Annotated in this window: 101 protein-coding genes, 1 pseudogene, 1 CRISPR repeat array and 1 riboswitch (1 of these 104 only partly in view); of the genes and pseudogenes, 45 read left to right on the top strand and 57 right to left on the bottom strand. The window is 74.6% G+C overall.

Features of this window, described 5'->3' with window-relative positions; all coding sequences use genetic code 11:
• From lnt to ACF08D_RS19935, 6 genes are all read right to left on the bottom strand, one after another.
• On the bottom strand, positions 1–865 hold the 5' portion of the coding sequence (gene lnt / locus ACF08D_RS19960) for an apolipoprotein N-acyltransferase (protein WP_392224038.1). Its footprint begins 806 nt before the window's first position; only the first 865 of its 1,671 coding nucleotides appear in the window; its start codon is at positions 863–865; its stop codon lies beyond the left edge, outside the window.
• A 58-nt stretch (positions 866–923) separates the two neighbouring features.
• Positions 924–1,388, bottom strand: a complete 465-nt coding sequence (locus ACF08D_RS19955) for a nuclear transport factor 2 family protein (protein ID WP_392224037.1) — start codon at positions 1,386–1,388, stop codon at positions 924–926.
• A 70-nt stretch (positions 1,389–1,458) separates the two neighbouring features.
• The gene (locus ACF08D_RS19950) at positions 1,459–1,674 is read right to left on the bottom strand and encodes a hypothetical protein (RefSeq protein WP_392224036.1); all 216 of its coding nucleotides are present in this window, start codon (positions 1,672–1,674) and stop codon (positions 1,459–1,461) included.
• Between the two features lie 330 nt (positions 1,675–2,004).
• Positions 2,005–2,199: a hypothetical protein gene (locus ACF08D_RS19945; protein WP_392224035.1), complete on the bottom strand. Its 195-nt coding sequence runs from the start codon at positions 2,197–2,199 to the stop codon at positions 2,005–2,007.
• A 76-nt stretch (positions 2,200–2,275) separates the two neighbouring features.
• The gene (locus tag ACF08D_RS19940) at positions 2,276–3,151 is read right to left on the bottom strand and encodes an undecaprenyl-diphosphate phosphatase (protein ID WP_392224034.1); all 876 of its coding nucleotides are present in this window, start codon (positions 3,149–3,151) and stop codon (positions 2,276–2,278) included.
• 166 nt (positions 3,152–3,317) lie between these two features.
• On the bottom strand, positions 3,318–4,022 hold the full coding sequence (locus ACF08D_RS19935) for a TVP38/TMEM64 family protein (RefSeq protein WP_392224033.1): 705 nt from the start codon (positions 4,020–4,022) through the stop codon (positions 3,318–3,320).
• A 394-nt stretch (positions 4,023–4,416) separates the two neighbouring features.
• Between ACF08D_RS19935 and tuf the strand changes: the two genes are divergently transcribed.
• A complete protein-coding gene (tuf, locus tag ACF08D_RS19930; RefSeq protein ID WP_392224032.1) occupies positions 4,417–5,586 on the top strand; it encodes an elongation factor Tu in 1,170 nt (389 codons plus the stop codon).
• A 269-nt stretch (positions 5,587–5,855) separates the two neighbouring features.
• Positions 5,856–6,704: a spermidine synthase gene (locus ACF08D_RS19925; protein ID WP_392224031.1), complete on the top strand. Its 849-nt coding sequence runs from the start codon at positions 5,856–5,858 to the stop codon at positions 6,702–6,704.
• Here ACF08D_RS19925 and ACF08D_RS19920 read toward each other — a convergent pair.
• Both ACF08D_RS19920 and ACF08D_RS19915 read right to left on the bottom strand, forming a co-directional pair.
• Entirely contained in the window at positions 6,666–7,997 is a 1,332-nt protein-coding gene (locus ACF08D_RS19920) for an MFS transporter (RefSeq protein WP_392224030.1), read from the bottom strand. The genes ACF08D_RS19925 and ACF08D_RS19920 overlap by 39 nt on opposite strands.
• 143 nt (positions 7,998–8,140) lie before the next feature.
• Positions 8,141–9,217 carry a hypothetical protein gene (locus ACF08D_RS19915; protein WP_392224029.1) on the bottom strand — a complete coding sequence of 359 codons (1,077 nt, stop codon included), beginning with the start codon at positions 9,215–9,217 and terminating at the stop codon, positions 8,141–8,143.
• Between the two features lie 106 nt (positions 9,218–9,323).
• On the opposite strand from ACF08D_RS19915, the gene ACF08D_RS19910 reads away from it, so the two are divergent.
• The 3 genes from ACF08D_RS19910 to ACF08D_RS19900 all read left to right on the top strand — a co-directional run bounded on the left by ACF08D_RS19910 (position 9,324) and on the right by ACF08D_RS19900 (position 13,166).
• Entirely contained in the window at positions 9,324–9,776 is a 453-nt protein-coding gene (locus ACF08D_RS19910; protein WP_392224028.1) for a DUF4442 domain-containing protein, read from the top strand.
• A gap of 175 nt (positions 9,777–9,951) precedes the next feature.
• On the top strand, positions 9,952–12,423 hold the full coding sequence (locus ACF08D_RS19905; RefSeq protein WP_392224027.1) for a beta-glucosidase: 2,472 nt from the start codon (positions 9,952–9,954) through the stop codon (positions 12,421–12,423).
• Between the two features lie 74 nt (positions 12,424–12,497).
• Positions 12,498–13,166 carry a DedA family protein gene (locus tag ACF08D_RS19900; protein ID WP_392224107.1) on the top strand — a complete coding sequence of 223 codons (669 nt, stop codon included), beginning with the start codon at positions 12,498–12,500 and terminating at the stop codon, positions 13,164–13,166.
• A gap of 149 nt (positions 13,167–13,315) precedes the next feature.
• Here the strand turns inward: ACF08D_RS19900 and ACF08D_RS19895 are convergent, their stop codons facing one another.
• Positions 13,316–13,846 (bottom strand): gamma carbonic anhydrase family protein, encoded by a 531-nt coding sequence (locus tag ACF08D_RS19895; RefSeq protein WP_392224026.1) that lies wholly within the window; start codon positions 13,844–13,846, stop codon positions 13,316–13,318.
• A gap of 132 nt (positions 13,847–13,978) precedes the next feature.
• On the opposite strand from ACF08D_RS19895, the gene ACF08D_RS19890 reads away from it, so the two are divergent.
• Entirely contained in the window at positions 13,979–14,716 is a 738-nt protein-coding gene (locus tag ACF08D_RS19890) for an acyltransferase (RefSeq protein WP_392224025.1), read from the top strand.
• A gap of 16 nt (positions 14,717–14,732) precedes the next feature.
• Here ACF08D_RS19890 and ACF08D_RS19885 read toward each other — a convergent pair whose 3' ends face one another.
• Positions 14,733–15,599, bottom strand: a complete 867-nt coding sequence (locus ACF08D_RS19885) for an EamA family transporter (protein WP_392224024.1) — start codon at positions 15,597–15,599, stop codon at positions 14,733–14,735.
• 93 nt (positions 15,600–15,692) lie between these two features.
• On the opposite strand from ACF08D_RS19885, the gene ACF08D_RS19880 reads away from it, so the two are divergent.
• Positions 15,693–16,265, top strand: a complete 573-nt coding sequence (locus ACF08D_RS19880) for a helix-turn-helix domain-containing protein (RefSeq protein WP_392224023.1) — start codon at positions 15,693–15,695, stop codon at positions 16,263–16,265.
• 22 nt (positions 16,266–16,287) lie between these two features.
• On the opposite strand, the gene ACF08D_RS19875 is transcribed toward ACF08D_RS19880, so the two are convergent.
• A complete protein-coding gene (locus ACF08D_RS19875) occupies positions 16,288–16,692 on the bottom strand; it encodes a CoA-binding protein (RefSeq protein ID WP_392224022.1) in 405 nt (134 codons plus the stop codon).
• 93 nt (positions 16,693–16,785) lie between these two features.
• Between ACF08D_RS19875 and ACF08D_RS19870 the strand changes: the two genes are divergently transcribed.
• The 3 genes from ACF08D_RS19870 (at position 16,786) to ACF08D_RS19860 (ending at position 21,768) form a co-directional block, all read left to right on the top strand.
• Entirely contained in the window at positions 16,786–17,412 is a 627-nt protein-coding gene (locus tag ACF08D_RS19870; protein ID WP_392224021.1) for a YigZ family protein, read from the top strand.
• Between the two features lie 166 nt (positions 17,413–17,578).
• Positions 17,579–18,745, top strand: coding sequence for an exonuclease SbcCD subunit D (locus ACF08D_RS19865; protein WP_392224020.1), 1,167 nt, complete (start codon positions 17,579–17,581; stop codon positions 18,743–18,745).
• Complete coding sequence (locus ACF08D_RS19860) at positions 18,742–21,768, top strand: AAA family ATPase (protein WP_392224019.1); 3,027 nt, start codon at positions 18,742–18,744, stop codon at positions 21,766–21,768. Before ACF08D_RS19865 ends, ACF08D_RS19860 begins: the two co-directional genes overlap by 4 nt.
• A gap of 29 nt (positions 21,769–21,797) precedes the next feature.
• On the opposite strand, the gene ACF08D_RS19855 is transcribed toward ACF08D_RS19860, so the two are convergent.
• Positions 21,798–22,244 (bottom strand): Lrp/AsnC family transcriptional regulator, encoded by a 447-nt coding sequence (locus ACF08D_RS19855; protein WP_392224018.1) that lies wholly within the window; start codon positions 22,242–22,244, stop codon positions 21,798–21,800.
• Positions 22,245–22,338: 94 nt separating this feature from the next.
• Between ACF08D_RS19855 and ACF08D_RS19850 the strand changes: the two genes are divergently transcribed.
• A complete protein-coding gene (locus tag ACF08D_RS19850; protein ID WP_392224017.1) occupies positions 22,339–22,833 on the top strand; it encodes a rhodanese-like domain-containing protein in 495 nt (164 codons plus the stop codon).
• 37 nt (positions 22,834–22,870) lie between these two features.
• Here ACF08D_RS19850 and ACF08D_RS19845 read toward each other — a convergent pair whose 3' ends face one another.
• Positions 22,871–24,565, bottom strand: coding sequence for a DUF885 domain-containing protein (locus ACF08D_RS19845; protein ID WP_392224016.1), 1,695 nt, complete (start codon positions 24,563–24,565; stop codon positions 22,871–22,873).
• 38 nt (positions 24,566–24,603) lie between these two features.
• Positions 24,604–25,110 carry an Lrp/AsnC family transcriptional regulator gene (locus ACF08D_RS19840; protein WP_392224015.1) on the bottom strand — a complete coding sequence of 169 codons (507 nt, stop codon included), beginning with the start codon at positions 25,108–25,110 and terminating at the stop codon, positions 24,604–24,606.
• Positions 25,111–25,171: 61 nt separating this feature from the next.
• On the opposite strand from ACF08D_RS19840, the gene ACF08D_RS19835 reads away from it, so the two are divergent.
• A complete protein-coding gene (locus tag ACF08D_RS19835; protein ID WP_392224014.1) occupies positions 25,172–26,386 on the top strand; it encodes a trans-sulfuration enzyme family protein in 1,215 nt (404 codons plus the stop codon).
• Here ACF08D_RS19835 and ACF08D_RS19830 read toward each other — a convergent pair.
• The gene (locus ACF08D_RS19830) at positions 26,319–27,701 is read right to left on the bottom strand and encodes a GNAT family N-acetyltransferase (protein WP_392224013.1); all 1,383 of its coding nucleotides are present in this window, start codon (positions 27,699–27,701) and stop codon (positions 26,319–26,321) included. The two genes, ACF08D_RS19835 and ACF08D_RS19830, sit on opposite strands and share 68 nt — an antisense overlap.
• Positions 27,702–27,964: 263 nt before the next feature.
• On the bottom strand, positions 27,965–29,467 hold the full coding sequence (locus ACF08D_RS19825; RefSeq protein ID WP_392224012.1) for a hypothetical protein: 1,503 nt from the start codon (positions 29,465–29,467) through the stop codon (positions 27,965–27,967).
• Between the two features lie 546 nt (positions 29,468–30,013).
• Between ACF08D_RS19825 and ACF08D_RS19820 the strand changes: the two genes are divergently transcribed.
• Complete coding sequence (locus ACF08D_RS19820; RefSeq protein WP_392224011.1) at positions 30,014–30,760, top strand: GntR family transcriptional regulator; 747 nt, start codon at positions 30,014–30,016, stop codon at positions 30,758–30,760.
• Between the two features lie 27 nt (positions 30,761–30,787).
• On the opposite strand, the gene ACF08D_RS19815 is transcribed toward ACF08D_RS19820, so the two are convergent.
• A complete protein-coding gene (locus ACF08D_RS19815) occupies positions 30,788–31,945 on the bottom strand; it encodes an ROK family transcriptional regulator (RefSeq protein WP_392224010.1) in 1,158 nt (385 codons plus the stop codon).
• Between the two features lie 198 nt (positions 31,946–32,143).
• Here ACF08D_RS19815 and ACF08D_RS19810 point away from each other — a divergent pair, with 198 nt between their 5' ends.
• Entirely contained in the window at positions 32,144–32,581 is a 438-nt protein-coding gene (locus ACF08D_RS19810; protein WP_392224009.1) for a hypothetical protein, read from the top strand.
• 74 nt (positions 32,582–32,655) lie between these two features.
• Here the strand turns inward: ACF08D_RS19810 and ACF08D_RS19805 are convergent, their stop codons facing one another.
• Positions 32,656–33,021, bottom strand: coding sequence for a YybH family protein (locus tag ACF08D_RS19805; protein ID WP_392224008.1), 366 nt, complete (start codon positions 33,019–33,021; stop codon positions 32,656–32,658).
• A gap of 99 nt (positions 33,022–33,120) precedes the next feature.
• Here ACF08D_RS19805 and ACF08D_RS19800 point away from each other — a divergent pair, with 99 nt between their 5' ends.
• Together ACF08D_RS19800 and ACF08D_RS19795 are read left to right on the top strand one after the other, a co-directional pair.
• Complete coding sequence (locus ACF08D_RS19800) at positions 33,121–34,038, top strand: LysR family transcriptional regulator (protein ID WP_392224007.1); 918 nt, start codon at positions 33,121–33,123, stop codon at positions 34,036–34,038.
• Positions 34,035–34,370, top strand: a complete 336-nt coding sequence (locus ACF08D_RS19795) for a YnfA family protein (RefSeq protein WP_392224006.1) — start codon at positions 34,035–34,037, stop codon at positions 34,368–34,370. Before ACF08D_RS19800 ends, ACF08D_RS19795 begins: the two co-directional genes overlap by 4 nt.
• A 10-nt stretch (positions 34,371–34,380) precedes the next feature.
• Here the strand turns inward: ACF08D_RS19795 and mug are convergent, their stop codons facing one another.
• The 3 genes from mug to ACF08D_RS19780 form a co-directional block, all read right to left on the bottom strand.
• Positions 34,381–34,920 carry a G/U mismatch-specific DNA glycosylase gene (gene mug, locus ACF08D_RS19790; RefSeq protein ID WP_392224005.1) on the bottom strand — a complete coding sequence of 180 codons (540 nt, stop codon included), beginning with the start codon at positions 34,918–34,920 and terminating at the stop codon, positions 34,381–34,383.
• Between the two features lie 131 nt (positions 34,921–35,051).
• Complete coding sequence (purB, locus tag ACF08D_RS19785) at positions 35,052–36,494, bottom strand: adenylosuccinate lyase (protein ID WP_392224004.1); 1,443 nt, start codon at positions 36,492–36,494, stop codon at positions 35,052–35,054.
• A 59-nt stretch (positions 36,495–36,553) separates the two neighbouring features.
• Positions 36,554–37,360, bottom strand: coding sequence for an SGNH/GDSL hydrolase family protein (locus tag ACF08D_RS19780; protein WP_392224003.1), 807 nt, complete (start codon positions 37,358–37,360; stop codon positions 36,554–36,556).
• Positions 37,361–37,423: 63 nt separating this feature from the next.
• Between ACF08D_RS19780 and ACF08D_RS19775 the strand changes: the two genes are divergently transcribed.
• Positions 37,424–38,452, top strand: a complete 1,029-nt coding sequence (locus ACF08D_RS19775) for a maleylpyruvate isomerase family mycothiol-dependent enzyme (protein ID WP_392224002.1) — start codon at positions 37,424–37,426, stop codon at positions 38,450–38,452.
• A 48-nt stretch (positions 38,453–38,500) separates the two neighbouring features.
• On the opposite strand, the gene ACF08D_RS19770 is transcribed toward ACF08D_RS19775, so the two are convergent.
• The 9 genes from ACF08D_RS19770 to bioB form a co-directional block, all read right to left on the bottom strand.
• Positions 38,501–39,517 carry a hemolysin family protein gene (locus ACF08D_RS19770; protein ID WP_392224001.1) on the bottom strand — a complete coding sequence of 339 codons (1,017 nt, stop codon included), beginning with the start codon at positions 39,515–39,517 and terminating at the stop codon, positions 38,501–38,503.
• A complete protein-coding gene (locus ACF08D_RS19765) occupies positions 39,514–40,923 on the bottom strand; it encodes a hemolysin family protein (protein WP_392224000.1) in 1,410 nt (469 codons plus the stop codon). The genes ACF08D_RS19770 and ACF08D_RS19765 overlap by 4 nt, the downstream gene beginning before the upstream one ends.
• A 158-nt stretch (positions 40,924–41,081) precedes the next feature.
• On the bottom strand, positions 41,082–41,516 hold the full coding sequence (locus ACF08D_RS19760) for a GNAT family N-acetyltransferase (protein ID WP_392223999.1): 435 nt from the start codon (positions 41,514–41,516) through the stop codon (positions 41,082–41,084).
• Positions 41,517–41,662: 146 nt separating this feature from the next.
• On the bottom strand, positions 41,663–42,445 hold the full coding sequence (locus tag ACF08D_RS19755; protein ID WP_392223998.1) for an SDR family NAD(P)-dependent oxidoreductase: 783 nt from the start codon (positions 42,443–42,445) through the stop codon (positions 41,663–41,665).
• A 9-nt stretch (positions 42,446–42,454) separates the two neighbouring features.
• Positions 42,455–43,108 (bottom strand): class I SAM-dependent methyltransferase, encoded by a 654-nt coding sequence (locus ACF08D_RS19750; RefSeq protein ID WP_392223997.1) that lies wholly within the window; start codon positions 43,106–43,108, stop codon positions 42,455–42,457.
• Between the two features lie 53 nt (positions 43,109–43,161).
• On the bottom strand, positions 43,162–43,506 hold the full coding sequence (locus ACF08D_RS19745) for a VOC family protein (RefSeq protein ID WP_392223996.1): 345 nt from the start codon (positions 43,504–43,506) through the stop codon (positions 43,162–43,164).
• Between the two features lie 2 nt (positions 43,507–43,508).
• On the bottom strand, positions 43,509–44,228 hold the full coding sequence (gene bioD / locus ACF08D_RS19740) for a dethiobiotin synthase (protein ID WP_392223995.1): 720 nt from the start codon (positions 44,226–44,228) through the stop codon (positions 43,509–43,511).
• A 1-nt stretch (position 44,229) separates the two neighbouring features.
• On the bottom strand, positions 44,230–45,519 hold the full coding sequence (locus tag ACF08D_RS19735) for an adenosylmethionine--8-amino-7-oxononanoate transaminase (RefSeq protein WP_392223994.1): 1,290 nt from the start codon (positions 45,517–45,519) through the stop codon (positions 44,230–44,232).
• Positions 45,512–46,705, bottom strand: a complete 1,194-nt coding sequence (gene bioB, locus ACF08D_RS19730; RefSeq protein WP_392223993.1) for a biotin synthase BioB — start codon at positions 46,703–46,705, stop codon at positions 45,512–45,514. The genes ACF08D_RS19735 and bioB overlap by 8 nt, the downstream gene beginning before the upstream one ends.
• Positions 46,706–46,848: 143 nt before the next feature.
• On the opposite strand from bioB, the gene ACF08D_RS19725 reads away from it, so the two are divergent.
• The gene (locus ACF08D_RS19725; protein ID WP_392223992.1) at positions 46,849–48,099 is read left to right on the top strand and encodes an 8-amino-7-oxononanoate synthase; all 1,251 of its coding nucleotides are present in this window, start codon (positions 46,849–46,851) and stop codon (positions 48,097–48,099) included.
• Between the two features lie 321 nt (positions 48,100–48,420).
• Entirely contained in the window at positions 48,421–48,852 is a 432-nt protein-coding gene (locus ACF08D_RS19720; RefSeq protein WP_392223991.1) for an ATP-binding protein, read from the top strand.
• 83 nt (positions 48,853–48,935) lie between these two features.
• Here ACF08D_RS19720 and ACF08D_RS19715 read toward each other — a convergent pair whose 3' ends face one another.
• Positions 48,936–49,412 (bottom strand): C40 family peptidase, encoded by a 477-nt coding sequence (locus ACF08D_RS19715; protein ID WP_392223990.1) that lies wholly within the window; start codon positions 49,410–49,412, stop codon positions 48,936–48,938.
• A 3-nt stretch (positions 49,413–49,415) separates the two neighbouring features.
• Positions 49,416–49,620, bottom strand: a riboswitch (cyclic di-AMP (ydaO/yuaA leader).
• Positions 49,621–50,251: 631 nt separating this feature from the next.
• Here ACF08D_RS19715 and ACF08D_RS19710 point away from each other — a divergent pair.
• Genes ACF08D_RS19710 through ACF08D_RS19685 form a run of 6 tightly spaced genes read left to right on the top strand, consistent with a single transcriptional unit; the run spans position 50,252 to position 54,744 of the window.
• Positions 50,252–50,554 (top strand): urease subunit gamma, encoded by a 303-nt coding sequence (locus ACF08D_RS19710; RefSeq protein ID WP_392223989.1) that lies wholly within the window; start codon positions 50,252–50,254, stop codon positions 50,552–50,554.
• 16 nt (positions 50,555–50,570) lie between these two features.
• A complete protein-coding gene (locus ACF08D_RS19705; protein WP_392223988.1) occupies positions 50,571–50,882 on the top strand; it encodes an urease subunit beta in 312 nt (103 codons plus the stop codon).
• Entirely contained in the window at positions 50,875–52,611 is a 1,737-nt protein-coding gene (locus ACF08D_RS19700) for an urease subunit alpha (protein WP_392223987.1), read from the top strand. Before ACF08D_RS19705 ends, ACF08D_RS19700 begins: the two co-directional genes overlap by 8 nt.
• Positions 52,612–52,625: 14 nt before the next feature.
• Positions 52,626–53,306 carry an urease accessory protein UreF gene (locus ACF08D_RS19695; protein WP_392223986.1) on the top strand — a complete coding sequence of 227 codons (681 nt, stop codon included), beginning with the start codon at positions 52,626–52,628 and terminating at the stop codon, positions 53,304–53,306.
• Positions 53,307–53,326: 20 nt separating this feature from the next.
• On the top strand, positions 53,327–54,010 hold the full coding sequence (gene ureG / locus ACF08D_RS19690; protein ID WP_392223985.1) for an urease accessory protein UreG: 684 nt from the start codon (positions 53,327–53,329) through the stop codon (positions 54,008–54,010).
• Positions 54,007–54,744, top strand: coding sequence for an urease accessory protein UreD (locus ACF08D_RS19685; RefSeq protein WP_392223984.1), 738 nt, complete (start codon positions 54,007–54,009; stop codon positions 54,742–54,744). The genes ureG and ACF08D_RS19685 overlap by 4 nt, the downstream gene beginning before the upstream one ends.
• A 7-nt stretch (positions 54,745–54,751) precedes the next feature.
• On the opposite strand, the gene ACF08D_RS19680 is transcribed toward ACF08D_RS19685, so the two are convergent.
• Positions 54,752–55,042: a DUF4190 domain-containing protein gene (locus ACF08D_RS19680; RefSeq protein WP_392223983.1), complete on the bottom strand. Its 291-nt coding sequence runs from the start codon at positions 55,040–55,042 to the stop codon at positions 54,752–54,754.
• A gap of 121 nt (positions 55,043–55,163) precedes the next feature.
• Positions 55,164–55,880, bottom strand: coding sequence for a lysophospholipid acyltransferase family protein (locus tag ACF08D_RS19675; protein WP_392223982.1), 717 nt, complete (start codon positions 55,878–55,880; stop codon positions 55,164–55,166).
• A gap of 170 nt (positions 55,881–56,050) precedes the next feature.
• On the opposite strand from ACF08D_RS19675, the pseudogene ACF08D_RS19670 reads away from it, so the two are divergent.
• Positions 56,051–56,416: pseudogene (locus ACF08D_RS19670) on the top strand (VOC family protein); the annotation flags it as partial.
• Positions 56,417–56,611: 195 nt separating this feature from the next.
• Here ACF08D_RS19670 and ACF08D_RS19665 read toward each other — a convergent pair.
• Both ACF08D_RS19665 and ACF08D_RS19660 read right to left on the bottom strand, forming a co-directional pair.
• On the bottom strand, positions 56,612–56,818 hold the full coding sequence (locus tag ACF08D_RS19665; RefSeq protein WP_392223981.1) for a hypothetical protein: 207 nt from the start codon (positions 56,816–56,818) through the stop codon (positions 56,612–56,614).
• A gap of 32 nt (positions 56,819–56,850) precedes the next feature.
• Positions 56,851–57,609 carry a hyaluronoglucosaminidase gene (locus ACF08D_RS19660; protein WP_392223980.1) on the bottom strand — a complete coding sequence of 253 codons (759 nt, stop codon included), beginning with the start codon at positions 57,607–57,609 and terminating at the stop codon, positions 56,851–56,853.
• A gap of 271 nt (positions 57,610–57,880) precedes the next feature.
• Here ACF08D_RS19660 and lanKC point away from each other — a divergent pair, with 271 nt between their 5' ends.
• The 4 genes from lanKC to ACF08D_RS19640 all read left to right on the top strand — a co-directional run bounded on the left by lanKC (position 57,881) and on the right by ACF08D_RS19640 (position 64,409).
• Complete coding sequence (gene lanKC, locus ACF08D_RS19655; RefSeq protein WP_392223979.1) at positions 57,881–60,454, top strand: class III lanthionine synthetase LanKC; 2,574 nt, start codon at positions 57,881–57,883, stop codon at positions 60,452–60,454.
• A 16-nt stretch (positions 60,455–60,470) separates the two neighbouring features.
• On the top strand, positions 60,471–60,599 hold the full coding sequence (locus ACF08D_RS19650; protein WP_156695566.1) for a SapB/AmfS family lanthipeptide: 129 nt from the start codon (positions 60,471–60,473) through the stop codon (positions 60,597–60,599).
• A 112-nt stretch (positions 60,600–60,711) separates the two neighbouring features.
• On the top strand, positions 60,712–62,649 hold the full coding sequence (locus ACF08D_RS19645; protein WP_392223978.1) for an ABC transporter ATP-binding protein: 1,938 nt from the start codon (positions 60,712–60,714) through the stop codon (positions 62,647–62,649).
• Positions 62,646–64,409, top strand: coding sequence for an ATP-binding cassette domain-containing protein (locus ACF08D_RS19640; RefSeq protein ID WP_392223977.1), 1,764 nt, complete (start codon positions 62,646–62,648; stop codon positions 64,407–64,409). Before ACF08D_RS19645 ends, ACF08D_RS19640 begins: the two co-directional genes overlap by 4 nt.
• A gap of 69 nt (positions 64,410–64,478) precedes the next feature.
• Here ACF08D_RS19640 and ACF08D_RS19635 read toward each other — a convergent pair whose 3' ends face one another.
• Complete coding sequence (locus ACF08D_RS19635) at positions 64,479–65,087, bottom strand: DNA-binding response regulator (protein WP_392223976.1); 609 nt, start codon at positions 65,085–65,087, stop codon at positions 64,479–64,481.
• 307 nt (positions 65,088–65,394) lie between these two features.
• Here ACF08D_RS19635 and ACF08D_RS19630 point away from each other — a divergent pair, with 307 nt between their 5' ends.
• From ACF08D_RS19630 to ACF08D_RS19620, 3 genes are all read left to right on the top strand, one after another.
• Positions 65,395–65,865, top strand: a complete 471-nt coding sequence (locus ACF08D_RS19630; protein ID WP_392223975.1) for a DUF6098 family protein — start codon at positions 65,395–65,397, stop codon at positions 65,863–65,865.
• A gap of 214 nt (positions 65,866–66,079) precedes the next feature.
• Positions 66,080–67,459 (top strand): APC family permease, encoded by a 1,380-nt coding sequence (locus ACF08D_RS19625; protein ID WP_392223974.1) that lies wholly within the window; start codon positions 66,080–66,082, stop codon positions 67,457–67,459.
• Positions 67,460–67,528: 69 nt separating this feature from the next.
• Positions 67,529–67,975: an SSI family serine proteinase inhibitor gene (locus ACF08D_RS19620; protein ID WP_392223973.1), complete on the top strand. Its 447-nt coding sequence runs from the start codon at positions 67,529–67,531 to the stop codon at positions 67,973–67,975.
• Between the two features lie 22 nt (positions 67,976–67,997).
• On the opposite strand, the gene ACF08D_RS19615 is transcribed toward ACF08D_RS19620, so the two are convergent.
• The 5 genes from ACF08D_RS19615 to ACF08D_RS19595 all read right to left on the bottom strand — a co-directional run bounded on the left by ACF08D_RS19615 (position 67,998) and on the right by ACF08D_RS19595 (position 72,514).
• The gene (locus ACF08D_RS19615) at positions 67,998–68,156 is read right to left on the bottom strand and encodes a hypothetical protein (RefSeq protein ID WP_392223972.1); all 159 of its coding nucleotides are present in this window, start codon (positions 68,154–68,156) and stop codon (positions 67,998–68,000) included.
• Positions 68,157–68,259: 103 nt separating this feature from the next.
• A complete protein-coding gene (locus ACF08D_RS19610) occupies positions 68,260–69,222 on the bottom strand; it encodes a cytochrome c oxidase assembly protein (protein WP_392223971.1) in 963 nt (320 codons plus the stop codon).
• A gap of 112 nt (positions 69,223–69,334) precedes the next feature.
• Positions 69,335–70,360, bottom strand: coding sequence for a 6-phosphofructokinase (locus ACF08D_RS19605; protein WP_392223970.1), 1,026 nt, complete (start codon positions 70,358–70,360; stop codon positions 69,335–69,337).
• A gap of 159 nt (positions 70,361–70,519) precedes the next feature.
• Complete coding sequence (locus ACF08D_RS19600) at positions 70,520–71,248, bottom strand: type 1 glutamine amidotransferase (RefSeq protein ID WP_156695573.1); 729 nt, start codon at positions 71,246–71,248, stop codon at positions 70,520–70,522.
• 18 nt (positions 71,249–71,266) lie between these two features.
• Positions 71,267–72,514 (bottom strand): MurT ligase domain-containing protein, encoded by a 1,248-nt coding sequence (locus tag ACF08D_RS19595; protein ID WP_392223969.1) that lies wholly within the window; start codon positions 72,512–72,514, stop codon positions 71,267–71,269.
• A 115-nt stretch (positions 72,515–72,629) separates the two neighbouring features.
• Here ACF08D_RS19595 and def point away from each other — a divergent pair, with 115 nt between their 5' ends.
• Positions 72,630–73,175 (top strand): peptide deformylase, encoded by a 546-nt coding sequence (gene def, locus ACF08D_RS19590; protein WP_392223968.1) that lies wholly within the window; start codon positions 72,630–72,632, stop codon positions 73,173–73,175.
• Between the two features lie 94 nt (positions 73,176–73,269).
• Here def and ACF08D_RS19585 read toward each other — a convergent pair whose 3' ends face one another.
• Complete coding sequence (locus ACF08D_RS19585) at positions 73,270–73,911, bottom strand: TetR family transcriptional regulator (RefSeq protein WP_392223967.1); 642 nt, start codon at positions 73,909–73,911, stop codon at positions 73,270–73,272.
• A gap of 136 nt (positions 73,912–74,047) precedes the next feature.
• Between ACF08D_RS19585 and ACF08D_RS19580 the strand changes: the two genes are divergently transcribed.
• On the top strand, positions 74,048–75,274 hold the full coding sequence (locus ACF08D_RS19580; protein ID WP_392223966.1) for an acyl-CoA dehydrogenase family protein: 1,227 nt from the start codon (positions 74,048–74,050) through the stop codon (positions 75,272–75,274).
• A gap of 80 nt (positions 75,275–75,354) precedes the next feature.
• On the opposite strand, the gene ACF08D_RS19575 is transcribed toward ACF08D_RS19580, so the two are convergent.
• The 5 genes from ACF08D_RS19575 to ACF08D_RS19555 all read right to left on the bottom strand — a co-directional run bounded on the left by ACF08D_RS19575 (position 75,355) and on the right by ACF08D_RS19555 (position 82,123).
• Positions 75,355–76,275 carry a carbohydrate ABC transporter permease gene (locus tag ACF08D_RS19575; RefSeq protein WP_392223965.1) on the bottom strand — a complete coding sequence of 307 codons (921 nt, stop codon included), beginning with the start codon at positions 76,273–76,275 and terminating at the stop codon, positions 75,355–75,357.
• A complete protein-coding gene (locus ACF08D_RS19570) occupies positions 76,272–77,609 on the bottom strand; it encodes a carbohydrate ABC transporter permease (RefSeq protein WP_392223964.1) in 1,338 nt (445 codons plus the stop codon). The genes ACF08D_RS19575 and ACF08D_RS19570 overlap by 4 nt, the downstream gene beginning before the upstream one ends.
• A gap of 6 nt (positions 77,610–77,615) precedes the next feature.
• Complete coding sequence (locus ACF08D_RS19565; protein ID WP_392223963.1) at positions 77,616–78,941, bottom strand: ABC transporter substrate-binding protein; 1,326 nt, start codon at positions 78,939–78,941, stop codon at positions 77,616–77,618.
• Positions 78,938–80,629, bottom strand: coding sequence for a glycoside hydrolase family 13 protein (locus ACF08D_RS19560; RefSeq protein WP_392223962.1), 1,692 nt, complete (start codon positions 80,627–80,629; stop codon positions 78,938–78,940). Before ACF08D_RS19560 ends, ACF08D_RS19565 begins: the two co-directional genes overlap by 4 nt.
• A 219-nt stretch (positions 80,630–80,848) precedes the next feature.
• A complete protein-coding gene (locus ACF08D_RS19555; protein WP_392223961.1) occupies positions 80,849–82,123 on the bottom strand; it encodes an ABC transporter substrate-binding protein in 1,275 nt (424 codons plus the stop codon).
• A gap of 124 nt (positions 82,124–82,247) precedes the next feature.
• On the opposite strand from ACF08D_RS19555, the gene ACF08D_RS19550 reads away from it, so the two are divergent.
• The 3 genes from ACF08D_RS19550 to ACF08D_RS19540 are packed head-to-tail and all read left to right on the top strand — an operon-like array spanning position 82,248 to position 85,816.
• The gene (locus ACF08D_RS19550) at positions 82,248–82,763 is read left to right on the top strand and encodes a PadR family transcriptional regulator (protein WP_064067144.1); all 516 of its coding nucleotides are present in this window, start codon (positions 82,248–82,250) and stop codon (positions 82,761–82,763) included.
• Positions 82,760–83,524: an ABC transporter ATP-binding protein gene (locus tag ACF08D_RS19545; RefSeq protein WP_392223960.1), complete on the top strand. Its 765-nt coding sequence runs from the start codon at positions 82,760–82,762 to the stop codon at positions 83,522–83,524. The genes ACF08D_RS19550 and ACF08D_RS19545 overlap by 4 nt, the downstream gene beginning before the upstream one ends.
• A gap of 6 nt (positions 83,525–83,530) precedes the next feature.
• Positions 83,531–85,816: an FtsX-like permease family protein gene (locus tag ACF08D_RS19540; RefSeq protein ID WP_392223959.1), complete on the top strand. Its 2,286-nt coding sequence runs from the start codon at positions 83,531–83,533 to the stop codon at positions 85,814–85,816.
• Positions 85,817–85,850: 34 nt separating this feature from the next.
• Here the strand turns inward: ACF08D_RS19540 and ACF08D_RS19535 are convergent, their stop codons facing one another.
• Positions 85,851–86,339, bottom strand: coding sequence for a glutathione peroxidase (locus ACF08D_RS19535; protein WP_392223958.1), 489 nt, complete (start codon positions 86,337–86,339; stop codon positions 85,851–85,853).
• Between the two features lie 74 nt (positions 86,340–86,413).
• On the opposite strand from ACF08D_RS19535, the gene ACF08D_RS19530 reads away from it, so the two are divergent.
• Complete coding sequence (locus ACF08D_RS19530; protein WP_392223957.1) at positions 86,414–86,623, top strand: DUF6011 domain-containing protein; 210 nt, start codon at positions 86,414–86,416, stop codon at positions 86,621–86,623.
• Positions 86,624–86,662: 39 nt separating this feature from the next.
• Here ACF08D_RS19530 and ACF08D_RS19525 read toward each other — a convergent pair whose 3' ends face one another.
• Both ACF08D_RS19525 and ACF08D_RS19520 read right to left on the bottom strand, forming a co-directional pair.
• A complete protein-coding gene (locus ACF08D_RS19525; RefSeq protein ID WP_392223956.1) occupies positions 86,663–87,529 on the bottom strand; it encodes an acyl-CoA thioesterase in 867 nt (288 codons plus the stop codon).
• Between the two features lie 28 nt (positions 87,530–87,557).
• A complete protein-coding gene (locus tag ACF08D_RS19520; RefSeq protein ID WP_392223955.1) occupies positions 87,558–90,131 on the bottom strand; it encodes a DEAD/DEAH box helicase in 2,574 nt (857 codons plus the stop codon).
• A gap of 94 nt (positions 90,132–90,225) precedes the next feature.
• Between ACF08D_RS19520 and ACF08D_RS19515 the strand changes: the two genes are divergently transcribed.
• Positions 90,226–91,017: a metal-dependent hydrolase gene (locus ACF08D_RS19515; protein WP_392223954.1), complete on the top strand. Its 792-nt coding sequence runs from the start codon at positions 90,226–90,228 to the stop codon at positions 91,015–91,017.
• A 68-nt stretch (positions 91,018–91,085) separates the two neighbouring features.
• Positions 91,086–93,029: a flavin monoamine oxidase family protein gene (locus tag ACF08D_RS19510; protein ID WP_392223953.1), complete on the top strand. Its 1,944-nt coding sequence runs from the start codon at positions 91,086–91,088 to the stop codon at positions 93,027–93,029.
• Positions 93,030–93,099: 70 nt separating this feature from the next.
• Here ACF08D_RS19510 and ACF08D_RS19505 read toward each other — a convergent pair whose 3' ends face one another.
• The 3 genes from ACF08D_RS19505 to ACF08D_RS19495 form a co-directional block, all read right to left on the bottom strand.
• A complete protein-coding gene (locus ACF08D_RS19505) occupies positions 93,100–94,881 on the bottom strand; it encodes an ABC transporter ATP-binding protein (RefSeq protein WP_392224106.1) in 1,782 nt (593 codons plus the stop codon).
• A 5-nt stretch (positions 94,882–94,886) separates the two neighbouring features.
• Positions 94,887–96,674, bottom strand: coding sequence for an ABC transporter transmembrane domain-containing protein (locus tag ACF08D_RS19500; RefSeq protein WP_392223952.1), 1,788 nt, complete (start codon positions 96,672–96,674; stop codon positions 94,887–94,889).
• A 254-nt stretch (positions 96,675–96,928) separates the two neighbouring features.
• Entirely contained in the window at positions 96,929–98,368 is a 1,440-nt protein-coding gene (locus ACF08D_RS19495; protein ID WP_392223951.1) for a Gfo/Idh/MocA family protein, read from the bottom strand.
• Between the two features lie 674 nt (positions 98,369–99,042).
• Here ACF08D_RS19495 and ACF08D_RS19490 point away from each other — a divergent pair.
• A complete protein-coding gene (locus ACF08D_RS19490) occupies positions 99,043–99,657 on the top strand; it encodes a restriction endonuclease (protein WP_392224105.1) in 615 nt (204 codons plus the stop codon).
• Positions 99,658–99,769: 112 nt separating this feature from the next.
• On the opposite strand, the gene ACF08D_RS19485 is transcribed toward ACF08D_RS19490, so the two are convergent.
• The 3 genes from ACF08D_RS19485 to ACF08D_RS19475 form a co-directional block, all read right to left on the bottom strand.
• Positions 99,770–100,393, bottom strand: a complete 624-nt coding sequence (locus ACF08D_RS19485) for a hypothetical protein (protein WP_392223950.1) — start codon at positions 100,391–100,393, stop codon at positions 99,770–99,772.
• 101 nt (positions 100,394–100,494) lie between these two features.
• The gene (locus ACF08D_RS19480; protein WP_392223949.1) at positions 100,495–103,419 is read right to left on the bottom strand and encodes an FAD-binding and (Fe-S)-binding domain-containing protein; all 2,925 of its coding nucleotides are present in this window, start codon (positions 103,417–103,419) and stop codon (positions 100,495–100,497) included.
• Between the two features lie 66 nt (positions 103,420–103,485).
• On the bottom strand, positions 103,486–103,935 hold the full coding sequence (locus ACF08D_RS19475; protein ID WP_392223948.1) for a MarR family winged helix-turn-helix transcriptional regulator: 450 nt from the start codon (positions 103,933–103,935) through the stop codon (positions 103,486–103,488).
• A gap of 192 nt (positions 103,936–104,127) precedes the next feature.
• On the opposite strand from ACF08D_RS19475, the gene ACF08D_RS19470 reads away from it, so the two are divergent.
• The gene (locus tag ACF08D_RS19470; protein WP_392223947.1) at positions 104,128–105,936 is read left to right on the top strand and encodes an ABC transporter ATP-binding protein; all 1,809 of its coding nucleotides are present in this window, start codon (positions 104,128–104,130) and stop codon (positions 105,934–105,936) included.
• 420 nt (positions 105,937–106,356) lie between these two features.
• On the top strand, positions 106,357–107,220 hold the full coding sequence (gene mltG, locus ACF08D_RS19465) for an endolytic transglycosylase MltG (protein ID WP_392223946.1): 864 nt from the start codon (positions 106,357–106,359) through the stop codon (positions 107,218–107,220).
• Here the strand turns inward: mltG and ACF08D_RS19460 are convergent.
• Entirely contained in the window at positions 107,189–108,322 is a 1,134-nt protein-coding gene (locus ACF08D_RS19460; RefSeq protein ID WP_392223945.1) for an FAD-dependent oxidoreductase, read from the bottom strand. The genes mltG and ACF08D_RS19460 overlap by 32 nt on opposite strands.
• A gap of 74 nt (positions 108,323–108,396) precedes the next feature.
• Here ACF08D_RS19460 and ACF08D_RS19455 point away from each other — a divergent pair, with 74 nt between their 5' ends.
• Entirely contained in the window at positions 108,397–108,819 is a 423-nt protein-coding gene (locus ACF08D_RS19455; RefSeq protein ID WP_392223944.1) for a secondary thiamine-phosphate synthase enzyme YjbQ, read from the top strand.
• A gap of 85 nt (positions 108,820–108,904) precedes the next feature.
• Positions 108,905–112,515: direct repeats of the CRISPR family, unit length 21 nt; unit sequence CCCCGCGTGTGCGGGGCCCAC.
• Positions 112,516–112,524: the final 9 nt, after the last annotated feature.

The following is a 112,524-nucleotide window of genomic DNA, read 5'->3' as shown; positions in this document are numbered from 1 at the left end:
CCAGGTCCACGTCCTGCCCGGCCACCCGCCGGGCCAGCTCCTCGCCCCGGGCGAACCGCCGCTCGGCGCTGCCCACCCCGTCCACCACCCCTTCGACCACGCCCGGCTGGACCACGGCCACCCGCACCGGCCGGTCGGGGCGCGGAGCCGGCGCCCACCACGCCGCGAGCCCCACGGTGAGCCCGCTCACCGCCAGCCCGGCCACCGCCACCGGACGAAGGGCGGGCGCCGAGACCAGCAGGACGACCGCCGTGTTCACCGCCACCACCAGGAGGCTCACCAGCCACACCCCGCCCAGCGCCGCCACCCGCAGCACCGGCGCCACCTGCCACTGACTGGCGCCCAGCAGCCCCCAGGGGCCACCGAGCCCCTCCCAGGACCGGACCAGCTCGGCCAGCAGCCATCCCGACGGGACGACCGCCAGAGCGGCGGCGGCACGCGCGCGTGAGGGCGTCCCCGCCAGCATCCGCCGCACCAGCGCCCCCCACGGAGCCCACAGCAGGCCCAGCAGCGCGGCCACCAGCAGGATGAAGACATGCAGACTCGGCACCAGCCAGTGGTGCACGGCGAGCATGAAACCGATCCCGCCCAGCCAGCCGTCCAGCACCGCCCGGCGAGCGGTCGGCGCCGTACGGATCAGCAGCATCCACGGCACCAGCGCGAGATACGCCCACCACCACAGCGACGGCGCCGGAAAGGCGAGCGCGGGCAGCGCCCCGGCCGCCACCGCCAGCGCGCCCCGCCACCACCGGGACGTCAGCAGCCGCCCCCGGGCGCCCCACCAGGGCACGGGCCGCCCGGCCCCGCCCTCGTACGGCGCCTCCGTCCCGACCGCCTCGTCCCGCCGGCCGACCGGTATCCGCATCCCGCGCCTCCTCGCGCAGTGGGGCCGTCTCCTGACGACTCCAGTGTGCGGGAGGGGATCATTCCGCCGACAGCGGGCCGCCGTTCGCGGCGCGCCGCCACTTCTCGCGGACCACCACCTCGCGCACCCGCCACCCGTCCTCGGTCCGCGCCAGGGTGAACGCGCAACGGCCACCGGAGGCCACGACTCCGCCCGCATCCCCCCGGACCGGGTTCACATAGTCGGCCAGCACCTCGGCGCTGTCGCCCGGGAAGCCGTCGGCGTCCGCGACGGACACCCGCCGGTTCACGAACAGGGACTGGCGCACCGGGAACCCGCACACCGCGGCCGCCAGCCAGTCCGCGACCTCGCCGGCCCGGCCCGCCGGCCCGCCCGCGTCCCGGTAGTCGGCCAGCCCGTCGTCGGTGAACAGCGCGCGGAAGGCGGCCCAGTCCGCGTCGTCCACCGCCACCGCGTACCCGGTGATCACATCGTCGATGGCCAGCCGGTCCATCACGGTCGCGAGGTCCACACGCTGCGTCATCGCTTCAGTGTCCGGCAGCCGCACCCGGGGGCCAAGAGCCGTGCACGCCCCGCCCACCGCTCGGCGCCGCTCACGCCGCCTCCCAGTGGTGGGCCCGCCCGCCGCGCCACTCCACGAGCCGGGGGTCGTCCAGCGAGACATCGGCCTCGTCGAGCCCGGCGCGGCGCAGGAACTCGAGCAGGTCGGCGTCGTTGTGGGCCAGCCCCACGATCTGCCCGCGCACGGTCACCCGCCGCCCGCCGCCGGGGGAGGGGCGGTGGACGACGACAGGTGCCTGCGGGGCCATGCGACCAGGGTGCGCCCGGCGGCGGGTGATCGCAGCCCGGAGCCGGTGGGGGTGGCGGGACACGGTGCGGCGGGACACGCGTGCGCTGTCGGTGCACGCTGGCGGTTCACACGGGGTGTGAAGGGAGTGCGTGCACAGGTGCGGTACGCACCCTCGCGCCCGGCCGCCCGGCGCGGCAGGCTCTCCGTACGTGGCCGGGCCGGAGGACCCGGGCATCGGGCCGCCGGTCACCCCCCCTGCCGGCGGCCCCCGCCCATGCGCGGACGCGGCCGGGCGGTAACCGGGACCGGGGTCGGGGGCGGGGTCCACCCGGCCCGCGTCACGGCGGTTCTACGCGGCGCTGTCCCAGGCGGCGCCCGCGGCGTCCCCTTGCTGCGACGTACGGGCCCACTGGAGCACCAGGGCGCTGTAGATCCGCTGCTCGTCTTCCGAGAGGCGGCCGCCGGAGCGCACCCACAACTCCCGGATCGCCGCGTTCAGCGCGTCGGCATCCGGGGTGGGCAGCTCGGCAGGGGATCTGGTCATGGCACCCAGCGTAGGCGGAGCACGGGGCCGTCCGGCTACCTCGAAGGCCCCTTTGTGACGAAGCTCCCGTCGCCCGTCAGCCCGCCGACTCGCCCGCGTGCGGGCTGAGAACACCCATGCCGACCAGGGCGAAAATCACCAGGCCCAGCAGGATCCGGTAGATCACGAACGGCATGAAGCTCTTGGTGGTGATGAACTTCATGAACCAGGCGATGACCGCGTAGCCGACGACGAAGGCGACGATCGTGGCGAAGATCGTCGGGCCCCAGGAGACGTGCCCGCCCTCCGTCGCGTCCTTCAGCTCGAAGAGGCCGGAGGCCAGCACGGCGGGGATGGCGAGCAGGAACGAGTAGCGGGCCGCGGCCTCACGGGTGTAGCTCATCAGCAGGCCGCCGCTGATCGTCGCGCCGGACCGGGACACGCCCGGGATCAGCGCCATCGCCTGGCACATGCCGAAGATCAGGCCGTCCCGGACGCCCAGGTCCTTCAGCGTCTTCCGCTCCGGCGCCGCGCGGTGCCGGCCGCCCTCCTCGACCCGGGCCGCCAGGCGGTCGGCGATGCCCAGCACGATGCCCATGACGATCAGCGTCGTCGCGATCAGCCGCAGGTCCCGGAACGGGCCCTCGATGTGGTCCTTGAGGGTGACGCCCAGCACACCGATCGGGATGGATCCGACGATCACCAGCCAGCCCATCTGGGCGTCGTGGTCGGCGCGCATTGCCTTGTCCGTCAGCGAGCGGAACCACGCGGAGACGATCCGCGCGATGTCCTTGCGGAAGTAGATGAGGACGGCCGCCTCCGTGCCGATCTGGGTGATCGCCGTGAAGGCCGCGCCCGGGTCGTGCCAGCCGGCGAAGGCCGCCGTGAGACGCAGGTGGGCGCTGGATGAAATGGGGAGGAACTCCGTCAGCCCCTGGACGAGTCCGAGGATGAGTGATTCGAACCAATTCATGGGGCTAGGGCCGTCCCGAATGTGCTCGTGCGGTCAAGGAGGGGGAGGCCGCTGATCGGCGGCCGGTCGGTGCGCAGCGTACAGGCCCAAGATGAATGATCGATTCGCGGTGGGCCGCGCCCGCCGGCCGGTCCGGCCCGATCCGGACGTGTCCCGAAGTCGCGTCCTACCGGCGGCGCAGCCGGTGCCGCTTGCACCAGGCGACCACCGCCGCGCCCAGGCCGCTCACCACGATGAAGCCCATGGCGACGAGGAAGGTGGGCGAGGTCGGGGACGCCGCCTCGCTGCCCGCGACCACGTACGCCGCCGTGTTGGGGACCGAGCCGATACCGGTGGCCAGCAGGAAGGGCGCGTACCCCATCCGCGAGACGGCGGCACAGTAGTTCGCCGCCGCGAACGGGACCCCGGGGAACAGCCGGATCGCCAGCATCGACCGGAAGCCGTGCCGGCTCAGCTGCCCGTCCGCCGCCTCCAGCCAGCGCCCCCGTACCAGTGGACGCAGCGCCTCCTGCCCCAGCAGCCGGCCCAGCGTGAACGCGATGCCCGCGCCCAGCACCGTCCCGGCGATCGCCGCCGCGAGCCCGGCCTGCGAACCGAACAGCGCGCCCGAGGCCAGGTTCAGCAGTGGCCTCGGGACGAAGGCGGCGGTGCACAGTCCGTACGCCAGTGCGAACAGCACCACCGCTCCGGCGCCGTTCACCTGGGGCGGCCAGCCCGCCGACAGCAGCCGCTGCGGCTCGTAGAGCAGCACGGCGACGCCCGCCGACGCGAGGAGGGCGAGCAGGAGCGAGAGTCTCGACCAGGGGGACAGCAGAACGCGGGAGCAGCGGACGGCGAGACCGGCCTGGGGCCTGGTGACGGGGTCGAGCATCCGGGGAGACTAACCGACGGCGGCCCGTGATCGCCGTAACGGACGTCTCGATCACCGGGTGACAACCGCCTCATTTCCCGCCGCACACACCCCTGGTGACACATCCGCACCAGCCGTCCCGGCCACCGCGAGCCGCCGCCGCGACGGCCCGTAATTCGGTCGACGCGCACCGGCGGCCCGGGCATGATCGACGCATGTTCCGGTACGCCTTCCTCGCAGCGCCGTCCGCAGTCGCGGACGCGCCGAAGGCTGCCGCATTCGCCTTCCCCGCCGTTCTCGACGGCGCCCGAAGCTGACCCTTCCCGGATCGTCCGGCGGACCCCGCAGGGGGAGGGTCGGCAGGACGCGGGGGTCCCTCCAACGCTTCGAGTTCCGGGAAGGAACGCCAGCAGCCATGCCCAAGACGGCATACGTGCGCACCAAGCCGCACCTCAACATCGGCACCATGGGCCACGTCGACCACGGCAAGACCACGCTCACCGCCGCCATCACCAAGGTCCTCAGCGAGCGGGGGACCGGCACGTTCGTGCCGTTCGACCGGATCGACCGGGCGCCCGAGGAGGCCCAGCGCGGCATCACCATCAACATCGCGCACGTCGAGTACGAGACGGACACCCGCCACTACGCGCACGTGGACATGCCCGGCCACGCGGACTACGTCAAGAACATGGTCACCGGCGCCGCCCAGCTCGACGGGGCGATCCTCGTCGTCTCGGCGCTCGACGGGATCATGCCGCAGACCGCCGAGCACGTCCTGCTGGCCCGTCAGGTCGGCGTCGACCACATCGTCGTCGCGCTCAACAAGGCCGACGCGGGCGACGAGGAGCTCACCGACCTCGTGGAGCTGGAGGTGCGGGAGCTGCTCACCGCGCACGGGTACGGCGGCGACTCCGTCCCCGTGGTCCGGGTGTCGGGGCTCCGGGCGCTGGAGGGCGACCCGCGCTGGACCGGTGCCGTCGAGGCGCTGCTGGACGCCGTGGACACCTATGTGCCCATGCCGGAGCGGTATGTGGACGCGCCGTTCCTGCTGCCGGTGGAGAACGTGCTCACCATCACCGGCCGCGGCACGGTCGTCACCGGCGCCGTCGAGCGTGGCACCGTCCGGGTGGGCGACCGCGTGGAGGTGCTGGGCGCGGACACGGAGACGGTGGTCACCGGGCTGGAGACCTTCGGCAAGCCGATGGAGTCCGCGCAGGCCGGCGACAACGTGGCGCTGCTGCTGCGCGGGGTGCCGCGCGACGCGGTCCGGCGCGGCCATGTCGTGGCCGCGCCCGACAGCGTCGTGCCCCGCCGGCGCTTCACCGCCCGCGTGTACGTGCTGTCCGGGCGCGAGGGCGGCAGGACCACGCCGGTCACCACCGGGTACCGGCCGCAGTTCTACATCCGCACCGCGGACGTCGTGGGCGACGTGGACCTCGGCGAGGCGGCCGTCGCGCGCCCCGGCGACACGGTCACCATGACCGTCGAGCTGGGCCGCGAGGTGCCGCTGGAGCCCGGCCTGGGCTTCGCGATCCGCGAGGGCGGCCGCACGGTCGGCGCCGGGACGGTGAGCGAGGTGCTGTGACGGCCGCCGCCGGGCGGCGGAGGGGGACGTTCGTCCTCCGCCGCCCGGCGGCGGGCTGTGTCCGGGTCGGTTTCGGTGGTGGCGGGCACCCGGCCGGCCCCCGGGTGGCCGTCCGGGCGGCGCCGCGCCCTGGCCGGCTCCGGGCCCCGCTCGGCCCCCGGGTGGCCGACTCGGCCATGGTTGCGGCTTTCGGCGTAGGGGCGGCGCCGGGCCCTGGCCGGCTCCGGGCCCCCGCCCGGGCCCCGGGGGGCGGCGCCTACGCTGTGGCGATGGACGACGAGCCCCTCCCCGTGCTGCGTGAGGTCGACCACGGCACCGCCCGGTTGCTGCCCGATGTGGACCGCCGCCGCGCCTGGCTGCTCACCGTCGACGGCGCGCCCCAGTCGTACGTCGACCTGGACGACCCGGTCCACCTCGAGTTCGAGTACGCCCGCCGGCTCACCCACGCCGTGGACTGCGCCGCGCCCGGGGGCGAGCCGCTCGACGTCCTGCACCTCGGCGGCGGGGCGCTCAGCCTGCCCCGGTGGCTGGCCGCCACCCGGCCCGGGTCACGGCAGGACGTGGTGGAGGCCGACCGGGGGCTCGTCGCGCTGGTCGCCGAGCACCTGCCGCTGCCGCCCGGCAGCGGGGTCACCGTCCACGCGGCGGACGCCCGCGCCTGGCTGGAGGCCGCGCCACCGGACTCGGCCGACGTGCTGATCGCGGACGTCTTCGGCGGCTCACGGGTGCCCGCCCACCTCACGTCCCTCGGCTACGCGCGCGAGGCGGAACGGGTGCTGCGGCCGGACGGCACCTATGTGGCCAACCTCGCGGACGGGGCGCCCTTCGCCTTCCTCCGCTCGCAACTGGCGACCTTCGCCGCCGTGTTCGCCCACCTCGCGCTGGTCGCCGAGCCCGCGGTGCTGCGCGGCCGGCGGTTCGGCAACGCCGTGCTGGTCGCCTCGCACCGGGAGCCGGACGTCCCCGGGCTCGCCCGGCGGGCCGCCGCTGACGCCTTCCCCGCGCGCGTGGAGCACGGCCCGGCGCTGGCCCGCCTCACCGGCGACGCCCGGCCGGTGCGGGACGAGGACGCCGTCGCCTCACCCGAGCCGCCCGGCGGGGCCTTCGGCATCGGCTGACGCGGCCGCGGGCGCGGGCGCGGGGACGGCCACGGGGACGCCGGCCTCCTTCGTACGCCGCGTCAGATTCCGTACGTCGGGGATCAGCAGCACCAGCGCGGTGGGCAGCACCACCAGCGCCGCGCAGCCCCACAGGGCGCCGGACCGGCCGAAGAGGTGCTCGGCGGGACCGGCCAGGGCCGTCGACAGCGGGAGCATCGCGGTCGAGCCGAACCAGTCGTACGCGCAGACCCGGGAGAGCTTCTCCTCCGGGATCTCCTGGTGCAGCGTGGTCATCCAGGCGACACCGAAGACCTCCAGCGCGAGGCCGCACACGAACATCGCCGCGACCAGGCCGCCCACCGGCAGCGGCACCGCCAGCGCGGCCGAGGGCAGCGCCAGCGGGAAGACGCACAGGGTGCCGACCAGGAGCATCCGGCGCGGCTTCCACCGCATGGCCAGCAGCGCGCCGCCGACCGTCCCCGCGCCGAACGCCGCCAGGGCCAGGCCCCAGGGCCGGGCGCCGCCCAGCTCGTCCCGGGCGACCAGCGGCCCGTACACCGACTCGGAGGCGCCGACCACCGCCACCACCACCGAGAACTGCGCCACGATCGACCAGAGCCAGGGCCGCCCGGTGAACTCCTCCCAGCCCTCCCGCAGATCGGCCAGCAGCCCGCCGCCGGGCTCGCGCTCCGCGATGTGGCTCACGTCCAGGAAGAAGCGCAGCGCGCCCGCCACCGCGAAGGCCGCCGCGTCGACGGCGAGCACCCAGCCGGGGCTCCAGGCGGCGATCATCGCGCCGCCCAGCGCCGCGCCGCCGATGCCCGCCCCGTTCATCGCCATCCGGAAGAGGGCGAACGCCCGCGCGGCCTGCTCGCCCCGCACACTGGAGATCAGCATGCCCTCGGCGGCCGGGCTGAAGAACGCCTGCCCGGTGCCGCACAGCGCGGTCAGCAGCATCATCTGCCACAGCTTCGGGTCGCCGGCCAGCACGAGGGCGGCGAAGACCGCCTGGGACACGCAGTTGAGCGCGTTGGCCGCGACCATCACCCGGTGGCGCGGCAGCCGGTCGGCCACCGCCCCGCCGACGAGCAGGAACAGCACCAGCGGCAGGGTCCGGGCGGCGGCCACCAGGCCCACGTCGCCCCCGTCGCCGCCGGCCTCCAGCACGGCGAACGCCGCCGCGATCAGGGCGCCGTGGGTGCCCAGGTTGGTGACGATCGCGGCGGCGGTCAGCAGGGTGTAGTTGCGGCCGGCCCACTCGGGGCGCCGGGGTCGCGGGCGCCGTCGGGGCGCGGGGGCGGGAGTGCTCACCGGGAGACTCTCCCCGGTGGCCCTCCGCACCGACAAACGGTTTTCGGCGCGGAGGGGCGCGCGAGGACGGGACGGGCGTACGGCCCGGACCGGGGCCGCCTCAGGCCCCGGTGGTGGCCCCGGGGAAGCCCCCGGGGCCGTGGTCAGGACGCGGCCGGGTCCAGCCGGACGGTGGCGAGGATCTTCTGGATCGTGGCCTCCTCCAGCTCGTCGGGCACACCGGCGTTGGCGTACAGCACCCAGCTCACGAAGTCACCCTTGGAGTTCTTGAAGGAGAAGGCGATGGCCTTGCCGTCCGTGTCGCACTTGCCCTCCTTCTTGGTGTTCAGGGCGGTCGCCGTGGAGACATGGCCGGCCAGGCCCGAAGTCGTCGTGTACGGCTTCGCCTTGGCGACCTTCACCGTGCCCTTGGGCTCCTTCTGGGCGTAGCCCGCCCACACCCAGTTGCCGGCCTCGTTGTAGGCGGCCTCGGAGGTGTTCTTGGCGCCCTGGCCGCCCTTGGTGCCGACCATGGCGAGGCCGTTCTCCTCCTGGCGGCCGTCCTTGTTGGCGTCCTCCGTGCACCACTTGCTCTTGTACTCGGCCGGGGCGGACATGACGACGGCGGGGCTGCCGTCGCCCTTCTTCTCGTCCTCGAAGCCGACGCTGGTGCCCGAGCCGACGACCTCCCACTCGGCCGGGACGTCGAACAGGACGAAGCGCTTGGGGTTGTGGACGACCTTCCAGCCCGGGACGGTCGGCTTGGCGGCGGAGGAGCCGTCACGCGGGTTGTCGGAGGGCGACGGGGCGGCCTCGGAGGCCGGCGGGGCGCTCTGCGAGGGCTTCGGGTCCCCGCCGGCGGTCTTCTTGCCGTCGTCCTTGCCGAGCACCAGGAACCCGGTGACCCCGGCGGCCACCACGACCGCCGTCGCCGCGACGATCGCCACGATCGTGGTCTTCCGCTTGTCGTCCCCGCCGCCCTGCGGCGGTACGGGCGGGCCGGGCATGCCGTACGGCTGGGCCACGGTCGGCTGCTGGTACGGGTTCGGCTGCCCGTACCCGCCGGGCTGGTGCGGCGGGTGGCCCGGCTGCTGGGGCGGAGCGCCCGGCGGTGGCGGCGGGGTCACGGGCTGCTGGTAGCCCGGCTGCTGGTACGGGTTGGGCTGCTGGTACCCCGGCTGCTGGTACGGGTTCTGGTCCTGCGGGTTCTCGCCCCCGGGCGGCTGCTGTCCTGGCCACATGGCGAGTAACCATAGAGGTGTGGGGTGACAGGTGCCACGCCCGCCCCCGGGTCCCCGTACCGGGGATGCCTTCCCACCCTTACTACCGGCTGGTAACTTCGGGGTCATGTCCGAGACCCTGCCGAACATCGGCGACATGCTGCTGGCCACCGTCCCCATGGCCAAGACCCTGAACCTGGAGGTCGTCGAGGCGACCGGCGAGCGGGCGGTGCTCCGCCTCCCGGACCAGGGCGCCTTCCACAACCACGTCGGTGGCCCGCACGCGGGCGCGATGTTCACGCTGGCCGAGTCCGCCAGCGGCGCCATCGTCATCGGCGCCTTCGGCGACCAGATGAACCGCGCCGTGCCGCTCGCCGTCAAGGCGGAGATCGGCTACAAGAAGCTCGCCATGGGCACCGTCACCGCCACGGCCACCCTCGGCCGCACCAAGGCGGAGGTCCTCGCCGAACTCGACGCCGGACAGCGCCCCGAGTTCCCCGTGCACATAGCGATCACCCGCGAGGACGGCGCGGTCACCGGCGAGATGACCATCGTCTGGACCCTGCGCCCCCAGTCCTGACCTCCGCGCCCCGGTCCTGACCTCGCCGCCGCCCCTCCGCGAGGACGGCCGGCGGCACACGGTCCACGCGCGCGTGGTCGGACGCGCGCGGGAAGGCCGCCCCCGCACCCCTCTTCGGGTGCGGGGGCGGCCCTGTTTGACGGCCGATCACCCCGTACGCACTCATAGTGCGCGTATGCCGGAAAACGTCTCGCGGAGAACCACCCTCCGCCTCCTCACCGCCACCGCGGCAGCGGCCGCCGCGACCCCCGCCCCGACCGCCGCCGCCCGCACCGCGGCCCCACACCCCGCCACCTCCGCCGCCTCCGCCGGTGACCGCGCCGACGCGCTGCTCGCCCGGCTCACCCTCGACGAGAAGCTGACCTTCCTGCACGGCGCCAAGGAGCCCCGCGGCCTCGGCCAGGCCGGTTGGATCCCCGGCGTGCCCCGCCTCGGCATCCCGCCCCTGCGCCTCGCCGACGGCCCCGCCGGCGTCCGCGTCCGGGCCCGTGCCACCGCGCTGCCCGCCCCCGTGATGATGGCGAGCGCCTTCGACCCCGCCCTCGCCCGCGAGTACGGGCGCGTGATCGGCCACGAGGGCCGCGCGCTCGGCCAGGACGTCCTGCTGTCTCCGATGGTCAACCTCATCCGCACCCCCTACGCCGGGCGGAACTTCGAGACCTTCAGCGAGGACCCGCTGCTCACCGCCGACCTGGTCGCCGAGGAGATTCGTGGCATCCAGGACGAGGGGCTCATCGCCACCGTCAAGCACTTCGCCCTCAACAACCAGGAGAAGGACCGCACCACCGTCGACGTCCGCATCGGCGAACAGGCCCTGCACGAGACGGAACTGCGCGGCTTCGAGGCCGCCGTCGCCGCCGGCACCGGCGCCGTGATGGGCGCGTACAACAAGGTCGACGGCCTGCACGCGTGCGAGAACCCCGACCTGCTCACCGGCGTGCTGCGCGAACAGTGGGGCTTCGACGGCTGGGTGATGAGCGACTGGGACGCCACGCACAGCACCGCCCCCGCCCTCACCGCGGGCCTCGACATGGAGATGCCCGCCGGCCGCTGGTTCGGCGACGCCCTCCGGGACGCCGTGCGGGACGGCACCGTCCCCGAGGCGGCCGTCGACCGCGCCGTACGCCGGATCCTCACCATCATGGGCCGCTTCGGCCTCCTCGACGGCACCGCCCCCGCGCGCCCCGCCGCCCGCGACCGCGCGGCCGGCGCCCGCCTCGCCCACCGGGTCGCCGTCGCCGGGGCCACCCTCCTGCGCAACGAGCGGGCCACCCTGCCGCTCACCGGCCAGGCCGCCCGCTCCCTCGCCGTCATCGGCCCCACCGGCACCGTCCCGTTCGTCAGCGGCGGCGGCAGCGCCCATGTCGTCCCCGACCGCGCCGACAGCCCCCTCGACGCCCTCACCGCCCGCGCGGGCGAAGGGGCCCGCGTCACCCACGCCCTCGGCGAGGACCTCTACGGCCGCCCGCTGCCCGGCCGCGCCGCGGCGCTCGACCGGCAGCACGTCCCGGCCGGGAAGACGTACACCTTCGAGGGGACGATCACCCTCGACCGGCCCGACGAGTGGACCTTCGTCGTCCACTACGGCACCACCCGCCCCACCGTCCTCGTCGACGGCACCGAACTCTTCGCCGCCCAGGACCGGGAGACCGAACTCTTCGCCGGCTTCGGCCTCGTCTCCACCGCCCCCGACGGGCTCAAGGTCCGCCGCCGCACCCTCGCCCTGCCCGCCGGCCGCCACACCCTGCGCGTCACCGCCACCGGCGAACAGGTCGTCCGGCTGCGCCACCTCACCCCCGCCACTCGCGCGGCCGACCTCGCCGAGGCCGTCCGCACGGCCCGCGCCGCGCACAGTGTGGTGCTCTTCGCCTACGAGGACGCCGCCGAGGGTCGCGACCGCACCACCCTCGCGCTGCCCGGCCACCAGGACGCGCTCATCGAGGCGGTGACCGCCGCCAACCCCCGTACCACTGTCATCCTCAACACCTCGTCCGCCGTCACCATGCCGTGGCTCGACCGGACCGGCGCCGTGCTCCAGATGTACTACCCCGGCCAGGAGGGCGCCGCCGCCACTGCCGCCGTCCTCTTCGGCGACACCGACCCCGGCGGGCGGCTCACCCAGACCTTCCCCGCCTCCGACAGTGCCCACCCCACGGCCGGCGACCCCCGGCGCTACCCCGGCACCGGCGGCGTCCAGGAGTACTCCGAGGGCATCCGCACCGGCCACCGCTGGTACGACGCCGAGGGCGTCGAGCCCCTGTTCCCGTTCGGACACGGGCTGTCGTACACCACCTTCGCGTACAGCGGGCTCGTGGTGACCCCCGCGCGCGGCGGCGGCCTCACCGCGCGCTTCACCGTCCGCAACACCGGCCGGCGCACCGGCGTCACCGTCGCCCAGCTGTACGCCGGGCCCTCGCCGGACCTGGACCTCGACCAGCCCGCCCGGCTGCTGGCCGGCTACCGGCGCGTCGAGCTGCGGCCCGGACAGCTCCGCCATGTCGTGGTCCCCGTCGCCGCGCGCACCCTCTCCTCCTGGGACCCGGACCGGCACGGCTGGGTGCTCGGCACGGGCACCCGCACCGTCTGGCTGGGCACCTCCGCGCGGGACCTGGTGCTCACCGCTCGGGCGCGGGTCCTCCCCGGATGAACCGGTAGGCTGCCCGGCGTGCTCGCCGCGCCGGGCGGCACGGATCACGGATGACGACGACGGAGGAACCGGCTTTGCACGTCCAGGAGTGGCTCGAGACCGTCCCGGCGGTCAGCATCTACGTCCTGGTGGGCGTCGTCATCGGGCTGGAGAGCCTCGGCATCCCGCTGCCGGGCGAGATCGTCCTCGTCAGCTCCGCGCTGCTGGCCTCCCAGCACGGCGACATCGACCCCTGGGTCCTCGGCGCCTGCGCCACGGCGGGCGCCATCATCGGCGACTCGATCGGCTACGCCATCGGCCGCAGGGGCGGCCGGCCCCTGCTGACCTGGCTGGGCGGCAAGTTCCCCAAGCACTTCAGCGAGGGCAACATCGCCCTGGCGGAACGGTCGTTCCAGAAGTGGGGCATGTGGGCGGTGTTCTTCGGCCGGTTCGTGGCCCTGCTGCGGATCTTCGCCGGCCCGCTCGCGGGCGTGCTGCGCATGCCGTACTGGAAGTTCCTGATCGCCAACGTCTTCGGCGGCATCCTCTGGGCGGGCGGCACCACGGCCGTCATCTACTCGGTCGGCGTGGTCGCCGAGGCGTGGCTCAAGCGCTTCAGCTGGCTGGGTCTGGTGCTCGCCGTGCTGATCGGCCTGACGTCGATGCTGGTGCTCAAGAACCGCGCCAAGAAGGCCGCGGCGGCGGCCGAGGCCCGGGCGGCCGAAGCCGCCACGCCCGAACCGGTCGGCGCGACGGCGAACTGACGGTCGGCGCCAGGGGCCGTACGGGGCCCGCCCCGGCAGGCGCCCCAGCTCCCCGGCGTGGCCACCGGGAACAGGCGCCGTCCCGTCCGTGCCGCCCTGCGGCACGCCCGCCCACCACCAGCGGACCAGGGGCGCGGGCCCGCCGGCCGTCAGGACGTGTGCGCCTCGCCGTGCGCGCGGGCCAGCTCCACGTACATCGTGGCGTTCAGCTTGATGCCCTCGCGCTCCTCGTCCGTCAGCTCCCGCTTCACCTTGGCGGGCACGCCCGCCACCAGCGAGCCCGGCGGGACGCGCATTCCCTGCGGGACCAGCGCCTGGGCGGCGATCAGCGAACCGGCGCCGATGTGGGCGCCGTTGAGGACGGTGGCGCCCATGCCGACCAGGACGTCGTCCTCCACGGTGCACCCGTGCAGCACCGCGTTGTGGCCGACCGACACGCGCGCGCCGACGGTGACCGGGAAGCCCGGGTCGACGTGGACGGTGCAGTTGTCCTGGATGTTGCTGTCCGCGCCCAGCACGATCGGGCCGCAGTCGGCGCGCAGGACCGCGTGGTACCAGACGCTGGACCCGGCCGCCATGGTCACCTCGCCGACGACCACGGACGTCGGCGCGGTGAACGCCTCCGGGTGCACGTCCGGCTCCTTGCCGCCCACCCCGGTGATCAACGCCCGCTCAGTCATCGCCTGCTCCTCGTGTTGCGAAAGGTCGCGCCAGGGGAACGGTAAGGGACGGCTGTGGCGGCCGTGACGGTGGGGCGAACATCACAGCGCGCGGCGCGGACCGGCCCCGGCGCGCCCGACTACCGTGGCCGGGTGCCCAAGAACAGCAACACGTTCTCCTCCCTGGCGGCCTGGCGGCGGCGGCTCCTCAGCCGCGCGGTGCACGGCGGCTGGCGGTGGGTGCGGGAGACGGGGGCCGTCACCGCCGAGCGGCCCGGCCCGCTGCGCTTCCGCCGCCTCGGCCCCGGCACCCGGCTGGCCTTCCCGCAGGGCACCGTCTTCGGCGAGCAGTGGATCGAGCTGGGCGACCACTGCATCATCGCCGAGCAGGTCACCCTGACCGCGGGCATGCTGCCCGGTCTCGACCTGGGCCCGGACCCGGTGCTGACCCTCGGCAACGGGGTCGTCCTCGGGCGCGGCAGCCATGTCGTCGCCGACGCCCCGGTGACCATCGGCGCCGACACCTTCTGCGGCCCGTACGTCTACATCACGTCCACCAACCACAGTTACGACGACCCCCACGAGCCGGTGGGCCGGCAGTGGCCGCGCTCCGAGCCGGTGGCGATCGGCCCCGGCTGCTGGCTCGGCACCGGCGCGGTGATCCTGCCCGGCGCCCGCCTCGGCCGGAACGTGGTGGTGGCCGCCGGCGCGGTCGTCCGGGGCGAGGTGCCCGACCACGCGGTGGTCGCCGGGGCGCCCGCCCGGGTGGTGCGCCGCTGGGAGGCCGGCACCGGCTGGCAGCCGCCGCTGCGCACGCCCGCCCCCGTCCCCGTACCCGAAGGGGTGACCCCGCAGCAGCTGCTGGCGCTCGCCGAGCTGGACGACGCCTGACCGCGCGGGCGCGGCGTCAGCCGGCGGCCAGCAGGACGGTGCCCACCAGCGCCAGTCCCGCGCCCGCCGCCTGCACCGCCCGCAGCCGCTCCTTGAGCACGCCCCGCGCGGCGAGCGCCGTCACCACCGGGTAGAGGCTGGCGAGCACGGCGGCCACCGTGACCGGGCCGGCCTGCGCGGCGATCGCGTACGTGCCGTTGGCCGCGACGTCCGCCAGGCCGACGAACGCCAGCGCCGGCAGGGACGCCGCGACCACGCGCGCCCCGCCGTCCTCCGGGAGGGCCCGCCCGCCCCGCTTCACGGAGACCCACAGGGCCGCCCCGCCCACCGCCACATTGGTGACCCGCTGGACGAACAGGGCGAGGAACAGCCCGGTCAGCGTGGTGGACGCCTCCGCGATCAAGGCCATCACCGAGCCGAACCCGAACGCCGCGACCAGGGTCAGCAGCACCGCCTGCCGCCGCACCGGCGCGCCGCGCAGCTCCGGGCCGCCCGCCAGGACGATGCCGGCGACCGCCACCGCGATGCCCGCGAACTGGACCAGCCCCGGCCGGTCGCCGACCAGCAGGCCGACCGAGACGGGGACGACGACCCCGAGGGAGCCGAGCGGGGAGACGACGCCCATCGGGCCGAGGGCGAGGGCCTTGTAGAAGGCGAGCATGGCGACCGGCCCGACGGCCCCGGCCGCCACCGCGTACCAGAGGAGCGGGCCCGCCTCGCTCCAGCCGCCGGTGGCGAGGACGATCGCCCCGAGCACCACCACGGCGACGGTCTGGGAGACCACCACGACCGTGAGCGCGGGCATGCGCCGGGTCAGCAGGCCGCCGCCGAAGTCGGCCAGGCCCCACAGGAGGCTGGTGGCCAGGGCGAACAGTGCTGTCATGGCGGTCCTCGCAGTACAGTGCGGTGAACAGTGGAGTACAGCACACCGTAGTGCAGTCCATTGAACTCTGTCATACAAAATATTGGACGGAATGTGTCGGACCTCGACCAGCTCACGCAGTCACTCGCCCGCAACCTCAAGCGCTGGCGCGGTGAGCGCGGCTTCACCCTCGACGCCCTCGCCGCCCGCGCGGGCGTCAGCCGCGGCATGATCATCCAGATCGAGCAGGCCCGCACCAACCCCAGCGTCGGCACCACCGTGAAGCTCGCCGACGCCCTCGGCGTCTCCATCACCACCCTCCTCGACTACGAGCAGGGCACCCACGTCCGCCTCGTCCCGCGCGAGCAGGCGGTCCGCATGTGGTCCACCGACCGGGGAAGCAGCACCACCCTCCTGGTCGGCGCCGACGCCCGCGGGCCCCTCGAACTGTGGTCCTGGACCCTGATGCCCGGCGACGTCCACGCCTCCGACCCCCACCCGGACGGCACCACCGAACTCCTCCACGTCGGCGCCGGACGGCTCACCCTCGTCGTGGACGGCACCGACCACGCGGTGCCCGCCGGGACCTCGGCCGTCTTCGAGTCCAACGTCCCGCACGCCTACCGCAACGACGGCGCGGAGACCGTCGAGATGACCATGGCGGTCTCCATCCCGCCCGCCCGCTGAGCCGGCCGCCCCGCCCCCGCCCTCACAGCCGCGGGATCTCGATGGCGGGGCAGCGGTCCATCACCATGTCAAGGCCGGCCGCCCGCGTCCGCTCGTACGCCGCCTCGTCGACCACCCCGAGCTGGAACCACACCGCCTTCGCGCCCTTGGCCACCGCCTCGTCGGCGACCGCGCCCGCCAGGTCGCTGTTCACGAACACGTCCACCACGTCCACCGGGAAGGGGATGTCCGCCAGCGAGGCGTACCCCCGCTCCCCGTGGACCGTCTCCGCCTTCGGGTGCACCGGCACCACCCGCTTGCCGAACCGCTGCAGCACCGCGGCCACCCCGTAGGCGGCCCGCGACCGGTTGCCGGACAGGCCCACCACCGCCCAGGTGTCCCCGGACTCGGTCAGGATCCTCGCGATGGTGTCCTTCTCGTCGCTCACGTTCCGCCTCCCGTACGCACGATCTCGTCCGCCCCGGCCAACCCCGCGAGGGCCCCGGAGATTCCCCCGCCACCCCGCGCATAGGGTGGCGGGATGCAGGAGCAGTACCGGACCGTCGCCCACGCGGGCGTGCACGAGACCGAGATCGGCCGATCGCGCTTCCTCTGCGCCCTCGCGCCCGCCGCGACCGAGCAGGAGGCACAGGACTTCGTCGCGCGCGTGCGCGCCGAGCACCCCACCGCGAGCCACCACTGCTTCGCCTACGTCATCGGCGCCGACGCCGCAGTCCAGCGGGCCAGCGACGACGGCGAGCCCGGTGGCACCGCCGGCGTCCCCATGCTCCAGATGCTGCTGCGCCGCGACATCCGCTACGCCGTCGCCGTCGTCACCCGCTACTACGGCGGCGTGAAACTCGGCGCGGGCGGCCTGATCCGGGCCTACGGGGGAGCGGTCGGGGAGGCGCTCGACGCCATCGGCACCCGCACCCGGCAGCGGTTCCGGCTCGCCACCGTCACCGTCGACCACCAGCGCGCCGGGAAGCTGGAGAACGACCTGCGCGCCACCGGCCGGGCCGTCCGCGACGTCCGCTACGCCGAGGCCGTCACCCTGGAGATCGGCCTGCCCGACGCGGACGTCGACGCCTTCCGCGGCTGGCTCGCCGACGCCACCGCGGGCACCGCCCGGCTGGACCTGGGCGGCGAGGCGTACGGGGACGCCTGAGACCGCCCTGATCGGAGGGAAAAGCGAGGTCCGTGACACGGCGGAGGTCCGGCCCCGTTAGCGTGTACGGCGTACACAGGGGCGCCGCAGCGTGTACGGGGTGCACAGGGACGCCCGGGCGGGCGCCGGGGGCGGAGGAGCGGTACATGCGGGACGGAGCGGCACCGTGAGACTGCTGCACACATCGGACTGGCACCTGGGGCGGTCGTTCCACCGGGTCGGGCTGCTCGACGCGCAGGCCGCCTTCCTCGACCACTTGGTCGCCGCCGTCCACGAGCACGACGTCGACGCCGTGCTGGTGGCCGGGGACGTCTACGACCGCGCGGTGCCCCCGCTGGCCGCCGTGGAGCTCTTCGACACCGCGCTGCACCGGCTCGCCGCGGCCGGGGTGCCCACCGTGATGATCTCCGGCAACCACGACTCCGCCCGCCGGCTCGGCGTCGCCGCCGGGCTCATCGAGCGCGCGGGCATCCACCTGCGCACCGACCCGGACGGCATCGGCACCCCGGTCCTCCTCTCCGACGCCCACGGTGACGTCGCCCTCTACGGCCTGCCCTACCTCGAACCCGCCCTCGTCCGCGACCGGCTGAACGCCCCCAAGGCCGGCCACGAAGCCGTCCTCACCGCCGCCATGGACCAGGTCCGCGCCGACCTCGCCCGCCGCGCCCCCGGCACCCGCTCCGTCGTCCTCGCCCACGCCTTCGTCGCCGGCGGCGAGCCCAGCGACAGCGAACGGGACATCACCGTCGGCGGTGTGGCCGCCGTCCCCGCCGGCGTCTTCGACGGCGTCGACTACGTCGCCCTCGGCCACCTGCACGGCAGCCAGACCGTCACCGAACGCGTCCGCTACTCCGGCTCCCCCCTCGCGTACTCCTTCTCCGAGTCCGGCCACCGCAAGACCATGTGGCTCGTCGACCTCGACGGCGACGGGACGGTCACCGCCGAACGGATCGACTGCCCCGTGCCCCGCCGCCTCGCCCGCCTCACCGGCCGCCTCGACGACCTCCTCGCCGACCCCGCGCTGGTCCGGCACGAGGACGCCTGGGTGGAGGCCACCCTCACCGACCCCGTGCGCCCCACCGAGCCCATGGCCCGCCTCGCCGAGCGCTTCCCCCACGTCCTCAGCCTCGTCTTCGCCCCCGACCGGCCCGACGACGACCCCCACGCCTCCTACGCGCGGCGCCTGCGCGACCGCGACGACCACCAGGTGGCCGAGGACTTCGTCGCCCATGTACGCGGCGGAGCCGGCCCCGACGACCTGGAACGCGCCGCGCTGCGCCAGGCGTTCGACGACGTCCGGGTGGACCTGGCCGTGCGCGAGGTGGCCGGATGAGGCTCCACCGGCTCGGCATCACCGCCTTCGGGCCCTTCGCCACCAGCCAGAGCGTCGACTTCGACACCCTCTCCTCCGCCGGCCTGTTCCTGCTCCACGGACCCACCGGCGCGGGCAAGACCAGCGTCCTCGACGCCGTCTGCTTCGCCCTGTACGGAGCGGTGCCCGGCGCCCGGCAGAGCCCCGGCACCCCGCTGCGCAGCGACCACGCCCCGCCCGGCACCCCCACCGAGGTGGTGCTCGACCTCACCGTGGCCGGCCGGCGCCTGGAGATCACCCGCCGGCCCGCCCAGCCGCGCCCCAAGAAGCGCGGCGGCGGCCTCACCACCGAGAAGGCCCAGTCCTGGTTGCGCGAGTACGACGCGGCCGACGGCACCTGGAAGGCCCTCAGCCGCTCCCACCAGGAGATCGGCGAGGAGATCACCCAGCTCCTCGGCATGAGCCGCGACCAGTTCTGCCAGGTCGTCCTCCTCCCGCAGGGCGACTTCGCCCGCTTCCTGCGCTCCGACGCCGAGGCCCGCGGCAGGCTGCTGGGCCGCCTCTTCGACACCCGGCGCTTCGCCGCCGTCGAGGAGCGCCTCGCCGACCTGCGGCGCACCGCCGAACAGCAGGTCAAGGACGGCGACGAACGGCTCCTCGCGCTCGCCCACCGGATGGCCCAGGAAGCGGGCGACACCCCCGACCGGCTGCCCGTCCCGGACGCCCGCCCCGGCGACCCCGGCCTCGCCGGTGACGTCCTGACCTGGGCGGCCGTGGCCCGCTCGGCCGCCCGCGAGGCCCTGGACACCGCCGCCTGCGCCCTGGCCGCCGCCGAGGAGCGGCACACCGCCGCACGCCGCGCCCTGGACGCCGAGCGGGAACTCGCCGAACGGCAGCGGCGGTACGAGGACGCCCGCCGGCGCGCCGCCGCCCTGGACGCCCGCCGGGCCGAGCACCAGGAGTGGCAGGCCCGGATGGAGCGCGGGCGCAAGGCCGAGCGGGTGGCCGGCCCGCTGGCCCTGCGCGACGACGTGGAGCGCGAGAACCACGCCGCGCACCGCGCCCGCGAGCGCGCCGTCGCCGGACTGCCGCCGGACCTCGCCGACGCGGGCGCCGCCCGGCTGACCGCCCTCGCCGGGACGCTCCGCGAGGAGCTGGGCGGCCTCGACACCGCCCGCCGCGCCGAGCAGCGCCGGGCGGAACTCGCCCGCGAGCGCGCCGGACTGGACCGGCAGGCCCACGCCGACGACGCCGCACTCCAGGACGCCGACACCTGGCTGGCCGGGTGGGAGAGCACCCGCCGCGCCCTCCAGGAGCGGGTCGAGGCCGCGCAGGAGGCCGCCACCTGCGCCGAGCACCTGGCCGGCCGCCTCGAACCGGCCCGCCGCCGCCTCGCCGCCGCCCGGCGCCGCGACGCGCTGGCCCAGGACGAGACGGCCGCCGCCACCCGGCTCGCGGACGCCAGGGAGCGGGCCAACACCGCCCATGAGACCTGGCTCGACCTGCGCGAACGCCGTCTGCGGGGCATCGCCGCCGAGCTGGCCGCCGCCCTCGCGGACGGCGAGCCCTGCGCGGTCTGCGGCTCCGCCGACCACCCGCGCCCCGCCACCGCCGACACCGGCCACGTCGACCGCGCCACCGAGGACGCCGCCTACGCGGCCCACACCCGCGCCGACGAGGCCCGCGCGGCGGCCGAACGGGAACTCGCCGTCGTACAGGAGGCGCTGGCCGCCGCCCGCCACGAGGTGACGCCGGACGGGGCCGCCGGAACCGGCCCCGCCGTCGGGGACCTGGCCGCCGAGGTCGCCCGGCTGGAGGAGGCGCACACCGAGGCGCGCGCGCTCGCGGGCGGCGCGCACGCCGCCCGGGAGGAGCTGGGCCGCGCCGAGGAGGAGCAGCGGCGGCGGCTGGAGGTCCGCCGGCAGGCCGAGCGCCGCGCCGCCGCCCGCACCTCGCAGCGCGAGGCGCTCGACCGGGAGCAGAGCGCCGTGGACGCCGCACTGGCGCGCGTGCCGGGCGGTTCCGTCACCGCCCACGCCGCGTCGCTGGAGCACCGGATCGCCCGCCTCACCGAGGCCGCCGACGCCGTGCGGGCCGTCGAGGACACCGCGCGGCGCCTGAAGGAGGCCGACGACCGGCTCGCCGACGCGGCGTTCCGCGCCGGGTTCGACACCCCGGCCGCCGCCGCTGCCGCGCTCCTCGACGACGCCGCGCACCGAGACCTCCAGCGGCGCCTCGACGCCTGGCAGGCCGAGGCGGCGGCCGTCGCCGACCGGCTCGCCGAACCGGACACCCGTGCCGCCGCCGGGCGCCCGCCCGCCGACCCCGCCGCCGCGGGCGCCGCCCGGGACGCCGCCGAGCGGGCCGCCCGCGCCGCCGACGCCGCCCTCGCGGGCCACCGCGAGCGGTGCGCCGGGCTGGACCGGCTGTCCCGCCAGGCCGCCGCCGAGGTACGGCGGCTGGGGCCGCTGCGCGCCGCGTACGAGCGGGTGGCGCGGCTCGCCGGGCTGACCGCCGGCACCTCGGCCGACAACGAGCGCAAGATGCGGCTGGAGTCGTACGTCCTGGCCGCCCGCCTCGAACAGGTCGCCGCCGCCGCGACCGCCCGCCTGGCGCGGATGTCGTCGGGGCGCTACACCCTCGTCCACTCCGACGCCCGGGCGGGCGGCAAGCGGGCCGGTCTCGGGCTGCACGTGGTGGACGCCTGGACGGGCCGCGAACGCGACACGGCGACCCTCTCCGGGGGCGAGACCTTCTTCGCCTCGCTGGCGCTGGCGCTCGGCCTCGCCGACGTGGTGACCGAGGAGGCCGGGGGTGTCCGGCTGGACACGCTCTTCATCGACGAGGGCTTCGGCAGCCTCGACGACCAGACGCTGGACGAGGTGCTCGACGTCCTGGACTCGCTGCGCGAGCGGGACCGCAGCGTGGGCATCGTCAGCCACGTCGGCGACCTGCGCCGCCGCGTCCCGGTCCAGCTGGAGGTCGTCAAGGAGCGCGGCGGGTCCGCGGTACGGCTGCGCGGCGCGGAGGCGCTCGGCGGCTGACCGGCCGCCGAACGCCGCCGCCTGGCCGGTCAGTTGCCGATCGCGCGGCGCGGCAGCGGCGACGAGTAGACGACGCTGGTGGTCACCGGGCCCAGGACGGCGACCCTCGACGCGATCTCCTCCAGGTGCCGCATGGAACGGGCGGCGACCTTCAGCACGAAACAGTCGTCACCGGTGACGTGGTGCGCCTCCAGGACCTCCGGCGTCGTGTCCAGCATGTCGTGGAACGGCTTGTAGTTCCCGGTGGGATGGCGCAGCCGTACGAAGGCGAGCACCGGCAGCCCGAGCCGTTCCGGATCGACCACCGCGGTGTACCCGGAGATCACCCCGGCCTCCTCCATCCGCCGCACCCGCTCGGTGACGGCGCTCGCCGACATGGAGACGGCGCGGGCCAGTTCGGCGAAGGTGGCCCGGCCCTGCTCCTGGAGGGCGGCGAGAATGCGCCAGTCGGTGGCGTCCGGTGAGAATCCGTTCATGGGCGAGGAATAGCAGGGGAATCCCCGGCCGGAACAGTCTTCCACCGGGGATCGTCACTTCATCGGAATGATCAAGAGCCCTAGCGTGGTGGGCATGACGACGACACCGCTCACCAGCACCCCCGCCACCCACCCCGTCCTGCGCGTCCCGCCGGCCGCGCCGGCGGCGGCAGCCGCGTACTTCTCGGCGAGCCTCGCCTTCCACACGGACGTCTCGGACGTCGCCGCCGCGCTCGCCGCCGGGGGCGACCCCGGATTCGTCCTGCTCGACTGCCGGTCCACGGCGGCCTGGGACCAGGGCCACGTCCCCGGCGCCGTCCACCTGCCGACGGACCGGATTCCCGGACAGGCGCCCGCACTGCTCGACCCGGCGGTGCCGGTCGTCACGTACTGCTGGGGACCGGGCTGCAACGGCGCCGCCCGCGCGGCGCTCGCCCTCGCGGAACTCGGCTACCGGGTCAAGGAGATGCTCGGCGGCTTCGAGTACTGGGCCCGCGAGGGCTTCACCTACGAGACGTGGGAGGGCCCGCACCGCCGCGAGGCCGACCCCCTGACGGCTCCGGCCGGCGGCGGCGACTGCGGCTGCTGAACCGCGCGCGGGCGCCGGGAGCCGGGGGCGGGCGACGTCACAGCCGGGCCAGCTCGTCCACCAGGTCGTCCAGCCCCAGCGGGCCCTGGGACAGCGCGGCCATGTGCCACTTCTTGGCGTCGAACGCCTCGCCGTGCGCCCGGCGGGCCTTCTCCCGGCCCAGCAGCCAGGCCCGCTCGCCGAGCTTGTAGCCGATCGCCTGGCCCGGCATGGACAGATAGCGGGTCAGCTCGCTCTCCACGAAGGCGGGCGGGCGGCTGGTGTGCCGCTGGAAGAACTCCTGCGCCAGCTCCGGCGTCCAGCGCTCGCCCGGCCGGAAGGGCGAGTCCGCCGGGATCTCCAGGCCCAGGTGCATCCCGATGTCCACGATCACCCGGCAGGCCCGCATCATCTGGCAGTCCAGGTAGCCGAGCCGGCGCTCCGGGTCGGGCAGGAAGCCCAGCTCGTCCATCAGCCGCTCCGCGTACAGGGCCCAGCCCTCCGCGTTGGCGCTGACCCCGCCGATGGTCGCCTGGTAGCGCGAGAGCCGGTCGGCGACGTGCACCCACTGCGCGATCTGGAGGTGGTGGCCGGGCACCCCCTCGTGGTACCAGGTCGACACCAGGTCGTACACCGGGAAGCGGGTCTCGCCGTCCACCGGCAGCCAGGTGCGGCCGGGCCGGGAGAAGTCCTCGGACGGTCCCGTGTAGTACGGGGCCGCCGCGCCGCCCGGCGGGGCGATGCGCGACTCCACCCGCCGTACCCGCTCGGCCAGTTCGAAGTGCGTGCCGTCCAGCGCCTCGATCGCCTCGTCCATCAGGCGCTGGAGCCAGACCCGTACCTCCTCCACCCCCTCGATGTGGGTGCCGTGCTCGTCGAGGTGGGCGAGCGCCCGCCAGGGGTCCGCGCCCGGCAGGATCCGGTCCGCCTCGGCCCTCATCTCGGCCAGCAGCCGGTGGTATTCGCCCCAGCCGTACGCGTACGCCTCGTCCAGGTCGCAGTCGCTGCCGTTGAAGTAGCGCGACCAGCGCGCGTACCGCTCGCGGCCCACCGTGTCGGGCGCGCCCTTCACCGCGGGGGCGTACACGTCCCGCATCCAGTCCCGCAGCCGGGCCAGCGCGCGGGTCGCCCCGCCCGCCGCCGCGTCCAGCTCCGGGCGCAGCGCGGCCGGGGCGGGCGTCACGAACTCCTCGAACCAGCCGCGCCGCCCCGCCTCCTCGCCGCCCGCCCACTCGGTGAGCTGCTCGGTGAAGGTGGCCGTCGCCCGGGGGCCGCCCGGCAGCCCCCGCTCCAGGCCCAGCGCGAGGGACTCCCGGTAGCCGTCCAGCGCGGCCGGCACGGCGCGCAGCCGCTCGGCCACCGCCGCCCAGTCCTCGTCCGTCGCGGTGGGCATCACGGTGAACACGATCCGCACGCTGTGCACCGGCGAGCGCATGTTGCTGACCGCCCGCAGGCCCTCGCCCGCGTCGTGCACGGCCAGTTCGGCGGTGAGGCGCTCCCGCAGCAGCCGTCCGCAGCGCCGCTCGGTGTCGTCGCGGGCCCCGGGCAGCCGCTCGGCCGCGTCGAGCCGGGCGAGCGTCTCGCGGGCCAGCCGGGCGGTCTCCTCCTGCCCGGCGGGGGAGAAGTCCGGGAGCAGTCCGGCGCTCTTCCGGACGCCCAGGTACGTACCGGTGATCGGGTCGAGTTCGATGAGCGCGTCGACATGGGCGTCGGCGACCATGCGGGGGAGCGCGCTGCTGGAGGTCTCTGGCATGCGGCCATCCTGGTATGCCGCCGGCCTCGTCGTCACCCTCAACCGTTCCGGTCGGCCGACATGTGAGCGGGCGCGCCGGGCGGCAGCAGCGGCCCGCACTCCCACTGCTGGAAGATCAGCCGCGTCTCCACCCGGGCGACCTCCCGCTGCGAGGTGAACTCGTCCAGCACCAGTCGTTGCAGGTCGGAGGGGTCGGACACGGCGACGTGCACCAGGTAGTCGTCCGGGCCGGTCAGATGGAACAGGGCGCGCGACTCCGGCAGGGCGCGGATGCGGTCGACGAACGGACCGATCAGCTCGCGGCGGTGCGGGCGGACCTGGACCAGCAGCAGCGCCTCCAGCCCGCGGCCGATTTTGGCCGGATCGAGTCGCAACCGGTTGCCCAGTACGACCCCCGTGCGCCGCAGCCGGGCCACCCGGTCCAGACACGTGGACGGCGCCACCCCCACCTGCTCGGCGAGATCGCGGTACGTGGTCCGGGCGTCGTTCTGCAAAAGGCGAAGAATGTGCAGATCCACCGTGTCCAGAACGACAGATTCGGTCATGCGCCGAACGTAACACGGCCACTTTCCAGCTACCCGGCGGTATCTGTTCAGAGTGCCGCTCATGGATGCCCTTCCTCTCGACGCCTCGCACGCCCTCCCCACCCCGAGGGCGCTGGCCACCGAAGCCGTGCACGCGGGACGCGACGACCTCGCGGCACTCGGCCTGCACGCGGTCCCGATCGACCTGTCCACCACGTACCCGTCGCACGACGCGCGGGCCGAGGCCGAACGCATCGACGCCTTCGCGGCCACCGGGGCCAGGCCGGACGGGCCGCCCGTCTACTCCCGGCTGGACAACCCCACCACCGCCCGCTTCGAGACGGCCCTCGCCCGGCTGGAGGGCACCCAGAGCGCCGTCGCCTTCGCCAGCGGCATGGCCGCCCTCACCGCCGTCCTCCTCGTCCGCGCGAGCATGGGCCTGCGCCATGTGGTGGCGGTCCGGCCGCTGTACGGGTGCAGCGACCACCTGCTGTCCGCCGGGCTCCTCGGTACGGAGGTGACCTGGACCGACGTGGCGGGCATCGCCGACGCCATCCGCCCCGACACCGGCCTGGTGATGGTGGAGACGCCCGCCAACCCCACGCTCGCCGAGGTCGACATCCGGGCCGTCGCCCACGCCTGCGGCTCGGTGCCGCTGCTGGTCGACTCCACCTTCGCCACCCCCGTCCTCCAGCGCCCGGTCGAGCACGGGGCGCGCATCGTGCTGCACAGCGCCACCAAGTACCTCGGCGGGCACGGCGACGTGCTGGCCGGCGTGGTGGCCTGCGACGAGGAGTTCGCCGGGCGGCTGCGCCAGGTGCGCTTCGCCACCGGCGGCGTGCTGCACCCGCTGGCGAGCTACCTGCTGCTGCGCGGGCTGTCGACGCTGCCCGTGCGGATGCGGGCCGCGTCCACCTCCGCCGCGGAGCTGGCGTGCCGGCTGGACGCGGACCCCCGGATCGCCCGGGTCCACTACCCGGAGATCGGCGGGGCGATGGTCGCCTTCGAGGTGTTCGGCGACCCGCACGACGTGATCGCCGGCGTACGGCTGATCACCCCGGCCGTGAGCCTCGGCAGCGTCGACACGCTGATCCAGCACCCGGCCTCCATCAGCCACCGGATCGTCGACCGCGACGACCGCCGCTCCGCCGGCGTCAGCGACCGGCTGCTGCGGATGTCGGTCGGCCTGGAGGACGTCGAGGACCTGTGGCGGGACCTCACCGAGGCGCTCAGCGCCCGGCCCGGCCGGCCCGCGGAGCGGGCGTCTTCGCACCAGCCCCGCCCAGCCGCGCGGTGACCACCAGGGTGCCCTCCTCGATCTGGTAGTCCAGCGGCAGGCCGAGCCCGCGCATCGCCGCGACCATGCCGGTGTTGGACGCCTGGGTCACGGCGTACACGCTCTCGCAGCCCGCCTCCCGCGCCAGCGACACCAGGCGCCCCAGCAGCTCCGAGCCGATGCCCCGGCGCTGCCAGTCGTCCTCGACCAGCAGCGCCACCTCGGTCTCGTCGCCGTCCCACAGCAGATGGCCGAGCGCCACCAGCCGCCCGGACGCCGTCTCCACGGCCAGGGTGCGGCCGAACCGGGGGCTCAGCAGGTGCCGCAGGTAGCCGGCGGCGTCGGCCACCGGGCCGTGGTAGCGCAGCCCCAGGGTGCGGTCCGAGCAGCGGCCGTGCATGGCCAGGGCGGCCGTCAGGTCCCCCTGGTCGGCGCGGCGGACCGTGATGTCGTTGCCCTCCGGGAGGGTCAGTACGTCCGCCTGGCGCGGCACCCGCGGCCCGAGGCGGGCGTCCAGCTCCACCAGGGCGCGGGCCCGCGCGAACTCCGTGGGCGTGAACGGCAGATACGGCCGCTCGATGGTGAGGACGCCGCCGTACGGGTCGCGCAACCGCATCACCGTGTCGCCGTCCTCCAGGGCGCCCTCCACCGGCGCGGTGACCCCCGTCGGGCGCCCGGCCGGCGAGACCGCGGGCAGCGAGTGGATGGTGCACCGCCCGAGCAACTGGCGCAGCGCCAGCGGCAGTTCGGCGCCGTCCAGGGCGGTCCGGGTGGCCAGCCCCAGGACGCGCGCCGGGGTGTCCACCAGGTCGTGCGCGTCCGCGCGCTCGGTCCAGGTGGCGGTACCGCCCGCGGCGGCGACCTCCCGCGTCAGCGCCGCCGCCTGGAGGCCGGCGGGCGCCCGCAGCAGGAACTCGTCCACGGTGCCGTCGGCCAGCGGATGCGTCTGGAGCGTCAGGATGTCCACGCGCAGCCCGGCCAGCGCCGTGCACAGCGCCGCCAGACTGCCCGGCTCGTCCCGCACCGTGGTCCGCATCCGCCACAGCACCGTCCCGCCGCCGGCCGCCGCGCCGGGCTCCTCGCCGGGCCCCTCGCCGGCGGGACCGCCCGGCGGGGCATGGCTGTGGCGCCGCGCCCACCAGGTGTGGAACGCCGCCGTGGCGACCAGCACCACCGCCGACACCACGAGCAGGTACGGGCCCTCCGGGCCGTGGGCGACGGTGTTGGCCACCGCGTCCGCGACGGCCACGGCGGTGAACAGGGCGGCCAGCTCGACGAGATCGCGCCGCCAGTGGTGGGGGCGGCGGGGCTTGCGGGAGGACGTCACATCGGTCATGCCCCCACTGTGGCGGGACGGTGTTGCCCGATCACGAACGCCCTGTGACTGATGGGTTAAGCGTGGAACCGAGGGTTACGTCCTGTTTCGCCGAGCCGAGCCGAGCCGAGCCGAGCCGAGCGGGGCGGGGCGACCGCGCACAGCTGAGCGGCGGCCCTCCCGCGATCCTCGAGGGACCTCGGGAAGGGCCGCTCACTGCTCTGCCGTCGGACGGCGGCCGGACGTGGTCCGGGCCGGGCCGGTACCGGCGCCGGACGCCCGGGTCAGCCGCCGGCGTTCACGCACTCGGTGACCGGGCTGTCCTTCAGGCAGTTCGGCAGTTCCTCCTCCCACTGGTTCAGCTGCTGGGTCGCCTGGTCCCGCTGGGTGGCGGAGGCGTTGGGGTCCTGTGCCGTCTTCACCGTGTTGTTCACCCGCTGGGCGAAGTCGGTCGCGGCCGTCTGCTGGGCCTGCGGCGTCCCGGGCTTCAGCGCGTTGACCAGGACCGTCGTGGTGGTCGTGACGACGTTCGTCACGGTCACCTTGACCGCCGGGGGCGCGTTGGACTTCAGCAGGTTCACCAGGACGCTGGTGGTGGTCGTCACGGTATTGGTGACCGCGACCTTCACCGACGTCGGCGCGTTGGACTTGAGGACGTTGACCAGGACGGTGGTACTGGTCTTGACGGTGTTGGTGACCGCCACCTTGGCCGCCGGGGGCGCGTTGGACTTCAGCACGTCGACCAGGACGTTGGTATTGGTCTTGACCGTGTTGGTGACCGCGACCTTCACCGACGTCGGAGCGTTGGACTTCAGCACGTTGACCAGGACGTTGGTGTTGGTCTTGACGGTGTTGGTGACCGCGACCTTCACCGCCGGCGCGGCGTTCGACCTCAGCACCTCGACCAGCACGGTCGTGGTGGTGCGCACAGTGGTGGTGACCGCCACCTTGACCCCGGTGGGCACTCCGGACTTCAGCACCTCGACCAGGACGGTGGTGGTCGTCTGCACGGTGGTCGTGACCGCGATCTTGACCGAGTTCGGCGCGTTGGACTTCAGCGTGTCGACCATGACCTGGGTGGAGGTCTCCACCGTGTTGGTGACCGCTATCTTCACCTCGTTGGGCACGTTGGACTTCAGGACGTCGACCAGGACGCTCGTCTGGGTCTCGACGGTGTTGGTGACCGCGACCTTGACCGCGTTGGGCGCGTTGGACTTCAGCGTGTCGACCAGTACCTGGGTCGACTGCTGCACCGTATTGGTCACCGAGACCTTGACCTCCGACGGAACGTTCGCCGCCTGGAGGTTCGTCAGGGCCTCGGTCGACTGCTTCACGACATTGCCGAGGGCGACGCGCTGCGCCAGCGGGGTGTTCGGGTCCTCGACGAGCGCGAGGGTCTCGTTGAGGTTCCCCGCCGCGTCCTTCACCTCGGGCGGGGCGTCCTGCTTCGTCAGGTCGTTGACGTCATTCTTCAGTTGAGGCGTCAACTTCTGGAGCTGTTCCTGCTGCTCGGCCGGCGGAGGCTGCTCCTGCTCGGGCGGCTGGGCCGGCGGCTGCTCCTCCTGGGGCGGCGGCTGCTCCTCCTGCGGCGGCGGGGGCTGCTCCTCCTGCGGCGGCTGCTCCTCCTGGGGTGGAGGGGGCTGCTCCTCCTGGGGTGGCGGAGGCGGCGGTTGCTCCTCCTCGGGCGGTGGCGGCGGGGGCTGCTCCTCCTCGGGCGGAGGCGGCGGCTCCTCCTCCGGATCCGGTGCGGGTGGATCCGGCTGGGCGGGTACCGCTGCTGCGGACACGGGCGCTTGGGGTACGGCCTCGGCCCCGACCGCGCCCGTCGACAGCGCGAGTGCCGCAGCCAGGCAGGACGCCCCGCAGAAACGGGCGATGTGTCTCCCGGTGGTTCTGGACATGACTGTTCCAGGTGAAAAGTGCGTCAAAGTGACAGGGGCCCTGCGGAACTCTGCTCCGCGGGCGGCGGCCTGAGTACGGAGTTCCCTGACTCAACGAGGGCACAGGCGCTACACCACCCACTCTTCCCCCAGTTGACCCATCCCGCAAGGCGGCAGACCCAATATCGTGATATAGGCCATGATGTCCTCACCGGATGCCGCCACCCGGCGGCCGGGCTTGTGGCCCCGCCGACACGGGCCTTTCCTCGTCCCGGCACGTGCGAACACCCCGTGAACGCTTCACGACAGGGCTCGACTCCGCTGCGTAACCGCCGGACGATTGGTCTTGACCAAGGGTGCCCGCCGTCCTATGGTCCAGAGAGATAGTGCAGGAACCTTTAATAAACAAGGCACGGAAAGCCGCCGGGAGTCCGGCGATTGCGGAGGATCAGGGTGGGGACCACGCAGCTGGAATCGGTGCCGGAGCCCAAGTACTGGCACCTGAAGACCGTGATCGGTGAGGCACTGGACTCGGAGTTCTCGGTGGGGGAGGTCCTGCCCAACGAGCGGGAGCTGGCCGCCCGTTTCGGCGTCGCCCGCGCCACCCTCCGCCAGGCGCTCGAACAGCTGGAGCTGGAGGGCCGCCTCCAGCGCCGCCGCGGCGTCGGCACCACCGTCGCACCGCCCCGCGTCGGCGTGGACGTCTCCACCGCGCAGGCCCAGTGGCCCGGCGCCGGCGACGAGACGTGGGAGCCCGTCGACTGCGCCCTGGCCGACCCGCCCCCCGCCGTGGCCCGCCTCCTGGAGCTGGACCGGTCCGCGGGCCGGCCCGTCCACACCGTGCGCCGCCTGCGCGTGTCGCACGGCCAGGCCGTGGCCGCCGAGCAGTTGTACGTCCCGGCCGCCACCGTGCCGGACCTCACCGCCATCGACGCCCCGTCCGGTCCCGCCCGCGCCCGCAGCGTCCTGCGCGAGCTCCAGCGCCTCACGCTCGACGGCCAGGACCGCGCCGTGGAGCTGGGCTCCGCCCGCGCGGACGACGCCAAGGAGCTGGACCGGCTGCCCGGCGCGCCCGTGCTGCTCGTCACCACCCGGTACCTCGCCGGCGGCCGTACCGCCGCGGTGTCCGTCGCCACCTACCGCGCCGACACCTGCCGGCTCACCTTCGGCGACGCCGGGGACTTCGGCATCGCCTCCTGACCCGGACGCGCCCGGCCCGCCGCCCCGTCAGCGGCGGGCCGTCACCGTGCCCTCGACCGCGAACAGCTGCTCCTCCACGTGGTCCAGCGCCAGCCGCAGCGCGCCCGTCGCCACCACGGCCTCACCGAGCAGCGACAGCTCGACCCGCGGCGGGCGCAGGCAGAACCGCGCCAGCTCGTCCCGCAGCGGCTGGAGCACGCCGTCCAGGCCGGCCGCCCAGCCGCCCACCACCACCAGCTCCGGATCGAGCGCCAGCACCAGCGCCGCCACGTCGTGCACCAGCCGCTGGATGAACCGGTCCACGGCCGCACGCGCGCGTGCGTCGCCCTGGCGCGCCAGCGCGAACACCGCCGCCACCGCCTGCTCGTCCAGCGGGTGCAGAGGCTCGTCCGTCGTGGACAGCAGCGTCTCCGGTGTCGCCCCCTGCCCCAGCAGGTGCAGCGCCCCGATCTCCCCGGCCGCCCCGCCGAACCCCCGGTGCAGCCGCCCGCCGATCAGCGACCCGGCCCCGGGGCTCAGCCCGGCCAGGACGAACACGACGTCGTCCGAGTCGCTCGCGGCGCCCTTCCAGTGCTCGGCCACGGCCGCCGCGTTGGCGTCGTTCTCGACCAGCACCGGGCACCGGAACGACCTCCGCAGCCGCTCGCCCAGCGCCAGTCCGGTCCAGCCGGGCAGCGCCGTACCGAGCCGGACCGTCCCGTCCGCCTCCACGATCCCGGGCGTCCCCACCCCGACGGCCCGCAGCGCGCCCCGGGCCACGCCCGTGCGGCGCAGCACGTCGGAGACCACCGCCCGCACCCGGTCCAGCCGCTCGTCCGCCGACGCCGTCTCCGCGACCGCCCGCGAACCGGCGCCGATGATCCGCCCGTCGAGCCCCGACAGCAGCGCCGCCACCCGGTGCGGCCCGATCTCGACGCCCAGCAGGTGGCCGGCCTCCGCGCGGAAGCGGAACCGCCGCGCGGGCCGGCCCTGGCGCCTGGCCTCGCCCTCCTCGGGCGCCACCTCGGTCACCAGGCCCTGGGCGATGAGGCCCTCGACCACACCCTCCACGGTCGGCCGGGACAGCCCGGTGAGCCGGGTCAGATCGGTCAGCGTCCGCGCGTCGCCGCCCCGCAGCGCGTGGAGTACCACCGCGGAATTGATCCGCCGCAGCAGCGACGGGTCCCCGCCGGTCAGCCGCCCCACAGTGTGTCCTCCCAGCTCGCACGCGTGTCTGCCGGATGGTACTCAATGTTCCGGCCACCCCGTGAGCCCCCTCGCGGCGGCGCGGCGGGCCCGGCCGGTCCACGGGATTCCGGCCGGCCCGGCCGCACGCACCGGCGAGACCGCGCCGGGGCGCCTGACGGAACGCCAGTTGTCAGTGGCGGGGGCTTTACTGGAGCCATGACCACCGCACGGCACCTGGCGACCATCGACCGGCTGCGGACCCTGCCGTTCCCGGCGCGCCCGGGGAGAACGGACGCGGGGTCCGGCGGTGCCGGCCACCACCTGGCCGAACTGGCCACCAGCGAGGACTTCTGGGAGGACGACGGCACCCGGCGGGAGGCCGCCGAGGAGCAGTACGAGGCGGAGCGCGACGCCCTGGCGGTGGTGCTGACGGCGCGCTGGGGCGAGCCGCAAATGTTCAGCCTGTGGTCGCTCTTCGAGCGGGGCGCGCGCGGGGAGGAACTGCCCGAGCCCTGGGGGACCCTCAGCCAGTCGGTGCCCGATGTGCACCTGTGGCGGGTGGAGGAGCGGTGGATAGCCCTGGGCGTCTCGCAGTGGGACGGCGAGCTGCCCTTCCAGCTCCTCGCGGTGATAACCGAGGTGGACCCGCCCTGACCCCCGCCCCCGACCCGCCCTGACCCCCGCCCCCGACCCGCCCTGGCCCCCGCCCCCTCGGCGGGCGTCGTCCGTCAGCGGGTGGGCGGGAGGAACTCCGGCTGGTCCAGCAGGCGCAGCCAGCTGCCGTCGGGCTGACGGCGGACGACCTGCGCGCGGGCGCCCGAGCCGTCCCGGGGCGGGGTCGAGGTGAGGGCGATGTCACCGCTGACCAGCGTCGGCAGCGGCTCCTCGGGCGCGAAGCGCGGGCCCTGGGCCAGGACCTTCTCCCACAGGACGCGGATCGCCTCCCGTCCCACCGTCAGTTCGCCCGGCGGGTACGCGAGGACGGCCTCCTCCTCGTACAGCGCGGCCACCCCGGCCGCGTCCCCCGCGTTGGACCGCTCGACGAACAAGCGGGTGAGGTCCTCGGGGCGCATCGCCTTCTCGTACCCGGTCATGGCTTCCTCCTGCTGGTCGGCTTCCGGTACGCCCCAGCCTCGTCGCGCCGCGATCAGAAGTCCAACAGATGGATCTACTGGCACCTAGAATCCCCAGTCATGGAGCTGAGGCAGCTGGAGTACTTCGTGGCCGTCGCCGACGCACGGAGCTTCACCCGTGCCGCCGAGCGGGTGCACATCAGCCAGTCCGGCGTCAGCGCCCAGATCCGGCGCCTCGAACACCACCTGGGCGCCGAGCTGTTCGACCGGTCGGCCCGCACCGTGACCCTCACCGCGGCGGGGGAGGCGGCCCTCGTCCACGCCCGTGCGGCCCTCGCCGCCGCCGGCGCGGTCGGACAGGCGGTCGACGAGGTGAGCGGCCTGATCCGCGGCCGGCTCACCGTCGGGACGGTCATGGGCTGCACCCTGACACCGCTGTTCGACGCGCTCGCCGCGTTCCACGAGGCCCACCCCGGCGTGCGGCTCTCGCTGCGGGAGGACAGCTCCGACCGCCTCACCGACGCGGTGCGCTCCGGCGACATCGACGTGGCGCTCATCGGCGCCGCCGCCAGCGCCCCGGAGGGGCTCGCCTCCCTGACCGTCGTCAGCGAACGGATCGTCGCGGCCGTCCCGCCGGGGCACCCGCTGGCCGCCCGCGGCCATGTCGCCCTCGCCGACCTCATGCCGTACCCCCTGGTCTGCATGCCGCCCGGCACCGGCCTGCGCGCGGTGTTCGACCGTGCCTGCGCCGCCCGGGGGCTCCAGCCCGAGATCGCCCTCCAGGCCGGCGCCCCCGGCGCGCTGATCGACCTCGCCGCCCGGGGCCTCGGCGTCGCCGTCCTCAGCGAGTCGATGACCCCGGACCACGCCGGCCGGCTCACCGCGCTCACCCTCGACGACGCCGACGTCCCCGCCCTGCTGGCCCTGGTCTGGCAGGGCGGCCACCACCCCGCGGTACGCGCGTTCGTCGCGCACATCCGGCGTACGTTCGGCATCCCCGCCCCCGTCCCCGCACCCGCCCGAAGGACCACCCCGTGACCGTCGCCCGCTCCGTCGCCCTCTTCGCCGTCGCCGCCCTGTTCGAGATCGGAGGCGCCTGGCTCGTCTGGCAGGGCGTCCGCGAGCACAAGGGCTGGATCTGGATCGGCGCCGGCGTCGCCGCGCTGGGCCTCTACGGCGTGGTGGCCACCCTCCAGACCGACGAGAACTTCGGGCGCATCCTCGCCGCGTACGGCGGGGTCTTCGTCGCCGGGTCCCTCGCCTGGGGCATGGTCGCCGACGGCTACCGCCCCGACCGCTTCGACGTCATCGGCGCGCTGGTCTGCCTCGTGGGCATGGCCGTCATCATGTACGCCCCGCGCGGCCACTGACCCCGGAGCCCTAGGACTCCTGCGCGGCCTCCCGGAGCCGGGCGAACTCCTCCGCCATCGTCTGCAGCGTCCAATGGGCGTTCAGACCGCTCGGGTTGGGCAGCGCCCAGATCCGGGTGTCCCCGATCGTCCGTTCCTGCGGGCCGGTCCGCGCCTTCGGGTCCCGGAAGGCGGTGCGGTACGCCGTGATGCCCGCGACCGCCAGCCAGCGGGGCCGCAGCCGCTTCACCTTCGCGGCCAGCAGGCGCCCGCCCTCGCGGAACTCCTCGTCGCTCAGCTCGTCGGCCCGCGCGCTCGCCCGGGCCACCACATTGGTGATGCCCAGCCCGTACCGCAGCAGCTCCTCCTGCTCGGAGGGGATCAACTGCCGCGGTGTGAAGCCCGATCGGTGCAGCACGGGCCAGAAGCGGTTGCCGGGCCGGGCGAAGTGGTGCCCCGTGGCGGCGGACATCAGGCCGGGGTTGATGCCGCAGAAGAGCACGGACAGCCCCTCCGCGACCACATCGGGCACGAGGCGGTCACGGGCGGCCATCAGTTCCTCGGGTGTCATCCCGGTAGTGTGCCCCGGACCCGCGCTCTTGATCACCCCGGCCCCGGCCCGCGGGCGACACGGAACCGCCCGCGATCACGTCCGTACGGCGTGGTCGCGGGCGGCCCGGGCGGAACGGGTGGGCGCTCCGGTCAGAGAATGGCGCCCGGGGTGTAGGCGGCGGCCTCGGGGTGCTGCTTGGCGATCTCCTCGATGCGGGCCACCACCGCGCCGACCTGCGCGGCGGCGGCGCCCGTGAAGGAGAGCTTGTCCGCCATCGCCGCGTCCAGCGCCGCCCGGTCCAGCGGGAGGCGGTCGTCGGCGGCCAGCTTGTCCAGCAGCTCGTTGCGCTCGGCGCCCTGCTCGCGCATGGCCAGCGCGGACGCCACCGCGTTCTCCTTGATGGCCTCGTGGGCGACCTCGCGGCCCACCCCGGCCCGCACCGCGGCCATCAGCACCTTGGTGGTGGCCAGGAACGGCAGGTAGCGGTCCAGCTCCCGGGCGACGACCGCCGGGAACGCGCCGAACTCGTCCAGCACGGTCAGGAACGTCTCCAGCAGGCCGTCCAGCGCGAAGAACGCGTCCGGCAGCGCCACCCGGCGCACCACGGAACAGGACACGTCGCCCTCGTTCCACTGGTCGCCCGCCAGCTCGCCCGCCATCGACGCGTACCCGCGCAGGATCACCATCAGGCCGTTGACGCGCTCGCAGGAGCGGGTGTTCATCTTGTGCGGCATCGCCGACGAGCCCACCTGGCCGGGCTTGAAGCCCTCGGTGACCAGCTCGTGCCCGGCCATCAGCCGGATCGTCTTCGCCAGCGACGAGGGCGCGCCCGCCAGCTGCACCAGCGTGGTGACGACCTCGTAGTCCAGCGACCGCGGGTAGACCTGGCCGACCGAGGTGAAGGCGTGCGCGAAGCCCAGGTGCCCGGCGATCCGGCTCTCCAGCTCCGCCAGCTTCGCGGCGTCCCCGCCCAGCAGGTCCAGCATGTCCTGCGCGGTGCCCACCGGGCCCTTGATGCCGCGCAGCGGGTAGCGGCCCAGCAGCTCCTCCAGGCGCGCGTACGCCACCAGCAGCTCGTCCGCCGCCGTCGCGAAGCGCTTGCCGAGCGTCGTGGCCTGCGCGGCGACATTGTGCGAGCGGCCCGCCATCACCAGCTCGCCGTAATCGCCGGCCAGCCGGCCCAGCCGGGCCAGCACCGCCACCGTACGGTCGCGCATCAGCTCCAGCGACAGCCGGATCTGCAACTGCTCCACGTTCTCGGTGAGATCGCGCGAGGTCATGCCCTTGTGGACCTGCTCGTGGCCCGCCAGCGCGTTGAACTCCTCGATCCGCGCCTTCACATCGTGGCGCGTGACCTTCTCGCGCTCGGCGACGGACGCCAGGTCGACCTGGTCGAGCACCCGCTCGTAGTCGGCGAGGGCGGCCTCCGGCACCTCGATCCCGAGGTCCTTCTGGGCGCGCAGCACCGCCAGCCACAGCCGGCGCTCCAGCTTCACCTTCTGCTCGGGGGACCACAGGACGGCCAGCTCCGCGGAGGCGTAGCGGCCGGCCAGGACATTGGGGATGCGAGGCTTCGCAGACACAGCAGTCACGTGGCCCGATTCTACTGGCGGTTTCTGCAGGCCGGCGCCCCGGTCCGGGTTGTGGCTTGCTACGAGAGCCCGGGCGGGCCCACCGGGGTGTCGCCGTCGAGAGCGTACGGCAGCAGCTCCGGCCGCTTGGCGGGCCGCCCGTCGCCGGAGGACCTGCCGGTCAGCCGGCGCCCTATCCACGGCCCCAGGTGCTGCCGCGCGAACCGGGCGTCCCCCACCCGCCGCGCCAGCCACGCCGCGGGCACCGCCGGCGGCAGCGGCGCCCGCCAGTCCTCCTCCGCCTCCAGCCCCAGGGCCTGCCAGACGGCCTCGGCCACCCGGCGGTGGCCCTCCCCGGTGAGGTGCAGCCGGTCCAGGTCCCACAGCCGGGGGTCGCCCATCACGGGGGTCCCGTACAGGTCGACGACGAGCGCCCCGTGCCGGGCGCCCAGCTCCTCGACGTACCCGAAGAGCTGCTCCATCCGCGGCCGGAACCGCTCCATCACCGGACCGTCGCGGCCCGGGCTGCGCATCAGCACCAGGCGCCCGCACGACGGGGCCAGCCGCTCCACCGCCTCCTCCAGCAGACCGCGCACCCGGCCCATGTCGCACGAGGGGCGCAGGGTGTCGTTCAGCCCGCCGACGAGTGTGACAATGTCCGCTTTCATCGCCGCCGCGAGGTCCACCTGCTCCTCGACGATCTGGCCGATGAGCTTGCCGCGCACCGCGAGGTTGGCGTAGCGGAACCCCGGGGCGCGGGCGGCGAGTCGGGCCGCGAGCCGGTCCGCCCAGCCCCGGTAGGAGCCGTCGGGCAGCAGGTCCGACATGCCCTCGGTGAAGCTGTCGCCCACCGCGACGAAACTGTTGTAGGTGGCATTCGTCTCCATGGCGCAGCGATCGTATCGCGTAGGGTCTGCGGGTCGGCAGAACGGAAGGCGGAGACGAGCACCATGAGCAGCGAGGCCCTGGAACAGGCGCTGGCAGAGGCCCTGGCCCACCTGCTGACCGCCGTCGACACCTGCGACGACGAGGTGCTCGACCCGGACACGGCGGTGCGCTGGACCGAGCACACGGCCCACGTCCTGGACCGCCTCGCGCCCGCCGACCGGCGCCGGCTGGGCGACCTCTTCGAGCAGGCCGCGCGGCGTGAGCCGGACGCCGCGCTGCGGGCCGCGCTCGCCCGCGTACCGGCCGGGCTCGGTCTGGACGAAGACGTGCACGAGGGGTACTGCGACGCCGTGGAGGACCACGCCCGCCACTTCGCGAAGCTGCTGCGGGACGCCGACCCGGCCACCCCCGTGACCACCTGCCCCGGCTGGACCCTCGCCGGTCTCGCCGCCCACTACGGGACCGCCCACCGCTGGAGCGCGCACCTGGTGCGCACCCTGCCCACCGAGCGGGTCCTCGCCCGGGACCTCGCGCTCGACCCGCCCGCCGACCCGGCCGCGTGCCTGGACTGGGCGGTCCGGGGCGCCGAGGAGGCCGCGCGCACCCTGCGCGCCGCCGACCCCGACGCCGCGCTCTGGTCGCCCGGCGCCGACCCGCACGTGCGGGCCTTCCCCCGGCGCCTCGCGTTCGAGTCGGCGGTCCACCTGGCCGACGCGGAGCTGGCGCTGGGCGCCGAGCCGCGGATCGAGCCGGGCCTCGCGGCCGACGGCGTCGAGGAGTTCCTGGAGAACCTCCCCTACTACGGCCGGCTCGCCGAAGCGGTCTCCCGGCTCGGCCGCGACGGCGCCTCCCTGCGTCTGTCCGCCACCGACACCGGCGCGTCCTGGACGATCACGCTGGGCGGCGGCGGCTTCGCCTGGTGCCGGGACACCCCGGCGCACCCGGAGGCGCCCGCCACCGTCACGGTCGCGGGCACCACCGGTGAGCTGCTGCTCCTGGTGTACGGGCGGTACGGCGCGGACGACCTCCGGTTCGCGGTCTCCGGCGACCGTACGCTCGCCGCCGGCTGGGCCGCGGCGACCGCCTACTGAGCCGGCGGCCGGCGGCCCGAGCCGCCGCCCGTCCGAGCCGCCCCCGGACTACGACGCCGGGCGGCCCACCAGCTCCCGCAGCACGTCCTCCATGGTGACCAGGCCGGCCAGCCTGCCGTCGTCGTCCAGCACCGCCGCCAGGTGGGTGCGGCTGCGCCGCATGGCGGTCAGGACGTCGTCCAGCGGCGTGGCCGCCCGGACCCGGGCGATCGGCCGCATCGAGGGCACCGGGAACGGCAGGTCGCGCGGCGTCACGTCCAGCGCGTCCTTCACATGGAGGTAGCCGAGGATCCGGTGGGTGGAGTCCACCACCGGGAAGCGGGAGAAGCCGGACTCGGCGGCCAGCGCCTCCAGCTCCTCGGGCGTGGTGCCCACGCGCGCGTAGACCACCCGCTCCACCGGCATCACCACGTCGCGCACCGGGCGGCGGCCCAGCTCCAGGGCGTCGTGCAGCCGCTCGGCGGCCCGGTCGTCCAGGAGGCCCGCGTCACCGGCGTCGGTGACCATCCGGGCCAGCTCGTCGTCCGAGAACGTCGCCGACACCTCGTCCTTGGCCTCCACCCGCATCAGCTTCAGCAGCGTGTTGGCGAACGCGTTGATGGTGAAGATCACCGGCTTCAGCGCCCGGGCCAGCGCCACCAGCGGCGGGCCGAGCAGCAGCGCCGTACGCGTCGGCTCCGCCAGCGCGATGTTCTTCGGCACCATCTCGCCCAGCAGCATGTGCAGGTACGTGGCCAGGGACAGCGCGATCACGAACGAGATCGGGTGCACCAGCCCGTGCGGGACGCCGACCGCGTCGAACACCGGCTCCAGCAGGTGGGCGATGGCCGGTTCGGCGACCACGCCGAGCACCAGCGTGGACAGCGTGATGCCCAGCTGGGCCGCCGCGAGCAGCGCCGAGACGTGCTCGAGGCCCCAGATGACGCTGCGCGCCCGCCGGTCGCCGGACTCGGCCGCCGGCTCGATCTGGCTGCGGCGTACGGAGATCATGGCGAACTCCGCGCCGACGAAGAACGCGTTGACGAAGAGGGTCAGCAGACCGATCAGCAACTGGATCGCGGTCATCGGCCCGCCTCCCCGTCCTCGGCGGACGCCTCACGACGGTGGCCGCGGACCTCGCCGGTCCCGGTCCCGTCCCCGTCACCGTCCTGGTCCTCGCCGGACCCGGCCGGCGGGGCGTGCAGCAGGACCCGCGCGGCCCGGCGCCCGGAGGCGTCGGCCACGTCGAGCACCCAGCCGTTCAGGGCGACGCGGTCGCCGACGGCCGGGATGCGGCCCAGCTCGGTCGCCACCAGCCCGGCGAGGGTCTCGTACGGGCCGTCCGGCACCCGCAGCCCGATCGTCTCCAGCTGGTCGGTCCGGGCGGCGCCGTCCGCGGACCACAGGGCCCGCCCGTCGGCGTCCTCGCCCGCCGGCGCCAGGTCGGGCGTCTCGTGCGGGTCGTGCTCGTCCCGCACCTCCCCGACGACCTCCTCCACGATGTCCTCCAGCGTCACCACACCGGCGGTGCCGCCGTACTCGTCTATGACGACGGCCATCGTCGTCTTGCCGGACAGCCGGTCCAGCAGCCGGTCCACGGTCAGCGACTCCGGTACGAGCAGCGGCTCGCGCAGGATCTCCGTGACCGGCTTGCGCGGGCGCTGCCCGGCCGGGACGGTCAGGACGTCCTTGATGTGCGCGATGCCGATGACGGAGTCCAGGCCGCCCCGGTAGACGGGGAAGCGGGACAGGCCGGTCGCGCGCGTGGCGTTGGCCACGTCCTCGGCGGTGGCCTGCGCCTCCAGCGCGGTGACCTGGACGCGGGGGGTCATCACGTTCTCCGCGGTCAGCTCCGCCAGGTTCAGCGTCCGGACGAACAGCTCGGCGGTGTCCGGCTCCAGGGCGCCCTCGCGCGCGGAGTGGCGCGCCAGGGCGACCAGCTCCTGCGGGCTGCGGGCGGAGGCCAGCTCCTCGGCCGGCTCCAGGCCGAGCCGTCGCACGATCCGGTTGGCTGTGTTGTTGAGGTGGCTGATCAGCGGCTTGAACGCGGCGGTGAAGATCCGCTGCGGGGTGGCCACCACCTTGGCGACGGCCAGCGGGGAGGAGATGGCCCAGTTCTTGGGCACCAGCTCGCCCACGACCATCAGGACGACCGTCGACAGGGCCGTACCGAGGACCAGGGCGATCGAGGACGCCACGGAGGGCGACAGGCCCACGGCCTCGACCGGGCCCCGGATCAGCTTGGCGACGGACGGCTCGGCGAGCATGCCGACGACGAGGTTGGTGACGGTGATGCCGAGCTGCGCGCCGGAGAGCTGGAAGGTGAGGGAGCGCACGGCCTTCAGCGCGCCGGCCGCCCCCCTCTCACCCCGCTCGACGGCCCGTTCGAGCTCCGAGCGCTCGATCGTGGTCAGGGAGAACTCGGCCGCGACGAACGCGCCGCACGCGAGGGAGAGCAGCAGCGCCACGAGGAGCAGAAGCACTTCGGTCATCGGGTCACCTCCGTCCCATGATCGGCCACGGAGGGGAGGGATGCGCGATGTCGGCTGCGGCTGCTACTGGGAGGCTCGCCCATGGGCGGACGCTCACACCTTTCGGTCGCTGGTGAATGGTTCCCCCATGGTAAAGGGTCGGCAAAGTGATGGTGTGCTCAGGGTGCGGAGGGCCGGAGGGGCTTGACCCACCGGCGCCACTGCGGCTCCGGCGCGTACCCGGCGGCCCGCCAGGCGTGGTGGGCGAGCGCGTTGCGCTCCAGGACCATGGCGTCGCCGCGCCGCCCGCCGAGGTGTACGAACCGCTCCTCGGCCGCCGCCAGCAGCGCCGCCCCGACGCCGCGGCGGCGGAGGTCCGGGTGCACGGCGAGCCGGTACAGGTGGCAGCGCCACCCGTCGAACCCGGCGATCACCGTCCCGGCGAGCGCGCCGTCCAGCTCGGCGAGGATCAGGGCCCCGGGGTCGCGGCCGACGAGCCGTTCGACGCCCTCGCGGTCGTCGCTGATGCTGGTGCCCTCGGCCGCCACCTTCCAGAAGGCGAGGACGGCGTCCAGATCGGCCGGCGAGGCGCTCCGTATACGAAGATCGTCCATGGGCTCATCATCGGCCATCCGCCCCGCCCACCGTCCGGGTGGTCCCCACCGCCGGCCTCCTCTTTCCGCCCGGGCATCCCCTCCGGGCCCTTCCGGTTGCCGTCTGCCCCCGCGCCGCCGGTCCACGCCCGGACACCCGGGCCGCCTCAGTGCACCGACAGCCCGCCGTCCACGAAGAGCGCGTGGCCCGTCACGTACGCCGAGGCCGGGCCCGCCAGGAAGACCGCCGCACCCGCGAAGTCCCCGGCCAGGCCGTTGCGCCCCACCATCGTGCGCGCCGCCAGTGCGGCGACCGTCTCCTCGTCGTCCTGGAGCCGGGCGTTCAGCGGGGTCAGGACGAAGCCGGGGACGAGGGTGTTGCAGGTGACCCCGTACGGCGACCACGCCTCCGCCTGCGAACGGGCCAGCGACTCCAGGCCGCCCTTCGACACCCCGTACACCCCGCTCGTGACGAACGCCCGGTGCGCCTGCTGCGAGGTGACGTGGATGATCCGCCCGTACCCCCGCTCCGCCATCCCCGGGCCGAAGCGCTCGCCCAGCAGGAACGGCGCCTCCAGATTGACCGCCATCGTGGCGTCCCAGACGTCCTCGCCGACCCGCCCCATCGGCGGCCGCAGGTTGACGCCCGCGCTGTTGACCAGGATGTCGGGCTCCCCGTACACCCCGGCCGCCTCCTCGGCCGCCGCCCGCACCCCGGCACGGGTGGAGAGGTCACCGCTCACCCACGCCGCCCGGCACCCGTCGGCCACCAGCTCGTCCACCGCGGCCCTCAGCCCTTCCTCCCGGCGCGCCACGATCACCACCCGCGCGCCCGCCCGGGCCAGAGCGCCCGCGATCGCCCGGCCGATGCCGGAACTGCCGCCGGTCACCAGGGCGACCCGGCCGTCGAGGGAGAAGAGCTGCGCGAGATACGAGTGAGGCGACGTCATCCCCGCACCCTAGTCACCGCCCCCGGGCCGCCGGGCCACCCCCAGGACGCACGACGACGACGGTGTGCGCGGCCCCTGCTCCGGGACCAGCAGCCTGCGGTACGTCACGATCTCGAACCCCGCCGCCTCGATGGCGCCCAGCGGGTCCCGCGCCGTGTGGCAGCCACCGAACAGCAGCGGCCACACCGTGCGGTCCAGGGCCCGCTGAGCCGCCGCCATGCGCCGCCCCCCGGCCAGCCCGTGCTCGAAGAACCGCAGCTCACCGCCCGGCCGCAGCACCCGCCGCAGCTCCCCGAGCGCCCTCGGCAGATCCCGCACCGTGCACAGCACCAGGGACGCGACCGCCGCGTCGAACGCCTCGCTCTTCACCGGCAGCGCCTCCGCCGCGCCCGGCACGACGTCCACCGGCACCTTGGCACGCAGCCCCGCGCTCACCGCCAGCCGGCGCAGCCGCCGCTCCGGCTCGATCGCCACGACCTCCGAGACGGCGGCCGGGTAGTGCGGGAAGTTCAGCCCGTTCCCCGCGCCGACCTCGACGACCCGGCCGGACAGCCCGGACAGCAGCTCCTCGCGGAGGGCGGCCACCCCGCCCCTGGCGTCCATCGTGACGCTCATCCGGGCGTAGAAGCGGGCGAACAGGGGGTGGTGGACGGCGTCCCGCATCGCGGACCTCCGGGGGAGAGGGGCCAGGGCCAGACACCGTCAGTGTCCCCCCGTCAGCCGGACACGAAGCAGAACTCGTTGCCCTCCGGGTCCCGCATCACCTGGAAGTCGCCGTACTCGTCCGTCACCAGGCCGCCCACCGGCACCGCGCCGAGCCCCTCGGCCCGGGCGGTCGCGGTGCGGACGTCGCCCGCCTCCAGATCCAGGTGCAGCCGGTTCTTCACCGCCTTGCCCTCCGGTACGCGCTGGAACGCCACCCGGACGAAGTCCGGCGGGTCGACGTACGACCAGTCCGGGCTCCGCTCCACCGGCTCGCCGCCCAGCAGCGCCGCCCAGAACAGGGCCTGCGCCGCCGGGTCGCCGCAGTCGAACACGATCTCGCTCACCACAGCTCGCATGATCACGAGCCTACGGCCGAGGCGAACACCTCCGCATCCCAGACGCCGCCCAGCTCCGGCGCCAGCCACCCCGCCGCCCGCTCCCGGAACACCTCGGCCGGCAGCGCGCCCGCCCCCGAGGGCACCGCGCCCAGCAGCGGAGCACCGGCCGCCCGCGGCAGGTCGGAGACATTGCAGCGCTCCGCCAGGCCCGGCTCGTCCGGCCAGCTGCCGACGACCACCCCGGCCTGCGTCAGCCCGCGCGCCCGCAGCGCCTCGGCGGTCAGCGCCACCGCGTTCAGGGTGCCCAGACCGGCCGGCGCCACTACGAGCACCGGCGCGCCGAGCAGCCCGGCCGCCTCGGCGAGCGTGCCGCCCTCGGCGTCGTACCGCACGAGCAGCCCGCCCGCGCCCTCGACCAGCACCAGGTCGTACTCCCCGGCGAGCTTCGCCGCGGCGTCCGCCACCTCGCGCGGCCCCACCGGCGCCATCCCGGCCCGCCGGGCGGCCGTCTCGGGCGCGAGCGGCTCGGGGAACCGGGCCAGCTCGACCGGGACGACCCCGTCACCCGCGAGCCGGACCACCTCGTCCGCGTCACCGCGCTCACCCGGGGCGACCCCGGTCTGCGCGGGCTTCAGCACCGCCACCGACCGGCCCGCCGCCCGGGCCACCGCCGCCACGGCGGCCGTGACCACGGTCTTGCCGATCTCCGTGCCCGTCCCGCTGACCACCAGTACCGCCATGTCATCCCTCCCGCGCCGCCGCGCGCACCGCGCGGCAGATCCGTGCCAGGTCCTCGTCGCCGGTGACGTACGGCGGCATCACATAGACCAGGTCGCGGAACGGCCGCAGCCACACGCCCTCGCGCACCGCCGCCGCCGTCGCGGCCGCCATGTCGACCGGGTGGTCCAGCTGGACGACACCGATGGCGCCGAGCACCCGTACCTCGCGGACCCCCGGCAGGTCCGCCGCCCCGGCGAGACCGTCCCGCAGCCCCGTCTCGATCCGCTTGACCTCCCGCTCCCAGTCCTGCCCGAGCAGCAGGTCGACGGAGGCCAGCGCCACCGCCGTGGCCAGCGGATTGCCCATGAACGTCGGCCCGTGCGCCAGCACCGGCACCTCGCCCCGCGAGATGCCGTCCGCCACGCGCGCGGTGCACAGGGTCGCCGCCAGCGACAGATAGCCGCCCGTCAGCGCCTTGCCCAGGCACATCACATCGGGCGCCACGCGCGCGTGGTCCGCCGCGAACAGCGCGCCGGTCCGGCCGAAGCCGGTGGCGATCTCGTCGAACACCAGCAGGACACCGTGCTCGTCGCACGCCTCCCGCAGCACCCGCAGATACGCCGGGTCGTGGAACCGCATCCCGCCCGCGCCCTGCACCACCGGCTCGACGATCACCGCCGCCAGCTCGTCCGCGTGCCGCCCGACCGCCTCGCGCAGCTCGCGCGCGTAGGACTCCTCGTACTCCTCCGGGGGCGGACCGGTGAAGACCTGCCGGGGCAGCGCGCCCGACCACAGCTCGTGCATCCCGCCCTCGGGGTCGCACACCGACATCGGCTGCCAGGTGTCGCCGTGGTAGCCGCCGCGCCAGGTCAGCAGCCGCCGCTTGGCGGGCCGCCCGACCGAACGCCAGTACTGCAGGCACATCTTGACGGCGACCTCGACGGACACCGAGCCCGAGTCACTGAGGAAGACATGGCGCAGCGGCTCGGGGGTGATCTCCACCAGCCGGGCGGCCAGGCGGACGGCGGGCTCGTGGGTGAGCCCGCCGAACATCACATGGCTCATCCGGCCGAGCTGGCCGCGGGCCGCCTCGTTGAGCACCGGGTGGTTGTAGCCGTGGACGGCGGACCACCACGAGGACATGCCGTCGACCAGTTCGTCGTGCCCGTGCGCCGGTTCGGCCAGCCGCAGCCGCACCCCGGCGGCGGACTCCACGACCAGCGGGTCGGTCCGGCCCGGCATCGGGCCGTACGGGTGCCAGACGTGGGCCCGGTCGAGGGCGAGCAGCTCCGCCGGCGGCAGCTCAGGCATTGGGGGCGAGGTCCGTGCCGGCACCCCGGCGCCGCACGGCCACCAGGTCGGGGCGGGCGCCGTCCGCCGGGGCCGCGTCCGCCGCTTCGGCGGGAACCGGCACCGCTCCGTCGGCGGGCCCGCAGACCGAGCCGGAGCCGCAGCCGCCGCCCGTGCCGCAGGACCCCTCGTCCCGCGCGTCCGTGCGGTGCCCGGGCAGCGTGGTGGTGTCGGTGCCCTCCACCTCGAAGCCCGCGTCCGCGATCATCTCCAGGTCCGCCTTGCCGGCCTGCCCCTCACTGGTGAGGTAGTCGCCCAGGAAGATCGAGTTGGCCAGGTGCAGGGCCAGCGGCTGGAGCGTCCGCAGATGCACCTCGCGCCCGCCCGCGAGGCGTACCTCCACGTCCGGGCAGACGAACCGGACCATCGCCAGGATGCGCAGCGCGCGCTGCGGCGTCAGGTTCCACTCCTTGGCGAGCGGGGTGCCCTCGAAGGGGATCAGGAAGTTCACCGGCACCGAGTCCGGGTCCAGCTCGCGCAGCGCGAACACGACGTCGACCAGGTCCTCGTCGCTCTCGCCCATGCCGGCGATCAGCCCGGAGCACGCCGACAGGCCCGCCGCGTGCGCCTTCTGCACGGTGTCGACCCGGTCCGCGTAGGTGTGGGTCGTGGTGATCTCCCCGTACGTCCCCTCGGACGTGTTGAGGTTGTGGTTGTACGCGTCGGCGCCCGCCGACCGCAGCCGCTCCGCCTGGCCGTCGGAGAGGAGCCCGAGGCAGGCGCAGACCTCGACGTCCTGGTTCTCCTCCTTGATCGCCTCGATGGTCTTCGAGACGCGGTCGACGTCGCGGTCCGTGGGGCCGCGTCCGCTGGCCACCAGGCAGACCCGCTTGGCGCCGCCCGCGACACCCGCGGCCGCCGCCTTGGACGCCTCCTCCGGCTTGAGCCAGGTGTACTTGAGGATCTCCGCCTTCGAGCCCAGCCGCTGCGAGCAGTAGGAGCAGTCCTCGGGGCACAGGCCGGACTTGAGGTTGACCAGGTAGTTGAGTTTCACCCGCCTCCCGAACCACTGGCGGCGCACCTTGCCGGCCGCGGCCACCACGTCCAGCAGCTCGTCGTCGGAGGTCGCCAGCACGGCGAGCGCTTCTTCGCGGGTCGGCAGCTCGCGCCGAAGCCCCTTGTCCACCAGCGTGTTCAGCAGGTCCATGGGCCTGATCCTGGCGTACGGCACGGCCCCGGGCCAAGGAGGAACTCAACAGGAGAGCGGCTTTCGAGTGTGTGTATAACCACACTCCGGTGGCCCCCGACCACGATTAGGGTCTGTTCGCTGTCTACAAAAGGGAACCGGACATGTCCCAGGCTCCGACCGATTCGCCGGCCCCCGTCCCCGCCCCCGCGCCGGGCGGGGACGCGGCCGTTCCCGCCGGGGCGCCGCCCGCCGGCGGCCCCTCCGCCTTCGACTGGATCGACGCGGAGGCCCGCCGCCGCGCGGACGCCGGACTGGTCCGGACGCTGCGCCCCCGCCCGGCCGTCCCGGAGGTCCTGGACCTGGCGGGCAACGACTACCTGGGCCTGACGCACCACCCGGAGATCACCGCCGCGGCGGCGGACGCGGCCCGCCGCTGGGGCGCGGGCGCCACCGGCTCCCGGCTGGTGACCGGCACCACCGAGCTGCACGCCGAGCTGGAGCGGGAGCTGGCCGCCTTCTGCGGGGCGGAGGCGGCCCTGGTCTTCTCCTCCGGGTACGCCGCCAACCTCGCCGCGCTCACCGCGCTGAGCGCCCCGGGCTCCCTGATCGTCTCGGACGCGGCCAACCACGCCTCGATCGTCGACGGCTGCCGGCTCTCGCGCGCCGAGACGGCGGTCGTCCCGCACGCCGACCCGGACGCCGTCGCCAAGACGTTCGGCGCGCACCCCGGCCGCCGGGCGCTGCTGGTCACCGACTCGGTGTTCTCGGTGGACGGGGACGCCGCGCCGCTGGCCGCGCTGGCGGCGGCATGCCGGGCGCACGGCGCGGCCCTGGTCGTGGACGACGCGCACGGCCTGGGCGTGCTGGGGGAGGGCGGGCGCGGCGCGGTGCACGCGGCGGGGCTCGCGGGCGCCCCGGACGTGGTCACCACGCTGACGCTCTCCAAGTCCCTGGGCAGCCAGGGCGGCGCGGTCCTCGGGCCGGCCCGGGTGATCGACCACCTGGTCAACGCCGCCCGGACGTTCATCTTCGACACCGGGCTCGCCCCGGCGGCGGCGGGCGGCGCGCTGGCGGCCCTGCGGCGGCTGCGGGCCGAGCCGGCCCTGGCGAGCCGGGCGCGGGAGGTCGCGGCCGGACTGCACGCACGACTCACCGCGGCGGGCCTGACGGGCGCCCGGCCGGACGCGGCGGTGGTGTCGGTCCGGGCGCCCTCGCCCGAGCAGGCCGTGGCGTGGGCCGCCGACTGCCGGGCCGGGGGGCTCGCGGTGGGGTGCTTCCGGCCGCCGTCGGTCCCCGACGGCATCTCCCGCCTCCGGCTCACCGCCCGCGCCGACTTGACGGAACGTCAGATCGACGAGGCGGTCGCCGTGGTCCTCCGTACGGCGCCGGAGGGGGCCGTGTCGGCGGGCTGAGAGCCGGGACCGCGCCACGGCGGGTGCGGCCGGCCGCCTGCCGCGGGGGCGCGCGGTTCCTCACCGGGTCTGCGCCGGCGCACCGCCGGACCGCGCCGTGCGCTCCGTACGGCCGGGCCAACCCCTCAGTGTGCCGCCCAAATCCGTTCTCGCGTCGTAGAGTTCACCGCTTCGAGCGACAGATGCCCGCAGATCCTGGGGGATCGCCCCCCTCAGAGGCGACATAAGTGGCAGTCTGGCGCGAAGCGCAATCCGAGGCCGTCCTCAAAAACATCCGGTACGTGTCGGAGTCCGGCCCGGTGGGAAAGGGACGGCCTCGCCATGGCAGACCATCAGGAAGCATCCGTCACACTGCCGAGCGATCCCGCCTCGGTCTCCGCCGCCAGGAGATATGTGGCGGGGGTCCTCACGGAGTGGGGGCTGGCCGACGACGCCGACACCGCCGACACGGTCCGGCTGATCGTCTCGGAACTCGCCACCAACGCCGTGCAGCACACCTTCGGCCAGTCGCCCACCTTCACGGTGGACGTCCGGCTGGAGCGCGACGAGCGGCTCCGCATCGGCGTCACCGACAGCCACCCGCGCTGGCCGCAGCGGCTGCCGGCCGCCGTGCAGCAGGACAACGGCCGCGGCATGGTCATCATCCGCTGGCTCGCCGCCGAGCGGGGCGGGCGGCTCTCGGTCACCCCGACGCCGGACGGCGGCAAGACCGTCTGGATCGCGCTGCCCTGGACGGTCGCCGTCCAGACCTGAGGCCGCCCGCCCGCCGCCGGGGGCTCCCGCCGGGCCGGCCCGGCGGGTCCCCCCCACGACCGGTCGGTCGCGGTGGCGGAGCGTCAGCGCACGCGTCCGTACCAGACCGACGAGGACCAGATCTTGTCCAGCTTCACCACCGAACCCGACTTCGGCGAGTGCCAGATCTTGTTGTTACCCGCGTAGATCCCGACGTGGTAGACGCTGCTCCCGCGATGGAAGAAGACCAGGTCGCCCTTCTGCCGCCCGGAGGCGGAGATGTGGCGGGTCTTGTTGTACTGCTGCTGCGCGGTGCGCGGGAGCTTCTTGCCGGCCTTCTTGTACGAGTAGAGCGTCAGGCCGGAGCAGTCGAACCGGGACGGGCCCACCGCTCCGTAGGCGTACGGAGCGCCCTTCTTGGACGCGGCGATGTTCAGCGCCTTGGTCGCGTGCGCCGGGGCGGCCTGCGCCTCCGGGACGCCGCCCGGCGCCAGCAGGGTGCCGCCGACGGCGGCGAGGGTGAGTGCCGAGACGGCACCCGCCCGGGACAGCAGAGACGGGACATGAATCTGCGCGGTCATGCGCAACCCTTCGTCAGCCGCCTGTGAAGGATGACCTGTCGGGTTCGGGCTGGCGAAGTTGCCCGGCCGCTCGCGCGGCTTCACCCCAAGGGAGACCGGGGGGACGTACTGCGTCCGGTCACCCGTACTGCTCGGGTCCTCCACTCCTGCCGATCCACTCCTGTCGACCAGTCGTCCGGACGGCGGCAGGACTCGGCGTCCGCCCGGACCGCCCCGCCGCGGCGGCGGGGGCTTGTCGTCGTCAGGGATCTTGACCCATCCCAGGGGAAAAATCCGAGCCCAAACGGCCTTTTGTGAGGCTCCTCACGACTGATCCATTCGGGTGGACAGGGTCGATTTGGGGCCCGGCGGCGTGACACGGGCGATCCCCGTACCAGCGGCGGAACCTGATATTCCGCCAGATGGGTCGTTCCGCTGCGCAAGTCGCGTCGTACGAAATTCCTCCGAATGCCTACGCTGAACGAGGGAGCGTTTCTCGCACTGCTGAGCCCGTCCGGGGGAGGGCACGTCGGGGGTGCGGCGGTCCCGTGCCGTCGAACTGAGCCCTCGTCACACGACGCGCGCGCCGCTCGCCGTCAAGGACCTCCCGGCGCCGCGCCGGAGCGGAGGCGCCCCTCCCGCCGTTCCCGGGACCCGTCGCCGGCCGGACGGATGTACCCGGCGGTTCGCACCCACAGCCATGCGCGGGCAAAGGGCCGGTTTACCTCCCGGAAAAACTTCGACCAGAGATGGAAATATCTCTCGGCCACACTCGTCCCCGCAGGTCAACAGAGTGTTGAAGCCGGATAGGGTCCCGCTGCGCCCGGGACCGGACCGGGCGGAGGACTGTGAGGTGAATCGTGCAACTGACCCCGCACGAACAGGAACGTCTGCTCATCCATGTCGCGGCCGACGTGGCCGAGAAGCGCAGGGCCCGCGGCGTGCTGCTCAACCACCCCGAGGCCGTCGCCCTCATCACCTCCCACATCCTGGAGGGCGCCCGCGACGGCCGCACCGTGGGCGAGCTGATGGCGTCCGGCCGCAAGGTCCTCACCCGCGACGAGGTGATGGACGGCATCCCGGAGATGATCCACGACGTCCAGGTCGAGGCCACCTTCCCCGACGGCACCAAGCTCGTCACCGTCCACGAACCGATCGTCTGACGGGGGAGCGCGCCCGATGATCCCCGGAGAGATCCTGTACGCCGACGAGCCCGTCCTCCTCAACGAGGGCCGCCCCGTCACCCGCCTCACCGTCCTCAACGCCGCCGACCGCCCCGTCCAGGTCGGCTCCCACTACCACTTCGCCGAGGCCAACCCCGGCCTCGACTTCGACCGTGCGGCCGCCCGCGGCCTGCGGCTCAACATCGCCGCCGGAACCGCCGTGCGCTTCGAGCCCGGCATCCCCGCCGACGTGGAACTCGTACCGCTCGCCGGGCTGCGTGTCGTCCCCGGCCTGCGCGGACAGACCGGAGGCCCCCTCGATGCCTGACCTCAGCCGCGTCCGCCTCGACCGGCCCGGCTACGCCGACCTGTTCGGCCCCACCACCGGCGACCGCATCCGGCTCGCCGACACCGACCTCCTCGTCGAGATCGAGGAGGACCGCTGCGGCGGCCCCGGACGCTCCGGCGACGAAGCGGTGTTCGGCGGCGGCAAGGTGATCCGGGAGTCCATGGGCCAGTCCCGCGCCACCCGCGCCGAGGGCGCCCCCGACACCGTCGTCACCGGCGCCGTCATCATCGACCACTGGGGCGTCGTCAAGGCCGACATCGGCATCCGCGACGGCCGCATCACCGGCATCGGCAAGGCCGGCAACCCCGACACCATGGACGGCGTCCACCCCGACCTGGTCATCGGCCCCGAGACCGAGATCATCGCCGGCAACGGAAAGATCGTCACCGCCGGCGCCATCGACGCACACGTCCACTTCATCTCCCCGACCGTCGTGGAGCAGGCCCTCACCTCCGGCATCACGACGCTCGTCGGCGGCGGCACCGGCCCCGCCGAGGGCACCAAGGCCACCACCGTCACCCCCGGCCCCTGGCACCTCGCCCGGATGTTCCAGGCGCTGGACACCTACCCCGTCAACATCGGCCTGCTCGGCAAGGGCAACACCGTCTCCCACGAGGCGATGCACTCCCAACTGCGCGGCGGCGCACTGGGATTCAAGATCCACGAGGACTGGGGCGCCACCCCCGCCGCCATCGACGCGTGCCTGCGCGTCTGCGAGGAGAGCGGCGCCCAGCTCGCCATCCACACCGACACGCTCAACGAGGCCGGCTTCGTCGGCGACACCCTCGCCGCCATCGCCGGGCGCACCATCCACGCGTACCACACCGAGGGCGCGGGCGGCGGCCACGCCCCCGACATCATCACCGTCGTCTCCGAGCCGTACGTCCTGCCCAGCTCGACCAACCCCACCCGGCCGCACACCGTCAACACCCTCGACGAACACCTCGACATGCTGATGGTCTGCCACCACCTCAACCCGGCCGTCCCCGAGGACCTCGCCTTCGCCGAGTCCCGCATCCGGCCCTCCACCATCGCCGCCGAGGACGTCCTCCACGACCTGGGCGCCATCTCGATCATCTCCTCCGACTCCCAGGCCATGGGCCGCGTCGGCGAAGTGGTCCTGCGCACCTGGCAGACCGCCCATGTGATGAAACGGCGCCGCGGCGCCCTCCCCGGCGACGGCCGCGCCGACAACCACCGGGCGCGCCGCTATGTCGCCAAGTACACGATCAACCCGGCCGTCGCCCAGGGGCTCGACCACCAGATCGGCTCCGTCGAATCCGGCAAGCTCGCCGACCTCGTCCTGTGGGAGCCCGCCTTCTTCGGCGTGAAGCCCCAGACGGTGATCAAGGGCGGCCAGATCGCCTACGCCCAGATGGGCGACGCCAACGCCTCCATCCCCACCCCCCAGCCGGTGCTGCCCCGCCCCATGTTCGGCGCGCTCGGCACGGCCGCCGCGGCCGGCTCGTACAACTTCGCCACCACCGCGGCGCTCGACGACGGGCTGCCCGAACGCCTGGGCCTGCACAAGGAGTTCACCGCCATCACCAGCACCCGGGGCGTCACCAAGGCGGACATGCGCGAGAACGACGCCCTGCCGCGCGTCGAGGTCGACGCCGACACCTTCACCGTGACCATCGACGGCGAGCCGGTCGAACCGGCACCCGCCGCCGAACTGCCCATGGCCCAGCGCTACTTCCTCTTCTGAGGCCGGGGAGCCCGATGACACGCGCCGCACTCCTCGTCCTCGCCGACGGCCGCTTCCCCGCCGGCGGGCACGCCCACTCCGGCGGAGCCGAGGCCGCCGTCAAGGCCGGCCGCCTCCGGGACGCCCGCGACCTGGAAGGCTTCTGCCGGGGCCGCCTGCACACCACCGGCCTCACCTCCGCCGCCCTGGCCGCCGCCGCGGCCCACGGCCACGACCCGGCCGCCCTCGACCGGGCCGCCGACGCCCGCACCCCCTCGCCCGCCCTGCGCGCCACCGCCCGCAGGCTCGGCCGCCAGATGATCCGGGCCGCCCGCACGGCCTGGCCCCACCCCGAACTGGACGCCCTGGCCCGGGCGTTCCCCCGCGGCGCGCACCAGCCGGTGGTCCTCGGGACCGCCGCCCGCGCGGCCGGCCTCGGCCCCGAGGACGCCGCGCACTGCGTCGCGTACGAGACGGTCGGCGGCCCCGCCACGGCCGCCGTCCGGCTCCTCGGCCTCGACCCCTTCCAGGCCACCGCCGTCCTGGCGCGCCTCGCCCCCGAACTGGACCTGGTGGCCGCCCGCGCCGCCGAGGCCGCCCGCGCCGCCGAGGCCGCCCGCGCCGGCGTCGACGCCCTGCCCGCCGCCTCCGCGCCCCTGCTCGACATCACCGCCGAACAGCACGCCACCTGGCCCGTACGCCTCTTCGCGTCCTGACCCCACCCACTGGAGGACCCATGCACCTCGACCACGGCCACCACGGCCCCGCCGCCGTCAGCGCCGACGCCCACCGCCCCGACGGCACCCGCCGCGCCCTGCGCATCGGCCTGGGCGGCCCCGTCGGCTCCGGCAAGACCGCCACCGTCGCCGCCCTCTGCCGGGAACTGCGCGAGCAGCTCTCCCTCGCCGTCGTCACCAACGACATCTACACCCGCGAGGACGCCGACTTCCTGCTGCGCCACGCGGTCCTGCCGCCGGAGCGCATCCAGGCGGTGGAGACCGGCGCCTGCCCCCACACCGCGATCCGCGACGACATCTCCGCCAACCTCGAAGCGGTCGAGGACCTGGAGGACGCGGTCGGGCCGCTCGACCTGATCCTGGTCGAGTCCGGCGGCGACAACCTCACCGCCACCTTCTCCAAGGGCCTGGTCGACGCCCAGATCTTCGTCATCGACGTCGCGGGCGGCGACGACATCCCGCGCAAGGGCGGCCCCGGCGTCACCACCGCCGACCTGCTCGTCGTCAACAAGACCGACCTCGCCCCGTACGTCGGCTCCGACCTGGGGCGGATGGCCCGGGACGCCAAGGAGCAGCGCGGCGACCTCCCCGTGGCCTTCACCTCGCTCACCGGCGAGGAGGGCGTCGGCCCGGTCGCCGCCTGGGTGCGCGAGCAGCTGGCCGCCTGGACCCGAGCGGCGTGAGCGTCCACGCCACCGCCCGGATCGTCGCCGCGGCCGGCGGCGCCCTGCCCGTGCTGGAGAGCGACGGGCCGCTCGCCCTGCGCCGCACCCGCGCCACCGGACCGCACACCCGGGTCACCGTCGTCGGCGCGATGACCGCGCCGCTCGGCGGCGACCGGCTGGCGCTGGAGGCCCGGGTGGAGGACGGGGCACGGCTCACCGTCGACGCCGCCGCCGCGACGGTGGCCCTGCCCGGCCGGGACGGCGGCCACGCCCGCTACGACGTGCGGCTGTCGGTGGGGGAGGGCGCGGAGCTGCGCTGGCTGCCGGAGCCGCTGGTCTCCGCGGCCGGCTCGTCCCTGCGGATGCGGACGACGGTGGAGCTGGCCGCGAGCGCGCGGCTGGTGCTGCGCGAGGAGCAGGTCCTGGGCCGGTACGGCGAGGAGCCCGGCACCCTCGCCGCCCGCCTCACCGTCCACCGGGCGGGGCGCCCCCTGCTGGACCAGGAACTGCGTTACGGTCCGGGGGCGCCCGGCGGGTGGGACGGGGGTGCGGGACTGGCGGGGAACCGGGCTGTGGGCCAACTGCTGGTGGTCGACCCCGACTTCGCCGTGGAACCCGTGAAGCCGAGCCTCGTGGGCGACCTGGCCGCGGTCACCCCGCTGGCCGGTCCGGCCGCGCTGGTGACGGCCCTCGCACCGGACGCGCTGCTGCTGCGGCGGGCCCTGGACGCGGGGCTGGCGGCCATGGGATGACGGTGCGTCAGCCGCCGACGTACCAGGTGAAGCCGCCCGTCGACGCCGCGACCGCCAGCAGGATGCCGAAGACCACGAGGTCGACGATGCCGAGCGCGATCGCGGCCTTCGCCATGCCCGCGCCGTTCTTCACGGACGACTGCCGCAGGGCGACCGCACCGAAGATGATGGCGAGCGGACCGAGGATGATGTTGAAGAACAGCACACCGACGATGCCGCAGACGAGTCCGGCGATGGCGAGGCCGTTCGTGCGGGACTGCGGCTGTCCGTGCGCGCTGCTGGTTCCGAAACCGGCCATGACAACTCTCCCTGCTCACAGTGGACTTGTGAAGCTTCGTGTTGCCCGTTGTGCCGTTCCCATGCCCACCCGGTGAGAAATCGGTGCCGCGGTCCGGCGGAGGCCGTCGGCCCCCGCGGCCTCAGCGCCGGAAGCGGGGCAGCCCGCGCGGCCGGTCGGCGGCCTGCGCGGCCTCCTTCACCCGGGCCGCGTAGTCGTCCACGTACTCCTGGCCGGACAGTTCGAGGATCCGGTACATGATCTCGTCCGTCACGGCGCGCAGCACCGTCTTGTCGTTCTCCATCCCGGCGTACCGGGAAAAGTCCAGCGGCTCACCGAACCGGATCCGCACCCGCTTCACCCGGGGCACCTTCTGGCCCGGCGGCTGGATCTCGAACGTGCCGAGCATCGCGCACGGCACCACCGGCACCCCCGCCTTCAGGGCCATGACCGCCACGCCGACCTTGCCCTTGTAGAGGCGGCCGTCGTGCGACCGGGTGCCCTCCGGGTAGATGCCCAGCAGCTCGCCCTTCCCCAGCACGCCCAGCCCCTCGCGGATCGCCGCCTGCCCGGCCTCCTTGCCGGAGCGGTCCACCGGGATCTGCCCCGCGCTCCGGAAGAAGGCGGCGGTCAGCCGGCCCTTGACGCCGGGGCCGGTGAAGTACTCCTGCTTCGCCAGGAAGGTGATGCGCCGCCTGAGGACCACCGGCATCAGGAAGTGGTCCGAGAACGACAGGTGGTTGCCCGCGACGATCGCGGCCCCCTCCCCGGGCACATGCTCCAGGCCCTCGGTCCTCGGCCGGAACAACAGCCGCAGAACGGGCCCGAGAAGGACGTACTTGAGCAGGTAGTAGAACACTGACTGGCTCCCCACTGCACCGGATCGGCTCGCGTCGGATCGGCCCCGTTCTCGGGTTCTACCAGGACGCGAACCGCTCCGAGGGGGATCAGTGTAGGTGCGCGTGTCGTGCCCGGGAACCACGCGTGGGCGCGGCCGGTGAGCGGCCGGTGAGCGGGCACAAGAACCGCATGACTGTAGCCAAGAGCAGTGTCCTCGTCCTCGACTGCGCGGAGCCCGAGGCCCTGGCGGAGTTCTACGCCGGGCTCCTGGACGCCGAGACGCGGCGGGGGACCGATCCCGACTTCATCGAGGTGGCCGGCCTTCACGGCGTGTGCCTCGCCGTCCGGCGCGACCACGGCTACGCGCCGCCGAGCTGGCCCCGTCCCGACGACTCGCAGCAGGCGCACCTGCACATCCTGGTGGCCGAGGAGGACATGGACGAGGCCGAGCGCGAGGCGGTGAGCCTCGGCGCCCGGCCCGTGGAGACCCGGGACAACTCCGGCCCCCGGGACGTGCGGACCTACGCCGACCCGGCGGGCCACTCCTTCACGCTCGTCGCCCGGGAGGGCCGCACGGCCGAGCCGGTGGAGCCCCGGGAGGAGCGGGCCGAGCCGGCGGAGCGGCGGGAACCGGGCCGTACGGTCCCGTCCGCGCCGTAGCGGAGCCGTAAAGGCGTCTCAGGGCGTCGGCTGGGCGTCTCAGGACGTCCTCAGGGCGTCTCACGGCGTCTCACGGCGTCGCAGGGCGTTTCAGGGCGCCCCGGGGGCCGAGGCCGGGTCCGCCTTCGCCCGGGGCGCCCCCTCGGCCTCCGCCTCCGTCCTCGCCTCGGCCTCCGCCAGGCGGGCGCTCAGCGTGGCGTTGTGGGCCTCCAGGGCCGCGATCCGCTTGCGGGCGAAGTACAGCTCCGTCACCGCGTCGCGGAACTCCGCGACCAGCTCGTCGGGGGTCAGTTCCATGGTGTCGTCCTCCGGTGGGGTACGGGCGCGGGTCAGGCGGGGGCGATGGTGGTGACCGTGCCCCGGGGGCCGCGCCACTTCAGCGCGCCGCCCTCGGCGTACAGCGCCCCGCCGCCGTGCGAGTCCACCCCGGTGGGCACCGACGCGGTGTCCACCACCCGGATCACCCCGTCCACCCGGAGCGCGGAGTCCACCGACGGGCGCTGCACCACATGGAGCTGCGACCAGGGCTCGGCCCCGACGTCCATCCCGACGCCCACCCGGCCGCTGCCCTTGACGACGAAGTCGTCCCGGCCGTTGTTGCGCAGGCAGATCAGATTGCCCCGGGTCGGGCCGTCCTCCGCCGTCAAATAGATGCCCTGCGCGGCGGTCCCGGGCGTCCGCAGGTCGATGGACAGCGCCGACGCCTTGTGGTCCGACCCGTCGGCGTGCCCGGTGTGCGTGACCTTGACCGTGCCGTGGGCCTTCTCGGTGCCCCGTACGAACACCGCCGACATCCCCGGGTTGTCCGAGACGATGTTCGCCGCGACGCCCCCGCCGGACTTCCCGGCCTGAATGGCCGTCAGGGCGTGCTCGGTGGTGGACGCCGTACGGAAGAAGGCGGCGTTCACGGCCGAGTCCGCCCGGAACCGCTCGGCGACCACCGGCCCGTCGAACGTCGTCGTCGCCCCCTCGGCGGCCCCGGCCCCCGCTGCCTGTGCCGCGTGTGCCGCGGTGGCGCTCCCGCCCGCCACCAGGGTCACCGCGCCGGCCGTGAAGCCTCCCAGGAACAGTCTCCGTCCCACCGTCATCCGCATGTTCCTCCCGCTCATGGGCGCGCACCGGTCGCGCGCCCGGGAAGTGGACTCCGGGCGGGGCGCTTTGGTTGTACGGCGACGACGGGGCGCCGGGCCGGCAGGTTACTCATGCGTTCCGCACGGCCGGTTGCTGACGGTTGTGACTGTTGGTCACCCGCCCCGGGGTGACACCGTCTTCCTCGTCGCCACCGACACCGTCGGGAACGCGGCACCGTCGGGAGACCGACACCCGTCGTCGTCAGCAGCGCCGAGCGAGGGAGCAGGTGTGATCAAGGGCTACGCCGCCTTCTGTGACGCGGACCGCCACTTCTACGACGCCCCCCACCGGCTCTCCGCCGAGGGCGGCGACCGCAGGAGCGCCCCGTACGCGGCGGCTCTCGCACCGGTCCCGGAGGGCTGGCAGCGGCACCGCAGCGGCGACTGGCTGGCCCTTCGCCCCGCCGACCTCTCCCTCCCCGCCCAGGGCTGGAAGATCCACGTCTCGGCCTGCCTGGACAACGCCGAGTCGGTGCTCGAACGGGTGCGGGACTACTGCCTGCCGCGCGGCATCGCCTTCAAGTTCGTCCCGAGCCGCTACCTGCTGCACACCCGCAACGCCAAGTACGCCGACCGCGCCGCCAGCGGCAAGTTCATCACCGTCTACCCGGCGGACGACGAGCAGTGCCGGCGCGTCGCGGACGACCTGGCGGGGCTCCTCGCCGGCGAGCCCGGCCCGTACATCCTCAGCGACCTCCGCTGGGGCGAGGGCCCGGTGTACGTGCGCTACGGCAGCTTCACCCGCCGCCACTGCTACGACGACAAGGGCGAACTGTGCCCGGCCGTCCAGCACCCCGACGGACGGCTCGTGCCCGACTTGCGCGGCCCCGTCTTCCAGACGCCCGACTGGATCGAGCCGCCCGCCTTCCTGCGGCCCCACCTCGACGCGCGGGCCGCCGTCACGGTCACCGACCTCCCGTACGCCATCGACAGCGCCCTGCACTTCTCCAACGGCGGCGGGGTGTACGTCGGCCACGACCGCCGCACCGGCGAGAAGGTCGTCCTCAAGGAGGCCCGCCCGCACGCCGGGCTCGCCGCCGACGGGGCCGACGCGGTGACCCGGCTGCAGCGCGAACGCACGGCGCTGGAGCGGCTCGCCGGCCTGCCGTACACCCCCGAGGTGCGGGGCACCTTCACCGTCGGCGACCACCACTTCCTGGCGATGGAGTTCCTGGAGGGCAAGCCCCTCAACACCTTCTTCGCCCGCCGCCACCCGCTGATCGAGGCCGACCCCGCCCCCGAGGCCCTCGCCGACTACACCGAGTGGGCCCTGCGGATCCACCGCCTGGTCGAGGAGGCCGTCGACGCGGTCCACGCGCGCGGAGTGGTCTTCAACGACCTCCACCTGTTCAACATCATGGTGTCCGAGGACGAGACGTCCGTGGCGCTGCTGGACTTCGAGGCCGCCGCCCACATCGACGAGGGACGGCGCCAGACCGTCGCCAACCCGGCCTTCGTCGCCCCGCCCGACCGGCGCGGCTTCGCCGTCGACCGCTATGCCCTCGCCTGCCTGCGGCTCGCCCTGTTCATACCGCTGACCAGCCTCTTCCCGCTCGACCCCGGCAAGGCGCGGCACCTCGCCGACATCGCCGCCGCCCAGTTCCCCGTCCCGCGCGCCTTCCTGGACGAGGCGGTGGCGGAGATAGCCGGGCCGCCGGGGGAGGACACCGGGCCGTACCTGCCCGTCGAACCCGGCGACTGGCCGCGCAGCCGCACCTCCATGGTGAACGCCGTGCTCGCCTCGGCCACACCCGACCGCGAGGACCGGTTCTTCCCCGGCGACATCGCCCAGTTCGCCGCCGCGGGCGGCGGCCTGTCCTTCGGGTACGGCACCGCCGGCGTCCTGTACGCCCTCGCCGCGACGGGCGCGGAGCGCTGCGCCGAGGCCGAGGAGTGGCTGCTGCGCCGCACCAAGGAACCCGAGTCCGGCACCCCCCTCGGCTTCTACGACGGCCTCGCCGGGGTCGCCTGGGCACTGGACCGCCTCGGACACCCCGAACGGGCCCTCGAACTGGCGGAACAGACACTCCGCCGGCCCTGGGAGGACATCGCTCCCGACCTGCACAGCGGCCTCTCCGGAGTCGGCCTCGCCCTCGACGCGCTCGGCATGCGCGACGACGCCCTGCGCTGCGCCGGCCTCGTCGCCCGCGCCCTGCCCCGGATCACCCGCGCCGGGCTGCTGCACGGCGCCTCCGGACCGGCGCTCCTCTTCCTGCGGCTGTACGAACGCACCGGCGACACCGGCCTGCTCGACCTGGCCCGCGACGCCCTCGGCCGCGACCTCGGCCGGTGCGTGACCAGCGCGTACGGCACCCTCCAGGTCGACGAGGGGTGGCGCACCATGCCCTACCTCGGCGCGGGGAGCGTCGGCATCGGGATGGTGCTCGACGACTACGCCGCCCACCGGCAGGACGACGACCTCGACCGGGCCCGGCACGAGATCGTCCGGGCCGCCCAGGCCACCTTCTACGCGCAGCCCGGTCTCTTCCGCGGCGCCGCCGGCATGGTGCTGTACCTCAGCCGCACCACGGCGCCCGGGCCCGGCACCGCGCCCTCCGACGTACGGCGCCAGATCGACGCCCTCGCCCGGCACGCCGTGCCGTACCAGGGTCATCTGGCCTTCCCCGGCGAGCAGATGATGCGGCTGTCCATGGATCTCGCCACGGGCACCGCGGGCTGCCTGCTCGCCCTCGGCAGCGCCGCGTCCGGCGGACGCGCGCACCTGCCCTTCCTCCCGCCGCTCCGGCGGCCCACGAGCCGGCCCCAGCCAGGGGTCGTGAAAGAGCACACACCGTCCCCATGAAGGAAAGGAACTGATCATGTCGCTTCTCGACCTGCAGTCGATGGAGACCCCGAAGGAAGAGGCCACCGGCGACGTCGCCACCGGCAGCCGCGCCAGCCTGCTGCTCTGCGGCGACAGCAGCCTGAGCGTCACCACCTGTAACTGACCCTTCCGGTCGCGCGGTGCCGAACGCGCGCGGCCGTGACGGATCACCCGCGGTCCCGGGCGGCTCCACCCGCCCGGGACCGTTTCCCGTACCCGAGGAGGACACCGCCCCCATGACCTCCCCGCCGCACCCCGGCCGCCGTACCGCGCCCGCCCCCCGCCCGTCCCCGGAGCCGACCCGGGGCAGCGGCGACCGCGTCCTGCGGGGCGCACTGCGGCACAGTGGCGGACGCGCCGCGGCGGTGCTCGTCTGCTCGGTGGCCGCGGCCCTCGCCGCCCTCGCCGAACCCGCCGTCCTCGGGCGCGCCCTCGACCTGCTGCTCGCCGGATCGGACACCGCGCCCCGCTGGGTCGCCCTGTGCGCGGCGCTGATCGCCGCCGAGGTCGTCCTCGACGCGCTCGTGGCGCTGCTGACCGGCACCACCCACGCCCGCTCCACCGCCTGGCTCCGCCACCGCGCCCTCGGCCGCCTGCTCGCCGCCCCGCCGCACCGGGCCGCCCGCCTCGCGCCCGGCGACCTCGCCACCCGGCTGACCGCCAACGCCACCGAGGCGGGCACCGTCCCGGCCACCGCGGCCGGTGCGCTCGCCACCGTCCTCCCGCCGCTCGGCGGCATGGTCGCGCTCTTCCTGATCGATCTCTGGACGGCGCTGGCCTTCCTGGCCGGCGTCCCGCTGCTCGTCCTGCTGCTCAGGGCGTTCGCCCGCAGCTCCTCCGGCACCGTCTCCCGCTATCAGAAGGTGCAGTCCGGCATGGCGGACCGCCTGGTCGAGGCGCTGGCCGGGGCCCGGACGATCGCCGCCGCCGGGACGCTGGAGCGCGAACGCCGCCGGGTCCTCGCCACCCTCCCCGAACTCGGCGCCGAGGGACGGGAGATGTGGCTCGTGTACGGCCGGGCCGTCGCCCGCAGCGGCGTCCTGATGCCCCTCCTGGTGACCGTCGTCCTCGCGGTCGGCGGGGTCCGGCTGGCCTCCGGCGCGCTGGGCGTCGGCGACCTGGTCGCCGCCTCGCGGTACGCGGCCCTGGCCGCCGGTGTCGGCTCGCTCGCGGCCGCGCTCGGCGCCCTGGTGCGCGGCCGGGCCGCCGCGCGGCGCACCGGCGAGATCCTCGCCCTCCCCGAGCTGCCCCACGGGGACCGGACGCTGCCCCCGGGCGGGAAGGGCACGCTCGAACTGCGCGGCGTCACCGTCGTACGGGACGGTACGACCGTGCTGGACGGTGTCGACCTGCGGGTGCCCGGCGGGGCGACCGCCGCCGTCGTCGGCCGGTCGGGCGCGGGCAAGTCCCTGCTCGCCGCCGTCGCGGGCCGGCTGGCCGACCCCGACGAGGGCGAGGTCCTGCTCGACGGCGTCCCGCTGCGCCACGTGGCGCCGGGCTGCCTGCGCGAGGAGGTCGGGTACGCCTTCAGCCGCCCCGCCCTGTTCGGTACGACGGTGGGCGAGGCGATCGCCTTCGGTGCCCGCACCGCACCGGACGACACCGTGCGGCGGGCGGCCGGGGCGGCGGGCGCCGACGGCTTCACGGGGCGGCTGCCCCGGGGATACGACACGCCCTTGGCCGATGCGCCCCTGTCGGGCGGCGAGCTGCAACGGCTGGGCCTGGCACGGGCGTTCGCCCACGCGGGCCGGCTGCTGATCCTGGACGACGCCATGTCGGGGCTGGACACGGTGACCCAGCGGCAGGTGGAGCGGGCCCTGGTCCGGGACGTCCGGCCGGGCACCCGGCTCGTCGTCGCCCACCGGCTCTCCTCCGCCGCGGCGGCCGACCTGGTGGTGTGGCTGGACGGCGGGCGGGTGCGCGCCACCGGCCCCCACCGCGCCCTCTGGCGCGACCCGGCCTACCGGGCGGTGTTCGCCGCGACGGGCGCGGAGGACGAGACCGGCGCGGAGACCGCGAAGGGCGTCGGGGCCGTGACGGGCGCGGAGGGACCGGATCCGGGCCCGGCCGGGGACGGGGGCGCCGGGGCGGAGGACGCGTACGCCGGGGTGAGGACCACCGGGCCGGCCGGCGCGACCGGCGCGACCGGCGCGGCCGGGGCGGAGGAGCGGTGAGCACGGGCGGCGTCCTCACCGAGGGCCGGCGCTTCCTGCTGCGGCGCCGGCGGAACGTGCTGCGCCTCGGGGCCTGGTCCCTGCTGGAGTCCGCCCACACCTTCCTCGGCGGGTACGGGGTGGCCCGCGCGCTGGACGACGGCTTCCTCGCCGGGCGCACCGGAACCGGCCTGCTGTGGCTGGCCGTCGCCGCCGCCGGGACGCTGCTCGGCGGGCTCGCCGTACGCGGGGTGTTCACCCACCTCGCCGGCCTGGTCGAGCCGCTGCGCGACGGGCTCGTCCGCCGGGCCGTGGGACGGGCGCTCCACGACGCCGTCGCCGACCCGGCCCGGGCGGAGAGCGCGGCGGGCGGCACGGTCGTCTCCCGGCTCACGCACCAGACCGAGATCGCCCGCGACAGCTTCGCCGGGCTCGTGCTGACCGCGCGGTCCTTCGTCTTCACCTCGCTGGGCGCGCTGGCCGGCATCGCCTCCCTGGAACCGGCGCTGACGCTGGTGGTCCTGCCCCCGCTGCTGCTCGGCCTGGCGCTGTTCCTCGCGACCCTGGCCCCGATGGCGGCCGTGCAGCGCGCGTTCCTCGACGCCGACGAGGCCCTGTCGGCCCGGGTCGGTGCCGTCGGCGCGGGGCTCCGGGACGTGACCGCGTGCGGCGGGGCCGGACACCTGGCGGAGAGCACCGGGCGGCTGATCGACGCCGAGGCCCGGCTCGCGCGCCGGCTGGCCCGCTGGGCGGCCGTCCGCACCCTGGCCCTCGGCGCGGCGGGCCGGCTCCCGGTGATCGCCCTGCTGCTCGCCACCCCCTGGCTGCTGCGCGGCGGGGTGAGCGCGGGCACCCTGCTGGGCGCCCTCACCTACCTCGTCCAGGCGCTGCTGCCCGCCCTGGACGCGCTGATGACCGCGTTCGCGGCGGCCGGCACCCGGCTGCTGGTGGTGCTGGAACGCTTCACCGGCGCGCCCGCGGATCCGCCGGAGCCATCCCCCGTGCGCCCGGCGCGCCCCTGTGCTCCCGCGCGCCCGCGTACCACCCCGACCGCCGCCCCGGCCGGGCCGCCCGCCGCCGAGCTGCGCGGCGTCCGCTTCGCCTACGGCCCCGGGGCGCGGCCGGTGCTGGACGGACTCGACCTCGTCGTCGCCCCGGGGGAGCACCTCGCGGTCGTGGGTCCCAGCGGCATCGGCAAGTCCACCCTGACCGCCCTGCTCGCCGGGCTCGCCACCCCGACCTCCGGCACCGTCGCCGTGACCGGCACGCCCGCCCTGCTGCCCCAGCAGGCGTACGTGTTCACCGGCACCGTCCTCGACAACCTCACGTATCTGCGACCCGACGCCACCGACGAGCAGGTGCGCGAGGCGGTGGACGACCTGGAGCTGGCGCCCCTGGTGCGGCGGCTCGGCGGCCTGGGCGCCACCGTCGCCCCCGGCCGGCTGTCGGCGGGGGAGCGCCAGTGCCTGGCGCTCGCCCGCGCCCATCTGTCGCCCGCCCCGCTGCTCCTGCTGGACGAGGCGACGTGCCACCTGGACCCCGACACCGAGGAGCGGGCCGAGCGCGTCCTCGCGGCCCGGCCCGGCGCGCTGGTCGTCGTCGCCCACCGCATCTCGTCCGCCGTACGGGCCGACCGGGTCCTGGTGCTGGACGGGGACCGGGCCGTGTGCGCCCCGCACGGCGAGCTGCTCACGCGCTCCCCCCTCTACCGGGACCTCGCCGGCCTCTGGCGGCCCGACGCGGCCCATGCCGCGTCTTCCCAGGGCCCGCCCGGACTCTGACGGCCCGACGCGGCCTGATCGGGCCGCGTCGGCCCGGCCCGATCAGGCCCTCTCCGCAGAGCGGCTCCCTCACACCCACCCAGCGCCCTGCGATATCCGGATCGCGTCGATCCGGTTGCGTGCGCCGACCTTCCGCGTGGCCGACGCCATGTAGTTGCGCACCGTCCCGTTCGACAGGTGCAGCCCCCGCGCTATCTCGGCTATGGACTCGCCCTCCGCGGCCCGGGCCAGCACGCTCAGCTCACGGGCGGTCAGCGGCATCCGGGACGCCTCCAGAAAGCCGAAGGCGAGCGATTCGTCCACGAACCGCTCGCCCTCGGCGACCTTGCGTATGCCCCGCACCAGCCGGTGCGGCGAACCGTGCTTGTCGACGTACCCCAGCGCCCGTGCCTCGAACGCTCTGCGCAGCGCCCCCGGCCGCCCCGGCGAGGCGAGCACCAGCAGCGCCGTCCGCTCGCCCAGCACCTCCCGGTCGGCGGCGGCACCGCCGTCCCACAGCGCCCCCGCCCCCGGACAGTCCAGGTCGACCACGCACACATCGGGCCGTAAACACTCCGCCTGCTTGCCCGCGGACCGCCAGCCCGCCGAGAAGACGTCGAAGGCCCCCTCGGATCTCAGCAGTGCCACCAGCGCGGACCTCAGCAGACTGACGCTGTGCAGGACCAACACCTTTGTCATGTCCCATCCCCTCCCTGTCGTCAGCCCGGATGGTGACACCGGGCTTCCGTATGGTCACCCATCCGGCTTCCCCGGGCGGCGAGGCCGGAACATTGCCCTGGTACGTGCGGGGCGCGTGGCTCCCCGGCATGTGCGCCCCCCGTGCTGCGCCGTGCGCGTGCGTACGCCGGACCTCGCGGTGGTCCCTGTGTTATGCGCTCCCCGGCCGCCGCCCCGGGAAGGGCCGCCGCCTGGTGGGAACGGGTGCTTCCCCCGAAAATGGCGGGGTATGCGGTGGTCCTCCGCGCGACGAGGAGGGTGGAACCCGATGACCTTCACGACCGACCGGCCCGGGACCCCCGAGGGCGACACGGGGCTGCCGACCGTGCGCTCCCTGGAGGAACTCGGCCAGCTGGTGGTCCGCCGGGGCCGGCTCTATGTCCGCTGGTCCTGCGGCCCGGACCGCGACCTGGGCGCGACCCGCAGCGTCGACGAGCTGACGGGCATCCCCATGCCGGGCCTGTCGGCGAACCCGCTGCGGGTCGAGGAGTGGTGGGGCGACCGGTCGCTGCGGCTGTGGGTGGCGCGCCGCCTCTTCGACTACTGCCACCTGCGCGCCGACCGGGTCGGCGACGTGCGGCCCTGGACGCTGTGCGGCCGGGAGGTCGGGCGCGGCCCGGACAACGAACCGCTGGTGCGCGACATCGAGCCGGTGAGCTGGATCGCCCCGGACGTCATCGCGGAGGCCGAGGAGGAGGTGGCCCGCCAGCGCCGCCCCTGGGGCCCGATGCGCCGCTGACCCCGCCCGGGCCCGCCCCGGCCCTGGGGCCCGATGCGCCGCTGACCCCGCCCGGGCCCGCCCCGGCCCTGGGGCCCGATGCGCCGCTGACCCCGCCGGGGCCCGCCCCGGCCCCGCCCCACCCCGCCCCACCCCGCCCGGGCCCGCCCCACCCCGTCCGGCGCCCTGCGCGTCCCGCGGTCTGCGGCGCCGCTTCCGGGGAACATGGGGGCTCATGTCGACAGCGAAGGACCAGCCGCTCAGGCGGGCGCTCACCACACCCCTGCTCTACTTCTTCATCCTCGGCGACGTCCTCGGCGCCGGGGTGTACGTCCTGATCGGCGAGGTCGCCGCCGACGCCGGGGGAGCCGTCTGGGTACCGCTCGCCACCGCCCTGGCGCTGGCCCTGCTGACCGCGGCCTCCTATGCGGAGCTGGCCACCAAGTACCCCCGGGCCGGCGGTGCCTCGCACTACGCCACCCGCGCCTACGGGCCCTTCGCCGGGTTCCTCGCCGGCTTCTGCATGCTCGCGGCGGGCGTGGTCTCGGTCGCCGCGCTCGCCCGGGGCTTCGCCGGCGACTACCTGACCGCCTTCGTCACTCTCCCGGTCGCCCTGGTCGCCGTCGTCTTCCTGGCCGCCCTCGCCCTGCTCAACGCCCGGGGCATCCGGGAGTCCACCCGCGCCAACGTGGTCGCCACCCTCGTCGAGCTGGCCGGCCTCGCGACCGTGGTCGTCCTCGGCGCCTGGCTGCTGCTCCGCGGCGACGGCGACCCCGGGCGGCTCGTCCGGCTCGGCACCCCCGGGCACGGGGCCGCGGCCGCCGTCCTGAGCGGCGCCGTCCTCGCGTACTACTCCTTCGTCGGCTTCGAGACCTCGGTCAACGTCGCCGAGGAGACCCGCGACCCCCGCCGCTCCTACCCCCGCGCGCTGTTCGGCGCCCTGCTCACGGCCGGCGTGGTGTACGTGCTGGTGGGCCTGGCCGCCTCCGCCGCCGTGCCGACCAGCACCCTCGCGCGCTCCAGCGGGCCCCTGCTGGAGGTGGTCCGGGCGGCCGGCGGCGTACCGGTGTGGCTGTTCAGCGCCGTCGCGCTCGTCGCCGTGGCCAACGGCGCGCTGCTGACCGGCATCATGTCCTCCCGGCTCGCCTACGGCATGGCCCGGGACGGGCTGCTCCCCGCCGTGCTGACCCGGGTGCTGCCCGTCCGGCGCACCCCCTGGGCCGCGATCGCCGTCACCACCGCCCTGTCGATGCTGCTCGCCCTCACCGGCAGCGTCGCCACCCTGGCCTCCACCCTGGTCCTGCTGCTCCTGGTGGTGTTCTTCCTGGTCAACACCGCCCTGCTGGTGCTGCGCCGCGACCCGGGGACCGAGGGGCACTTCCGGGCGCCGACCGCCGTACCGGTCCTGGGCGCCGCCTCCTGCGTCCTGCTGGCCACCCGCGTCGAACCGGAGGTCTGGCTGCGCGGGCTCGTCGTGATCGGCGTGGGCCTGGTCCTGGCGGCCGTCGCCGCGGCCCGGCGCGGCCCCGAGCGCCCCGCCACCGGACGCGACGGCGCGGAGCCGAGCGGCGCGGAGGACGCCGCCGGGACGGGGCCGGGCGGGGACCGGGCGTAGGCCGTCGGCGCGACGTCCCGGCGCGTCGCCTTGGCGGGCGGGCGCGGCGGAGGTGCCCTGACCCTGCGTGTGCCCGAGCCAGGAGCCGCGCACCAGGAGCCATGGGAGCACCGGATGTCCTTCCGCGCCGCCGCCGCGACAGCGGCCGTCCTCCTCGCCCTCGTCCCCGCCGCACCCGGCCACGCGGACACCCCCGCCCCGGCGCCCGGGGAGGGGGAGGGCCTCTTCCTCACCGTCTCCGGCGGCGACGACAGCTGGATCCGGGGCGTACGCCTGCGCTGCGCGCCCCGCCCCACCGGTCCGCACCGCGACCCCGAGGGCGCCTGCGCCGCCCTGCACACGGCGCGCGGCGACCTGGACCGGCTGCGCGGCGACCAGCACCCGTGCACCAAGCGCTTCGACCCGGTGACCGCCCGTGCCACCGGCGAGTGGCGGGGCATCACCCTCGACTGGCGCCGCACCTACCCCAACGCCTGCGTGCTGGACACCGAGACGGGCCCGGTCTTCCGCTTCTGACCGTCCCGCGGGCCGCGGCGGCTCAGCTGTCCCGGGTCGCTGCCATCCCGATCGTCACCAGCCCGAGCACCACCCACCCGAACCACAGCCAGCCGTTGCTGCCGAGCGCCACCGTGTACGCGGTCGTCAGCACCAGCGCCCCGATGGTCAGCCCGCTCATCGTCTTCGTGGAACCGGACATGCGCGTCCTCCTCCCGACGGCCTCCCACGGCCTACCGCCATGGTCGCTCCGGGGCGGGGGTCCGCGCTACCGCCCGGCACCTCGCGGGCCGGCCAGGTCCGTGCTAACGGCCGCGCGCCTGGAGCGAGGCCAGGTACGCGTTGTACGCGGCCAGCTCCTTGTCGCCGTCCCGGTCGGCCGCCCGGTCCTTGCGCACGGCGTGCCGCTGCTCGGACCGGTACCACTGGTAGACCAGCGCGATCAGCACCAGCACCGAGGGGATCTCGCTGAACGCCCAGGCGATGCCGCCCGCCGCGTTCTGGTCGGAGAGGGCGTCGATGCCGAGGGAGGCCGGCGGGTTCGCGTACGTCCCGACCATCGGCTCCGTCGCCATCATCAGCGCGATGCCGAAGAAGGCGTGGAAGGGCATGCCGGCGAACAGCTCCAGCATCCGCATCACGTACCCGGGCCGGTGCGGGCCGGGGTCCACGCCCATGATCGGCCAGAAGAAGACCAGGCCGACGGCGAGGAAGTGCACCATCATCGCGATGTGCCCGGGCCGGGAGCCCATCAGGAAGTCGAACAGCGGGGTGAAGTACAGGGCGTACAGGCTCGCGATGAACAGCGGGATGGTGAACACCGGGTGCGTGATGATCCGCATGTAGCGGCTGTGCAGCAGCGCCAGCAGCAGCTCGCGCGGCCCCCGGGCCCCGCGCCGGGAGGCGACCGGCAGCGCGCGGAGCGCCAGCGTCACCGGCGCGCCCAGCAGCAGCAGGATCGGCGACAGCATGCTGATGATCATGTGCTGCACCATGTGCACGCTGAACATGACCATGCCGTAGTCGTTGAGCCCGGTGCACATCACCAGGGCGACGGTCAGCACACCGGTGACGAAGAACACCGTGCGCCCCACCGGCCAGGCGTCCCCGCGCCGCCGCAGCCGTACGACGCCCCAGCCGTACAGGGCGAGCGCCAGCAGGCAGCCGGTCAGGAAGAAGGCGTCCGGGGAGAACGCGAGCCCCCGCCCCAGCGTGAACGGCGGAAGATCCATGGGCATGTCGTGCATCCCGTGCCCGCTGTGATCCATCCGCCGGCTCCTGACTCGTTTCGTGCTGGGTTGTCCGCTTGCGGGGTCCAGACTAGAACCGCCCCCGGTCGCGGCTGCGACCGGGGGCGGGTGGTTGAGCGGGAAACGGCCGTCAGAGCACCGTCTCCGCCTCGTCGTACCGCTCCGAGGGCACGGTCTTGAGCGTCTCCACGGCCTGCGCCAGCGGCACCATGGCGATGTCGGTGCCGCGCAGCGCGGTCAGCATGCCGAACTCGCCCCGGTGCGCCGCCTCCACCGCGTGCCAGCCGAACCGGGTCGCCAGCACCCGGTCGTACGCGGTCGGCGTCCCGCCCCGCTGGACGTGCCCGAGGATCACCGCGCGGGCCTCCTTGCCGAGGCGCCGCTCCAGCTCCCCGGCGAGCTGCTGGGCCACCCCGGCGAACCGCTCGTGCCCGTAGATGTCCTTGCCGCCCTCGTTGAACTCCATGGAGCCGGCGCGCGGCTTGGCGCCCTCCGCGACCACCACGATGGCGAACTTCTTGCCCGCCTCGAACCGCGCCCCAACCCGGGCGGTCAGCTCGTCGATGTCGAAGGGCCGCTCGGGCACCACGATGGCGTGGGCGCCGGCCGCCATGCCGGAGTGCAGCGCGATCCAGCCGGTGTGGCGGCCCATGACCTCCACGATCAGCACGCGCTGGTGCGACTCGGCGGTGGTCTTCAGCCGGTCCAGCGCCTCGGTGGCCACCCCGACCGCGGTGTCGAAGCCGAAGGTGACGTCGGTCGACGCGATGTCGTTGTCGATGGTCTTCGGTACGCCGACGATGGGCAGCCCCGCCTGCGAGAGCAGGTTGGCCGCCTTGAGGGTGCCCTCGCCGCCGATCGGGATGATCGCGTCGAGGCCCAGGTCGGCGACGTGCCCCCGGGCGCGCTCCACCCCGTCGACCAGGTGGGCGGGCTGCACGCGCGAGGAGCCGAGAATGGTGCCGCCCCGGGCGAGGATGCCGGCCACCGCGTCCAGGTCGAGCTTGCGGTAGTCGCACTCCAGGAGGCCCTTCCAGCCGTCGTGGAAGCCGATGACCTCGTCGCCGTGGTCGACCACAGCGCGGTGCACGACCGAGCGGATGACGGCGTTCAGGCCGGGGCAGTCGCCGCCGGAAGTGAGCACACCAATGCGCATAGCCCGAGATACCTTTGCAACGTGGGCCGACTCCCGGACCACGTCGTCCGGCTGGTTCCCCGCCACCCTACCGGCGCAGGGTGACGGGTCCGAAACGAACGTCCGACTACTGGACGGTAGTCGTACGAACCGACAAGGCCCTCGCGGGCCGACGGTCCGTCAGGCGGGCTGCGAGGCCGCCGCGATCCGCTCGGTGCGCAGCGCCTCGTACCACCGGTCGTCGGTGGGCGGCAGCGCGTTCACATCCAGGGCCAGCTTCAGCAGCAGGTCCGCGATCTGCGGATTGCGCGCCATGACCGGTCCGTGCATGTATGTCCCGAAAACGGTGTCGTTGTACGCGCCCTCGGTGCCGTCGCCGGTGCCATTGCCGTTGCCGAACACCGTCCGGGCGAAGGGCCGCGCCGTCGGCCCGAGGTGGGTGACGCCCTGGTGGTTCTCGAACCCGGTGAGCTGGGGCAGCCCCAGCCGGGGGTCGATGTCCGCCAGCACGTCGCCGACGCACCGGGCGCCCTCGCCGCGCGTGGAGATCACGTCGATCAGCCCGAGGCCGGGCTCCCGCTCCCCGAGGTCGTTGATGAACTCGTGGCCCAGGATCTGGTACCCGGCGCACACCGAGAAGATGATGGCGCCGTTCTCCGCCGCCCGGTTCAGCCCGCCGTCGCGGCGCAGCCGCTCCGCCGCCAGCCGCTGCGGCCGGTCCTCGCCGCCGCCGATCAGGTAGATGTCGCCGGACGTCGGGATCGGCTGGTCGCTGCGCACGTCCACCCGCTGGACGTCCAGGCCGCGCTGGCGGGCGCGCCGCTCCACCACGAGGGCGTTGCCCTGGTCTCCGTACGTACTGAGCAGGTCCGGGTAGACCCACACGAGACGCAGACTGCTGTCGCTCATGCTCATGTCCTTCTGGGGTCAGTTGCCGACGCGGCGGCGGACGTCCTGGAACGCGGTGTAGTTGGCGATGAGCTCGATCCGGCCGGGCGGCGACAGCTGCACCGCCTCGTCCACCGTCTCGGCCACCCGGAAGTCCAGGCCGGCCACTTCGAGCCGCACCGCCAGGTCCAGCCGGCGGTCGCCGATCACCACGATCGGGTGCCCGGCGAGCCGGGTGTAGTCCACGTCCCAGAGCCACGAGGTGTCCGTGCCGTCCGCGCCGCGGGCGTTGACGGACAGGATGACCGGCGTGGGCGGCGGGTCGATCAGCGAAAACGTCTCGAGCCAGCCCGCCGGGTTCTTCGCCAGCAGCAGTCGCAGGTCACGGCCCTGGAAGCTCACCACGTCGTACCGGCCGGCCACCGCCTGCACCGAGTACATCCGCTCCAGCGCCACCTGCGGCGGCACACCGAAGACGGCCGCGACCGCCGCCGAGGTGGTGGCGTTCGCCTTGTTGGCGCGGCCGGGCAGCTGCAGGTGGATCGGCCAGGCGGAGCCGTGCGGGTCCAGTACGTGGTCCCCGTTCAGCGCCCAGCTCGGCGCGGGCCGGCGGAAGCCGCACTCGCCGCAGAACCAGTCCTCGCCGGGGCGCTGCATCACACCGCCGCAGGCGGGGCAGGACCAGGCGTCGTCCTTCCACTCCTGGCCGGCCGCCACCCACACCACATTGGGCGAGGAGGAGGCGGCCCACACCACCAGCGGGTCGTCCGCGTTGGCGATCACGACCGCCTTGGTGCCCGACAGGCCCTCGCGCCACTTCTCGGCGAGCATCCGGGTCTCGGCGGCGCGGTCGAGCTGGTCGCGGGAGAGGTTCAGCAGCGCGATCGCCTTGGGCGTCACATCGCGCGCCACACCGGCCAGGTACTTCTCGTCGACCTCGATCACGCCGTACCGGGCGTCCGAGCCGCCCGCGAGGGCCGAGGTGATGCCGGCGGGCATGTTCGCGCCCAGGGCGTTGGAGACGACCGGGCCGCTGGCCCGCAGCGCCTCGGCGATCAGCCGGGTGGTGGTCGTCTTGCCGTTGGTCGCCGACACCAGGACGACGTCCAGGTGCTGCGCCAGCCGCCCCAGCAGGTCGGGGTCGAGCTTGAGCGCCACCCGGCCGCCGATCACGGATCCGCTGCCGCGCCCCGCCGCGCGAGACACCGCCGCTGCGGCCTTGCCCGCCGTCACGGCCAGCTTGGCGCGCGGCGACAGCGGCTCAGGATTGCCAGGGTGTCCTGCCATCGTCCTTGTTCCTCCTAGCGTGGGTCCGGGCTCAGCCTATCGACCTCCGGCCCGGCGCCCGAACCGCGCCACCTGCCGAAACCCTCCGGCGGGTACGGAACGTAGGCTGGACGCCATGCGAAACCGGCCGATCCCCGGCAGTTCCGGCCGCGTACGAGCCATGACCCTGCTCGGCGACCCGGTCCTGCACAGCCCCTGCGAGCCCGTCACCGACTTCGGCCCGTCCCTGTCCCGGCTCGTCGAGGACATGTTCGCCACGATGTACGCCGCCGAGGGCGTCGGGCTCGCGGCCAATCAGGTCGGCGTCGGCGCCCGGGTCTTCGTCTACGACTGCCCCGACGACGAGGACGTCCGCCACCTGGGCCACATCGTCAACCCCCGCCTGGTGGAGGCCGACGGCATCACGGTGCGCGGCCCCGAGGGCTGCCTGTCCCTGCCGGGCATCGAGGCCGGCACCGAGCGCTTCGACCGCGCGGTGGTGGAGGGCGTCGACCGGCTGGGCGCCCCGGTGCGCGTCGAGGGCACCGGCTTCTTCGCCCGCTGCCTCCAGCACGAGTGCGACCACCTGGACGGCACGGTCTACACCGACCGGCTCACCGGCCTGCGCCGCTCCCGGGCGCTGCGGGCGGCCCGGCGCGCCCCGTGGGCGAAGGGCTCCTGACGGCTCCCCGCGCCTGACCGCTCCTCGCACCAGACCGCACGCAAGCCCGGCGGCTCCGCCGCGTACGGGCTCCGCCCGCGTACCGCCCCGGCGGTCAGGCGTCCCGGCCGCTCTCCTTGTCGGCGACCCGCTCCAGCCGGCCCCACAGCAGGTCGGCCAGCGAGTCGACCAACTCGGCGCGCGAGCAGGGGCGTTCGCCGAGCCACCAGTCGCCCGCGGCGTGCATCATGCCGACGATGCCATGGCCCCACACCCGGGCCAGGACCTCGCTGCCGGGGCCGAGGTCGACGCGCTCGGCGATGAACCGGGCCAGCTCCTCGCCCATGCGGCGCAGCACCGGCGCCGAGTGGCGGCCGGTGTCGAAGCCCTGGCCGGTGCCGGTGTCCTCCGAGGGGTGCATCAGGAAGCGGTACACCTGGGGGCGGGCCTCGATGGCGGCCAGGTAGGTGTCGAGCGTGGCCTCGACCTGGCGCCGCCGGTCCGCGGGCGCGTCCAGCGCCGCCTGGAGGGCGGACAGCAGCGCGTCCGTGTGGCGCTTGGCGAGCGCCCGGTAGAGGCCGCCCTTGTCGCCGAAGTGCCGGTAGAGGATCGGCTTGGTGATGCCCGCCTCGGCGGCGATGGCGTTCATCGACGCCTGCGGCCCGTCGCGGAGGACCACGCGGTCGGCGGCCTCGAGCAGTTCGCGTCGCCGCTGGTCGGCCGACCGCTGCTGGTCGGTCCGGTGTGTGGTCTCCATAGCGTGTCTCCCCGCCCTTGCGATGTCCTCACAGACCCGCGCAACGTAACACCCACCCCGGCACGGCCGCTGGTTGACAGCGGCTACTTGCCGGTAACAGACTGCGGTTACCGCAAGTAACACGCCGGGAGGGAACATGGCCGAGTTCACCTTTGAACTCAACGACGACCAGAAGCAGGTCCGTGACTGGCTGCACGGTTTCGCCGAGGACGTGATCCGCCCGGCCGCCTCCGAGTGGGACGAGCGGGAGGAGACCCCCTGGCCCGTCATCCAGGAGGCCGCCAAGGTCGGCATCTACTCCCTCGACTTCTACGCCCAGCAGTTCTTCGACCCCACCGGCCTCGGCATCCCGATGACGATGGAGGAGCTGTTCTGGGGCGACGCCGGCATCGCCCTGTCCATCGTCGGCACCGGCCTCGCCGCCGTCGGCGTCCTCGCCAACGGCACCGAGGAGCAGATCGGCACCTGGATACCCCAGATGTACGGCACGCCCGACGACGTGAAGGTCGCCGCCTTCTGCTCCTCGGAGCCCGACGCCGGCTCCGACGTCGCCGCCATGCGCACCCGCGCGGTCTACGACGAGGCCACCGGCGAGTGGGTGCTCGACGGCACCAAGACCTGGGCCACCAACGGCGGCATCGCCAACGTCCACGTCGTCGTGGCCGTCGTCGACCCGGAACTCGGCTCCAAGGGACACGCCTCGTTCATCGTGCCGCCGGGCACCCGCGGCCTGTCCCAGGGGCAGAAGTTCAAGAAGCACGGCATCCGCGCCTCCCACACCGCCGAGGTCGTCCTCGACGGCGTCCGCGTCCCCGGCTCCTGCCTCCTCGGCGGCAAGGAGAAGCTCGACGAGCGGCTCGCCCGCGCCCGGGAGAAGGCCCGCAAGGGGACCGAGCGCGTCAAGAACGCCGCCATGGCCACCTTCGAGGCGTCCCGCCCGGCCGTCGGCGCCATGGCGGTCGGCACCGCCCGCGCCGCGTACGAGGTCGCCCTCGACTACGCGAAGACCCGCGTCCAGTTCGGCCGGCCCATCATCGACAACCAGGGCGTCGCCTTCCAGCTCGCCGACATGCGCACCCGGATCGACGCGGCCCGGCTGCTGGTGTGGCGGGCCTCCTGGATGGCCACCACCGGCAAGCCGTTCACCGCCGCCGAGGGCTCGATGTCCAAGCTGTACGCCAGCGAGGTCGCCAAGCAGGTCACGGCCCAGGCCGTCCAGATCCTCGGCGGCAACGGCTTCACCCGCGAGTACCCGGTGGAGCGGATGCACCGCGACGCCGCGATCTACACCATCTTCGAGGGCACGAGCGAGATCCAGCGCCTGGTCATCGCCCGCACCCTCTCCGGAATGCCGATCCGCTGACCCTCCCGGACGCGGACCGGTGGTGGCGGGGCGCCTCCCCCGTGTGAGGCGCCCCGCCGGTATCCGGGGCGTACCGGGGCTCACTTCACCGAGCCCGCCATCACGCCCTGCACGAAGTGCCGCTGGAAGGCGAAGAACACCACCACCGGCACGATCAGCGACAGGAAGGCGCCGGGCGCCAGCACGTCGATGTTGCTGCCGAACTGCCGCACCTGCGACTGGAGTTCCACCGTCAGCGGCTGCGAGGAGCTGTCGGCGAACAGCAGCGCCACCAGCATGTCGTTCCACACCCACAGGAACTGGAAGATCGCCAGGCTGGCGATCGCCGGGCGGCCCACCGGCAGTACCAGCCGGGTGAAGATCCGCCACTCGCCGCCGCCGTCCATCCGGGCGGCCTCCAGCATCTCGCGCGGGATGTCCGCGAAGTAGTTGCGCAGCAGGAAGATCGCGAACGGCAGCCCGTACGCCACATGGAACAGCACCACGCCCGGGATCGTGCCGAACAGGCCCAGCTGCCCGAAGAGTTTGGCCACCGGCAGCAGACCCACCTGCACGGGCACCACCAGGAGCGCCACCACCATCAGGAAGATCCAGTCCCGGCCGGGGAACTCCAGCCAGGCGAAGGCGTATCCGGCCAGCGCGGCCACCACCACCACGAGCACCGTGGTGGGCACCGCGATCAGCACGGTGTTCCAGAACGCCCGGGTGATCCCCGCGTTGCCCAGCAGCGCCGTGTAGTTGTCCAGCGAGAGCTGTCCCGGGGCGGCGAGCGCCGTCCACCAGCCGCTCGCCGCGTTGTCGCCGGCCGAGCGCAGCGAGGACAGCAGCAGCCCGGCGACCGGGGTGATCCACACCAGGCCCACCACCGCGAGGAACGCCTGGACCAGGCCGCTGCCCAGCCACCGGCGCAGCCGGCCGCCCCGGGGCCGGGCCGGCGCGGGCCGCCCGGGCGGGGGAGGGGCGGGCCGCTTCGACGGAGGTGCGGAGAGGGTCGCGCTCATGACTGGCTCCTGCGGAAGCGGCGGACGTTGAACACCATGGCGGGGATCACGAGCAGCAGGAGCAGCACACCGAGCGCGCTGCCGAGCCCCTGGTCGTTGCCGCCGCCGAAGGAGACGAGCCACATCTGGGTGGCGAGGACGGTGGCGTCCTCCTGCACCGGGCCCGGGGCGATGATGTAGATGAGGTCGAAGACCTTCATCACATTGATCACCAGCGTGACGAAGACGACCGTCAGCACCGGGGCCAGCAGCGGCACGGTGATCCTGCGGAACACCTGCCACTCGTTCGCCCCGTCCATCCGGGCCGCCTCCAGCGCGTCCCGCGGCAGCGACGACAGGCCCGCCCCGATCAGCACCATGGCGAAACCGGTCCAGATCCACAGGTACGCGCCGATGATCGCCGGGGTGACCAGTGCCGGGCCCAGCCAGGAGATCCCCTCGTACGGCGGGGCGAAGTTCGCCGCGGGCAGCCGCACCGTGTACGCGCCCTCCGCGAGGTCCGGGAAGCGGAAGGAGCCGTCGGCCGCCGTGGTGGCGGTGGCGACCGTCCGGCCGTCCCGCACCGCCTCGACCGCCATCCCCGGCAGACCGCGCTCGGCCGGGTCGACCACCCCGGGCCGGCCCCCGCCGCCGGGGGTGAAGTCCAGGTAGACCACCCCGCCCAGCTCGTCCGCGCCGGGCTTCACCGGCGCGGCGGGCTCCGCCCCGGCCGGCACCTCCTTGGGCGGCACGCCCACGAGACCGAGGGTGACGGCACTGCCCGGCGCGACCGGCGAGGCCGTGCCGTACGACCCGTCGCCGGCCTTCTCCAGGCCCTGGCCCTCCCGGGCCCGGGCGGCCGGGTAGGACGACGACTCCTCGAAGGCGCCGTGCACCCCGACGACCGCCGCGTTGAGCACGCCCTTGTCGGGGTCCTCCTCGTAGGCGAGCCGGAAGATGATGCCCGCCGCCAGGAAGGAGACGGCCATCGGCATGAACAGCAGCAGCTTGAACGCGGTGGCCCAGCGGACCTTCTCCACCAGCACGGCCAGGATCAGGCCGAGGCCGGTGAGCAGGGTCGGGGCGACGACCACCCAGATGGCGCTGTTGCGGATGGCGGTGAGGGTGGCCGGGTCGCGGAACATCTCCGCGTAGTTCTCCCCGCCGACGAACCGGGTCCCGGCCGCGTCGAAGAAGCTCCGGCCGACGGAGAACACCACCGGGTAGACGACCAGCGCGCCGAGGAGCAGCAGCGCCGGCAGGACGAAGACGAGGGCGACGGTCCGCCGGCGGCGCTGGGCGCGCCGCCGGGGACCCGCCGCCCCCGCCGGGGCGGGAGCGGTGAGGGTGGTCATCGGCCGTCAGCCCTTGTACGCCTTGGCCGCGGCGGCCTCCAGGGCCGCCGCGGTCGCCGCCGGCTTCGACGGGTCGCGCAGGAAGTCCTGGAGCAGCTTCCACTCGCCGGTGCCCTTGGTGCCGCCGAAGGAGGCCGGGGCCTGGTCCGACATGTCGAAGCGCACCGCGTCACCGGCGTCGATCAGCGACCGCGCGGTCGCGCGCAGGGTGTCGTCGCCGTACGCGGCGAGGTCCAGCTTCTTGTTGGGGGAGAGGAAGCCGCCCGCCTCCGCCCAGACGGCCGCCGCCTCGGGGGTCGCCAGGTACTCCAGGAACGCCGTCGCGGCCTTCCGGTTCTTGCCGTCCTTGAGGGCCACGGCCGCGTCGCCGCCGCTGACCACGGGCGCCTTGCCGCCCGCGACCGCGGGGAAGGGGAAGAACCGGGCGTCCTTGCCGATCGTGCGGCCGAACTGGTCCTTGGCGATGCCGGCGACGAAGTCGCCCTCGTACACCATCGCGGCCTCGGGCTCGGGCCCGAAGACCTTCTCCACCGAGCCGGGGAAGTCGGTGCCGAGCGCGCCCTTCTGGCCGCCGGCGATCAGCTCGGCGTCCGAGAAGAGCGTCCCGAGGGTGGTCAGGGCCTTCACCACGCTGGGGTCGGTCCACGGGATCTCGTGCCTGGCGAGCCGGTCGTACTTCTCCGGGCCGGCCTGGGAGAGGTAGATGTTCTCGAACCAGTCGGTGAGGGTCCAGCCGTCCTCGCCGGCCACCGCGAACGCCGGGAGCCCGGAGTCGGAGACCGTTCTGCCCGCCTTCAGCAGGTCCTCGTACGACTTCGGCGGCTCCACGCCCGCCTGCTCGAACGCCTCCGGGCTGTACCAGACGGTCGACTTGTGGGCCGCCTTGAAGTACAGACCGTACGGCTTGCCGCCGACCGATCCGTACTCCTTCCAGACCGGCGCGAAGTTCGCGTCGAGCGCGCTCACGGTCTTCCCGGACAGCGGTGCGAGCCAGCCCTTGGCGGCGAACTGCTGGAGCACACCGACCTGGGGGACCATCACCACGTCCGGGGCGTTGCCGCCCTCGATCTTGCTGCCGACCACGGTGGAGACGTTGTCCCCGGTCGAGGTGAAGCGGGTGGTGGCACCGGTCTTCTCGGTGAACGCGTCCAGCACCTTCTGGAAGTTCTTCTGCTCGGCCCCGGACCACACCCCGGCCACATTGAGGGTCTGGCCGCTCAGCGGCTTGTCGCCGCCGCCCGCGCTCACCGGGCCGCCGCCGCAGGCGGTCGCCCCGAGGGCCAGGGCAAGCGCCGAACAGCAGGCCATCGCCGTACGTCGTCGCGTCGTCATCGTGTTACCTCCGGGGTGGTGTGGTCACCGGTCCACCAGGCGGCGGTGGATCCGGGCAGGACGCCGGCCGGGCAGGGGCCGCTGGACAGCAGGGGGGCGCCGGAGACCGGCGCGGGCACCGGGTCGGCGGTGAAGTTGACGGCGCAGACGAGGCCGTCGCCGCGCTCGAAGGCCAGCACCCCGGGCGGCGACTCCCGCCAGCGCAGTGTGCCCTCGCCCAACTGGGGCAGCCCGCGCCGCAGTTGGAGGCCGTCGCGGTACAGGTGCCAGAACGAGCGGGTGTCGGCGAGCGCCCGGTCGGTGGCGTGTTCGGCGAACCAGCCGGGCTGCGGCAGCCACGGCTTGGCGCTCTCGGCGCCGGTGCTGAAGCCGAACGGGGACGCGTGCCCCGACCAGGGCAGCGGGACGCGGCAGCCGTCCCGGATGCGGGCCCGGCTGCCGGTGCGCCGGAAGATCGGGTCGGTGAGCACCTCGTCCGGCAGGTCCACGACCTCCGGCAGGCCCAGCTCCTCGCCCTGGTAGATGTACGCCGCGCCGGGCAGCGCCAGCATCAGCAGGGCCGCGGCGCGGGCGCGGGCGGCGCCCAGTCCGCTGCCCCCGGTGCCGGACTCGCCGTACCGGGTGACGGTGCGCACCTGGTCGTGGTTGTTGAGCACCCAGGTGACGGTGGAGCCGGTGCCCGCGATGTCCCGGACGGCCTCGTCGATCACCGTACGGAAGGTCCCGGCGTCCCAGGGCGCGCTCAGCAGGTCGAAGAAGAACGCCTGGTGCAGCTCGTCGGGGCGGACGTACTTGGCGTGCTCGCGGGCGGTGGGGACGGAGACCTCGCCGACCAGCAGCCGCTCGCGGCCGTCGCGGGCGGTGTACTCCTCGCACACCGCGCGCCAGTGCCGCCACACGTCGTGCACCTCGGGCTGGTTCCACGCGAGCGGGTTGACCGAGTCGCGGGTGCGGGCGTCGGCGCCGGGGTCGGGGGAGTCCGGCAGGTCGGGGTGCTTGAACAGCCCGGCGGCGACGTCGATGCGGAAGCCGTCGACGCCCCGGTCCAGCCAGAACCGCAGGACGTGCTCGAAGTGCGCGGGCACCTCGGGGTTGCGCCAGTTCAGGTCGGGCTGGTCGGGCGTGAACATGTGCAGGTACCACTGGCCCGGGGTGCCGTCCCGCTCGGTCACCCGGCTCCAGGCCGGGCCGCCGAACATGGCGTGCCAGTTGTTGGGCGGCACGTCGCCGCCCGGGCCGCGGCCCTCGGCGAAGTGGAACCGGGCGCGGGCCTCGCTGCCGGGGGCGGAGGCGAGCGCCTCGCGGAACCAGGCGTGCTCGCTGGAGCAGTGGTTGGGGACGATGTCCAGCAGCACCTTGATCCCGAGCCGGTGGGCGTCCGCGACCACCCGGCCGAACTCGTCGAGGTCGCCGAAGACGGGGTCCACGTCGCAGTAGTCCGCGACGTCGTAGCCGTGGTCGGCCTGGGGCGACGGGTAGAAGGGGCTCAGCCAGACGCCGTCGACGCCGAGCTTCTTGAGGTACGGCAGCCCGGCGCGGACGCCGGCGAGGTCGCCGATCCCGTCGCCGGTGCTGTCCAGGAAGCTGCGGACGTAGACCTGGTAGATCACCGCGTCGCGCCACCAGGGGTGGGCGGACGGGTGCCGGAGGTGCTGCGAGAGGCCGTCGCCGGCCGGAGCTGTGAGCATCACCCGTTGACCTGTTTCTTCGTGAAGGGGTGCACGCCACCAGAGCGGGTAGCGGTTATGCATGCATGTTAAGTACGCGTGACGAGAGGGTGTCAACGGTGGTGCGGAAAACAGCGGGAGTTCGCGGCTTATGTCCCGATATGCAGCGCGCCGACGTCAGCTGACGTTACCTAACAAGTAACTATGACGGAGGGGGAAGGGGCGCGTGGGACGGAGGAGTCAGCGGCGGCGGGCGATGGCCGCGAGCTCGCCGGCCAGCCGGCGCACGGCCGCCTCGGGCGTCTGGCGCTGCGCCAGCGCGTCCTGCATCACGGCCTGCACGGCCAGGCTGACCTGCTCGTAGTGCGGGCTCTTGGGGCGCGGGGCCGCCGCCAGCACACTCGCCCGCAGCGCGGGCAGGTACGGGAAGCGCCGCACCAGCGCCGGGTCCCCGTACAGGGCCGCCCGCACCGGCGGCAGCGCCCCCTCGGACAGCACCCGGCGCTGCACCGGCTCGCTGGTGAGGTACGCGATCAGGTCCCGCGCCGACTCCGGGTGCCGGGCATGGCTGCTCACCGCCAGGTTCGACCCGCCCAGCACACTGGTGCCCGGCCCGCCCGGCCCCGGCAGCGGCACCGCGCCGAATTTCCCCGCGACCCGGGAGTCCGGGCCGGACGCGCCCGCCCAGGCGTACGGCCAGTTCCGCAGGAACAGCAGCCGCCCCTCCTGGAAGGCCCGCCGCGACTCCTCCTCGGTGTAGGACATCGCCTCCCGGGGGATCCAGCCGTCCCGCACGCCGCGCGCCAGGAAGCCCACGCCCGAGCGGGCCGCGGCCGAGTCCACCGTGACCCGCTCGCCCTCGTCGCCCAGGATCGACCCGCCCGCCGAGTACACCGCCTCGGCCGCGTTCACCGTCAGGCCCTCGTACGGCAGGAACTGGCCCGCGTACCCCCCGACACCGGCCGGGGGCGCGAGCGTCCGCGCCTGCCGCTCCAGCTCCGCCCAGGTGCGCGGCGGCCGCTCGCCCGCCCGGTCGAGAATGTCCTTGCGGTAGAAGAGCATCCCCGCGTTGGTGACGTAGGGGACGGCATACAGCCGCCCGTCGTACGTCGCCGTGTCCACCACCGGCGGCAGGAAGCTGTCCAACGGGAAACGCCGCCGGTCCACCGGGGCGATCCACCCGGCGGCGGCGAACTCCGACGTCCACGCCACATCGATGTTCAGCACGTCGAACCGGCCCGCACCCGACCGCAGGTCCGTGATCATCTGCGACCGCGTCTCGTCCGCCGAGTCCGGCAGCTCCACCAGCGTGACCTTCTCGCCCGGATGTGCGCGGTTCCAGCCGTCCAGCACCCGGCCCAGATACCCGGTGAGGTCACCGGCGGTCGCCAGCGTCATCGGGCCCCGCCCGTCCCCGGGCGCACCGCCCGCGGGACCGGCACCGGACGCCGCGTAACCGGTCAGGACGACCATGGCGACCAGGAGCCCCCTACCCGCGGCACGTATCCACCGCATAGGTTCCTCCCAGTGCACCCGGCGCGAGACATCGGCGTCCGCGTCTCGGGCATGTATACCCGTTAGGCATGGGCGATACTAGAGCCCACATCACACCGGGAGCAGGCGGAGGAGGACAGCACGGGTGCGCCTTCCCCTCCTCGCCCTCCTGGCCCGGGGCCCCGCCCACGGCTACGAGCTCAAGCAGGACCTTGAGCAACTGCTGGGCGCCGCGTACCCTCCCACCAACGTCGGCCAGATCTATGTGACACTCGGCCGGCTGGAGAAGTCCGGACTCATCGAGGGCGAGGAGATCGCCCAGGAGAGCCGGCCCAACAAGAAGATCTACCGCCTCACCGACGCCGGGCAGGAGGCACTGCGCGCCTGGTTCGAGGAGACGGCCGACGAACCGAGGGTCCGGGACGAGTTCTTCATGAAACTCGCCCTCGCCCCCCGCACCGGGCTCGCCGACCAGATCGCCCTCATCAACCGACAGCGACGCGAGTACCTCAACACCATGCGCAACCTCTCCAAGCTGGCCGCGACCGAAGACCGGGACAACCGCATATCGCACCTGCTGATCGAGGGCGCCATGCTCCACCTCCAGGCCGACCTCGACTGGCTGGAGCGCTGCCAGGAGGAACTGGAGGACCTGCGGTGAGCGACACCTCCATACCCGGACCCCTGCTGCTGGCCGAGGGCCTGGTCAAGACCCACCACGGCGAGGGCGCCCCCGCCCACGCCGTACGCGGCGTCGACCTCTCCGTACGGCACGGCGAATTCGTCGCCGTCACCGGGCCCTCCGGCGCCGGCAAGTCCACCCTCCTGCACCTGCTGGGCGGCCTCCAGCGCCCCGACGCCGGCTCCCTCGTCCTCGACGGCGAACGCACCGACTCCTGGGGCGAGGCCCGCTGGGCCGTCGAACGGCGCCGCCGCATCGGCATCGTCTTCCAGTTCTTCAACCTCGTCTCCAACCTCACCGTCGCCGACAACGTCGAACTCCCCGCCCTCCTCGCCGGCACCCCAGCCCGGCAGGCCCGCGCCGCACGCGAGGAACTCCTCGCCGAACTCGGCCTGGACGCCAAGGCCCGCAGCATGCCCGGCGAGCTGTCCGGCGGCGAGCAGCAGCGCGTCGCCCTGGCCCGCGCCCTGGTCAACCACCCCCGGCTGCTCCTCGCCGACGAACCGGCCGGCAGCCTCGACAGCAAGGGCACCCGCGAGGTCATGCGGCTCCTCAGCCGCTTCCACCAGCGCGGCCAGACCATCGTCCTCGTCACCCACGACGCCCGGCTCGCCAGCTCCGCCGACCGCGTCATCAGCTTCTTCGACGGCCGCGTCGCCGACGACGCCGAACTGGGGGCCGCGCCCGCGCGCCGCACCCGCCCCTCCCATGTCGTCGAGCTGAACGAACTGAAGGACTGACCCGCGATGCGGGCCATGCTGCGCTGGACGCACGCCGATCTGCGGACCCACCGGGGCGAGGCGCTCTTCCTCGTCGCCGCCACCGCCGGGATCGTCGCGTCGCTGCTCCTGGCCACCGCCCTCTTCGGCTACGCCACCAACCCCTGGCAGCGGGTCTTCACCCAGTCCCGGGGCGCCCACGTCTGGCTCCACACCGGGCCCACCGCCGACACCGGCCGCCTCGCGGCCCTCGACGGGGTCGCCGGCCTCGCCGGCCCCCACCGCACCGCCACCACCACCGCCGCCTCACCCGGCGCCCGCGCCGGCGTGGAACTGCGCGCCACCGGCGCCGCACCCCCCGCCACCGGCCGCCCCCAGCTCACCGCCGGCCGCTGGCTCGACCCCGCCACCCCCGACGGCGTCGTCCTCGAAGCCGGCCTCGCCCGCGCCCTGTGGGCCGAACCCGGCGACCGGCTCACCGTCGCCGGGCGCACCCTCACCGTCCTCGGCGTCGCCGAGACCGCCGAACGCCGCTACCGCCCCGGCGAGCGCCCCGGCACCGTCTGGGCCCTGCCCCGCGCCGTCCCCGAGGACCGCACCGCCGGCCAGGTTGTCGGACTGCGGCTCACCGACCCCGGCGCCACCGACTACACCGTCCAGCGCGCCGTCACCGCGCTCGGCGCCGGCGCCGTCCACGACGTCTCCACCTGGCAGCAGGCCCGCGCCGATGCCCAGGGCGACACCCGGCTGCTCGGCCAGGTCCTCGGCCTCTTCGGGCTCGGCGCCCTCCTCGCCGCCGCCCTCGCCGTCTTCGGCGCCATCGCCACCCGGGTGCGCGGCCACCTCCGCGACATCTCCGTCCTCAAGGCCGTCGGCTTCACCCCCGGCCAGGTCGTCCGGGTCTTCCTCGTCCAGCACCTGGCGTTCGCCGTGCTCGGCGCCGCCCTGGCCGTCGCCCTCGTCCGCGCCCTCGGCGGGCGCCTGCCCGGCCGCCTCGGCGACGCCGTCCAGGTCTGGCAGGGCCTGCCCGGCCACTACCCCGCCCTGCTGCTCGTCCCCGCCGCCGCCGTCCTGTTCATCGGCGCCGCCACCGGGCTCGCCGCCTGGCGGGCCGGCCGCGTCCCGCCCGTACCCGCCCTGCCCCCGGCCGCGACCCCCGGCGGCGGCCTGTCCGGCGCGGCGCGCAAGGCCCTCGCCCTCCGCGTCCCGCCCGCCCTCGTCCTCGGCTGGCACCGCGCCTTCGGACGCGGCCGGCGCGCCCCGGCCACCCTGGTCCGCCTCGCCCTGCCGCTCCTGCTGATCACCGTCGCCCTCGGCGCCTGGACCACCATCGAGCGCTTCGACAGCCGCCCCGAACAGGTGGGCCTCGCCGCCGCGCTCACCGCCCGTCCCGGCACCGCGCTCACCGACCGCGAGGCCACCGCCCTGCTGCGCGCCCACCCCGACGTCACCGCCGCCCACCCCGGACTGGAGGTCGCCGCCCTCGTCCCCGGCCAGACCGGCACCATCGCGCTCCGCGGCCTCGGCACCCGCGAGCGGCCCTACCCCTACTCCGTCGCCGAGGGCCGCGCCGCCCGCGGCCCCGACGAGGCCGTCGCCGGACAGGGCCTGCTCGACCTCCTCGGCGCCCGCGTCGGCGACTGGGTGCGCCTGACCGTCGGCGGCCACCCGCAGGTGCTGCACCTCGTCGGCCGGAGCATCGAACCGGAGAACGGCGGCCGCGTTGTCTCCACCTCGCTCGACACCCTCCGCGAGAACGACCCGGGGCTGCGCCCCAGCCTCTACCAGCTCCAGCTGCGCCCCGGGGCCGACCCCGCGGCGGTGGGCGCCGCGCTCACCGAAGCCTCCGCCGGCCGGCTCGACGTCCACGAGGTCACCGGCCCCGCCGACCGCCTCTCCGCCCTGCGGGGCGTCGTCGCCGGACTGATCGCCGTCCTCGCCCTGATCGGCCTCACCGAGCTGTCCACCGCCATCGGCGGCACCGTCCGCGACGGCGAACGGGACCTGCTCGCCCTCAAGGCCATCGGTCTGTCCCCGCGCCAGATCACCACCGTCACGGTCACCGCCGTCGGCTGCACCGCGCTGGCCGCCGCCCTCGCCGGCACCGCGCTCGGCGTCCCCGTCGCCCACTGGCTGGTCGACCACGAGGCCCACGCCACCGGCATCGGCGCCGGCGTCGCCCACGCCCCGCCGCCGCTCGTGCTGCTGGCGCTGCCGGCCGCGGCGGTCGCCGGAGCGGTGGCCCTCGCCGTGCTCCCCGCCGCCCGCGCCACCCGCAGGCGCCTCGCGGACACCCTCGCCTCGGTGGCCTGACCGGGCGCGGGGAGCCCCGCCGCGTACCCCGGCGTCAGGCCGCCGGCAGCTCCGCCTCGATCGCCGCGACCAGCTCGGCCGCCTCCGGCTCCGTACGCGGGCGGAAGCGGGTGACCGCGCCCGAGGGGGAGACCAGGAACTTCTCGAAGTTCCACTGGACGTCCCCGGCCTCGCCGTCCGCGTCCGCCGTCCGCGTCAGCTCCTGGTACAGCGGGTGCCGGCCCGCGCCGTTGACGTCGGTCTTCTCCAGCATCGGGAAGGTCACGCCGTACGTCGCCGAGCAGAAGGTGCCGATCTCCTCGGCCGTGCCCGGCTCCTGCCCGCCGAACTGGTTGCACGGCACGCCCAGCACCGTGAAGCCCCGGTCGCCGTAGGTCTTCTGGAGCCTTTCCAGGCCCTCGTACTGCGGGGTGAGACCGCACTTCGACGCGACGTTGACCACCAGCACCGCCTTGCCCGCGTACGCGGCCAGGCTGGTGGGGTCGCCGGTCAGGGTGCGCAGCGGGATGTCGTACAGGGACATGCCAGAACTCCTCTTCGAAAGGGCGGGGGTGCGACGGGTCGATCAGATCACACCGGCCTGGTAGACAGGCAAGCATGCACCAGGACGTCTCTCTGCCCGGGGCCGCCGACGAGGAGGCCGGCCCGCCGTTGGTGCGGTGCCGGATGTGCGGACGCCCGCTGACCGGCACCGCCTCCCGCCGCACCGGGCTCGGCCCGGCCTGCGACGCCAAGCTCCACCCCGCCGGGCCCGCCGTCCGCACCCGGCGCCACGAGGTGGAGCAGGACGCGCTGCCCGGCCTGTAGGCCCGGGCCGGGGCGCGGCCACCGGCGCGCTCAGAGCTTTCAGAGCTTGCGGAACAGCCCCTCCTGCACCACCGACACCAGCAGCCTGCCCTCCCGGTCGTAGATCCGGCCGCGCGCCAGCCCCCGGCCGCCCGTGGCGATGGGGGACTCCTGGTCGTACAGGAACCACTCGTCGGCCCGGAACGGCCGGTGGAACCACATCGCGTGGTCCAGCGACGCCATGTCGAACCCGCGCGGCCCCCACAGCGGCTCGACGGGAATGCGGACCGCGTCCAGCAGGGTCATGTCGGAGGCGTACGTCAGGGCGCAGGTGTGCACCAGCGGGTCGTCGCCCAGCGGGCCGACCGCCCGCATCCACACCGCGCTGCGCGGATCGGCGCCCCCGACCTCCTCCGCCGACCAGCGCAGCCGGTCGGTGTACCGGATGTCGAACGGCATCCGCCTGGCCATCCGCTCCATCGCCTCCGGCAGCGCGCCCAGGTGCTCCCGCACCTCGTCCGCCACCGACGGCAGGTCCTCCGGGGGCGGGAAGTCCGAGCGCGGCGGCAGCTGGTGCTCGAAGCCCGCCTCCTCCGGCCGGTGGAACGACGCCGTCAGATTGAAGATGGTCTTCCCGCGCTGGACGGCGGTCACCCGCCGGGTGGTGAACGACCGTCCGTCCCGCACCCGTTCCACCTGGTACACGATCGGCAGGCCGGGGACGCCGGGCCGCAGGAAGTAGGCGTGCAGCGAGTGCACCGGCCGGTCGCCGTCCGTGGTGCGCCCGGCCGCCACGAGCGCCTGGCCGGCGACCTGGCCGCCGAAGACCCGTTGCAGGGACTCCTCGGGGCTCGCGCCCCGGAAGATGTTGACCTCGATCTGCTCCAGGTCGAGCAGATCCACCAGTCTCTCGGCGGGGTTCGTCATCCGCGTTCCTCTCCGGTCGGAGTTCCGGTCAGAGCTGGCCGACGTCGGTGACGCGGACCACCGCGCGGCCCTCCTCGTCCGAGGCCGCCAGGTCCACCTCCGCGCCGATGCCCCAGTCATGGTCGCCGTTCGGGTCGGCGAAGGTCTGCCGGACCCGCCACAGCCCGTGCACCGGGTCCTCCTCGATCGACAACAGCTTCGGGCCGCGCGCGTCCGGGCCGGTGCCCAGGTCGTCGTACTCCTCCCAGTACGCGTCCATCGCCTCCGCCCACCGCTCCTCGTCCCACCCGGAGTCGCCGTCCATCTCGCCCAGCTCCGCGAGGTGGTCGAGCGCCGCCAGCTCCACCCGGCGGAACATCGCGTTGCGCACCAGCACCCGGAAGGCGCGGGCGTTGGCCGTGACCGGCTTGACCTGGTCGGCCTTCTCCTGCGCCTCCTCGGCGGTCTCCACCTCCGGGTTCGCCAGCTGCTCCCACTCGTCCAGCAGCGAGGAGTCCACCTGCCGCACCATCTCGCCCAGCCAGGCGATCAGGTCCTCCAGGTCGTCCGTCTTCAGGTCGTCGGGGATGGTGTGGTCCAGCGCCTTGTACGCCGACGCCAGGTACCGCAGCACGATGCCCTCGGTGCGCGCCAGCTCGTAGAAGGACGTGAACTCCGTGAAGGTCAGGGCCCGTTCGTACATGTCCCGGATCACCGACTTCGGCGATACCGGGTGGTCGCCGACCCACGGGTGGGACTTCCGGTACGTGTGGTACCCGTGCCAGAGCAGCTCCTCCAGCGGCTTCGGGTACGAGATGTCCTGGAGCCGCTCCATCCGCTCCTCGTACTCGACGCCGTCCGCCTTCATCGCGCCGACCGCCTCGCCGCGCGCCTTGTTCTGCTGGGCGGCGAGAATCTGGCGCGGGTCGTCCAGCGTCGACTCGACGACCGACACCATGTCCAGGGCGTACGAGGGCGACTCCGGGTCCAGCAGGTCGAAGGCGGCCAGCGCGAAGGTGGACAGCGGCTGGTTGAGCGCGAAGTCCTGCTGGAGGTCGACGGTGAGCCGGATCGTGCGGCCCTCGGCGTCCGGGGTGTCCAGCTGCTCAACCACCCCGCCGTCCAGCAGCGAGCGGTAGATCGCGATGGCGCGGCGGATGTGGCGGAGCTGGTTCCTGCGCGGCTCGTGGTTGTCCTCCAGCAGCCGGCGCATCGCCGCGAAGGCGTCGCCGGGCCGGGCGATCACCGACAGCAGCATGGTGTGGGTGACCCGGAAGCGCGAGGTCAGCGGCTCGGGCTCGGAGGCGATCAGCTTCTCGAAGGTGTTCTCCGTCCAGCCGACGAAGCCCTCCGGGGCCTTCTTGCGCACCACCTTGCGCCGCTTCTTGGGGTCATCGCCGGCCTTGGCGAGGGCCTTCTCGTTCTCGATGACGTGCTCGGGCGCCTGGGCGACGACGAACCCGGCCGTGTCGAAGCCCGCGCGCCCCGCCCGGCCCGCGATCTGGTGGAACTCCCGCGCCCGCAGGGTCCGCACCCGGCTGCCGTCGTACTTGGTGAGCGCGGTGAACAGCACCGTGCGAATGGGGACGTTCACGCCGACACCCAGCGTGTCCGTCCCGCAGATCACCTTCAGCAGGCCCGCCTGCGCCAGCTTCTCCACCAGGCGCCGGTACTTGGGCAGCATGCCCGCGTGGTGCACACCGATGCCGTGCCGCACGTACCGGGACAGGTTCTTGCCGAAGGTGGTGGTGAAGCGGAAGTTGCCGATCAGCTCGGCGATCCGGTCCTTCTCCTCGCGCGAGCACATGTTGATGCTCATCAGCGACTGCGCCCGCTCCACCGCCTGCGCCTGGGTGAAGTGGACGATGTAGACCGGAGCCTGCTTGGTCTCCAGCAGCTCGGTCAGCGTCTCGGTGATGGGCGTGAGCCGGTACTCGTACGACAGCGGGACCGGCCGGGTCGCCGAGCGGACCACCGAGGTGGGGCGGCCGGTGCGGCGCGTGAGGTCCTTCTCGAACATCGAGACGTCGCCGAGCGTCGCCGACATCAGCACGAACTGCGCCTGCGGCAGCTCCAGCAGCGGGATCTGCCAGGCCCAGCCGCGGTCCGGCTCGGCGTAGAAGTGGAACTCGTCCATCACGACCTGGCCGATGTCCGCGTCCTTGCCGTCACGCAGCGCGATCGACGCCAGCACCTCGGCCGTGCAGCAGATCACCGGCGCGTCGGCGTTCACCGACGCGTCGCCGGTGAGCATGCCCACGTTCTCGGTGCCGAAGATCTTGCACAGGTCGAAGAACTTCTCCGACACCAGCGCCTTGATCGGCGCGGTGTAGAAGGTGACCTGGTCGTTGGCCAGGGCGGTGAAGTGCGCCCCCGCCGCCACCAGCGACTTCCCGGAGCCGGTCGGGGTGGAGAGGATCACGTTCGCCCCCGACACCACCTCGATCAGCGCCTCCTCCTGGGCCGGGTACAGGGTGATGCCCCGCTCCTCGGCCCATGACGAGAAGGCCTCGAAGAGGGCATCGGGGTCGGCGTCCGGCGGCAGCTGATCGATAAGGGTCACGCCCCCATCTTGCCTGCCCGGCGTCCGGAAGCGGGAACCGGCCGCCGGGACGAAGATCAACGACGGTAGGCTGTCGTGTCGACCGGGGTGCGCGGCCCGGGTGCGCGGCGGGGGTACCGGGCGCGGGACGAGGGCGACGGGCGGGGACACGCACATGATGGGACCGGCACACTCACTCTCCGGTGCCGCGGCGTGGCTGGGGGTGGGCGCCGCGACCGCGGCGGCGGGACATCCGATGCCCTGGCCGGTGCTCGTGGTGGGCGCCCTGATCTGCGCGGGTGCGGCGCTCGCACCCGACCTCGACCACAAGTCGGCGACCATCTCGCGGGCCTTCGGGCCGATATCGCGCACGCTCTGCGGCATCGTCGACAAGCTCTCGTACGCCGTCTACAAGGCCACCAAGACCCGGGCGGACGCCCGCCGCAGCGGCGGCCACCGCACGCTCACCCATACCTGGGTGTGGGCCGTGCTGTGCGGGGCGGGGGCGTCCGCGCTGGCGATAACCGGCGGCCGGTGGGCGGTCCTCGGCATCCTCTTCGTGCACCTGGTGCTGGCGGTGGAGGGGCTGCTGTGGCGGGCGGCACGGGTCTCCAGCGACGTCCTGGTGTGGCTGCTGGGCGCCACCAGCGCGTGGATCCTGGCGGGCGTGCTGGACAAGCCCGGGAACGGCGCGGACTGGCTGTTCACCGCGCCGGGGCAGGAGTACCTGTGGCTGGGGCTGCCGATCGTGCTCGGCGCGCTGGTCCACGACATCGGCGACGCCCTGACCGTCTCCGGCTGCCCGATCCTGTGGCCCATCCCCATCGCGGGCAAGCGCTGGTACCCGCTCGGCCCGCCGGCCGTGATGCGCTTCCGGGCGGGCAGCTGGGTGGAGCTCAAGGTGCTGATGCCGGTCTTCATGCTGCTGGGCGGCGTGGGCGGGGCCGCGGCGCTGGGTTTCCTCTGAGCGTCCCGTTCGGGTGAACCGGTCGCGAACCGACTCCGCGGAACTTCATGATCCGCTTTATTCCGATCATGGATTCCACTGACCTGACACGTCGTCAGTTCGCTGCGCGCACCGGCGCCGCCGCGGCCGTGACCGCCCTGCCCGCCACCGCCCTCCCGGCGTCCCCCGCCGCCGCGGCCCCCGTCACCGCCTCGCCCGCGCCGCCCCGGCCCACCGCCGACCGGGAGACCTGCCTCGCCGTCGCCCGCGCCCTGCTCGTCCTCGGCGACGACAACCGGCCCCTGGTCCCGGAGTACCGCAGGATCCTCCTCGGCGGCGGCCTCCCCAGAAGCTCCACCGCCCGCAAGAAGGTGCTGGTCCTCGGCGCCGGACCGGCCGGCATGGTCGCGGCCCACCTGCTCCGCGAGGCCGGCCACGACGTCACCGTCATCGAGGCCAACGGCAACCGGGCCGGCGGCCGCATCAAGACCTTCCGCACCGGCGGCCACGAGAACGCCGACCAGCCGTTCGCCGACCCCAAGCAGTACGCCGAGGCCGGCGCCATGCGCATCCCCGGCAGCCACCCGCTGGTCATCGGCCTGATCGACCGCCTGGGCATCACCCGCCGGCCCTTCCACTACGTCGACGTCGACCCCTCCGGCGCACCCCGCCACCGCACCTGGATCCGCGTCAACGGCATCCGGGCCCGCCGCGCCGACTACGCCAGGGACCCCCGCGCCATCAACCGCTCCTTCGGCGTCCCGGCCGCCCTGGAGAACGTCCCCGCCGCCGAGATCGTGCGCCGCGCCCTCGACCCCGTACGCGACGAGTACAGCACCCGGCGCCCCGACGGCACCCGCGTCGACAAGCCCATGCCCCAGCTGCTCGAAGGCTGGGCCCGGGTGATCCAGCGGTTCGGCGACTGGTCCATGCACCGCTTCCTCACCGAGCACGCCAAGCTCGACGAACGCACCGTGGACCTCATCGGCACCCTGGAGAACATGACCTCCAGGCTGCCGCTGTCCTTCCTGCACAGCTTCATCAGCCAGTCCCTCATCAGCCCCGGCACCGCGTTCTACGAACTCGACGGCGGCACCGCCGTCCTCGCCGACGCGCTCCTCGACCGGATCCGCGGCGACATCCGCTTCGACCGGCGCGTCACCCGCGTCCACACCGGCGACGGCGGCGTCACCGTGGACACCGTCTCCGAAGGACGCGGCGGCCCGGTGGTGCGCGAACGGTTCACCGGCGACACGGCCATCGTCACCATCCCCTTCTCCGGCCTCCGGCACGTCCAGATCTCACCCCCGCTGTCCTACGCCAAGCGCCGCGCCCTCACCGAGGTCCACTACGACAGCGCCACCAAGGTGCTCCTCGAATTCAGCCGCCGCTGGTGGGAGTTCGGCGAGGACGACTGGCGCCGCGAACTCGACGCCATGGAACCCGGCCTCTACGACCGCTACCGCAAGGGCCAGGTGCCGCCGGACGGACGGCACCTCGGCCGGCACCCCTCCGTGCCCCCGGGCCACCTCACCGAGAACCAGCGCACCCACTACGCCGCCCACGCCTGGGTCTCGCGCGAGCAGCCCGAGGCGGCGGAGGTCATCGGCGGCGGCTCGGTCACCGACAACCCCAACCGGTTCATGTTCCAGCCCTCCCACCCGGTCCCCGGCAGCCCCGGCGGAGTCGTCCTCGCCTCCTACAGCTGGGCCGACGACGCCCGCCGCTGGGACGCCTACGACGACGAGGCCCGCTACGCCCTCGCCCTGCGCGGGATGCAGGAGGTGTACGGGCAGCGGCTGGAGGTCTTCTTCACCGGCGCCGGCCGCACCCAGAGCTGGCAGCGTGACCCGTACGCGTACGGCGAGGCGTCCGTCCTGCTGCCGGGCCAGCACACCGAGATCCTCCTCGACATGCGCACCCGCGAGGGCCGGCTCCACTTCGCGGGCTGCCACACCTCGGTCAAACCCGCCTGGATCGAGGGCGCCCTGGAATCGGCGGTGCGCACGGCGCTGGAGGTCCACACCGGCTGACGCCCCGGCCCGCCGGCCCCGTGGTGCCGGTCCCCGCCCCCCGGTGTGCGGGGGCGGGGGCGGGGGCCGGTCAGCCGTGCCAGGAGCGCCAGAGGGCGGCGTACGGGCCGTCCGCGGCCACCAGGGCGTCGTGGCTGCCGAGTTCGGTGATCCGGCCGCCCTCGACGACCGCGATCACATCGGCGTCGTGGGCGGTGTGCAGCCGGTGCGCGATGGCCACCACCGTGCGGCCCTCCAGCACCCGGGCGAGCGAGCGCTCCAGATGCCGGGCGGCCCGCGGGTCCAGCAGCGACGTCGCCTCGTCGAGGACCAGGGTGTGCGGGTCGGCCAGCACCAGCCGGGCCAGCGCGACCTGCTGGGCCTGCGCCGGGGTCAGCCCCACGCCGCCCGAACCGACCTCGGTGTCCAGCCCGGCGTCCAGCGCCCGCGCCCACCCGTCCGCGTCGACCGCCCCGAGGGCCGCCCACAGCTCGGCGTCCCCGGCACCCTCCCGGGCCAGCCGCAGATTGTCGCGCAGCGAGCCGACGAAGACATGGTGCTCCTGGTTGACCAGCGCCACATGCTCCCGCACCCGCTCAGCGGGCATCGCCGACAGCTCCGCACCCCCCAGGGCGATCCGGCCCGCCCGCGGCGCGTAGATCCCCGCCAGCAGCCGGCCCAGCGTCGACTTGCCCGCACCGGACGGGCCGACCAGCGCCACCCGCGTCCCCGGCGGCACGTCCACCGACACCCCGTGCAGCACGTCCACGCCCTCCCGGTAGCCGAACCGCACCTCCCGCGCCGTCACGTCCCGCCCCTCCGGGCGGACCGCGTCGTCCCCGGCCTCCGGCTCGATGTCCCGCACACCGACCAGCCGTGCCAGCGACACCTGCGCCACCTGGAGCTCGTCGTACCAGCGCAGGACGATCCCGACCGGGTCCACCAGCATCTGCGCCAGCAGCGCGCCTGTCGTCAACTGGCCCACGTCCATCCAGCCGTTGAGCACGAACACCCCGCCGATCACCAGTACCGCCGCCAGCACGGTGGTGTGCGTGACGTTGACGACCGGGAACAGCACCGAACGCAGGAACAGCGTGTAACGCTCCCACGCCGTCCACTCCTTGATCCGCCGGTCCGACAGGGCGGTCCGCCGGGCGCCCAGCCGGTGCGCCTCGACCGTCCGGCCCGCGTCGACCGTCTCGGCCAGGGCGGCGGACACCGCCGCGTACCCCGCGGCCTCCGAGCGGTACGCCGCCGGCGCCCGCCGGAAGTACCACCGGCAGCCCACCACCAGCAGCGGCGCGGCCACCAGGACCGCGAGCGCCAGCGGCGGCGCGGTCACGGTGAGCCCGCCCACCAGCAGCCCGGCCCACACCACGCCCACCGCGAGCTGCGGCACCGCCTCCCGCATCGCCTCGGCCAGCCGGTCGACGTCGGTGGTGATCCGGGACAGCAGGTCACCCGTGCCGGCCCGCTCCAGCACACCGGGCGGCAGCGCCACCGACCGTACGAGGAAGTCCTCGCGCAGATCGGCCAGCATCTCCTCGCCCAGCATCGCGCCGCGCAGCCGCACCATCCGCACGAACACCGTCTGCACCACCAGCGCCACCGCGAACGCCCCGACCACATACGGAAGATGGAGGTCCCGACTGCCCGAGGCGAGCCGGTCCACCACCGAACCGAGCAGGTACGGCCCCACCATCGAGGCGACGACCGCCACCGCGTTCACGGTGACGAGCACCGCGAAGGCGGCCCGGTGGCGGCGCAGCAGCGCGGTCACATACGCCCGGACGGTCGCGGCGGTGCCCACCGGCAGGGTGGTGGCCGTCTCCGGCGCCGCCGGGTCGTACTCCGGGGGCGCCACGCCGGTCACGGCCTTCATGCCGACTCCTCGATGTCCACCAGCGTCTCCTCCTCGGTCTCCCGGGCGACCACCGCGCGGTAGCGCCCGTCGGCGGCCAGCAGCTCCCGGTGCGTGCCCACCGCTACCGCCTCGCCGTCATGGACCAGCACCACCCGGTCCGCGACGTCCAGGAGCAGCGGCGACGACGCCAGCACCACCGTCGTCCGGCCCGCCCGCAGCCGCCGCACCCCCGCCGCCACCCGCGCCTCGGTGTGCGAGTCCACCGCCGACGTCGGCTCGTCCAGCACCAGCACCCCGGGGTCGGTGACCAGCGACCGGGCCAGCGCCAGCCGCTGGCGCTGGCCGCCCGAGAGCGACCGGCCGCGCTCGGTGATCCGGGTCCGCATCGGGTCACCACCGCCGTCCACCGACGCCTGCGCCAGCGCCTCCAGCACGTCGTCGCACTGCGCCGCCGCCAGCGCCTCGCCGGTGCTCACCCTCCCGGACGACGGCACGTCCAGCAGCTCGCTCAGGGTCCCGGACAGCAGGACCGGGTCCTTGTCCTGTACGAGGACGGCGGAGCGCGCCGCGTCGAGCGGCAGCTCGTCCAGCGGCACCCCGCCGAGCAGCACCGGCACATGCCCCTCCACGACCTGCGCCGGATGACCGCCGAGCCGGTCGGCCAGCCTGCCCGCCGCGTCCGGGTCCCCGCACACCACGGCGGTGAACAGCCCGGCCGGGGCGAGCAGCCCGGTGACCGGGTCGTACAGATCGCCACCCGGCCGCTCGGCGGTGGCTTCGGTGGTGGCCGTGGTGGTCGTGGTGGTGGTGCGCTTCAGGGCGAGCACCCGCGCGGCCCGCTTGGCGGACGGCCGCGAGAAGGAGTACGCCATGGCGATCTCCTCGAAGTTGCGCAGCGGGTGGTGGGTCAGCATGACCGCGCCGTACACGGTGACCAGGGCGCCGACCGAGACGCGCCCCTCCAGGGCGAGCCCCGCCCCGTACACCACCACGACGACCATCAGCACCCCCGGCAGCAGCACCTGGACGGCCGCGATCAGGGCCCACATGCGGGCGCTGCGCACCGCGGCCTCCCGCACCTCCTGGGACGCCTCGCGGTAGCGGCGCAGGAACAGCTCCTCGCCGCCGATGCCGCGCAGCACCCGCAGCCCGGCGACGGTGTCCGAGGCCAGCTCGGTCGCCCGCCCCGCCTTCTCCCGCTGGACGTCCGCCCGCCGGGTCGCGCGCGGCAGCAGCGGCAGCGCGGAGAGGGCCACCAGCGGCACGCCGACGGCGACCACAACGCCGAGCGCCGGTTCGTAGACCACCAGGCCCACGCAGACCAGGACCAGCGTGAGGGCCGCGGCGGCGAACCGCGACAGCGCCTCCGTGAACCAGCCGATCTTCTCGACGTCGGCGGTGGAGACGGCGACGACCTCGCCCGCGGCGACCCGCCGGGTGAGCAGCGAGCCCAGCTCGGCGGACTTGCGCGCCAGCAGCTGCTGGACGCGGGCGGCGGCGGTGATCCAGTTGGTGACGGCGGTGCGGTGCTGCATCGTGTCGCCCACCGCGACGGCCGCGCCCAGCAGGGCGATCAGGGCGGCCGCCCGGGCGAGCCCGCCGCCCGACCGGTCGACCACGGCCTCCACGGCGAGGCCCACGCCCAGCGGGAACCCGGCGATGCCGAGGTGCAGCAGCAGGCCCCACAGCAGGGACCTGACCTGTCCGCCCCACTGGTTGCGGCACAGCCACACCAGGAAGCGCGTACCGGACCGGACGTCGGGGACGCCCGGGTCGGCGTACGGAAGACGGTGAATCTGCATGGCGTCCCAGCGGGTGCGTGGAGGGGCGAGGGGATCGGAGGCGGGCGCCGCGGACCGGCAGCCGGAAACCGTGCAAGGTTCGCCTTCCGGACCGGCGGGCGGCAAACGGTTTTCCGGCCCGGCCCCCCGGAACCGGCCGTCTTCCCGGCCGGTCCGCCCCTTTCCCCGCGGTGGCCGGGCCACGCGACCGGCCGGTGGGCGCGCGGTCCCGGCCGCGCGCCCTCACCTCACCCCGAGCGACCCCTTTCCGCCCCCTACTCGGGTTTCTCCGAGTCGACGCCCGGACGGGCCCTGCGCCACTCGCCACGCGTGAAGTCGGGTATGCGCTGCGGCGCGCCCCCCGCCTTGATCGAGGCGTGGCTCAGCGGCACCGGCGCCGTCCACGTCGCGGCGTCGTACACGTCGAAGTCCGGGACCAGCCCGAGGCGCATGCACTGCATCAGCCGGTAGACCATGATGTAGTCCATCCCGCCGTGTCCGCCCGGCGGGTTGGCGTGCTCCTTCCACAGCCAGTGGTCGAACTCCTCCGCGTACGCCGAGAAGTCGGCCCACTGGTCGTCGCTGTGGTCCGGCTCCAGGTAGATCCGCTCCGGGTAGTCCTCGAAGACGCCCTTCGTGCCGCCAAGGCTGTTGATCCTGCTGTACGGGTGCGGGGTCGACACATCGTGCTCCAGCCGGATCACCCGGCCCTTCGCGGTCCGCACCATGCTGATGGTGCGGTCGCTCCCGATGTACGACTCCTTCCAGCTCGGGTCCGTCCGGGGCACGTGCGCCTCCCGGTACTCCGCCAGGCCCAGCGCCGGTGTGCCGAAGCTGCTGATGCTGACCACGCGGTCGCCGCGGTTGACGTCCATGTAGTTGGCGACCGGCCCGAAACCGTGGTTGGGGTACAGGTCGCCCCGCAGCCGGGTGTGCCACAGCCGCCGCCAGGGGCCCTCGTAGTACGTCGGCGAGAACATCAGGCCCCGCAGGTCGTGGTTGTACGCCCCGGCCCCGTGCAGCAGTTCGCCGAACTTCCCGGCGTGCGCCATGCGCAGCACGCGCATCTCGTTGCGCCCGTAGCAGCAGTTCTCCAGCTGCATGCAGTGGCGGCGGGTGCGCTCGGAGAGGTCCACGAGCCGCCACAGCTCGTCCAGGCGCATCGCGACGGGGCATTCGACGCCCACGTGCTTGCCGTTCAGCATCGCCGCCTTCGCCATGGCGAAGTGGAGGTCCCAGGGGGTCGCCACATAGACCAGGTCGATGTCGCCGCGCTCGCAGAGGTTCTCGTAGTCGTGCTCCCCGCCGGCGTACACGGCGGGGGAGGGCTGCCCGGCGGCCACCACCTTGGTCGCGGCCTTCTCGGTCTTCGCGCGGACCGGGTCGCACACGGCGACCACCCGCACGCCCGGGACGGCCAGGAAGAGGTCGATCATGCTGTCACCGCGGTTGCCGAGCCCCACGATCCCGACGCGGACGGTGGAGCGCCGCTCGAAGGGCACCCCCGCCATGGTGCGGCCCTGGCGCGGCGGAGCGGCGTCGGCGGCGTCCCCGGCCGGGGCCTCCGCGGCCGCCGCCGGGCCGGTGCCCAGCGCGCCCCACCCCAGCCCGGCGGCTCCCGCCACCCCGGCCGTGGTCCGCAGGACCGCCCGCCGGCTGGGCGGGCCCTCGGGGGCGGTGTCCCGGTCCTGCCCGTCGGCTGCTGCGTCGTTCATCGAACCTCCAGAGCGTCGTGTGCGCGGCTGGTCCATGAATCCCGGCAAGGACCCTGGCCGGTGGGGTTGTTGGTGCGCAAGGGCCGTGTTTGGACTCTCGTTGCGAGTGCATGGACTTCTGGGGCCGCAGCATCCGGATCACCGCGAGGCGCTCGGCGAGGCAGCCGGCCGGGGACTGGGCGGGGCGCTCGTCGGGTGCTCGGCGAGGCAGCCGGCCGGGGACTCGGCAGGGCGCTCGGCGGGCCGCCGGGGCACCGGGCGCCGGGCGCACGCACCGGCGCGGGGCGCGCGCCCCCGCGTACACCGACCGCCGCCCGCCGCGCGGTATCCGGCCAGGTCGGAACCGCTTTGTGCCAATCACCGGCGATCCGCCACCCACCCCGCCGGAGCGCCGCTACACAGGAAGACCGGTGCGGCGCGCTCCCGGCACGGCGCGGGCCGATGGTGTGGGGGAGGACTGAACGGTTGCTGACCATCAAGGTGGCCGTACTGCTCGCGGGCAGCGGCGTCTCCGGGGCGAGCCGGTGAGCCCCCGCGCACGCGGGCGGAGACCGACGACATCCCGGCGCCCTCCCGCACGCCGCCCCGCACGCCGCCCGACGCGCTCTCCCGCGCGGCGACGCGGCCGGCGGCCGGGGCGGCGGCGGAGCGCGGACGACCGGCTGACCGGCCTGCTGGTGGTCGCCGTCCTGGCCGTCGCGGTCACCGTGGCCGCCGTCCGGTGGCTGCTCGCGCACGGGTGGGTCCTGGTGGCCATCGGCGTACTCGCGGCGTCCGCCGCCGGCGCCCGGCTGCACCGGAAGCGGCAGCGGGCCCGCTGGGAGGCGGTCCGGGCCCAGGGCCTGCGGTACGCCGTGACGCAGCTGGACGCCCTGCACCACACCCGGTTCGAGGACGCGGTACGGGACCTGATGCACCGGGACGGCTGCCGGGACGCGGTGCGCGTCGGGGGCCGCGGCGATTTGGGCGCGGACGTGAAGGCCACCGACCCCTACGGCCGCCGCTGGGTCGTCCAGTGCAAGCACCGCCGCGACGGGCTCGCAGGGTCCCCGGTGGGCACGCCCGACCTCCAGGTCCTCAACGGCACCGCCCGCCAGGTCCACGGCGCCGACGTCGCGGTCCTCGTCACCAACGGCCGGGTCACCCGGCCGGCCGTGGACTTCGCCGCCCAGCAGCGCCTCCATGTGGTCGACCGCCACACCCTCGCGCTGTGGGCCTCCGGCTCACGCCCGCTGTGGGAGCTGCTCCGGGCCGTGCCTCCGCCCCGGCGGCCGACGGCCCTCTCCTGAAGGGGCCTTCCTGAAGGGCCCCTCTCCGGAAGGGGATCTGCCCTGAAGGGCCCCTCTCCGGAAGGGGATCTGCCCTGAAGGGGCCCCGTCCCCGAAGGCCGGCAGGGACCGGCTACTTCTCCCAGTCCACCCGCATCCCGTGATGCCGTACGCAGCCGCCGTCGGCGACCAGGGACGGCACCCCGGAGTAGTGGTCGGGTGCGAGCCACAGGGCGATGCCCCGGTCGTCCGTCGTCCGCACCCCCGGCAGGCCGGCGCCCGGCTCGCCCCGGGGCGGCGCCGGGACGTCCTTCACCGTGTGGCCCCGCGCCCGCCACTCTTCGCGGAGGGTGGCGACGGCTGCCAGGTAGTCGGCCCGGTCGACGTGGTCGAGGCTCCATTCGACCGTCGGCCGGTCGCGGGTGACGTCCCCCTCGTCCACACCGAAGTCGTCCTTGCAGGACGCGTTGGCCATCTCCCGGCCCGCGTACACCGATCCCGGGTCGAGGCCCAGCCGCCGTACCGCGTCCTCACCGGCCGACTCGGTGTGCCGCAGGTGTTCGCGGAACGCCGTCTCCGAGAGGATCTTGCCTCCCTCCCAGGCGGTGCAGCCCCGGGCCAGTGCGGCCAGGGCGAGCACGATCGCCGTCCCGACACCCATCAGCGCGGCCACCTGGCGCCAGTTGGGGGACGTACGGGCGGCGGCGGGGCCCGGCGCGGCGGAGGCGGGGCCGGCGGAGGGCGGCGTTGTCGTCATGGACACATCCCACCGGGCGGTACGGGCCGGACGGCACCGCTCCCGTACTCAGAGGCCGGTGAGTACCGCGCCGCTCCCGCCGGGCGCCGGGTGACGACCGGTCAGGGGCGTGTCGCCCGCTCCAGCGCCAGCAGCGCGGAGTGGTAGGGGCGGCCCGTGGCGTGCTGCATGCCGACCTCGCACATCCGGTTGGTCGAGAGGTAGGCGTCGTACGTGCGGGCCGTCACTTCCGCCGCCTCCCGCGCCGTCGCCGACTCGGTCAGCTCCGGGTGCAGCAGCCCCCGGTCGCCCGCGAAGGCGCAGCAGCCCGCCTCGTCCGGGACGACGACCTCCTCGGCGCAGGCCGCCGCGACCGCCACCAGCCGTTCCGCGTCGCCGAGGTGGTGCCCCGCGCAGGTGGGGTGGACGACCGCGGACCCGGCCCTCCGGCGTACCTCCAGGTGCGGCAGCAGCTCGCCGGCGGCCCAGGCGACCGGGTCCAGCACGGTCAGCTCCGCGTGCAGCTCGCGGTTGCGGTCGCTCAGGTACGGCACCACCTCGCGGGCCAGCCCCAGGGCGCAGGAGGAGGCGTCGGTGACGAGCGGCAGCCGCCCGCCGGCCGTCCAGCCCCAGGCGGCCTCCACCACCCGGTTCGCCATCAGCCGGGCGCCGTCCTCGTACCCCTTGGAGTGCCAGACGGTGGCGCAGCAGGTGCCGGACACGTCCTCGGGGATCCACACCGGCTTCCCGGCGCGCGCCGACAGCGCCACCACCGCCTCGGGCAGCGAGGGCCCCTCGTGGCCGTCCGGTTCGCCGAAGACGCGGTTGACGCACGACGGGTAGTACACGGCGACGGCCGTCGTCCGCTCCGTACCGGGCAGTGCGGCGGAGGCCGCCGCGGGGATCTCGGGCAGCCATTCGGGCACCAGGTCGGGGCGCACCGCGCGCCGCGCCAGGCCCGTCAGGGACGCGGGCAGCCGGTCGCCGAGCCGCCGCCCGGTGGCGACCGCCCGCCGGGCCGCCGCCTCCACGGCCCCGAAGCGCCGCGCGGCCAGTGCCGCGGCCCGCTCCTCCGCGGCCGAGTGCCGGGCGTGCCGCAGCCGTTTCATCAGCGTGCCCGTGTCGATGCCCACCGGGCAGGCGAGCGCGCAGACCGAGTCGCCCGCGCAGGTGTCCACCGCGTCGTGGCCGTACGCCGCGAGGAGTGCCGTCTCGACGGGCGCCCCCGGGCCCTGCCGCATCATCTCGCGGCGCAGCACGATCCGCTGACGGGGCGTCGTGGTCAGGTCCCGGCTGGGGCAGACCGGTTCGCAGAACCCGCACTCGATGCACGGGTCGCTGAGCGGGTCCACCCTCGGCACGGTCTTCAGGCCGCGCAGGTGCCCGCGCGGGTCGCGGTCGAGGACGATCCTCGGCGCGAGGATGCCGTCGGGGTCGAGCGCCGCCTTCGTCCGCCACATCAGCTCCGTGGCCCTCGGCCCCCACTCCAGCTCCAGGAAGGGCGCGATGTTGCGGCCGGTGGCGTGCTCGGCCTTCAGCGAGCCGTCGAACCGCTCGACGGTCAGCTTGCAGAACTCGTCCATGAAGGCGGCGTACCGGTCCACGTCGGCCGGGTCGGCCGGGTCGAACGCCAGCAGGAAGTGCAGGTTGCCGTGGGCGGCGTGCCCGGCGACCGCGGCGTCGAAGCCGTGCTCCGCCTGGAGCGCCAGCAGCGCCTCGCACGCCTCGGCGAGCCGCGCCGGGGGCACCGCGAAGTCCTCGGTGATCAGCGTCGTACCGGACGGGCGTCCCCCGCCCACCGCGGCGACGAACGCCTTGCGCGCCTTCCAGTACCCGCCGATGGTGGCGGCGTCCCGGGTGAAGGCGTTGGTGACGGAGGGGACGGGTGCGGTCGGCCCGGCCTCCGCCAGGACGCGGGCGGCGGCCCGCTCGTACGCCGTGAGCGCCGCCTCGTCCGGCGCCCGGAACTCCACCAGCAGGGCCGCCGTGGGGCCGGGCAGCCGCGCCCAGTCGGCGGGCACGCCGTCCACCCGTACCGAGGCGCGCAGGGTGTTGCCGTCCATCAGCTCCACGGCGGCGGCGCCGGCCTCGGTGAAGCCGGGCACGGCCGCCGCCGCGGCGGTCAGCGACGGGAAGAACAGCAGCGCCGCCGCGACCTCGCGGTCCAGGGGAAGGGTGTCGAACACCACCTCGGAGAGGAAGCCGAACGTGCCCTGGGACCCCACCATCAGCCCCCGGAGGATCTCGGTGGGCGTGGACCCGTCCAGGTAGGCGTCGAGGCGGTACCCGTTGGTGTTCTTGATCCGGTACTTGGCGCGGATACGGGCCGTCAGCTCCGGGTCGGCCTCGATCTCCGCCTTCACGGCGAGCAGCTCGGCGCACAGGCCCGGTTCGGCGCGCGCCAGTTCTTCGTCGGCCCCCGGGTCGGCCGTGTCGACGACGGTGCCGGAGGGCAGCACCACGGTCAGGGAGGCGACCGTGCGGTAGGAGTCGCGGGCCGTGCCGGCGGTCATGCCGGAGGCGTTGTTGGCGACGACGCCGCCCACCGTGCAGGCCGCGGCGCTCGCCGGGTCGGGGCCCAGGATCCGGCCGTGGCGCGCGAGGGCGGCGTTGACCCGGGCGACGGTGGTGCCGGGGCGGACCCGGACCCGGGCGCCGCCGTCCAGCACCTCCACGCCGGTCCAGTGGCGGCGTACGTCGACGAGGATGTCCTCGCCCTGCGCCTGGCCGTTGAGGCTGGTCCCGGCCGCCCGGAACACCACCTCCCGGCCCTTGCCGTGGGCGTAGGACAGCACCGCGGAGATGTCGTCGACGTCCTCGGCGACCACCACGATCCGCGGCAGGAACCGGTAGGGGCTGGCGTCCGAGGCGTACCGGACGAGGTCGGAGACGTGCCAGAGCACCTTGCCGGGGCCCAGGAGGGCGGTCAGCTCGTCGCGCAGCCGCCCGGATGCTCCGTGCGCCAGCAGGTCGGGCACCCGGTCGGGGGAGGGGGCGTGGTGCGCGCCGGGACGGAGGGCGTCGGGGTTCGGCTCCAGCAGCGGCATGTCACGGTCCCCTCGGTGGGCCGCCACGCGGGCGGCGGTGCACGGAGGGCGCGGCGGGCGCCCCGGTCAGCAGTCGCGCCGCGGGCCTCCGTCGACCAGCGCGGACAGCAGGCCGCCGAGCACTTCGCGCTGTTCGGCGGTCAATGGAGCCAGGATGTCCTCTGCGGCGGTCCGGCGCGCGGTGCGCAGCCGCCGCAGCGTGTCGCGCCCGGTGTCGGTGAGCTCGATCCGCACCACCCGGCGGTTGGCCGGGTCGGGGACGCGGCGGACCCGGCCGCTCGCCTCCAGGCCGTCCACCAGGCTGGTGACGGCGCGCGGCACCACTTCGAGGCGGGCGGCCAGGTCGGCCATCCGGGGCGGGTGGTCGTAGTGCGCGACCGTGCGCAGCAGCCTCGACTGGGCGGGGGTGATCGCTATGTCGGCCGACTCGAGCTGCCGCTGCTGGCTGCGGTGGAGGCGCCGGGTCAGCCGGAGCAGCTGCTCGGCCAGCAGACCGTCGGCGTCGGGGGTGTTCATGCCCGGATGATATCAGGACCTCGTGCACTGTGAATATAGGTAACAATGAGCTATGCTCTCATGGGCCCGGCGTACGAACCGGGCCCGCGAGGCGCGGCCCCCGCCGCTCCTCCCGCCCGCCCCGCGCCCGGGGCCGGGGGCACGCGCGGCACGCGTCCCGTCCGGCCCCCTGGCCACCTCCCTAAGGAGCCCATGCGCAGCCACCCGGAGTCCGCCTGGACACCCCCACCGCCCGATCCGGAGCAGCCGCCGGCCGACATCCGGCGCATCCTCCGGCTCTTCCGGCCCTACCGCGGCAGGCTCGCCGTGGTGGGCCTGCTGGTCGGCGCCTCGTCCCTGGTGTCGGTCGCCTCGCCCTTCCTGCTCCGCGAGATCCTCGACACCGCGATCCCGCAGGGCCGTACGGGCCTGCTCACGCTGCTCGCCCTCGGCATGATCCTCACCGCCGTGGTGACCGGCGTCTTCAATGTCCTCCAGACCCTGATCTCCACCACCGTCGGCCAGCGCGTGATGCACGACCTGCGCACCGCCGTCTACGGCCGGCTCCAGCGGATGTCGCTCGCCTTCTTCACCCGCACCCGCACCGGCGAGGTCCAGTCCCGCATCGCCAACGACATCGGCGGCATGCAGGCGACTGTCACCTCCACCGCCACCTCCCTGGTCTCCAATCTGACCGCCGTGGTGGCCACCGTCGTCGCCATGCTCGCGCTGGACTGGCGGCTCACCGTCGTCTCCCTGCTCCTGCTCCCGCTGTTCGTGTGGATCAGCCGCCGGGTCGGCCGCGAGCGCAAGAGGATCACCACCCAGCGGCAGAAGCAGATGGCCGCGATGGCCGCCACCGTCACCGAGTCGCTCTCCGTCAGCGGCATCCTGCTGGGCCGCACCATGGGGCGCGCCGACTCCCTCACCCGGTCCTTCGCCGCCGAGTCGGAGCGCCTGGTGGGGCTGGAGGTGCGCTCCTCCATGGCCGGCCGCTGGCGGATGTCCACCATCGGCATCGTCATGGCCGCGATGCCCGCGATGCTCTACTGGGCCGCCGGACTGGCGCTCCAGGCGGGCGGGCCGGCCATTTCCATCGGCACCCTGGTCGCCTTCGTCTCGCTCCAGCAGGGCCTGTTCCGGCCCACCGTGAGCCTGCTCTCCACCGGTGTCGAGATCCAGACGTCGCTCGCCCTCTTCCAGCGGATCTTCGAGTACCTGGACCTGCCGGTCGACATCACCGAGCCCCGCGACCCCGTCCGGCTGGAGAAGATCCGCGGCGAGGTCCGCTTCGAGGAGGTCGCCTTCCGGTACGACGCCGAGGGCGGCGAGACCCTCAGCGACATCGACATCACCGTGCCGGCGGGCGGCAGCCTGGCCGTCGTCGGCCCGACCGGCTCGGGCAAGTCCACCCTCAGCCACCTCGTCCCGAGGCTGTACGACGTCACGGCCGGCCGTGTCACCCTCGACGGCGTGGACGTGCGGGACCTGGACTTCGACACCCTCGCCCGCGGGGTGGGCGTGGTGTCGCAGGAGGCGTACCTCTTCCACGCCTCCGTCGCCGACAACCTCCGCTTCGCCCGCCCCTCCGCGACCGACGAGGAGATCGAGGAGGCCGCGCGGGCGGCGCAGATCCACGACCACATCGCCTCGCTCCCCGACGGGTACGACACCCTGGTCGGCGAGCGGGGCCACCGCTTCTCCGGCGGTGAGAAGCAGCGCCTGGCCATCGCCCGGACGATCCTGCGCGACCCGCCGGTGCTGATCCTGGACGAGGCGACCAGCGCCCTCGACACCCGCACCGAGCACGCCGTCCAGCAGGCCATCGACGCCCTCTCGGCCGGCCGGACCACCCTGACCATCGCCCACCGGCTCTCCACCGTCCGGGACGCCGACGAGATCGTCGTCCTGGACGGCGGCCGCATCGCCGAGCGCGGCACCCACGACGAACTGATGGCGCGGGACGGCCGGTACGCGGCGCTGGTGCGCGGCGACGCGGAGCTGGAGCCGGTCGTGCCCTGACCGGCCACCCCCGGGCGGAACGACGGCGCCGCCGCTCCCCTGGGACGGGGAAGCGGCGGCGCCGGGGCGGACGATCGTCAGACGAGCCAGCCGACGAAGTGGACGAGGCCGGCGAGCAGGTCGGTGATGACGTTCATGTCGTGCGTTCTCCTTGAGCTTCACTGATGTGTGGGACAGTGCAGTCGCGGTCTGCAGCCCGTCGCTTGCGCACCGTAAGCATCATCCGTCGCGTGCGCCGCGGGCACCGAAACGGGTGACGATCATGCGTTCGGGCGAACATCCGCGCCCCTGTTCGTTTGTTCCGTGCCGCTGGGCGGGGATCGCGGCGGCGGGAGCCGCGGTGCCGCGGGAGTGCGGCGGTGGGGGAGTACGGCGTGTGAAGTGCCCGGATTTGTCCGTTTGTCGGGTTAACGTGCCCGCATGACGAAGGACTCCCCGCAGGGCATGCCCCCGCGCCGACGGCTCCGGATGACCCGCCGCGGCTGGATCGCGCTGAGCACGGGCGTGCTCGTCGTCGTGGCCGCCGCGGTGCTGCTGCCCCTCCTGCTGACCGGCAAGGAGCCCCCGGCCCCGCCGCCCCCGGAGAAGCCCACCATGCTCCTCGTCCCCGAGGGCTGGCGGGCGACGCAGGTGTACGAGGCGGCCGACAAGGCGCTGAAGGCCGCCCCCGGCACCACCCGGAAGGTCGCCGAGGGCGCGAAACTGAAGCTGCCGGACGACGCGCTGGGCAACCCCGAGGGGTTCCTCTTCCCCGCGACGTACCCGGTCTACAAGAAGACGACCCCGCGCGGGCTGCTGGACTACATGGTCCGCACCGCGCACGAGCGCTTCGGCCCGGCCCGGGCGGGCGCCGCCGCGGCCCCGCAGCCCGGCATGGGCCTCTACCAGCAGGTGATCATCGCCAGCATCGTGCAGGCCGAGGCCGACACCCCGGAGGACATGGGCAAGGTCGCCCGGGTCGTCCACAACCGCCTCGCGCAGGGCATGGCGCTCCAGATGGACTCCACGCTGAACTACGGGCTCGGCCGGTCCACCATCGACACCTCGCACGCCGAGACCCGGATGGACAACCCGTACAACACCTACAACCGCCAGGGCCTGCCGCCCACCCCCATCGCCAACCCCGGCGAGCAGGCCATGCGCGCCGCGACCGCCCCGCCGCCCGGGAACTGGCTCTACTTCGTCACCGTACGGCCCGGCGACACCCGCTTCACTGCCGACTACGCCGAACACCAGCGCAATGTGCAGGAGTTCAACGCACAGCGGGCGTCCGACCCGAGCTGACCGCGACCGGTCCGGGCACCTCCGCCGGCGCCGCCGCCACCCGTGCCGTCTCCAGCAGCCGGACGATGTCACGGGCGGCGGCCCGGCCCGCCCGGTTCGCGCCGATCGTCGACGCCGACGGCCCGTACCCGACGAGGTGTACGCGCGCGTCCCGTACCGCCCTGGTCCCGTCCACGGCGATCCCGCCGCCCGGCTCACGCAGCCGGAGCGGCGCCAGATGGCCCACGGCCGCCCGGAAGCCGGTCGCCCACAGGATGACGTCCGCCTCCAAGGGCGGCCTCGCCTCCCGGTCCCACGCCACGCCCGTCGGGGTGATCCGGTCGAACATCGGCAGCCGGTCCAGCACACCCCGCTCCCGCGCCCGCCGGGTGGCGTCGTTCAGCGGCAGCCCGGTCACCGACACCACGCTCGCCGGCGGCAGCCCCCGGCGCACCCGCTCCTCCACGAGCGCCACCGCCGCGCGGCCCTCCGCCTCGCCGAACGGCCCCTCGCGCCACACCGGCTCGCGCCGCGTGACCCAGGTCGTCTCCGCCGCCACCTCGGCGATCTCCATCAGGTGCTGCGTCCCCGACGCGCCGCCGCCCACCACGACCACCCGCAGCCCCGCGAACTCCTCCGGCCCCGGGTAGTCCGCCGTGTGCAACTGCCGTCCCAGGAAGCTCTCCTGCCCCGGATAGCGCGGCAGGAAGGGCCGGTCCCAGGTGCCCGTCGCACTCACCAGGGCGCGCGCCGCGTACGTCCCCTCCGAGGACTCCACCAGCAGCCGCCCGCCCGCACCCTCCCGTACCGCCGCCACATGGACGGGCCGGTGCACCCGCAACCCGAACCGCTCCTCGTACGCCGCGAAGTACGCGCCGATCACCTCCGCCGACGGCCGCCCCTCGTCGGCGCCGGTCAGCTCCATCCCGGGCAGCGCGTGCATCCCGTGCACCTTGCCGTACGTCAGCGACGGCCACCGGAACTGCCACGCCCCGCCGGGCGCCGGGGCGTGGTCCAGGACGACGACGTCCCGCCCCGGCTCCATCCCGAGCCGCCGCAGGTGGTACGCGGCCGACAGCCCCGCCTGGCCTGCGCCGACGACCACCACGTCCACATGGTTCATGCTTCTACCAACCCGGAGCCCGCCCCGGATCTTCCCGGCGCGTCCCGCACCCCGCGCGATGCCACCATGGGGACATGAGCGACGCATTCACCACCCGTACGCTACGGATCACGACCGGCGCCCAGGAGACGGTCCACGACCTCACCGGCGCGTGCGCCTCCTTCCTCCGCGAGGTCGCCGCCGGCCGCGACGGCCTGCTGAACGTCTTCACCCCGCACGCCACCACCGGCGTCGCGATCCTGGAGACCGGCGCCGGCAGCGACGACGACCTCCTGGCCGCGCTCCACACCCTGCTCCCGGCCGACGACCGCTGGCAGCACCGCCACGGCAGCCCCGGCCACGGCCGCGACCACGTCCTCCCCGCCCTGGTCCCCCCGCACGCCACGATCCCGGTAGTGAACGGCGAAATGGCCCTCGGCACCTGGCAGTCGGTCTGCGTGGTCGACACGAACAAGGACAACCCGGAGCGGCAGGTGCGGCTGAGCTTCCTGGGCTGAGCGAGATCGTTCAGGGCATCGCCAGGGTCGGTGGCCTCGGCCGCAAACGCGATCAACTGCTCAGTAATGGGGCGATGTGGGTGGGACCCGCACGTGCGGGGCGCATGTGGTGCCGTGCTCCACGACCGCGTCGGGGCACGGACCACCCCGCGTGTGCGGGGCCCACAGATCTCACGGGGCGAACAGAGGCCCGCGACAAGGACCACCCCCGCGTGTGCGGGGCCCACCCGTGGACGAAGGTCGGCGCGGGCGGGGTGAACGGACCACCCCCGCGTGTGCGGGGCCCACGCCCACAGGGGAAAGCCGTGTCGGCCGCCCAGGGGACCACCCCCGCGTGTGCGGGGCCCACACGATGATCAATGAGCTCTCCTACGTGAGTCGGGGGCCATCCCCCGTGTGCGGGGCCCACTCGGCCGCTATGGAGAGTGGCTTGCCTTCGCCCGGACCATCCCCGCGTGTGCGGGGCCCACATGTGGCTAGGTCAGAACCTCGCCGTGGCGATCGGACCACCCCCGCGTGTGCGGGCCCACATCATCGGTGCCGACCCCGCGAGCGTCGACGAAGGACCACCCCCGCGTGTGCGGGGCCCACGCCGGCGCGCAGTTCCGCACGCTGGTCGGCCCGGGACCACCCCCGCGTGTGCGGGGCCCACCTCCTGGACGCGGTGCGAGGCGGGCGACTGTAGGGACCACCCCCGCGTGTGCGGGGCCCACAAGGGCGATGCCCCGATGAACCACCCCACCCCCGGACCACCCCCGCGTGTGCGGGGCCCACGACGGCGACGACTCCGAGGAACGCGACAAGCAGGGACCACCCCCGCGTGTGCGGGGCCCACACCACCCTCGCCATCGCGCTGGGCTACGGACCACCCCCGCGTGTGCGGAGCCCACCGTCGGGACCGGTACCGAGGGCGCGTCGAGTGCGGACCACCCCGGCGTGTGCGGGGCCCACCGGCGGGTCATGACGGGCTCCGATCAGGTGTGCGGACCACCCCCGCGTGTGCGGGGCCCACGGCCCCGACCGGCCGCAGCTCGGTGTCGGGGACGGACCACCCCCGCGTGTGCGGGGCCCACGACGTGTTCAAGCGGCTGGCCAAGGCGCCCGAGGGACCACCCCCGCGTGTGCGGGGCCCACGCCCGTCACGGTCCTCGCCATGGTGGTGTTCCCGGACCACCCCCGCGTGTGCGGGGCCCACCGCTCGCGCGCCTCCTGGAGAAGCCGCACAGCCGGACCACCCCCGCGTGTGCGGGGCCCACGCAGCGGCAGCACCAGCCCAGCAGGCCGCGGACGGACCACCCCCGCGTGTGCGGGGCCCACGGCGGCCCTCCCCTGCTGGCGGAGGCGGCGGCGGGACCACCCCACGTGTGCGGGGCCCACTGGGACAGACCCGGTCGCCAGCGCACCTGCTTCGGACCACCCCCGCGTGTGCGGGGCCCACGCAAGATGGTCGTGAGGGTCGTCGGTCTTCGGGGGACCACCCCCGCGTGTGCGGGGCCCACCACTACGGTGCCGGGATGGACGACGACCACGCGGGACCACCCCCGCGTGTGCGGGGCCCACGCGGCCTGCGGGTCGGCCGCTCGACGGGCCCGGGGACCACCCCCGCGTGTGCGGGGCCCACCTGCGCCAGTCAGCGCCGAAGACGCAGGCCGGCGGACCACCCCCGCGTGTGCGGGGCCCACGGGATGCGGCGCAGCATCTTCCCCAGCTGCGTAGGACCACCCCCACGTGTGCGGGGCCCACGGCCGGCCAGCGGCTCTGGGGTGGGGGCGGCGAGGGACCACCCCCGCGTGTGCGGGGCCCACTGATCACGCTGCTTCCCGGTGCAGGGCGGGGAGGGACCACCCCCGCGTGTGCGGGGCCCACCCGGGGGTGGGCCCGTGATGCTCGCTGAGGATCGGACCACCCCCGCGTGTGCGGGGCCCATAGCGCTCCGCCGTCGCGCCGGAATCGATAGCCCGGACCACCCCCGCGTGTGCGGGGCCCACGCAGGAGCTGCCACCCGCCGGGGGCGAGGACTGCGGACCACCCCCGCGTGTGCGGGGCCCACGACAGCCCGACCGCCGAGTCCGCGCTGCTCTTCGGACCACCCCCGCGTGTGCGGGGCCCACGCCTCGACCGGCTTCTTCGGCGGCGGCGGGGTCGGACCACCCCCGCGTGTGCGGGGCCCACGCCTCGACCGGCTTCTTCGGCGGCGGCGGGGTCGGACCACCCCCGCGTGTGCGGGGCCCACTCGGCGATGCCGTCGAAGGTGGAGCGGATGAGCGGACCACCCCCGCGTGTGCGGGGCCCACTTCGGCCCGGCCGTCACCGCGCGCAGGAGGAGCGGACCACCCCCGCGTGTGCGGGGCCCACGGGATGAGGAGGTGGGCGTCGAAGCCGTCAGGGGGACCACCCCCGCGTGTGCGGGGCCCACGACATCCGCTTGTCCAGCTCGAACTCAATGAGCGGACCACCCCCGCGTGTGCGGGGCCCACAGACACTCGTCACGTACGTGTCCCCTGCCACCAGGACCACCCCCGCGTGTGCGGGGCCCACTGGGCCGCCGGACGGGCGGCGCGTGTGGTGCGCGGACCACCCCCGCGTGTGCGGGGCCCACCGGGCCTCCGCCGACCTTGCCTTCTCCGCCCTCGGACCATCCCCGCGTGTGCGGGGCCCACTCGTACAGGACGGTCATCTGGGCCCGGTCCATCGGACCATCCCCGCGTGTGCGGGGCCCACCAGGTCCCGGAGGGCGTCTACGGCGGGACCGCCGGACCATCCCCGCGTGTGTGGGGCCCACTCCACCACGCCCGCCATGGCGCGCACGAGCCCAGGACCATCCCCGCGTGTGCGGGGCCCACGCCGAGAACGGCTACCAGGACATCCAGGACCGGGGACCATCCCCGCGTGTGCGGGGCCCACGAGGCGTACCCGAAGTTCAGTGAGGACGAACTGGGGCCACCCCGCGTGTGCGGGGCCCACATGCCCTCCACGAGGCGCGAGTTGATGAACTGCGGACCACCCCCGCGTGTGCGGGGCCCACGGACGGCCGCCCCCGGGGCGGAGCTATGTGCGCGGACCACCCCCGCGTGTGCGGGGCCCACCAGGCGGTCAGATCCGCTACGCAGGGGGTCTGCGGACCACCCCCGCGTGTGCGGGGCCCACCGGGCAGCGTGCGGGGTGCGGAGTTCGCGGCGCGGACCACCCCCGCGTTTGCGGGGCCCACCGCAGTGGCCTGCCCCCGGACGTGGGGGTGCGCGGACCACCCCCGCGTGTGCGGGGCCCACGCCTTCCTCCGCGTCGGCCGCGACTGGTTCGGGGGACCACCCCCGCGTGTGCGGGGCCCACGCCGCCGCCGACCAGCGGCGGACGGCCAGCGACGGACCATCCCCGCGTGTGCGGGGCCCACCTCGCATGCAACCAAGAAGCCCAGATCTCACGCGGACCACCCCCGCGTGTGCGGGGCCCACACGGTCACTGCCTGATCCGCCGGGGCGCGGGAGGGACCACCCCCGCGTGTGCGGGGCCCACGGGTTGGTCATCACCTCAGGCACGCCCGGCACCGGACCACCCCCGCGTGTGCGGGGCCCACCCGACGATGTACTTCTGGCCGAGCGGCAGGAGCGGACCACCCCCGCGTGTGCGGGGCCCACGCGCAGTCGCGCGGGCACTCGGTGAGGTGCGGGGGACCACCCCCGCGTGTGCGGGGCCCATTACAACGAC

Source organism: Streptomyces sp. NPDC015131 (assembly GCF_043079975.1).
Lineage (GTDB): Bacteria > Actinomycetota > Actinomycetes > Streptomycetales > Streptomycetaceae > Streptomyces.
This window is presented reverse-complemented; position numbering and strand designations above follow the sequence as displayed.

Coding starts and splice junctions, on each gene's coding strand:
- ACF08D_RS19500 (WP_392223952.1), bottom strand. CDS start 96,674: ATGCAGATTCACCGTCTTCCGTACGCCGACCCGGGCGTCCCCGACGTC.
- ACF08D_RS19955 (WP_392224037.1), bottom strand. CDS start 1,388: ATGACGCAGCGTGTGGACCTCGCGACCGTGATGGACCGGCTGGCCATC.
- ACF08D_RS19570 (WP_392223964.1), bottom strand. CDS start 77,609: ATGACCACCCTCACCGCTCCCGCCCCGGCGGGGGCGGCGGGTCCCCGG.
- ACF08D_RS19840 (WP_392224015.1), bottom strand. CDS start 25,110: ATGACCGAATCTGTCGTTCTGGACACGGTGGATCTGCACATTCTTCGC.
- ACF08D_RS19475 (WP_392223948.1), bottom strand. CDS start 103,935: ATGAACACCCCCGACGCCGACGGTCTGCTGGCCGAGCAGCTGCTCCGG.
- tuf (WP_392224032.1), top strand. CDS start 4,417: ATGCCCAAGACGGCATACGTGCGCACCAAGCCGCACCTCAACATCGGC.
- ACF08D_RS19575 (WP_392223965.1), bottom strand. CDS start 76,275: ATGAGCGCGACCCTCTCCGCACCTCCGTCGAAGCGGCCCGCCCCTCCC.
- ACF08D_RS19660 (WP_392223980.1), bottom strand. CDS start 57,609: ATGACGGTGGGACGGAGACTGTTCCTGGGAGGCTTCACGGCCGGCGCG.
- ACF08D_RS19635 (WP_392223976.1), bottom strand. CDS start 65,087: ATGACAAAGGTGTTGGTCCTGCACAGCGTCAGTCTGCTGAGGTCCGCG.
- ACF08D_RS19665 (WP_392223981.1), bottom strand. CDS start 56,818: ATGGAACTGACCCCCGACGAGCTGGTCGCGGAGTTCCGCGACGCGGTG.
- ACF08D_RS19845 (WP_392224016.1), bottom strand. CDS start 24,565: ATGCCAGAGACCTCCAGCAGCGCGCTCCCCCGCATGGTCGCCGACGCC.
- ACF08D_RS19460 (WP_392223945.1), bottom strand. CDS start 108,322: ATGAACCATGTGGACGTGGTGGTCGTCGGCGCAGGCCAGGCGGGGCTG.
- ACF08D_RS19540 (WP_392223959.1), top strand. CDS start 83,531: ATGCGGGCCATGCTGCGCTGGACGCACGCCGATCTGCGGACCCACCGG.
- ACF08D_RS19485 (WP_392223950.1), bottom strand. CDS start 100,393: ATGACGACAACGCCGCCCTCCGCCGGCCCCGCCTCCGCCGCGCCGGGC.
- ACF08D_RS19525 (WP_392223956.1), bottom strand. CDS start 87,529: ATGACGAACCCCGCCGAGAGACTGGTGGATCTGCTCGACCTGGAGCAG.
- ACF08D_RS19700 (WP_392223987.1), top strand. CDS start 50,875: ATGCCTGACCTCAGCCGCGTCCGCCTCGACCGGCCCGGCTACGCCGAC.
- ACF08D_RS19725 (WP_392223992.1), top strand. CDS start 46,849: ATGTCCCAGGCTCCGACCGATTCGCCGGCCCCCGTCCCCGCCCCCGCG.
- ACF08D_RS19650 (WP_156695566.1), top strand. CDS start 60,471: ATGTCGCTTCTCGACCTGCAGTCGATGGAGACCCCGAAGGAAGAGGCC.
- ACF08D_RS19885 (WP_392224024.1), bottom strand. CDS start 15,599: ATGACAGCACTGTTCGCCCTGGCCACCAGCCTCCTGTGGGGCCTGGCC.
- ACF08D_RS19850 (WP_392224017.1), top strand. CDS start 22,339: ATGACGACGACACCGCTCACCAGCACCCCCGCCACCCACCCCGTCCTG.
- ACF08D_RS19585 (WP_392223967.1), bottom strand. CDS start 73,911: ATGGAGACCACACACCGGACCGACCAGCAGCGGTCGGCCGACCAGCGG.
- bioD (WP_392223995.1), bottom strand. CDS start 44,228: ATGGCGGTACTGGTGGTCAGCGGGACGGGCACGGAGATCGGCAAGACC.
- ACF08D_RS19510 (WP_392223953.1), top strand. CDS start 91,086: ATGGATTCCACTGACCTGACACGTCGTCAGTTCGCTGCGCGCACCGGC.
- ACF08D_RS19940 (WP_392224034.1), bottom strand. CDS start 3,151: ATGAATTGGTTCGAATCACTCATCCTCGGACTCGTCCAGGGGCTGACG.
- ACF08D_RS19605 (WP_392223970.1), bottom strand. CDS start 70,360: ATGCGCATTGGTGTGCTCACTTCCGGCGGCGACTGCCCCGGCCTGAAC.
- ACF08D_RS19595 (WP_392223969.1), bottom strand. CDS start 72,514: ATGGCAGGACACCCTGGCAATCCTGAGCCGCTGTCGCCGCGCGCCAAG.
- ACF08D_RS19555 (WP_392223961.1), bottom strand. CDS start 82,123: ATGCGGTGGATACGTGCCGCGGGTAGGGGGCTCCTGGTCGCCATGGTC.
- ACF08D_RS19735 (WP_392223994.1), bottom strand. CDS start 45,519: ATGCCTGAGCTGCCGCCGGCGGAGCTGCTCGCCCTCGACCGGGCCCAC.
- ACF08D_RS19770 (WP_392224001.1), bottom strand. CDS start 39,517: ATGACCGCGATCCAGTTGCTGATCGGTCTGCTGACCCTCTTCGTCAAC.
- ACF08D_RS19535 (WP_392223958.1), bottom strand. CDS start 86,339: ATGTCCCTGTACGACATCCCGCTGCGCACCCTGACCGGCGACCCCACC.
- ureG (WP_392223985.1), top strand. CDS start 53,327: ATGCACCTCGACCACGGCCACCACGGCCCCGCCGCCGTCAGCGCCGAC.
- ACF08D_RS19530 (WP_392223957.1), top strand. CDS start 86,414: ATGCACCAGGACGTCTCTCTGCCCGGGGCCGCCGACGAGGAGGCCGGC.
- ACF08D_RS19455 (WP_392223944.1), top strand. CDS start 108,397: ATGAGCGACGCATTCACCACCCGTACGCTACGGATCACGACCGGCGCC.
- ACF08D_RS19760 (WP_392223999.1), bottom strand. CDS start 41,516: ATGGACGATCTTCGTATACGGAGCGCCTCGCCGGCCGATCTGGACGCC.
- ACF08D_RS19775 (WP_392224002.1), top strand. CDS start 37,424: ATGAGCAGCGAGGCCCTGGAACAGGCGCTGGCAGAGGCCCTGGCCCAC.
- ACF08D_RS19870 (WP_392224021.1), top strand. CDS start 16,786: ATGCAGGAGCAGTACCGGACCGTCGCCCACGCGGGCGTGCACGAGACC.
- ACF08D_RS19580 (WP_392223966.1), top strand. CDS start 74,048: ATGGCCGAGTTCACCTTTGAACTCAACGACGACCAGAAGCAGGTCCGT.
- ACF08D_RS19925 (WP_392224031.1), top strand. CDS start 5,856: ATGGACGACGAGCCCCTCCCCGTGCTGCGTGAGGTCGACCACGGCACC.
- ACF08D_RS19780 (WP_392224003.1), bottom strand. CDS start 37,360: ATGGAGACGAATGCCACCTACAACAGTTTCGTCGCGGTGGGCGACAGC.
- ACF08D_RS19705 (WP_392223988.1), top strand. CDS start 50,571: ATGATCCCCGGAGAGATCCTGTACGCCGACGAGCCCGTCCTCCTCAAC.
- ACF08D_RS19895 (WP_392224026.1), bottom strand. CDS start 13,846: ATGACTGAGCGGGCGTTGATCACCGGGGTGGGCGGCAAGGAGCCGGAC.
- ACF08D_RS19805 (WP_392224008.1), bottom strand. CDS start 33,021: ATGACCGGGTACGAGAAGGCGATGCGCCCCGAGGACCTCACCCGCTTG.
- ACF08D_RS19515 (WP_392223954.1), top strand. CDS start 90,226: ATGATGGGACCGGCACACTCACTCTCCGGTGCCGCGGCGTGGCTGGGG.
- mug (WP_392224005.1), bottom strand. CDS start 34,920: ATGACACCCGAGGAACTGATGGCCGCCCGTGACCGCCTCGTGCCCGAT.
- ACF08D_RS19945 (WP_392224035.1), bottom strand. CDS start 2,199: ATGACCAGATCCCCTGCCGAGCTGCCCACCCCGGATGCCGACGCGCTG.
- ACF08D_RS19860 (WP_392224019.1), top strand. CDS start 18,742: ATGAGGCTCCACCGGCTCGGCATCACCGCCTTCGGGCCCTTCGCCACC.
- ACF08D_RS19470 (WP_392223947.1), top strand. CDS start 104,128: ATGCGCAGCCACCCGGAGTCCGCCTGGACACCCCCACCGCCCGATCCG.
- ACF08D_RS19835 (WP_392224014.1), top strand. CDS start 25,172: ATGGATGCCCTTCCTCTCGACGCCTCGCACGCCCTCCCCACCCCGAGG.
- ACF08D_RS19480 (WP_392223949.1), bottom strand. CDS start 103,419: ATGCCGCTGCTGGAGCCGAACCCCGACGCCCTCCGTCCCGGCGCGCAC.
- ACF08D_RS19695 (WP_392223986.1), top strand. CDS start 52,626: ATGACACGCGCCGCACTCCTCGTCCTCGCCGACGGCCGCTTCCCCGCC.
- ACF08D_RS19905 (WP_392224027.1), top strand. CDS start 9,952: ATGCCGGAAAACGTCTCGCGGAGAACCACCCTCCGCCTCCTCACCGCC.
- ACF08D_RS19495 (WP_392223951.1), bottom strand. CDS start 98,368: ATGAACGACGCAGCAGCCGACGGGCAGGACCGGGACACCGCCCCCGAG.
- ACF08D_RS19765 (WP_392224000.1), bottom strand. CDS start 40,923: ATGACCGAAGTGCTTCTGCTCCTCGTGGCGCTGCTGCTCTCCCTCGCG.
- def (WP_392223968.1), top strand. CDS start 72,630: ATGCGAAACCGGCCGATCCCCGGCAGTTCCGGCCGCGTACGAGCCATG.
- ACF08D_RS19750 (WP_392223997.1), bottom strand. CDS start 43,108: ATGCGGGACGCCGTCCACCACCCCCTGTTCGCCCGCTTCTACGCCCGG.
- ACF08D_RS19630 (WP_392223975.1), top strand. CDS start 65,395: ATGACCTTCACGACCGACCGGCCCGGGACCCCCGAGGGCGACACGGGG.
- ACF08D_RS19830 (WP_392224013.1), bottom strand. CDS start 27,701: ATGACCGATGTGACGTCCTCCCGCAAGCCCCGCCGCCCCCACCACTGG.
- ACF08D_RS19855 (WP_392224018.1), bottom strand. CDS start 22,244: ATGAACGGATTCTCACCGGACGCCACCGACTGGCGCATTCTCGCCGCC.
- ACF08D_RS19915 (WP_392224029.1), bottom strand. CDS start 9,217: ATGTGGCCAGGACAGCAGCCGCCCGGGGGCGAGAACCCGCAGGACCAG.
- ACF08D_RS19615 (WP_392223972.1), bottom strand. CDS start 68,156: ATGTCCGGTTCCACGAAGACGATGAGCGGGCTGACCATCGGGGCGCTG.
- ACF08D_RS19560 (WP_392223962.1), bottom strand. CDS start 80,629: ATGCTCACAGCTCCGGCCGGCGACGGCCTCTCGCAGCACCTCCGGCAC.
- ACF08D_RS19755 (WP_392223998.1), bottom strand. CDS start 42,445: ATGACGTCGCCTCACTCGTATCTCGCGCAGCTCTTCTCCCTCGACGGC.
- ACF08D_RS19910 (WP_392224028.1), top strand. CDS start 9,324: ATGTCCGAGACCCTGCCGAACATCGGCGACATGCTGCTGGCCACCGTC.
- mltG (WP_392223946.1), top strand. CDS start 106,357: ATGACGAAGGACTCCCCGCAGGGCATGCCCCCGCGCCGACGGCTCCGG.
- bioB (WP_392223993.1), bottom strand. CDS start 46,705: ATGGACCTGCTGAACACGCTGGTGGACAAGGGGCTTCGGCGCGAGCTG.
- ACF08D_RS19645 (WP_392223978.1), top strand. CDS start 60,712: ATGACCTCCCCGCCGCACCCCGGCCGCCGTACCGCGCCCGCCCCCCGC.
- ACF08D_RS19565 (WP_392223963.1), bottom strand. CDS start 78,941: ATGACGACGCGACGACGTACGGCGATGGCCTGCTGTTCGGCGCTTGCC.
- ACF08D_RS19625 (WP_392223974.1), top strand. CDS start 66,080: ATGTCGACAGCGAAGGACCAGCCGCTCAGGCGGGCGCTCACCACACCC.
- ACF08D_RS19600 (WP_156695573.1), bottom strand. CDS start 71,248: ATGAGCGACAGCAGTCTGCGTCTCGTGTGGGTCTACCCGGACCTGCTC.
- ACF08D_RS19800 (WP_392224007.1), top strand. CDS start 33,121: ATGGAGCTGAGGCAGCTGGAGTACTTCGTGGCCGTCGCCGACGCACGG.
- ACF08D_RS19745 (WP_392223996.1), bottom strand. CDS start 43,506: ATGCGAGCTGTGGTGAGCGAGATCGTGTTCGACTGCGGCGACCCGGCG.
- ACF08D_RS19935 (WP_392224033.1), bottom strand. CDS start 4,022: ATGCTCGACCCCGTCACCAGGCCCCAGGCCGGTCTCGCCGTCCGCTGC.
- ACF08D_RS19610 (WP_392223971.1), bottom strand. CDS start 69,222: ATGGATCACAGCGGGCACGGGATGCACGACATGCCCATGGATCTTCCG.
- ACF08D_RS19715 (WP_392223990.1), bottom strand. CDS start 49,412: ATGACCGCGCAGATTCATGTCCCGTCTCTGCTGTCCCGGGCGGGTGCC.
- ACF08D_RS19950 (WP_392224036.1), bottom strand. CDS start 1,674: ATGGCCCCGCAGGCACCTGTCGTCGTCCACCGCCCCTCCCCCGGCGGC.
- ACF08D_RS19680 (WP_392223983.1), bottom strand. CDS start 55,042: ATGGCCGGTTTCGGAACCAGCAGCGCGCACGGACAGCCGCAGTCCCGC.
- ACF08D_RS19810 (WP_392224009.1), top strand. CDS start 32,144: ATGACCACCGCACGGCACCTGGCGACCATCGACCGGCTGCGGACCCTG.
- ACF08D_RS19720 (WP_392223991.1), top strand. CDS start 48,421: ATGGCAGACCATCAGGAAGCATCCGTCACACTGCCGAGCGATCCCGCC.